Source organism: Simiduia curdlanivorans (genome assembly GCF_030409605.1).
GTDB classification, from domain to species: Bacteria; Pseudomonadota; Gammaproteobacteria; order Pseudomonadales; family Cellvibrionaceae; genus Simiduia; species Simiduia curdlanivorans.
The window spans coordinates 807,400-922,742 of record NZ_JAUFQG010000006.1; the positions used below are offsets into that span (position 1 = coordinate 807,400).

The 115,343-nt window shown below is 51.0% G+C and carries 99 protein-coding genes, 1 pseudogene and 1 riboswitch (2 of these 101 only partly in view); of the genes and pseudogenes, 53 read left to right on the top strand and 47 right to left on the bottom strand.

The window, feature by feature from the left end; translation table 11 throughout:
* A protein-coding gene (fabV, locus tag QWY82_RS17375) for an enoyl-ACP reductase FabV (protein ID WP_290265733.1) crosses the window boundary here: on the bottom strand, positions 1-1,067 show its 5' portion. 124 nt of this gene lie to the left of the window's left edge; only the first 1,067 of its 1,191 coding nucleotides appear in the window; the start codon lies at positions 1,065-1,067; its stop codon lies beyond the left edge, outside the window.
* Positions 1,068-1,321: 254 nt separating this feature from the next.
* Between fabV and QWY82_RS17380 the strand changes: the two genes are divergently transcribed.
* The 3 genes from QWY82_RS17380 to QWY82_RS17390 all read left to right on the top strand — a co-directional run bounded on the left by QWY82_RS17380 (position 1,322) and on the right by QWY82_RS17390 (position 6,506).
* A complete protein-coding gene (locus tag QWY82_RS17380) occupies positions 1,322-2,614 on the top strand; it encodes a metal-dependent hydrolase family protein (RefSeq protein WP_290264889.1) in 1,293 nt (430 codons plus the stop codon).
* A gap of 168 nt (positions 2,615-2,782) precedes the next feature.
* Positions 2,783-4,006, top strand: a complete 1,224-nt coding sequence (locus QWY82_RS17385) for an MFS transporter (protein ID WP_290264891.1) — start codon at positions 2,783-2,785, stop codon at positions 4,004-4,006.
* 109 nt (positions 4,007-4,115) lie between these two features.
* Positions 4,116-6,506, top strand: a complete 2,391-nt coding sequence (locus QWY82_RS17390) for a putative bifunctional diguanylate cyclase/phosphodiesterase (RefSeq protein ID WP_290264894.1) — start codon at positions 4,116-4,118, stop codon at positions 6,504-6,506.
* 97 nt (positions 6,507-6,603) lie between these two features.
* On the opposite strand, the gene QWY82_RS17395 is transcribed toward QWY82_RS17390, so the two are convergent.
* The 3 genes from QWY82_RS17395 to QWY82_RS17405 all read right to left on the bottom strand — a co-directional run bounded on the left by QWY82_RS17395 (position 6,604) and on the right by QWY82_RS17405 (position 9,146).
* On the bottom strand, positions 6,604-7,380 hold the full coding sequence (locus QWY82_RS17395; protein ID WP_290264896.1) for an SDR family NAD(P)-dependent oxidoreductase: 777 nt from the start codon (positions 7,378-7,380) through the stop codon (positions 6,604-6,606).
* A gap of 9 nt (positions 7,381-7,389) precedes the next feature.
* Entirely contained in the window at positions 7,390-8,550 is a 1,161-nt protein-coding gene (locus QWY82_RS17400; protein ID WP_290264898.1) for an acyl-CoA dehydrogenase family protein, read from the bottom strand.
* A 107-nt stretch (positions 8,551-8,657) separates the two neighbouring features.
* A complete protein-coding gene (locus QWY82_RS17405; RefSeq protein ID WP_290264899.1) occupies positions 8,658-9,146 on the bottom strand; it encodes an Lrp/AsnC ligand binding domain-containing protein in 489 nt (162 codons plus the stop codon).
* A 321-nt stretch (positions 9,147-9,467) separates the two neighbouring features.
* On the opposite strand from QWY82_RS17405, the gene putA reads away from it, so the two are divergent.
* Positions 9,468-12,632 carry a bifunctional proline dehydrogenase/L-glutamate gamma-semialdehyde dehydrogenase PutA gene (putA, locus tag QWY82_RS17410; RefSeq protein ID WP_290264901.1) on the top strand — a complete coding sequence of 1,055 codons (3,165 nt, stop codon included), beginning with the start codon at positions 9,468-9,470 and terminating at the stop codon, positions 12,630-12,632.
* Positions 12,633-12,772: 140 nt separating this feature from the next.
* Positions 12,773-13,231 (top strand): GNAT family N-acetyltransferase, encoded by a 459-nt coding sequence (locus QWY82_RS17415; RefSeq protein WP_290264904.1) that lies wholly within the window; start codon positions 12,773-12,775, stop codon positions 13,229-13,231.
* Between the two features lie 12 nt (positions 13,232-13,243).
* Here QWY82_RS17415 and QWY82_RS17420 read toward each other — a convergent pair whose 3' ends face one another.
* Positions 13,244-14,203: a D-2-hydroxyacid dehydrogenase gene (locus QWY82_RS17420; protein WP_290264906.1), complete on the bottom strand. Its 960-nt coding sequence runs from the start codon at positions 14,201-14,203 to the stop codon at positions 13,244-13,246.
* Positions 14,204-14,383: 180 nt separating this feature from the next.
* Between QWY82_RS17420 and QWY82_RS17425 the strand changes: the two genes are divergently transcribed.
* From QWY82_RS17425 to QWY82_RS17455, 7 genes are all read left to right on the top strand, one after another.
* Positions 14,384-16,513 (top strand): TonB-dependent receptor, encoded by a 2,130-nt coding sequence (locus tag QWY82_RS17425; RefSeq protein ID WP_290264909.1) that lies wholly within the window; start codon positions 14,384-14,386, stop codon positions 16,511-16,513.
* A 126-nt stretch (positions 16,514-16,639) separates the two neighbouring features.
* On the top strand, positions 16,640-18,040 hold the full coding sequence (locus tag QWY82_RS17430) for a PepSY domain-containing protein (protein ID WP_290264910.1): 1,401 nt from the start codon (positions 16,640-16,642) through the stop codon (positions 18,038-18,040).
* A 304-nt stretch (positions 18,041-18,344) separates the two neighbouring features.
* Positions 18,345-18,827: an Lrp/AsnC family transcriptional regulator gene (locus tag QWY82_RS17435; RefSeq protein ID WP_290264912.1), complete on the top strand. Its 483-nt coding sequence runs from the start codon at positions 18,345-18,347 to the stop codon at positions 18,825-18,827.
* A gap of 48 nt (positions 18,828-18,875) precedes the next feature.
* A complete protein-coding gene (locus QWY82_RS17440; protein ID WP_290264914.1) occupies positions 18,876-19,730 on the top strand; it encodes an anthrax toxin lethal factor-related metalloendopeptidase in 855 nt (284 codons plus the stop codon).
* Positions 19,731-19,808: 78 nt separating this feature from the next.
* A complete protein-coding gene (locus QWY82_RS17445; protein ID WP_290264916.1) occupies positions 19,809-20,264 on the top strand; it encodes an Lrp/AsnC family transcriptional regulator in 456 nt (151 codons plus the stop codon).
* Positions 20,265-20,643: 379 nt separating this feature from the next.
* Positions 20,644-21,222, top strand: a complete 579-nt coding sequence (locus tag QWY82_RS17450; protein ID WP_290264918.1) for a TetR/AcrR family transcriptional regulator — start codon at positions 20,644-20,646, stop codon at positions 21,220-21,222.
* Positions 21,223-21,236: 14 nt separating this feature from the next.
* Entirely contained in the window at positions 21,237-22,337 is a 1,101-nt protein-coding gene (locus QWY82_RS17455) for an NADH:flavin oxidoreductase (RefSeq protein WP_290264920.1), read from the top strand.
* Between the two features lie 69 nt (positions 22,338-22,406).
* Here the strand turns inward: QWY82_RS17455 and QWY82_RS17460 are convergent, their stop codons facing one another.
* The 6 genes from QWY82_RS17460 to QWY82_RS17485 form a co-directional block, all read right to left on the bottom strand.
* Positions 22,407-23,117, bottom strand: a complete 711-nt coding sequence (locus tag QWY82_RS17460) for a DUF2799 domain-containing protein (RefSeq protein WP_290264921.1) — start codon at positions 23,115-23,117, stop codon at positions 22,407-22,409.
* Positions 23,118-23,230: 113 nt separating this feature from the next.
* Positions 23,231-23,626 (bottom strand): cold-shock protein, encoded by a 396-nt coding sequence (locus QWY82_RS17465; RefSeq protein WP_290264922.1) that lies wholly within the window; start codon positions 23,624-23,626, stop codon positions 23,231-23,233.
* Positions 23,627-23,782: 156 nt separating this feature from the next.
* Entirely contained in the window at positions 23,783-24,325 is a 543-nt protein-coding gene (locus QWY82_RS17470; RefSeq protein ID WP_290264923.1) for a YcxB family protein, read from the bottom strand.
* A gap of 1,016 nt (positions 24,326-25,341) precedes the next feature.
* Positions 25,342-26,382 (bottom strand): Glu/Leu/Phe/Val dehydrogenase dimerization domain-containing protein, encoded by a 1,041-nt coding sequence (locus QWY82_RS17475; RefSeq protein ID WP_290264924.1) that lies wholly within the window; start codon positions 26,380-26,382, stop codon positions 25,342-25,344.
* A gap of 431 nt (positions 26,383-26,813) precedes the next feature.
* Positions 26,814-27,776 (bottom strand): agmatinase, encoded by a 963-nt coding sequence (speB, locus tag QWY82_RS17480; RefSeq protein ID WP_290264925.1) that lies wholly within the window; start codon positions 27,774-27,776, stop codon positions 26,814-26,816.
* 253 nt (positions 27,777-28,029) lie between these two features.
* Positions 28,030-28,536 carry a shikimate kinase gene (locus tag QWY82_RS17485; protein WP_290264927.1) on the bottom strand — a complete coding sequence of 169 codons (507 nt, stop codon included), beginning with the start codon at positions 28,534-28,536 and terminating at the stop codon, positions 28,030-28,032.
* Between the two features lie 123 nt (positions 28,537-28,659).
* Between QWY82_RS17485 and QWY82_RS17490 the strand changes: the two genes are divergently transcribed.
* Both QWY82_RS17490 and QWY82_RS17495 read left to right on the top strand, forming a co-directional pair.
* Entirely contained in the window at positions 28,660-29,574 is a 915-nt protein-coding gene (locus QWY82_RS17490) for a LysR family transcriptional regulator (protein WP_290264929.1), read from the top strand.
* Positions 29,552-30,460 carry a LysR family transcriptional regulator gene (locus QWY82_RS17495; RefSeq protein WP_290264932.1) on the top strand — a complete coding sequence of 303 codons (909 nt, stop codon included), beginning with the start codon at positions 29,552-29,554 and terminating at the stop codon, positions 30,458-30,460. The genes QWY82_RS17490 and QWY82_RS17495 overlap by 23 nt, the downstream gene beginning before the upstream one ends.
* Positions 30,461-30,579: 119 nt before the next feature.
* Here the strand turns inward: QWY82_RS17495 and QWY82_RS17500 are convergent, their stop codons facing one another.
* The gene (locus QWY82_RS17500; RefSeq protein ID WP_290264935.1) at positions 30,580-30,843 is read right to left on the bottom strand and encodes a hypothetical protein; all 264 of its coding nucleotides are present in this window, start codon (positions 30,841-30,843) and stop codon (positions 30,580-30,582) included.
* Positions 30,844-31,236: 393 nt separating this feature from the next.
* On the opposite strand from QWY82_RS17500, the gene fusA reads away from it, so the two are divergent.
* Positions 31,237-33,321: an elongation factor G gene (gene fusA / locus QWY82_RS17505; RefSeq protein ID WP_290264937.1), complete on the top strand. Its 2,085-nt coding sequence runs from the start codon at positions 31,237-31,239 to the stop codon at positions 33,319-33,321.
* Positions 33,322-33,491: 170 nt separating this feature from the next.
* Here fusA and QWY82_RS17510 read toward each other — a convergent pair whose 3' ends face one another.
* Entirely contained in the window at positions 33,492-34,205 is a 714-nt protein-coding gene (locus QWY82_RS17510; RefSeq protein ID WP_290264939.1) for a YebC/PmpR family DNA-binding transcriptional regulator, read from the bottom strand.
* A 209-nt stretch (positions 34,206-34,414) separates the two neighbouring features.
* Between QWY82_RS17510 and QWY82_RS17515 the strand changes: the two genes are divergently transcribed.
* Complete coding sequence (locus QWY82_RS17515; protein ID WP_290264941.1) at positions 34,415-35,299, top strand: hypothetical protein; 885 nt, start codon at positions 34,415-34,417, stop codon at positions 35,297-35,299.
* A 399-nt stretch (positions 35,300-35,698) separates the two neighbouring features.
* Positions 35,699-37,132, top strand: a complete 1,434-nt coding sequence (locus QWY82_RS17520; protein WP_290264943.1) for a right-handed parallel beta-helix repeat-containing protein — start codon at positions 35,699-35,701, stop codon at positions 37,130-37,132.
* Between the two features lie 233 nt (positions 37,133-37,365).
* On the opposite strand, the gene QWY82_RS17525 is transcribed toward QWY82_RS17520, so the two are convergent.
* A complete protein-coding gene (locus QWY82_RS17525; RefSeq protein WP_290264945.1) occupies positions 37,366-38,580 on the bottom strand; it encodes an HPP family protein in 1,215 nt (404 codons plus the stop codon).
* Between the two features lie 150 nt (positions 38,581-38,730).
* Between QWY82_RS17525 and QWY82_RS17530 the strand changes: the two genes are divergently transcribed.
* A complete protein-coding gene (locus QWY82_RS17530) occupies positions 38,731-38,994 on the top strand; it encodes a hypothetical protein (protein ID WP_290264946.1) in 264 nt (87 codons plus the stop codon).
* A gap of 31 nt (positions 38,995-39,025) precedes the next feature.
* Here QWY82_RS17530 and QWY82_RS17535 read toward each other — a convergent pair whose 3' ends face one another.
* Entirely contained in the window at positions 39,026-39,787 is a 762-nt protein-coding gene (locus tag QWY82_RS17535) for a carbon-nitrogen hydrolase family protein (protein WP_290264948.1), read from the bottom strand.
* 153 nt (positions 39,788-39,940) lie between these two features.
* Entirely contained in the window at positions 39,941-40,171 is a 231-nt protein-coding gene (locus tag QWY82_RS17540) for a hypothetical protein (protein WP_290264951.1), read from the bottom strand.
* A gap of 222 nt (positions 40,172-40,393) precedes the next feature.
* Between QWY82_RS17540 and QWY82_RS17545 the strand changes: the two genes are divergently transcribed.
* Positions 40,394-41,044: a class I SAM-dependent methyltransferase gene (locus QWY82_RS17545; protein WP_290264953.1), complete on the top strand. Its 651-nt coding sequence runs from the start codon at positions 40,394-40,396 to the stop codon at positions 41,042-41,044.
* Between the two features lie 137 nt (positions 41,045-41,181).
* Here QWY82_RS17545 and QWY82_RS17550 read toward each other — a convergent pair whose 3' ends face one another.
* Complete coding sequence (locus tag QWY82_RS17550) at positions 41,182-42,915, bottom strand: potassium/proton antiporter (RefSeq protein WP_290264955.1); 1,734 nt, start codon at positions 42,913-42,915, stop codon at positions 41,182-41,184.
* Between the two features lie 1,038 nt (positions 42,916-43,953).
* Entirely contained in the window at positions 43,954-44,463 is a 510-nt protein-coding gene (locus tag QWY82_RS17555; protein ID WP_290264957.1) for a substrate-binding periplasmic protein, read from the bottom strand.
* A gap of 1,274 nt (positions 44,464-45,737) precedes the next feature.
* On the opposite strand from QWY82_RS17555, the pseudogene QWY82_RS17560 reads away from it, so the two are divergent.
* A pseudogene (locus tag QWY82_RS17560) lies at positions 45,738-46,753 on the top strand (IS110 family RNA-guided transposase).
* A gap of 739 nt (positions 46,754-47,492) precedes the next feature.
* Here the strand turns inward: QWY82_RS17560 and fadA are convergent.
* The 3 genes from fadA to QWY82_RS17575 all read right to left on the bottom strand — a co-directional run bounded on the left by fadA (position 47,493) and on the right by QWY82_RS17575 (position 51,610).
* On the bottom strand, positions 47,493-48,668 hold the full coding sequence (gene fadA / locus QWY82_RS17565) for an acetyl-CoA C-acyltransferase FadA (protein WP_290264959.1): 1,176 nt from the start codon (positions 48,666-48,668) through the stop codon (positions 47,493-47,495).
* An 11-nt stretch (positions 48,669-48,679) separates the two neighbouring features.
* Positions 48,680-50,827: a fatty acid oxidation complex subunit alpha FadB gene (gene fadB, locus QWY82_RS17570; protein ID WP_290264961.1), complete on the bottom strand. Its 2,148-nt coding sequence runs from the start codon at positions 50,825-50,827 to the stop codon at positions 48,680-48,682.
* Positions 50,828-51,130: 303 nt separating this feature from the next.
* Positions 51,131-51,610 carry a GNAT family N-acetyltransferase gene (locus QWY82_RS17575; RefSeq protein ID WP_290264964.1) on the bottom strand — a complete coding sequence of 160 codons (480 nt, stop codon included), beginning with the start codon at positions 51,608-51,610 and terminating at the stop codon, positions 51,131-51,133.
* A gap of 173 nt (positions 51,611-51,783) precedes the next feature.
* Between QWY82_RS17575 and dusA the strand changes: the two genes are divergently transcribed.
* Together dusA and QWY82_RS17585 are read left to right on the top strand one after the other, a co-directional pair.
* On the top strand, positions 51,784-52,779 hold the full coding sequence (gene dusA / locus QWY82_RS17580) for a tRNA dihydrouridine(20/20a) synthase DusA (protein ID WP_290264966.1): 996 nt from the start codon (positions 51,784-51,786) through the stop codon (positions 52,777-52,779).
* A complete protein-coding gene (locus QWY82_RS17585) occupies positions 52,776-53,210 on the top strand; it encodes a tellurite resistance TerB family protein (protein WP_290264968.1) in 435 nt (144 codons plus the stop codon). The genes dusA and QWY82_RS17585 overlap by 4 nt, the downstream gene beginning before the upstream one ends.
* A 79-nt stretch (positions 53,211-53,289) precedes the next feature.
* Here the strand turns inward: QWY82_RS17585 and QWY82_RS17590 are convergent, their stop codons facing one another.
* On the bottom strand, positions 53,290-53,775 hold the full coding sequence (locus tag QWY82_RS17590) for an STAS domain-containing protein (RefSeq protein WP_290264970.1): 486 nt from the start codon (positions 53,773-53,775) through the stop codon (positions 53,290-53,292).
* The gene (locus QWY82_RS17595; protein WP_290264974.1) at positions 53,768-54,970 is read right to left on the bottom strand and encodes a response regulator; all 1,203 of its coding nucleotides are present in this window, start codon (positions 54,968-54,970) and stop codon (positions 53,768-53,770) included. Before QWY82_RS17595 ends, QWY82_RS17590 begins: the two co-directional genes overlap by 8 nt.
* A 462-nt stretch (positions 54,971-55,432) precedes the next feature.
* Between QWY82_RS17595 and QWY82_RS17600 the strand changes: the two genes are divergently transcribed.
* Complete coding sequence (locus QWY82_RS17600) at positions 55,433-55,741, top strand: PilZ domain-containing protein (protein ID WP_290264977.1); 309 nt, start codon at positions 55,433-55,435, stop codon at positions 55,739-55,741.
* A 53-nt stretch (positions 55,742-55,794) separates the two neighbouring features.
* On the opposite strand, the gene QWY82_RS17605 is transcribed toward QWY82_RS17600, so the two are convergent.
* The 7 genes from QWY82_RS17605 to hrpA all read right to left on the bottom strand — a co-directional run bounded on the left by QWY82_RS17605 (position 55,795) and on the right by hrpA (position 64,769).
* Positions 55,795-56,529 carry an MlaA family lipoprotein gene (locus QWY82_RS17605; protein ID WP_290264980.1) on the bottom strand — a complete coding sequence of 245 codons (735 nt, stop codon included), beginning with the start codon at positions 56,527-56,529 and terminating at the stop codon, positions 55,795-55,797.
* A gap of 108 nt (positions 56,530-56,637) precedes the next feature.
* Entirely contained in the window at positions 56,638-57,102 is a 465-nt protein-coding gene (locus QWY82_RS17610; protein WP_290264983.1) for a hypothetical protein, read from the bottom strand.
* Positions 57,103-57,161: 59 nt separating this feature from the next.
* Entirely contained in the window at positions 57,162-58,079 is a 918-nt protein-coding gene (locus QWY82_RS17615; RefSeq protein ID WP_290264985.1) for a porin, read from the bottom strand.
* A gap of 240 nt (positions 58,080-58,319) precedes the next feature.
* Positions 58,320-59,090 carry an HvfC family RiPP maturation protein gene (locus QWY82_RS17620; protein WP_290264987.1) on the bottom strand — a complete coding sequence of 257 codons (771 nt, stop codon included), beginning with the start codon at positions 59,088-59,090 and terminating at the stop codon, positions 58,320-58,322.
* On the bottom strand, positions 59,087-59,986 hold the full coding sequence (locus QWY82_RS17625; protein WP_290264990.1) for an HvfB family MNIO-type RiPP peptide maturase: 900 nt from the start codon (positions 59,984-59,986) through the stop codon (positions 59,087-59,089). The genes QWY82_RS17620 and QWY82_RS17625 overlap by 4 nt, the downstream gene beginning before the upstream one ends.
* A 29-nt stretch (positions 59,987-60,015) precedes the next feature.
* Positions 60,016-60,402 carry an HvfA family oxazolone/thioamide-modified RiPP metallophore gene (locus QWY82_RS17630; RefSeq protein WP_290264992.1) on the bottom strand — a complete coding sequence of 129 codons (387 nt, stop codon included), beginning with the start codon at positions 60,400-60,402 and terminating at the stop codon, positions 60,016-60,018.
* Between the two features lie 446 nt (positions 60,403-60,848).
* A complete protein-coding gene (hrpA, locus tag QWY82_RS17635; RefSeq protein ID WP_290264994.1) occupies positions 60,849-64,769 on the bottom strand; it encodes an ATP-dependent RNA helicase HrpA in 3,921 nt (1,306 codons plus the stop codon).
* 437 nt (positions 64,770-65,206) lie between these two features.
* Between hrpA and QWY82_RS17640 the strand changes: the two genes are divergently transcribed.
* Positions 65,207-66,766 carry a beta-helix domain-containing protein gene (locus tag QWY82_RS17640; RefSeq protein ID WP_290264997.1) on the top strand — a complete coding sequence of 520 codons (1,560 nt, stop codon included), beginning with the start codon at positions 65,207-65,209 and terminating at the stop codon, positions 66,764-66,766.
* A gap of 85 nt (positions 66,767-66,851) precedes the next feature.
* A complete protein-coding gene (locus tag QWY82_RS17645) occupies positions 66,852-69,563 on the top strand; it encodes a TonB-dependent receptor domain-containing protein (RefSeq protein ID WP_290264999.1) in 2,712 nt (903 codons plus the stop codon).
* 298 nt (positions 69,564-69,861) lie between these two features.
* Here QWY82_RS17645 and QWY82_RS17650 read toward each other — a convergent pair whose 3' ends face one another.
* Positions 69,862-71,607, bottom strand: coding sequence for a bifunctional protein-serine/threonine kinase/phosphatase (locus QWY82_RS17650; RefSeq protein WP_290265000.1), 1,746 nt, complete (start codon positions 71,605-71,607; stop codon positions 69,862-69,864).
* An 82-nt stretch (positions 71,608-71,689) separates the two neighbouring features.
* Positions 71,690-73,165: a NarK family nitrate/nitrite MFS transporter gene (locus QWY82_RS17655; protein ID WP_290265002.1), complete on the bottom strand. Its 1,476-nt coding sequence runs from the start codon at positions 73,163-73,165 to the stop codon at positions 71,690-71,692.
* A 310-nt stretch (positions 73,166-73,475) separates the two neighbouring features.
* Between QWY82_RS17655 and QWY82_RS17660 the strand changes: the two genes are divergently transcribed.
* From QWY82_RS17660 to QWY82_RS20025, 12 genes are all read left to right on the top strand, one after another.
* Positions 73,476-74,753: an MFS transporter gene (locus QWY82_RS17660; RefSeq protein ID WP_290265004.1), complete on the top strand. Its 1,278-nt coding sequence runs from the start codon at positions 73,476-73,478 to the stop codon at positions 74,751-74,753.
* Positions 74,753-75,964 (top strand): NnrS family protein, encoded by a 1,212-nt coding sequence (locus tag QWY82_RS17665; protein ID WP_290265006.1) that lies wholly within the window; start codon positions 74,753-74,755, stop codon positions 75,962-75,964. Before QWY82_RS17660 ends, QWY82_RS17665 begins: the two co-directional genes overlap by 1 nt.
* 28 nt (positions 75,965-75,992) lie before the next feature.
* On the top strand, positions 75,993-76,379 hold the full coding sequence (locus tag QWY82_RS17670) for a putative zinc-binding protein (protein ID WP_290265008.1): 387 nt from the start codon (positions 75,993-75,995) through the stop codon (positions 76,377-76,379).
* Between the two features lie 130 nt (positions 76,380-76,509).
* A riboswitch (molybdenum cofactor riboswitch) is annotated at positions 76,510-76,689 on the top strand.
* A complete protein-coding gene (moaA, locus tag QWY82_RS17675) occupies positions 76,681-77,679 on the top strand; it encodes a GTP 3',8-cyclase MoaA (protein WP_290265009.1) in 999 nt (332 codons plus the stop codon). (Overlaps the previous riboswitch by 9 nt.)
* Positions 77,680-77,700: 21 nt before the next feature.
* Positions 77,701-78,249 carry a molybdenum cofactor biosynthesis protein B gene (gene moaB, locus QWY82_RS17680; protein ID WP_290265011.1) on the top strand — a complete coding sequence of 183 codons (549 nt, stop codon included), beginning with the start codon at positions 77,701-77,703 and terminating at the stop codon, positions 78,247-78,249.
* A 201-nt stretch (positions 78,250-78,450) separates the two neighbouring features.
* Complete coding sequence (locus QWY82_RS17685; protein ID WP_290265013.1) at positions 78,451-80,595, top strand: adenosylcobalamin-dependent ribonucleoside-diphosphate reductase; 2,145 nt, start codon at positions 78,451-78,453, stop codon at positions 80,593-80,595.
* A gap of 57 nt (positions 80,596-80,652) precedes the next feature.
* On the top strand, positions 80,653-81,330 hold the full coding sequence (locus QWY82_RS17690) for a TSCPD domain-containing protein (protein WP_290265016.1): 678 nt from the start codon (positions 80,653-80,655) through the stop codon (positions 81,328-81,330).
* Between the two features lie 20 nt (positions 81,331-81,350).
* Entirely contained in the window at positions 81,351-81,836 is a 486-nt protein-coding gene (gene ubiT, locus QWY82_RS17695; RefSeq protein WP_290265018.1) for a ubiquinone anaerobic biosynthesis accessory factor UbiT, read from the top strand.
* A 15-nt stretch (positions 81,837-81,851) separates the two neighbouring features.
* Positions 81,852-82,847 carry a ubiquinone anaerobic biosynthesis protein UbiU gene (ubiU, locus tag QWY82_RS17700; RefSeq protein WP_290265020.1) on the top strand — a complete coding sequence of 332 codons (996 nt, stop codon included), beginning with the start codon at positions 81,852-81,854 and terminating at the stop codon, positions 82,845-82,847.
* Between the two features lie 10 nt (positions 82,848-82,857).
* Entirely contained in the window at positions 82,858-83,727 is an 870-nt protein-coding gene (locus QWY82_RS17705; protein ID WP_290265022.1) for a U32 family peptidase, read from the top strand.
* Between the two features lie 624 nt (positions 83,728-84,351).
* Positions 84,352-85,266, top strand: coding sequence for a dienelactone hydrolase family protein (locus QWY82_RS17710; protein WP_290265024.1), 915 nt, complete (start codon positions 84,352-84,354; stop codon positions 85,264-85,266).
* Between the two features lie 237 nt (positions 85,267-85,503).
* A complete protein-coding gene (locus QWY82_RS20025; protein ID WP_290265026.1) occupies positions 85,504-86,088 on the top strand; it encodes a VF530 family protein in 585 nt (194 codons plus the stop codon).
* A gap of 162 nt (positions 86,089-86,250) precedes the next feature.
* On the opposite strand, the gene QWY82_RS17720 is transcribed toward QWY82_RS20025, so the two are convergent.
* The 3 genes from QWY82_RS17720 to QWY82_RS17730 all read right to left on the bottom strand — a co-directional run bounded on the left by QWY82_RS17720 (position 86,251) and on the right by QWY82_RS17730 (position 89,769).
* The gene (locus tag QWY82_RS17720; RefSeq protein WP_290265028.1) at positions 86,251-87,786 is read right to left on the bottom strand and encodes an alpha/beta fold hydrolase; all 1,536 of its coding nucleotides are present in this window, start codon (positions 87,784-87,786) and stop codon (positions 86,251-86,253) included.
* A gap of 169 nt (positions 87,787-87,955) precedes the next feature.
* Positions 87,956-88,675: a DnaA regulatory inactivator Hda gene (hda, locus tag QWY82_RS17725; protein ID WP_290265030.1), complete on the bottom strand. Its 720-nt coding sequence runs from the start codon at positions 88,673-88,675 to the stop codon at positions 87,956-87,958.
* 11 nt (positions 88,676-88,686) lie between these two features.
* Entirely contained in the window at positions 88,687-89,769 is a 1,083-nt protein-coding gene (locus QWY82_RS17730; RefSeq protein ID WP_290265032.1) for a DUF2066 domain-containing protein, read from the bottom strand.
* A gap of 202 nt (positions 89,770-89,971) precedes the next feature.
* Between QWY82_RS17730 and purM the strand changes: the two genes are divergently transcribed.
* From purM to QWY82_RS17780, 10 genes are all read left to right on the top strand, one after another.
* Positions 89,972-91,030: a phosphoribosylformylglycinamidine cyclo-ligase gene (gene purM / locus QWY82_RS17735; protein WP_290265034.1), complete on the top strand. Its 1,059-nt coding sequence runs from the start codon at positions 89,972-89,974 to the stop codon at positions 91,028-91,030.
* A gap of 2 nt (positions 91,031-91,032) precedes the next feature.
* Positions 91,033-91,689, top strand: coding sequence for a phosphoribosylglycinamide formyltransferase (purN, locus tag QWY82_RS17740; RefSeq protein WP_290265037.1), 657 nt, complete (start codon positions 91,033-91,035; stop codon positions 91,687-91,689).
* 12 nt (positions 91,690-91,701) lie between these two features.
* A complete protein-coding gene (locus QWY82_RS17745) occupies positions 91,702-92,589 on the top strand; it encodes a DUF3108 domain-containing protein (RefSeq protein ID WP_290265040.1) in 888 nt (295 codons plus the stop codon).
* Positions 92,590-92,654: 65 nt separating this feature from the next.
* Positions 92,655-93,143, top strand: a complete 489-nt coding sequence (locus QWY82_RS17750) for an FKBP-type peptidyl-prolyl cis-trans isomerase (RefSeq protein WP_290265042.1) — start codon at positions 92,655-92,657, stop codon at positions 93,141-93,143.
* A gap of 163 nt (positions 93,144-93,306) precedes the next feature.
* Positions 93,307-93,480 carry a periplasmic nitrate reductase, NapE protein gene (locus QWY82_RS17755; protein WP_290265044.1) on the top strand — a complete coding sequence of 58 codons (174 nt, stop codon included), beginning with the start codon at positions 93,307-93,309 and terminating at the stop codon, positions 93,478-93,480.
* Positions 93,481-93,485: 5 nt separating this feature from the next.
* Positions 93,486-93,956 (top strand): ferredoxin-type protein NapF, encoded by a 471-nt coding sequence (locus tag QWY82_RS17760; RefSeq protein WP_290265047.1) that lies wholly within the window; start codon positions 93,486-93,488, stop codon positions 93,954-93,956.
* Positions 93,938-94,228: a chaperone NapD gene (locus QWY82_RS17765; protein ID WP_290265048.1), complete on the top strand. Its 291-nt coding sequence runs from the start codon at positions 93,938-93,940 to the stop codon at positions 94,226-94,228. Before QWY82_RS17760 ends, QWY82_RS17765 begins: the two co-directional genes overlap by 19 nt.
* Entirely contained in the window at positions 94,215-96,701 is a 2,487-nt protein-coding gene (gene napA, locus QWY82_RS17770; protein ID WP_290265051.1) for a nitrate reductase catalytic subunit NapA, read from the top strand. The genes QWY82_RS17765 and napA overlap by 14 nt, the downstream gene beginning before the upstream one ends.
* Positions 96,702-96,709: 8 nt before the next feature.
* Positions 96,710-97,150, top strand: coding sequence for a nitrate reductase cytochrome c-type subunit (locus QWY82_RS17775; protein ID WP_290265053.1), 441 nt, complete (start codon positions 96,710-96,712; stop codon positions 97,148-97,150).
* 8 nt (positions 97,151-97,158) lie between these two features.
* Complete coding sequence (locus QWY82_RS17780; RefSeq protein ID WP_290265055.1) at positions 97,159-97,746, top strand: cytochrome c3 family protein; 588 nt, start codon at positions 97,159-97,161, stop codon at positions 97,744-97,746.
* A gap of 30 nt (positions 97,747-97,776) precedes the next feature.
* Here the strand turns inward: QWY82_RS17780 and lptG are convergent, their stop codons facing one another.
* Both lptG and lptF read right to left on the bottom strand, forming a co-directional pair.
* A complete protein-coding gene (gene lptG / locus QWY82_RS17785; RefSeq protein ID WP_290265058.1) occupies positions 97,777-98,862 on the bottom strand; it encodes an LPS export ABC transporter permease LptG in 1,086 nt (361 codons plus the stop codon).
* Positions 98,855-99,985: an LPS export ABC transporter permease LptF gene (gene lptF, locus QWY82_RS17790; protein WP_290265062.1), complete on the bottom strand. Its 1,131-nt coding sequence runs from the start codon at positions 99,983-99,985 to the stop codon at positions 98,855-98,857. The genes lptG and lptF overlap by 8 nt, the downstream gene beginning before the upstream one ends.
* 185 nt (positions 99,986-100,170) lie before the next feature.
* On the opposite strand from lptF, the gene QWY82_RS17795 reads away from it, so the two are divergent.
* From QWY82_RS17795 to QWY82_RS17810, 4 genes are all read left to right on the top strand, one after another.
* Entirely contained in the window at positions 100,171-101,652 is a 1,482-nt protein-coding gene (locus QWY82_RS17795; protein ID WP_290265064.1) for a leucyl aminopeptidase, read from the top strand.
* Positions 101,649-102,083 carry a DNA polymerase III subunit chi gene (locus QWY82_RS17800; RefSeq protein WP_290265065.1) on the top strand — a complete coding sequence of 145 codons (435 nt, stop codon included), beginning with the start codon at positions 101,649-101,651 and terminating at the stop codon, positions 102,081-102,083. Before QWY82_RS17795 ends, QWY82_RS17800 begins: the two co-directional genes overlap by 4 nt.
* Positions 102,084-103,283, top strand: coding sequence for a hypothetical protein (locus tag QWY82_RS17805; protein WP_290265068.1), 1,200 nt, complete (start codon positions 102,084-102,086; stop codon positions 103,281-103,283).
* A gap of 83 nt (positions 103,284-103,366) precedes the next feature.
* Positions 103,367-106,177 (top strand): valine--tRNA ligase, encoded by a 2,811-nt coding sequence (locus QWY82_RS17810; protein ID WP_290265071.1) that lies wholly within the window; start codon positions 103,367-103,369, stop codon positions 106,175-106,177.
* A gap of 178 nt (positions 106,178-106,355) precedes the next feature.
* Here QWY82_RS17810 and QWY82_RS17815 read toward each other — a convergent pair whose 3' ends face one another.
* From QWY82_RS17815 to QWY82_RS17835, 5 genes are all read right to left on the bottom strand, one after another.
* Positions 106,356-106,847 carry a BLUF domain-containing protein gene (locus QWY82_RS17815; protein ID WP_290265073.1) on the bottom strand — a complete coding sequence of 164 codons (492 nt, stop codon included), beginning with the start codon at positions 106,845-106,847 and terminating at the stop codon, positions 106,356-106,358.
* A gap of 267 nt (positions 106,848-107,114) precedes the next feature.
* Positions 107,115-107,882: an EAL domain-containing protein gene (locus QWY82_RS17820; RefSeq protein WP_290265075.1), complete on the bottom strand. Its 768-nt coding sequence runs from the start codon at positions 107,880-107,882 to the stop codon at positions 107,115-107,117.
* Positions 107,883-108,546: 664 nt separating this feature from the next.
* Positions 108,547-108,822, bottom strand: coding sequence for a hypothetical protein (locus QWY82_RS17825; RefSeq protein ID WP_290265078.1), 276 nt, complete (start codon positions 108,820-108,822; stop codon positions 108,547-108,549).
* 105 nt (positions 108,823-108,927) lie between these two features.
* The gene (locus QWY82_RS17830) at positions 108,928-109,239 is read right to left on the bottom strand and encodes an IS110 family transposase (RefSeq protein ID WP_290265079.1); all 312 of its coding nucleotides are present in this window, start codon (positions 109,237-109,239) and stop codon (positions 108,928-108,930) included.
* Between the two features lie 423 nt (positions 109,240-109,662).
* Positions 109,663-110,550: a LysR family transcriptional regulator gene (locus QWY82_RS17835; RefSeq protein ID WP_290265081.1), complete on the bottom strand. Its 888-nt coding sequence runs from the start codon at positions 110,548-110,550 to the stop codon at positions 109,663-109,665.
* Positions 110,551-110,645: 95 nt separating this feature from the next.
* Here QWY82_RS17835 and QWY82_RS17840 point away from each other — a divergent pair, with 95 nt between their 5' ends.
* Positions 110,646-111,146 (top strand): lactoylglutathione lyase family protein, encoded by a 501-nt coding sequence (locus QWY82_RS17840; RefSeq protein ID WP_290265083.1) that lies wholly within the window; start codon positions 110,646-110,648, stop codon positions 111,144-111,146.
* A gap of 138 nt (positions 111,147-111,284) precedes the next feature.
* On the opposite strand, the gene QWY82_RS17845 is transcribed toward QWY82_RS17840, so the two are convergent.
* A complete protein-coding gene (locus QWY82_RS17845) occupies positions 111,285-111,521 on the bottom strand; it encodes a DUF2789 domain-containing protein (RefSeq protein WP_290265085.1) in 237 nt (78 codons plus the stop codon).
* Positions 111,522-111,722: 201 nt separating this feature from the next.
* Between QWY82_RS17845 and QWY82_RS17850 the strand changes: the two genes are divergently transcribed.
* Positions 111,723-112,724 carry a HEAT repeat domain-containing protein gene (locus QWY82_RS17850; protein ID WP_290265087.1) on the top strand — a complete coding sequence of 334 codons (1,002 nt, stop codon included), beginning with the start codon at positions 111,723-111,725 and terminating at the stop codon, positions 112,722-112,724.
* A gap of 122 nt (positions 112,725-112,846) precedes the next feature.
* Here the strand turns inward: QWY82_RS17850 and QWY82_RS17855 are convergent, their stop codons facing one another.
* The 4 genes from QWY82_RS17855 to QWY82_RS17870 all read right to left on the bottom strand — a co-directional run.
* On the bottom strand, positions 112,847-113,050 hold the full coding sequence (locus tag QWY82_RS17855) for a helix-turn-helix transcriptional regulator (protein ID WP_290265089.1): 204 nt from the start codon (positions 113,048-113,050) through the stop codon (positions 112,847-112,849).
* Entirely contained in the window at positions 113,047-113,469 is a 423-nt protein-coding gene (locus tag QWY82_RS17860; protein WP_290265091.1) for a hypothetical protein, read from the bottom strand. Before QWY82_RS17860 ends, QWY82_RS17855 begins: the two co-directional genes overlap by 4 nt.
* Positions 113,470-113,810: 341 nt before the next feature.
* Positions 113,811-114,224: a PilZ domain-containing protein gene (locus tag QWY82_RS17865; protein ID WP_290265093.1), complete on the bottom strand. Its 414-nt coding sequence runs from the start codon at positions 114,222-114,224 to the stop codon at positions 113,811-113,813.
* A 38-nt stretch (positions 114,225-114,262) separates the two neighbouring features.
* Positions 114,263-115,343: the 3' portion of a DUF1631 family protein gene (locus QWY82_RS17870; protein ID WP_290265095.1), read on the bottom strand. 620 nt of this gene lie beyond the right edge of the window; 1,081 of the gene's 1,701 nt are visible here — the last part of the coding sequence; the start codon falls outside the window, past its right edge — the gene reads right to left on this strand; it ends in the stop codon at positions 114,263-114,265.

A 115,343-nucleotide genomic window follows, 5' to 3' on the forward strand; every position in this document is an offset into this window, starting at 1 on the left:
AGATTCTCTTCCGTGACCTTGGGCCAAAGCGCTTCAATCTTAGCCTGTGTTTCGGGGCGCAACTCTAGGTTGTCCATACGCAGGCGATTGTGATCATCTAAACGCGGCTTACTGGTGTACAAACCTTCAGTAAACAAACGATACAACTGCTCGATACAACCTTCGTGTGTGCCCTCCTCTTTCATCACTTTGTAAACCAAGGAGATGTACAAAGGCATGATTGGAATGGCGGAGGAAGATTGCGTGACCAAGGCTTTCAGTACCGATACGTTGGCGGCACCCTTAACCGATGTCAACTGACCATTGATGGCCGCTGCGGCGCGATCGAGATCTTCTTTCGCCTTGCCGATGGTGGCGTGGCCGTAGATGGGCCAAGTTAACTTGTCACCTAAGTAGGTGTAAGCCACGGTGCGGCACCCGTCGGCCAGTAAATCGGCTTGCTTTAAGGCATCAATCCACAATTCCCAGTCTTCGCCACCCATCACCTTCACGGTGTTGGCAATCTCGTCTTCAGACGCCGGCTCAACGGTGATGTCGGCAATTTTAAGCGTGTCAGTGTTTAGGTTTTTCGCGGTGTAACCTTCGCCGATGGGCTTCAATACCGATGAGTGCATCACACCGGTTTTTGGATCGGTGCGGCGAGGCGAGGCCAGGGAGTAAACCACTAAGTCGATTTTACCCAGCTTTTCTTTCACTAGAGCTAAGGTTTGTGCCTTGATTTCATCGCTAAAGGCATCGCCATTGATGCTGGCTGCCACCAGGCCCGCCTGCTCTGCCGCCGCGTGGAAAGCGGCAGTATTGTAATATCCAGCCGAGCCAGTTTTGCGATCGGTTGGCGGTTTCTCAAACGCCACACCGACGGTATTCGCGCCGCCACCGAAGGCTGCAGTGATACGCGAGGCCAAGCCATAGCCCGTTGAACAACCAATCACCAACACATTCTTCGGGCTGCCAGCTATTGGGCCCTTTGACTTAATAAAATCAATCTGCTCTTGAACATGGGCAGCACAGCCCTGTGGGTGAGCGTTGGTACAAATAAATCCACGCACCTTGGGTTTAATGATCATGGCATCTTTCCTATTGAGCTCTACGGCTGTTTGCACACTCGCGATGGACACCGCCAGCGCCTAAATTCAGGCCGCTATTATAATGACCATCCGGCCATAAAACAGGTTTTTGTGCGCACAATTTATTATCGGCGAGCGAAGAAACTTTCGCTTCGCCGCCCCACGCCATCGCTTCAACGGCCCGCCTATGGGGCACACAGGCAAACAAACGTCTAAGATCAGTCATCCAATAACAAAACACCACGGAGCTAGACATGACCAAACATCTCGGCTTAATTGCCGCTATTGCCCTGCTTACCCAAGCGCTCTCGGCCCATGCCGACACCCTGATTCATGCCGGCACCGTGATCGATACCGACAAGGGCAACGTAAGTAAAGAACAAACCATCCGCATTAAGGATGGCAAGGTCCTGAGTGTGACAGCTGGCTACACCAACGCCGAGACCGACGAAGATACGGTGGTCAACCTGCAAGGCTACACAGTGCTGCCGGGCTTGATGGACATGCACACTCACTTAAGCGACCAAATGAACCCAGCCGCCTACGCCGAGGGTTTTCGCTTGAATCCCGCAGACTACGCCTACCGCTCAGTGGGTTACGCCCACAAAACCCTGATGGCGGGCTTTACCACGGTGCGAGACCTAGGTGACACAGACCAAGTTACCATCGCCCTGCGCAACGCCATCGCCCAAGGCATTATTACCGGGCCGCGCATCTATACGGCCGGTAAATCTATTGCCACCACAGGCGGGCACGCCGACCCAACTAACGGCACCAATCAAGCACTCATGGGTCACCCAGGCCCCGAAGACGGTGTGATCAACGGTGAAGCTCAGGCGCGCGAAGCCGTGCGTCAGCGCTATAAAGAAGGCTCTGATTTAATCAAAATCACCGCCACCGGTGGTGTGCTCAGCGTTGCGAAAAATGGCCAAAACCCACAGTTTTTCGAAGATGAAGTGGACGCTATTGTCAAAACAGCCAAGGATTACGGCATGACAGTCGCGGTGCACGCACACGGCGCCGAGGGCATGAAGCGGGCCATTCGCGCCGGCGTTGACTCCATCGAGCACGGCACCTATATGGACAAGGAAACCATCAAACTGTTTAAGAAATACGGTACTTGGTATGTACCTACTATTAGCGCCGGCAAGTTTGTCGAAGCAAAGGCCGCTATTGATGGCTATTTCCCCGCCGTCGTAGTGCCCAAGGCCGCCGCCATCGGACCAAAAATACAAGGTACCTTCGCCGAAGCTTATAAGGCCGGCGTGAAAATCGCCTTCGGCACCGACGCCGGCGTTTTCCCCCACGGCGATAATGCCAAAGAGTTTGTCTACATGGTTGAAGCCGGTATGCCGCCAATGAAGGCCATTCAGTCAGCGACAAAATCGAGCGCCGAATTATTACACATCAGCGATCAAGCGGGCTCCATTGCCAAGGGTAAATGGGCCGATATTATCGCGGTAAAAGGCGATCCCTTGGCCGATATTTCGCTGTTGCAAAATATTGATTTCGTGATGAAAGGCGGCGTGATTTACAAACAACCCTAAACCCCCTTGGCCTTGTCCTCTATTCGTTTTTTGTCCTAAAGCCATTGCCCATAACTATTGGTCAATGGCTTTTTATTACCGCACACTAACGCGGCTAGTTGGCAATGCCAGCTACTAATTTATACGCAACCCATTTTTTCGGCGCTCCACAACAATAAGCTTACCCCTATGGCCACGGCAACAATCCGCTACCCTCACGCCCAACGCGCACTGGCCGCGGTCATGCTGGTTTCTTTTATCGGCACGGTTGGTATTGCGCTGCCCTATCCTATCTTGGCGCCCTACTTTTTAGATCCCGCCAGCAGCCCGGCACTCACCCAATTTGCCGGGTTACCGCCTAAGGTTTTACTGGGCATCATCTTGGCCCTCTACCCTCTTGGCCTGCTTATTGGCAGCTCCTTTATCGGCGCCCTTTCGGACATTTATGGGCGCAAGCGGCTACTCAATATCACCCTGTTTATCGCTGGGCTAAGTTACCTCGGTACTGTCTGGGCGCTACAACAAGAGAGCTTTATTGGCTTTGCGATCATGCGCTTGGCCACAGGTTTATGTGAGGGCAACATCGCCGTGGCCCGCGCCATCGCTGTGGATCTGCACCCACAAATTGACCGCAAGCGCAGCCTATCTTTAGTCTTTGCTGCCACCTATGCCGGCTGGCTGGTGGGCCCAGTGGTCGGTGGTTATCTCATGCCCTATGGCGTGCACATGAGCTTTCTGATCGCCGCCATTACCGTACTGGTGTGCCTTGCGCTAGTTTATTTTGGTCTAGATCCAGACAAGCCCGCCAAGCCATCGGGCAGCGTCTGGCAAAGTATGGGCTCAAATAATTCCCTGGGTTTGTTAAAAGACGAATCCATTCGGCCGCTCATTATCTTCCACTTTATTTTTTCCTTAGCGCTGAATACCTTTTACGAGTACTTCCCACTGTGGCTGGTGGAAGCTTTCGATCACGGGCCAAAAGAAATTGCCTGGCTCTCGGTTAGTTTGTCGCTAACCATGATCGTCACTAGCGCCTTTTTCATCTCGCGCCTGAGTCAATTGGGCACGGAGCGACAATTAATCATCGCCTGCGTCATCATCTTGGGCGCAGCGACGGGGCTATTGCCGTTTTTAAGTCAAACTTGGTGCCTCGTGCTTTTCACCCTGATGGGAGCGACCATCGCACTGGAAAATGGCATCTTCCCCGCCTTCATGTCCGGCACCTACGGCCACTACGGTCAGGGGCGCATTATGGGGTTACTCACCACGAATTTTTGCCTCGCCAACGTGATCATGGCTCTTGCCGGTGCCTTCTTGGCGTTGTTGGGCGGCGCCTGGGTAATTTGGTGCGCCAGCTTGCTATTCTTTTTGGCCGCAACTTGGTTGTTTTTTCAGCGCCGAACTGGCGAATAATCGCCACTGGGGCAGTGGCGCTCTTGCGCCTTGATTTTATGACCGGCCAGCCCTTTTGAATCTAATGACTTCATGTATACTCGACTGCATTCATCACAAGGGATAGACAATGGCCAGACCCCGGCTGTTCAGCCTGGCTACCAAAGCGCAGCTATTGCTCGGTACTTTTTTAGTGCTATCCCTCTCTGCGCTCCTCTATTTCCACTGGAAAGAGCAAAATAAATTACGCGAGGCAGAGCTGACCCAAGATAAGCTTGCTCTGGTTACCCAACTTAACGCCACGCTGAACGAACAACAGTCTGAACAGACCAAGCTACTACAGCAATGGGCGCTGCACTTGCCCTCGAATCAAAGCCGCGATCTATCCGACAGCCTCGAAAATGATAAAGCACTGCTGAAAATTGCGGGAAGGTTTCGCAACATTGTTATTTTTGATCGCACTGGTTTAGCCAATGTCAATCCAGATCTGGACTGGCCCGACGTGATCAACAGCGACTGGGTTAACACCGTCTATCGCAGCGATACTACCCAAAGTCGACTGGTTTGTACGGAGAGATGTTCACAGTTTATTGGCGTTCCCCTGCATGTACCGCATCAGGCCACCAAAATTTTAGTAACTGAACTCGACTTAATTGCCTTAGCCGAAGCGTTTTTTAGCGAAACCCGCTACCACGCCTATTTAATTAAATCCGACAAGGCCGGCAATTGGTTAGGCATCTGGCCCATCGTGAGCCACGGTGACCAAACCACGTTGGAAACGCCGGAACAACTCGCAAGCCTACTCAACAACACTAAAGACAGTTGGGGGCAATTGCGCTACCACCAAAAAAACTTGCCCATCTACAACAATAGAGATTTAAGCTGGCTAATTTACACCGACGAAGAACCGGAACTCTTACAACGAGCCGAGTTACTCAAATTACAATCGATTATTGCGCTCTGCACCCTCATCGCACTGCTATGTTTTAGCTGGCTGGTGAGCCGCTTTCATTTACGCAGACTATTCAAGCAAGTGAACATCTTGCGCCTAGTGTCTGAGCAACAATTTGAAGAGGCCCGTGCAAGACTGCCAAGGCAGCCAAAGAAAAGCCTTGATGAGCTAGATCTATTAGCCGAAGTGGCCGCCGAACTAACCTATCAGCTGGAGGCCAATGCCCGCAGTGCAGACTCTAAAAGCCGCGAAATGGAGCGCTTGGCGCTCTACGATCCGCTGACCAATCTACCCAACCGCAATTTATTCGTTTATGAAATAGAGCAGCTGCTGGAAAGTGGCGTCGACATCAACAAGTCGGCCATTCTGGTTATTGACGTCGATAAATTCCAACGCATTAACGATTCACTGGGGCATCAAAGTGGCGACCATTTACTGTCTAAAATAGCCGATCGCATCCGCGCCGCCATTGGCAGCAAAGATTTCTGCGCGCGCCTCTCTGGCAACGTGTTTGGCGTCTTAATCGTCAGCCTCAATGCCGCCGACTTAAAGATTCGACTCAATAAAATTGCCGAAATGATTCGCCAGCCGCTTATTTTAAAGCAGCAAAAACTCATCATTACGGTGAGTATCGGTGTCGCCAAACTAGAGCACGGGGTGCCGACAGTTGAGCAACTGCGCAACGCCGAAATTGCCATGTACCGCGCCAAGCAACAGGGCGGAAACTCGCATTTAGAATTCACCCCCGAATTCAAATCCCTATCGCGCAGCAAAGTTTCCTTAGAAGCCGAAATCCACCGAGCCCTAGAGCAAAAAGAGTTTCGCCTTTACTTACAATCGAAAGTGGATATGTCCAGTACTATCCGCGGCTTTGAGGCCCTGTGCCGCTGGGATCATCCAGACCGAGGCATCCTAATGCCGGCGGAATTCGTTCCGGTAATGGCAGATCTCGGCTTACAAACGCCGCTGGACAAATGGATGCTTGAAGCCTCCTGTCGGCAACTTAAAACCTGGCATACCCTTTACCCAGACATTGGCATCTCCGTGAACGTAGCCAGCGATCACTTTTCCAGCCCGAGCTTTTTGCCCTTTTTACAGCAAACCATTAATCGCTACGGCATTAAACCCGGCCAGCTGGAGCTGGAAATCACAGAAACCCTGCTGATGGACAACATCACCCTTGCCCTGCAAACCATCGAGAAAGTAAAAGCCCTGGGCGTCAGTGTGGCCATCGACGACTTCGGCACCGGCTATTCATCGCTCAGTTACCTGAAAAACTTACCCGTCGACACACTGAAAATTGATCGCGAATTCATCAAGGATATCCCCTTCGATGAGAGCGACATGCACATTTCCGCAGTGATTATTTTCTTGGCTCGGCAGCTAGGATTTAAAGTGGTAGCCGAAGGTGTGGAGACCAGCGAGCAGCTGGTATTTTTGAAGGCCAATCACTGCGATCTCGCGCAAGGCTATTTATTCAGCAAGCCGATTCCTGCGCACAAAGCCATGATAGTGCTCGAAAGCCAGCGCAGCGATTCGCACACCAAAAGCACGTCTATTTACAGCTAAAGCGAGCTTTTCGCTTTTCGCTTTTCGCTTTTCGTACGCAGTTTAGCCTTGCCCACAACCGTTAGGCTGCCAAGCAAGACTAACGCGTTGCACAAGCTTAGCGAGGCTGCATACGAATAGCACCGTCTAAACGAATGGTTTCGCCATTAATATAACTGTTGCTAGCTAAGTGCACCACCAAATCGCCGTACTCCTTGGGCAAGCCCATGCGCTTGGGAAACTGGATGTTAGACACCAAACCCTCTTGCACATTTTTGGGCATCGCCAACAGCATGGGTGTACCCATAATGCCGGGCGCAATGGCGTTAACGCGAATGCCCAACTTGGCGAGATCGCGCGCCATGGGCAAGGTCATGCCAACAATACCGCCCTTGCTGGCCGAGTAAGCGCATTGACCAAGCTGGCCTTCAAAGGCCGCCACCGAGGCGGTATTGATAATAATACCGCGCTCAAGTGCTTCGCCCATGGCTTCATTTTTCGCCATTAAAGCAGCCGCCATACGCGCCACATTAAAACTACCAATTAAATTCACGCTGATGGTTTTACTGAATTCAGACAGCGGCAAGGGATTGCTGTCGCGATCTAAAATTTTCCCTGCGGTGGCGATGCCGGCACAATTAACACAAATTTGCAGCGCGCCAAAGGCCGCCACCAATTGCTCAAAACCCGCCTGCACAGACGCCTCATCGGCGACGTTTACCAGCGCGAAAGCGGCGCGCTCGGCGCCTATATTAGCCACAGTTTCAGCGGCCGCAGCGGCATTCATATCGAAAATAAAAACCTTCGCACCGGCGGCGGCCAATTGCTCGCAGGTGGCCCGCCCCAAACCAGATCCACCACCGGTTACCAATGCTACTTGTCCGTTAATATTCATAAACTCTACCTACAGATTCAGTTGTTTAATTAAGTCACGCGCAATCACAATGCGCTGAATTTCGCTGGTGCCTTCATAAATGGTGGTGATGCGCACATCGCGCGCCATGCGTTCGAGCGGGTACTCTTTGATGTAGCCGGCGCCACCGAGCATTTGCAACGCGGTGTAACAGGCATCATTGGCCTTTTCCGAAGCGAACAGTTTTGCCATGGACGCCTCCTTACCAAAGGCCTTGCCCTGCTCTTTCAACCAAGCGGCCTGCATCAATAACAGGCGCGCGGCTTCCAATTCGGTGGCTCTGTCGGCGAGCATCCACTGCAGGCCCTGAAAGTTAATGAGCGGCTGATTGAATTGCTCGCGTTCGGCCAAATAATGCGCGGCGAAATCCATTGCCGCCAATCCCACGCCCAAGGCGAGAGAGCCAATGCCGATACGGCCGCCGGCCAGCTCGGCAACGGCAATGCGAAAGCCATCATTCTCCACACCGAGCATTTGGCTCGCCGGTACTCGGCATTGATCAAAATGCACTTCGTTGGTGGCGGAGGCTTTTTGCCCCATTTTATCTTCCGCTTTACCAATACTTAACCCTGGGGTGTCGGCGTCGACCAGGAAACAGCTAATACCCTTGCCCTTTTTTGCACTGGGGTCGGTCACTGCCCACACGACGAATACGCCAGCGTACTCGGCGCTGGTGATGTAAATTTTTGAACCGGACAACAGGAAGTCATCGCCATCGCGCAGGGCGCGGGTTTTCATCCCGGCGGGGTCTGAGCCGGCGCCGCTCTCGGTCAAGCAAAAGGCGCCGGCGGCAAACTCGCCACTGCACAATTTCGGTAAGTAATGATTTTTTTGTGCATCACTGCCAACCGCTTGAATCACCTCGGCCACCATATTGCTCACCGACACAGTAACCGCCGTGGACGCGCAGGCCTTGGCCAGCTCGGTAATCGCCAAACTAAAGGCCACCACACCGGCTTCGGTGCCGCCATATTGGCCGTCGATGTTTAGCCCCATAAAACCCAGCGCTGACAATTTCTGCAAATGCCCCAAAAGCAGTTGACGACCGTCCGGGCCTTCCATCTCCGCGGCCACCGGCGCCAGCTCGGCGCTAGCAAAGGCGCGCGCCGTATCGCAAATCATCTGCTGTTCATCGGTTAGGGAAAAGTGCATGGCGCCTCCAAGTGGTAAAATTGGCACTACATTAGCGCAAGTCTGCCCCGCAAAACCGGCGTTTTTGACCTAACAAACTCAATTTCGCGCCAATAAAGTATAAAAAATTAGGATTTTGGGACAGCAATGGCAGTTTCCGATTTAACTTCCTGAATCACCATATAGGTGTGCGTTTCCCGCACCCCCGGCAGCGAGGATAACTTCTCACCCAAAAAGCGGCGGTAATGATTCATCCCGGCCACACGGATTTTCAGCATGTAATCGAAACCGCCGGCAACCATATGACACTCCTGAATCTCGGCCAGCCCAGCCACCTCTTTATTAAATCTATCCAAGTCTTCGGTGGCGGTATTACTCAAGGTCACTTGAATATAGGCCACCAGCGACATATTGAGTTTTTCAGCGTCTAACAAGGCCACGTATTGGCGAATAAAACCATCGCGTTCCAAGCGTTTCACCCTTTCTAAGCAGGGTGTGGGGCTCAAATTCACCTGTCGAGCCAGCTCCACATTAGACATTCGACCATCCACCTGCAGCAAAGCCAGTATTTTCCGGTCTGTGCGATCTAAATGGCCCACATCGGGCTTATCCGCCATAGTGTTATATTCCAAATTTTTGTGAGTTAAAAGAACTATACACTATTAAAACGCAAAAAATGGAGACTAATACTCTCGAAACGCAAAGATAATGCGCACCATCTGCTGTTGAGAATAACAGCTATCATTAACTAAAAGACTACTCTAAACATTAGAATTTTGTTGTGAGGACAAGCAAGCACCGAGCGCACCTCAGTACCAACTGACGGTGAAACCGGAATTTACACCGCGTAAATGAGGATTTGAGCACGGCGCTGACGCGGTCATCGCGGCAAAAGGCAATTTTTAAGGTCGCCCTAACCCCGACGGGAGGATTCACACATGACCCACACACTGGATGCCTTGCGCGACAAAGCTCGCCTTTACACCTACGCCGATGAAGATCAGTGCGTGCGCGAGCTACTAAGCCAAGCGGATTTGCCCGCCCAGTCGCGCGAAAGTATTTTAAGCGTGGGCCGCGATCTGGTGATTTCGTCCCGCAACCTGCGCAGCAAGCGCGGCACCTTGGATGCCTTCCTCGAAGAGTTTGGACTGTCCAACCGCGAAGGTATTGCGCTCATGTGTTTAGCCGAAGCGCTGTTGCGCATTCCCGACGGCGAAACCGCCGACAAATTAATTGCCGAAAAGGTCTCCAGCGGCGATTGGAAAACCCACAAGGGTCAATCGGATTCGCTGTTTGTTAACGCTTCTACCTGGGGCCTGATGTTGACCGGTAAAATTGTTCGGCTCGACAACGAAATCACCGGCCAAACCTCGAACTGGTTTAAGGGTTTAGTGGGGCGCATGGGCGAGCCCATGGTGCGCACGGCCATGTTGCAAGCGATGCGTATTATGGGCGGCCAGTATGTGCTGGGTCGCACCATCAAAGAAGGCATTAAGCGCGGCGCCAGCCAAACCGCCGCCACCCGTTTCTCCTTCGATATGCTGGGCGAAGGCGCACGCACCGAGCGCGACGCGCTGCGCTATTTCGACTCTTACCGTCAGGCCATCGCCAACATCGCCAAGCACAACAAAGCCAATGGCGTGATCGATTCCGACGGCATTTCAATTAAAGTATCGGCGCTGCACGCGCGCTATCAGTACTCGCAATCCGATCGCGTTTTCGCCGAGCTTATGCCGCGAGTAAAAGCACTCGCACTAATGGCCAAAGAAGCCGACATGGGCTTTAACATCGATGCAGAAGAAGCAGAACGGCTCGACCTCTCGCTCGATATTTTTGCTGAACTGGCCAGCGACGACGACTTAGCCGGCTGGGATGGCTTGGGTTTTGTGTTACAGGCCTACCAAAAGCGTGCGCCCCACATTGCCCACTGGTTGATTCAATTAGGCAGGGAAAAAAATCGCAAATTTATGGTGCGCCTAGTCAAGGGCGCCTATTGGGATACCGAAATTAAACACGCGCAGGAACTCGGTTTAAGCGACTACCCGGTGTTCACCCGCAAAGCTAACTCGGATTTGAGTTATCAGGTGTGCGCAAGTATTTTACTGGCTGCCAACGACGTTATTTTTGCCCAGTTTGCCACCCACAATGCGCACACGGTATCGACCATTCTAGCGCTGGTAAAACCCGGTCAGGCCTTCGAGTTCCAACGCTTGCACGGCATGGGCCAATTGTTGTTCGAACAAGCCCAAGCCATTAACCCGAACATCGCCATTCGTGTTTACGCTCCCATCGGTGCGCACGAAGATTTGCTGCCCTATTTAGTGCGGCGTTTATTAGAAAACGGCGCCAACTCCTCCTTCGTTAACCGCTTTATGGATGACGATACGCCGGCCGAATGGTTAGTGCCAGACATCGCTTTAAAGGTCGCCAGCTTCAATCCGTTCCGCCACCCGGCCATTCCCGTGCCCGCGCATTTATTTAGCCAAAGCGAAATGCCGCGCGCCAACGCTCCGGGCTTTAACCTCGAGCATATTGAACACAGCAATTGGCTGTTGGAAAAAACCAATGCCTTGGTGGAGAAGCAGTACCAGAGTTATTCGCTGATTAACGGCGAGGCACACACAGGTGCCGCAAAGCCGCTACACAGCCCCGCCAATACCCAATTAATTCTGGGCGAAGTGGTTGAAGCCGATGAAAAAGCCATCGAAAGCGCCGTCACCAGCGCCTGTTTATCGCAAGCGGCCTGGAATAATTTAGGCGGCGAGCGACGCGCATTAATTTTAGAAAAAATTGGCGAGCTACTGGAAGTGAATTACGCCGAGCTGGTCAGCTTAATTAGCCGAGAAGCCGGGCGCACACTGAACGACGGCATTAGCGAGGTGCGCGAAGCCATCGACTTCTGTCACTACTATGCCGCCAGCAGCCGCCAGCACTTTGTTATTCCCACATCGCTCACAGGCCCAACCGGTGAGGTAAACGAACTTTCGCTGCACGGCCGCGGCGTGTTTGTGTGTATTAGCCCGTGGAATTTCCCACTGGCTATTTTTGTCGGCCAAGTAGCCGCCGCTCTAGTGGCTGGTAACTGCGTCATCGCCAAGCCGGCGGAACAAACCCCCTTGGTAGCGGCCTTCACCGTGAATTTAATGCACCAGGCCGGCGTGCCCAAGGAAGTACTTCAACTATTGATTGGCGACGGCGCAGCCATTGGAAAACACTTGTTGAGCGACCCGCGCATAGCCGGCGTTGCCTTTACTGGCTCCACTGAAACGGCGCGTATCATCAACCTACAGCTGGCGCAAAAACCTGGCCCCATCGTGCCTTTTATTGCCGAAACCGGCGGTATGAATGCGATGATTGCCTGCTCTTCCGCGCTACCCGAACAACTGGTTGACGATGTGGTTACCTCGGCCTTTTTAAGCGCCGGCCAGCGCTGTTCTGCGCTGCGCGTCTTATTTTTACAAAACGATATCGCCGATCGCACCATCGAATTATTGAAAGGTGCATGCGACGAATTGCGCCTCGGCAACCCTTGGGAACTCAACACCGATATGGGGCCAGTGATCGACGCCGACGCGCTGAAGTTACTGACCGACCATATGGAAAAAATGCACGCTCAGGCCAAGGTTCTGTATCAATACGACAGCGCCAAAGTACCGCAAGACGGTTACTTTTTCGGGCCACAAATTGTCGAGCTGAAAAACTTAGCGCAGTTAGAGCGCGAAGTGTTTGGCCCGGTTTTGCACATAGTGCGCTACAAAACCAACGAGCTGGAGCAGGTTGTTGAACAAATCAATGCCTCCGGCTACGGCTTAACCCTCGGCGTGCACACCCGCGTTGAATCCATGGCCAAGAAAATATTCCGCTTAGCGCGCGTGGGTAACACCTACGTCAACCGCAATATGGTGGGCGCTGTGGTGGGTGTTAACCCCTTTGGCGGCCAAGGCCTATCGGGCACAGGACCAAAAGCTGGCGGGCCCTTGTACGTGCGCCGCTTTGCCACCGAGCGCACCTACACCAACAATGTTTCGGCCACTGGCGGCAACATCGCGCTGTTTAGCGTTGCCGGTACCGATGAGCCGATCATGCCCATACGCCAGCTCTAAAACAGTTAGTCATAACCATCGCTGTTAACCTGAAAGCCCTGCCTCTCCGGAGGCTAGGGCTTTCTTGTACTTTCTTGTGCTCGCTTGCACCGCGTTTTATAGTGGCATGCCTACCCATGTCAACTTAGTTCGAGCCCGCCATGCCTGACCCCCATTGGACCTTACAAAGCTTTGACCAACTCAGCAATCAGCAACTTTATGCGCTGCTGCAGGCGCGTAGCCGAGTCTTCGTGATGGAGCAACAGTGTATTTATCAGGATCAAGATGACATTGATTTTCACGCGCTGCACTTATGTTGCTGGCGCGGTCAAACCCTACTGGCCTATCTGCGCATCATTCCCGCCGGCGTTAGTTTTGATGAAGTATCCATCGGCCGGGTGTTAACCACGGACGCGGCGCGCGGCCGAGGCTTGGGTAAAGAGCTCATGCAACGCGCCATTGCCGCCTGTCAACTGCATTACCCAAGCCAGGGTATTCGCATTGGCGCACAGGATTATTTGCGCCGTTTTTATCAAGATCTTGGCTTTACCGTGGACTCGGATATTTATGACGAAGACGGAATAGCCCATGTGGAAATGATTTTCCCCGCCCAAGCTTAACCGCAGGTGATGTTAATAACCCCGCGCAAAATCAATCGGATAATCTAGCGCTTGCCCGCGACTAAAACGCTGAAAATTTTTCGCGAATATTGCGGCAATATCCTCGGCAAAGGTGACTGCCGCATTGTGCGGCGTAATCGTCAGGTTCGGCGCAAGCCACAGAGGGTGGTTTTCCGGTAACGGTTCTGAGGCAAACACATCGAGCACCGCCGCGGCCAATTCACCAGCGATTAAAGCGGCAAGCAAGTCCTGCTCATTCACCAGCGAACCCCGCCCCACGTTAATGAATAACGCCGATTTTTTCAGTTTGGCGAGAAACTGTTTATCCACTAACTGCTGCGTTGCGGGCGTCGACGGCAGGGTGAGCACAACAATGTCGGCCTCAGTTAATTGATTTTCCAGCGCAGACAAAGCCACCACTTTGTCGATACCTGCAACGGATTTGCCGGTGCGATTAACGCCTATCACCGAGAGGCCAAAATGGGTTGCGGTTTGCGCGAGGTGCACACCGATAGAGCCAGTGCCCAGTATCGCCATGGTTTGTTTACTCAGCGCTCGATAGGGCAAGGGCTGCCAGTTTTTTTCACTTTGGCAACGGCGATAATAAGCGCTGTGTCGACTGTGTGCCAAAACGGCAGCGAACACATATTCACTGATCAGCGGCCCGAAAATATTTTTCACCCCGGTGAGTTGATAATCCTTACGGCAGGCCGAGTCAACTAACGGCTCGACACCGGCAAAAGTAGACTGCAGCCAGCGCAATTTTTTCGCGCGCTGAAGAACTGGCGCCGCCCAGGCCGGCTGGGCCAATAAAATATCGGCCTGATCAATGACATCGGCCAAGGCTCGTTGATCTTCGAGCACAACAAAGTGTGGCGGCGGCGCGTCTGCTGTCATGAAATAGCGCGGTAAACATTGCGCAATAGCCGCTGCATTTTCCGCCGCGATAACACAGGTTAAATCGTCTGTCATAGCGATGTCACTCGTTCCAATAGCCGCATGTTTAACACCCGCACATCCAATTTAAGTAACACTGGGTGCGACATTTTGTCCTATGTTGCCACGACTCTGCGGTCTTTATACTGGCCACCAACATAAGATCAACTCGCACAATAACAAGCCATGATCGGCCACACTAGACTAGGAAGCCTAATGTTTACCTTGACCGCTCGCGCCCGACTCATCCCCTCTCTCGCCCTACTTTCAAGCCTGCAGGCAACCCATGCGCTGGCTGTGGAACAGGTTTCTATTCTAGAAACCATTACCGTCACAGCAACACGAGAAGAGGTGCGCCTAGCCGACACCGCCGCCAGTGTAGGCATTTTAACGGAACAGGCGCTGGCCGAGATAAACCCTATGCACTCGGCCGATGCACTCAATAGAATCGCCGGTGTAAACGTCGTACAGCTCGGCAGTGGCGGCTCCGGTGTTGCGGCCGCTATTCGGCAACCTGTGTCCTACAACCCCGTGTATCTCTATTTAGAGAATGGCGTCCCCACGCGCTCGCCCGGCTTTTTTAATCACAACGCCTTGTATGAAGTGAACGTCAGCCAAGCAGACAGTGTTGAAGTGTTCAAAGGCCCGGGCTCGGCACTTTACGGCAGCGACGCCATCGGCGGACTGGTTAATGTCATTACTGGTCGGGCCGCAACTGAGAGCTATGCCAAGCTCAACGCCGAAGGCGGCGAGCATGGTTGGAAGCGCGCGCAATTAAAAGGCGCCCATGTGGGTGATGACCATAGTATTAGCGGCGCCCTTGCCGTGACCGACAGCGACGGCTGGCGCGAACACACGGCTTACCAGCGAACCGATGCCAACCTCAATTGGAACACCATTGTGGGCAGCTTCGATGTGGTCACCTTATTCACCGGCAGCGAGTTAGAAAACGAATCCGGTGGGGCGGGGCTACTGCGGCAAGATTATCTCAACAACCCAGAAAAAGCCGGCAACTTAATTGGTTATCGCGATGTGAGCGCCTATCGCCTGACCAGCCAATGGCACGCCGAATTGGGCGACGGCGAAATCACCCTAACGCCCTTCGCACGCCAAAATGATTTGGAATATATCGCCACTTGGACACTCAACACCGGCCGTGAAGTCTGCAAACCTTGGCAAAGCCCCAACTGCCAACTGGACTCACAAGACGCACACATTAATCAAAATGGTCACAGCTCTGTGGGCATACAGGTTAAATACAAACGCGATATTAGCGCCATTAATGGTTTGATGGTCACTGGTCTTGACACCGACCTGAGCCGCGGCGACACCACGCAAACCTATATTACCCGCACAGATTCAGACCCAGGTAGCTATTGGTTAAGCTATCAAAAAGAGCAGGATATTTACGATTACCGAGTGGACTTCAGCGCACTCGCGCCCTACCTGCACATCGAGAGCCAAATCACCCAGAGCCTACGGATTTCAGCGGGCTTGCGCTACGACCAAATTGACTACGACTACCACACCGAGCTTAGCCCTAACGATGCCCAGGGCTCCATCCACAAGCGCCCGGAAGACACACAACTGAGCTACAACCACACCAGCCCGAAGCTCGGCCTGACCTGGCAAATAAATGATCGCTACAACAGCTACATGGCCTACCGCCACGCTTTTCGCATTCCGACGGAGGGGCAACTGTTTCGCTCCGGGGCAACGGTGGATTCAACCGCTTTAGCGCCGGTGAAAGCCGACAGTTTTGAAATCGGTTTACGCGGTACACCGGCCGAGTGGTTAAATATCGACACCAGTATTTATCACATGATTTTGCAAGATGAGATCATCAGCCTAACAGACAACAGCACCGGTGCTCGCTACTATAGCAACGCCGGAAAAACCCAGCACCAAGGGCTGGAGCTGGCGCTATCGGCTAGCCTGGAAGAAAATTGGCAGACCGGTTTCGCCTACACCTATGCCCTACACACTTATGTGGATTGGCAAGATGGCAGCAATGATTACAGCGGCTTAGAGCAACCCAATGCACCCAAACACATAGGTAACCTTTGGTTGCAATACCGGCCGAACTGGCTTAACGGTGGACGCATCGAAGCTGAGTGGCGCCATCAAAGCCCGTCCTTTATCGATGAAGCCAACACCCTCAGCTACGAAGGTCATGACCTGTTTAATCTGCGCGGAAGTTTTAATCTCTCAGATGAACTGCAACTCTACGCAAACTTACTCAATGCAACCGACGCGCGCTTTGCTGAATCCGTTGCTAAGTGGGGGCCAACTTACACACCCGGGCGGCCACGCACGCTGATCGCGGGCATTAATTACAGTTTCTAAAATAGCACTTTCTAAAATTGCACCGTCTAAATGGCGCGGGTTTTGCCAGCGCCAATTGATCTAGAGGCGGACATATTCACCGTGTTATGCGCTGTGAATGACCTACGAATTAGCCACAAGTTAACTATGAAAAAAATAACCCAACGATTTTTCCAATTACATCAACAACTCGGTTTAGTGGTTAGCATCGCGATTATTGCCTGGGCGCTAAGTGGCCTTTCGCATCCCGTTATCACAAGAATAAACCCGAGCCCGGTACAATTTACCGCACCGAGCGAAGCGCTACATGCGCAAGCCTTTCACGCCGACAAGCTAAGCCAACAACTCGGCGCGATTGAAGCCTTGCGACTGTTCCATTTCTTCGGCAAAAATATTGCACGTGCACAAACCGCCACCGGCACCTACTATCTCGACGCCGTTACACTTGAGCTGTTGCCAAATTTCGAACGCGATTACGCCGCGGCACTGGCGCGGTATTTTGTCGGCGACGCCACCAGCGCCATCGAATCGATAACAATTATCGAGGCCTTTGACGAGGATTATTTAAACGTGAACCGGTTGCTACCGGTCACCCGGGTGAACTTTCAGCGCGACGATAATATGCGCGCCTACATAGACACCCAACAAGGCCGCTTAGCAACCTTGGTAGACGACAACAAGGCGGCAGCGGGTACTTTTTTTAGAGCCTTGCATACCTGGTCTTGGTGGCCGGCTAGCCCGATAAAAACGGCCGCGATGACCACGCTGCTGAGCCTCAGCTTACTGGTCATTGCCATGGGGCTTTGGCTCTACATTCAGCGCTGGCGCCAAGGCGTATTCCGCGCCAAGGCGCGTTGGTCGCGCAGCCGGCGCTGGCATGCCCACCTTAATGGCGGCACCGCAATTCTGGCGTTCTGCTTTGTGGCCAGCGGCTTACTGCATTTTCTGGTTAGCGAAGCAAGGCAAGCGAGCCCCAAACAAGTTGCGTCACTGGCGCCCAGTTCACTCAACATTGCCGATAATATTGTCGACGCCCAGTGGGTCAGCAGTGGCAAGCTCGGATTGTGGCGCTTGCAAACATCGCAACCGGACACTCAAACCCAAGCGCGCGCCCACCACGGTGGCGCGAAACCCGAGCGCTCGAATATCGTTTATCAACGCGGCGCTGGCGAACAAATCGAGGATGGCGAAAATCAATTGGCCGCCGCTATGGCGCAAGGTTGGCAGCAGGGGGAAATCCAAAAATTATCGCCCCAAACGCACTTTAGTCACGATTACGGCTTCATTAATAAACGCCTGCCGGTGACCAAGGTAAGCTATGAAGATGGCACCCTGTTGTTTGTGGAAGTGCAAACCAACACCTTAGCCGCGCGAGTAACCCCGTTAGATACCCTTGAAGGCTACAGCTTTGGCTACCTACACAAGTGGCATTTTTTGGATGGGCTGGGGAAAAATACCCGGGACGCACTGCTGGCCTTAGTGGCCCTTCTCATCGCCGTAGGCACCAGCCTTGGGCTCTACCGATACAGCCAAAAATCAAGCAAGTAAGGGCCCAATTTGGCTCGGGTTAACCGAGCCGGAAAATAACCGGAAACTCAACAAACCTGTTATTTATTGCAACAAATGTGCAAAAGCGGCTATTTTGTACTAAATTTTTAGCTGAGACGCTTTATTTCGTCCGCGAAAACCCCTAAAGTGCCCTCACTCGGCACCCGAGGATTATGACCCTTGGCCCCAAAATGGCCATGCTCGTGCATCGCTGGCAAAACCCTGCCCGCGCCCACCGAGCATTAAAGGTTGTAATCAACACCCAGGGGCCACTCCATATTCACTAACGATCAAAAATCGACTTATGGCTAATTACATACCCGACAGTACCGACCGCAAAATCCTAGACATTCTCCAGGGCAACGCAACTATCCCCAATATCGAATTAGCCGATAAAGTCTGCCTTTCACCTTCGCCCTGCTCGCGCCGCGTGAAGAACCTGCGCGACGAAGGCTTTATTCGCCAGGCAGTGACCCTATTGGAGCCATCAAAAGTTGGCCTACCCGTGAGTGTGTTCATTCAAGTCACCCTAAATCACCAAGTCAAAAGTGAATTAGAAACCTTCGAAAACACCGTGAACGAATGGCAAGAAGTGATGGAGTGCTATTTAATGACCGGCGATTTCGACTATTTGATTCGCGTCGTGGTGCCAGATTTACAAACCTACCAACGCTTCTTAGATGACAAGCTAACCCAAGTACCCGGCATCGATCACATCAAGTCGAGCTTCTCCATCAAACAAGTTCGCTATAAAACCGAACTGCCGTTGGAATTTATGCCGCGCTAAGGCTTCATTCGCCCTCCCTACTGGGAGGGCATTAGGCACTCAGGGACGATGAAACAATTTTTACTCCTCACCAGCCTGCTGCTTTTCATCGCACCCCTTGCGGCAGAAACCATCCTTCACTGCAAAAGCGCTAACGGCAAACCGATTTTTACCGATGACCCGCGTAAATGTGGCAAAGCGCCTGTAACTGAACACACCGTTGAGCTCAAGAATACCCACAACCAATACGGTGCGCTGGAATCTAAGGAATACTTCAATTACGCCAACCGCGCCCACACCCGCCTTGACGGCTATGCCATCGCTATTATTGTCGAATCTGAGTTACTCAGCACACAACCCGAACTCACCCGCAAGGCAGCCGATCGGCTCAGCCAAAAAGTAGCGCAAGCGCTGGCGATACTGCCGGCCCAACACCGGGCCCAATTTAACAACATTCGCTATTACATCTTCAGCGGCACCGGCTCAAGCTACGGCGGAAAAGACAGCGGGCTTTGGTACTTTGCCAAAAACAACCGGATTTCCAAGCGCTTTGACGACAGTATTGTGGTCAATTCAGCCGCCAACTTTATGGCAATGAGCGACAAATCCGCGCTCGCGGTGATCATTCACGAGTTGGCGCACGGCTTCCACCGCTACCATTGGCGGCGCTTAAGCCAGCTTTCACAACAAAGTTACACGCTGGCAAAACAGCAAAAGCTCTATACCAACCTACAATCCGACTCGGGCCGGTTGATTGAACAGGCCTATGCACTGAAGAACCACCGCGAATATTTTGCTGAGCTATCGGCGAAATTCTTTGCCGAGCACTTCTACCCACCTACCAATAGGCAGGGTTTGAAACGCTATGACCCACAAGGTTATCGGCTAATGGAAACAGCCTGGTTTTACATTGAGGCGCAATGACATGTTCCCCAGCCCAGATGCCCATGGTAAACTTTAGGACGAATATCACTTTAAAACCCCTGCATTAGGACAAGCGCCATGCTCGATGAGTTTGATCGCAAGATTCTGAGAACCCTCCAGGAAAACGCTGATTACTCTATGGCGGAGCTTGGCGACAAAGTCGGCCTATCGCACACGCCTTGCTGGCGCCGGATTAAAAAGCTTGAAGCCGATGGCATAATCAAACAAAAAGTAACGCTGTTAGACCCCAAGCAACTCGGTCTGGGCGTGACGGTGTACGCCTACATCACCATAAAAAGTCACGATGAGGCCAGCCTAGATGATTTCGAAAATGGCGTGCAAGACGTCGCCGAAATAGTCGAGTGCTACTCAACCAGCGGCGAAAAAGATTACGTGCTGCGGGTGGTAGTCGACAGCGTAGAACACTACGAACAACTGTTGAAAAAGACCATCGTGCACCTGCCCAATGTCGCCTCGGTGAATTCAACCTTTGCGCTCAAGCAAGTGAAATACACCACCTCCCTACCGCTTTAAGTGGTTACCTCTACATAGATTTTGGATCACCCATAAAAAAAGCCCGCCTTGTGGGCGGGCTGATCTATATCGAATGAAAACGCTTTAGCGGCTCAGGGGGTCGTCCTTCGCCTGTTCTGCTCCCATTCAATTCATCTACTAAACCAAGTCCATCTAAAGGAGACACATGACTAGCATCAACTAAAAGTTAAACGTTAAAAGTTTCAATCGCAACCTTTAGTCAACCTAACTTTATTTATAGCAGCTCCACCGCAAACTACCAGCCATCAATCTAAATGCATCCTCAATTGTGACTGATTAGCCACTTTTTAGCCTTGTAACTTACCTACCAGTAGGTTAATTTGGCGCTAACTTACCAACTAGATGGTTAATTAGCACCATGGTTCAAACCCGCTCGCGCAACCGCAAAGAAGAAATTCTAGAGCTCGCCATAACCCTGCTGCAAACCAAGGGCTTTGAAAGCTTTAGCTATCAAGACCTATCTAGCGCCATGGGTATTACCAAGGCCAGCATTCACCACCATTTCCCGCGCAAGGAAGACTTAGGTGTAGCGCTGTGCCAATGGATAAAGACCTGGCACGAGCAGCGTTTTCAGCAGGCCAAAACAGAATTTCCCGACCCTTGGCAGCGGCTCGATGCCTACCTGAACTGGTCTTTGCAATACGCCAAGGGCGCCAACAAAATTTGTCCGCTAAGTTCTTTACAGGCGGATATCAACTTGCTGCCAGTCTCAATGTGCCAATCAATCGCCGAGTTAGATCAACACGAAATTGATTTTATCTCGTCCATTTTGGCAGACGGGCGGGCAAAAAAAACCATGCACTTTTTAGGCGACGCCAACCACCAGGCCATGCTACTGGTGCTCGCCTGTAAAGGTGCACTGCAATATTCCCGTATCCACGGCCTCGAAGTCTTTGAGCAGGTCATGGCGCAATACAAAAACACCCTTAAAATTTAGAGGTAGCGGTAACAATGACTCAGCTTGATGCATTATTTTCACCCTTTACACTTGGCCCACTTCAGCTCGCTAACCGCATCGTTATGGCACCCATGACGCGCCAGTTCTCACCGGGCAATATACCCAATGATCTCGTGGTGGATTACTACAAGCGCCGCGCCGAAGGCGGTGTGGGTTTAATCATTACCGAGGGCACTTGCATCGGTCACAAAGCCGCCAACGGCTACGAAAACGTGCCTTACTTCTACGGTGAAAAAGCCTTAGCTGGCTGGAAAAAAGTAGTCGATGCCGTACACGGCGCCGGCGGAAAAATCATGCCACAACTTTGGCATGTGGGCTCGGTACGCAAAGAAGGCATGGAGCCGGATGGCGCAGTACCGGGCTTTGGCCCGTCTGGCTTAGTCGCACCGGGCAAGAAAAAATGTCATGAAATGACCAAAGCCGATATTGCGGAAGTCGTCACCGCCTACGCAGACGCGGCACGCGAGGCCATGAATTTAGGTTTCGACGGCGTAGAAATTCACGGCGCCCACGGCTATTTGATCGACCAGTTTTTCTGGGCTGGTATGAACGAACGCACCGACGAATACGGTGGCGACCTCGCCGCACGCACTCGCTTTGCCGTTGAAGTTATTCAAGCCGTACGCGCCGCTACCGCACCAGACTTTCCCATCGTGTTTCGCTTCTCGCAGTGGAAAATGCAGGATTACAACGCGCGTTTAGCCAACACACCCGAAGAGCTAGAAAGTTTTCTAATGCCACTTTCTGACGCTGGCGTGGATATTTTTCACTGCTCAACGCGACGCTTTTGGGAAGTTGAATTCGAGGGTTCGACACTAAACCTCGCCGGCTGGACCAGAAAAATCACCGGCAAGCCCGCAATCACCGTGGGTAGTGTCGGCTTAAATAAACCCTTTGTAGACGAAGAGAAAAAAGGTTTCTCCGGTGGCGAACCCGCCTCCATCGACAACCTGTTAACGATGTTAAACAACAAGGAATTTGACTTAGTGGCTGTCGGTCGCGCGTTAATAGCCAATCCAGATTGGCCATTGCGCTTGAAGCAAAACAAAACCATTGAAGCTTACGATTTAGAGCAATTGATGAAGCTCGTTTAAGTAAATCATGCTGCATACCACCACAGGGCGGTATGCAGCAAAGTCCTGACACCTAAGCCACTTTCGGCCTCAATTATCGTTAAATTGCGCCTGTAACCGCGCCAACTGCTTTTCTACTTTTCGGTGCTGGCGCTCGAGATCAGTTAGCGCAGCCCGATGCAATTTAATATCCTCTAACGCTTGCGTGCGCTGACTTGCGGAGCTTTTATCACTCACAATTAAGGCCTCAGAGTCGGCAATCAAATCCAGCTCCAGCTGCATTTGATGATCTATTCCGTGCAAAGACTCTTCTAACTCACGAATTTCCTGCGCCATTTCGAAGCGAACATAACCATCCGCATAACCGGCACTGAAGTCGCGAAAATCTTCGTGTGGGCAATTAGCGTTAACGGCCGCGCCACGGGCACCCAATTCATAGCCTTTGTCATAGGTACAATAGCGAATTAAGCCGGCAAAATAACCGTCCTCAAAACGCTCATAACGGCTACTCGGGCACTGATTGTTGTAGTTAGCGCCAGCTCGACCAAGCTCCATGCCACGCTCGTAAATACAGTACTCATCAATACCCTGTTGGTGCCCCTGTTTAAAGGCACTGAAGTCCGCTTTGATCTGGTGCTTAGAGCAATCTTTCTGATAGTTCTCAAACGCCGTAGCACTCTGCCCCTTAGCCCCGTGCTGATACCCCACCGCACGCCAGTCGGCCACCTCGCACTCTTCTTTGTTCATGGTCGCGCAACTGGCCAATAACATCACTAAAGAGAAATAGAGAAAATATTTCATGGCGTTCATGCTCTTATTAAAATGTTGCCGTCACCTAGCTGGGCGTTAATGGACACAACAGCAGCTAGGCATACCGGAGAAACAACCAAACGTCTGATCACAATGAATCAGCCTTACATCAAAAAACGCTCAACCGCGAGTGCAACAACGCCAGCAAGTGCTAACAAGCTCATGATTTTCCAAGTGCCAGCTGAACTTTCTAGCGCCGTCAAGCGCTCTTCTAAGGTCGCCGGTTTAGCGGCAACAGCGGCAGTTTTTGCTGGTTTGTTGTTACCTGAATTTTTATTACCTGGGCTTTTGTTACCAACACCATCCAAAGGCATAACAGCTTCCGCCTGCGGGCCTTTATCCGAGTCTCTATCCTCGAATTCAACGGCCAACCCCTGACGAATGGGGCCATCGCCCTGCCACTCACTTTTATGAAAGAAGAAATCTTTACCGCTTTTATCGTCAGAAATAAAACCGAAGCCTTTACGGAAGTCGTAACGCTTAATTGTGCCTTTGGCCATGCTTGTATCCTATTAATATGTAATGAAGGCAATAATGCCGATGTAAACTCTGGCTAAATTATGAAATGGTTGCCAGTGGTGATGTAAATATCCGTAATTCTAAGTATGTGTACCTTGTATAAATAACGCGCTTAGCATCTCAACTAACCTAGCCATTTAGGCTGGATTGGAGTGATTTATCATGCATGTATTAATATATTCCACGAATGACTCCCTATCAACGGAGCTTTCAAACGAAGAGGCTGGAAAGATTTGCGCCAGCATGGTATCCAAGGATAAATAAACATTTCCCTGATACTGTTCGACGCCCTGAAGAGCCTCCCACTTATACACGCTAACTCCAAAGCGATTCGAGTCGGTTATGCCTGACTCATTAAATTCAATTTTTCTCTTACCAAGCATTAAACCATCTTCATTGGGCATAGATTTGCGCTCAATCTCCTTTAAGTTATTTATATATGCAAATACAAAAATAACAAATGGAAACGCCATGGCTAAACCTGAAGGCCAGTGAAACTTAGATAAACTAAAATCATCAAATTGGAAGATGGTAAAAAACACTATCGCCACAACAAACCAAACAACAAAATTAACAGCAAAAGATCGCACTCCTTTTGCCTTACGATTTGATAACCTTAAAAAGGCAAACCTACTGTAAGTTCTAAAATCGTCCGCTGAAACTGTAAACTCTCTTATCAAATGAATAACCTATTTATTATTTATCTAATCGCGCCATGACGAACTAGAGCGCTCCACACTAGTAAAACTTAGCACCTGACTGACTAAAGGCTGGATTCTGTCACATTTCAGCAAGCTTGTGCTAACTATAGAGGCACTCAGCAGCGCTTCTGGCAAATATCTTAAGCCACACACTTCAAAGTGCTCTAACCAACCATTTTGTGACCCTAGCGACCTCAATGCACGACTGCAAGGACGCTGGAGTTAGAGCACCAAAAGTAGGCCCCCCTAGGCGACGCACGATCCGTTGCCAAGGGCAGCATCGCCTAAAAGCACCTACTTTTGAGGCCGGTGCGGGAGAACGATTTGTTGGATGGTTAAGTAATATGTTTGGAGCGTACACCAAGCGAGCGCTTTAACCGAAACTTGGGAAGCTGGTTGAACTCATATCTATGATCTGCCCAACTTTCAAAGCCCTCGAGCCAGCCATTTCACAAGCCACATGGACGTGGCGCTAGTGACTCAGCGCCGGATAGCGCTGATGGAGCGGTGAAATGGCTGGCTCGGGGGCTGGGCGCCTAAATAGCAAAACGTGGATGTGGCTGTTGGGATATAAGGAGAGATTGCAGTGATCTGCAGCACGCCGCTCCTGCGCCCTTCGGGACCGGCCACAAAGCATAGCTTGGTGTCGTTCGAGTTCACGCAAATAATAATTTGCTAACGTTCCTCTCACCCATGCGCCCGCGGCATACAGGCTTCCGGCGCTCACCCCTCCCAAGGCAAACTTAACGATAACGTAGTGATCTGCAGCACACCGCTCCGGTTTGAAATAAATCGGAGTGAATTCAGGCACTCCCTTCCGGCGTCCTGCCTCACGGGATGTACCTACATCCTGTAGGCAAAAAAAGCCCGGCTTTTTAGGGCCGGGCTTGAAATCCCATACAAATTGCAAGGGAGAGTCACAGGAGGAAAAACCTATAACGTCTGGGGCCGCTATGCCCTCATGACGGGTTTTAATCTTTTAGTCATTACGCAACTTATGCCTTCATAAAACGTTCTTCGGCAATTTTATTCGCAACAATACCCGTTGGCTGTTGCGTTTGTGCTGCGCGGTCAAATATCTGAATCAAGGTGTCGCCAATGCTTTCTACGTGGGTTTTCAGCTGGGCATCGGTCCCGCCGGTGCGTTGGTAATACACGTCCACAATACCGCCGGCGTTAATCACATAATCGGGTGCGTAGAGAATTTCGCGCGCGCGCAACATATCGCCATGGCGCTCCTCGGCCAGCTGATTGTTCGCTGCACCGGCAACAACACTGGCCTTTAATCGGCCAATGGTGTCGTCGTTGATAATCGCTCCCAATGCACAGGGGGCAAAAACATCTACGTTTTGATCAAAAATGGCATCGCCTTCAACCACAATTGCCCCCAACTCGCGCGCGGCTCGCTCGGTGTTTTCAGCAAAAATATCAGACACAATCAGCTCGGCGCCCTCGGCATGTAATTGCTTGGCCAAGCGGAAGCCCACATTGCCAACGCCCTGAATGGCCACTTTCAAGCCCTGCAATGAGGTTTTACCCAAACGATACTGGGCCGCCGCCTTCAAACCGACAAACACACCGTAGGCTGTGGTTGGGCTTGGGTCCCCCCCATGCTCAGAACCTTCCACCACGCCGCCAGCAAAGCGGGTGCGCTCGCCAATTTTTACCATGTCGGCAACGCTGGTACCGGAATCCTCTGCGGTGATGTAACGCCCGCCGAGGCTTTCGATAAAGTCACCCATGCTGTGCAACAAAGCGTCGGTTTTCTGGGTGCGGTGATTACCGATAATCACCGCCTTGCCGCCGCCCAGTTTGATATTAGAAATAGCCGATTTGTAGGTCATGCCACGGGACAAGCGCAGCACGTCGCGCAGCGCTTCTTCATCGCTGGCGTAGGGCCACATGCGGCAGCCACCCAATGCTGGGCCAAGGTTGGTGTTGTGAATGGCGATAATGGCTTTTAAGCCAGATTTGGCATCGTGATAAAAAGCAACGTGTTCGTGACCGTCAAAGGCCGAATGAGAAAACACCGACATAAACTACAACCTTGTCATTTTAGGGGCGCCTTTTGGGCAACAACTTCCAGCTCAAACCACCTTTTGGGTTGGCCTATGAGCAAACAAAATTCTAGCGCTAGCGAGAAAATAAAAGGTTGCTAAGAATGAAGCCGAAGGGTGGTGCGGAGGCAGGTATCGCTAAAAAGCCGACACTAATTAGCACATATGTTGCTTTTGAGGGATTCGCTACAAACTGCAAGGCGGGGGGACCGCCCCCCTTGCAAGCCACAAGCAAGGCCAAAATCAAGAGCGCAGGCATAACATTGCTCGGCTCTTGCTTTCACTAGCAACTAGCAGGTCCGATCACAGGGCAAGCAACTAGCAAGAGTATGGCCTCAAGCTTGTAGCTTGTAGCTTGTAGCTTGTAGCTTGTAGCCTGTAGCCTGTAGCCTGTAGCCTGTAGCCTGTAGCTAAGAATACTTAACCCCCGGCAAGACACACAGCATCTCATACAACAAGTTCGCTCCCACCACCGAGGTGGCCTTGCTGGTGTCGTAAGGTGGCGACACTTCTACGAGGTCCGCACCGATCACATCCAAGCCCCTACAACCGCGCACGATTTCCAGGCCTTGATGGACCGACAAACCACCCACTTCAGCGGTGCCAGTTCCAGGTGCGAAGGACGGGTCTAAACCGTCGATATCAAAGCTGATATAAACCGGGCCGCCGGCCACTTTTTCTCGCACTTCCGCCATTAACGGCGCCAGCGATTTATACCAACACTCTTCGGCCTGCACCACGCGGAAACCTTGATCGCGCGACCATTGATACTCGTCGGGCGAATAGCCGGTGCCACGCAAACCAATTTGCACTACCCGATTACCATCGAGCAACCCCTCCTCCATGGCTCGTCTAAACGGCGTACCGTGGGCGATACGCTCGCCAAACATGTGATCGTTAACATCGGCGTGAGCATCCACGTGTACAACACCAATAGGGCCATACTTTTTCTTCAGCGCGCGCAAAATCGGCAGCACAATGGTGTGATCGCCACCGATGCTAACTGGTGTGATGCCCGCCGCCACAACTTTATCGTAGTGCGCCTCGATAATGGCGACGCTTTTTTCAAGGTTGAAAGTATTGATAGGCACATCGCCAATGTCGGCGATGGATAAACTACCGAAAGGGTCGGCGCCGGTAGAGACGTTAAAGGGCCGCAACATACGCGACTCGTCGCGAATTTCGCGCGGGCCAAAGCGCGCACCGGGGCGGTTAGAGGCACCTATATCGAGCGGCACGCCAATGATACCCGCGTCTAATGGATCGGCCAGAGACAGCGCGGGCAGGCGCATAAAGGTAGCTGGGCCACCGAAGCGCGGCATGTCGTTGCCACCTAAAGGTTGATGCAGAACTTTTTTGCGTTGCTCGGTCATGTGCCTACTCCAATCGATACGCCTCACAAATAGAAGCGAGAAGAGACACAGTATGGCTGATTAGACGGGCAGGTAGAGCGGGACAGGTCAGATCAATAGTTAGGTTTGAGCGAACTATTGAGCTGCAAGCTGCAGGCCTCAAGCCTCAAGCCTCAAGCCTCAAGCCTCAAGCCTCAAGCCTCAAGCGCAGAGCTTAGAGGAAGCGCCAGGCCCTGTAGCTTGTAGCTTGCAGCTTGCAGCTTGCGACTTGCCGCTAAAGCGCCGCCAATTGCGCGCGGAGCGATTCAATCACCTCAGCCTGATTTAAACCGTCACACTCCACCACAATATCGGCGTACTCGCGATACAAACGGTTGCGTTCGGCAAAGACATCGTCGAAGGATTGATCGGGCCGGCGCGCAATACCGCGCGACTCGTAGTTGTGAATTCGCCGGCGCAGCTCATTGAGAGACACACTTAAAAACACCACGGGGCCATAGGTTTTCAAATGCTGCATACCCGCATCGCCATAAACCGCGCTACCACCGGTGGCGATAACATGGTTGGGCAGATCCGTTTCCAACAGTACCTCTTCTTCGATACGTCTAAGGTTTAAATAATCGGAGGCATCCATGATCTCCTGCAGGGTTTGCTTTTCGCGCACCTGAATCAACACGTCGGTATCGATAAAATCCTTCGCCAGCTCCTTCGCCAACACAACGCCAATGGTGCTCTTGCCCGCGCCAGGCATGCCGATGAGGATGATACTTTGCGGTTTCATAGGCTGTTTCCAAGCTACTTTAGTCAAATCTTGGCGCGCATTAAACCCCAGCAAAGGGGTGGCCACAAGGGACGAAAATTAAGGTAAGATATTTTCAACCTTAATAGCCTTAAGTTAGATTTCATGAAGCCAGACTCAGAGCTAGACCTGCGCCTGTTGAAACAGTTTGTCGCCGTGGCCGAATGCGGCGGGCTGAGCGCAGCTGAACAGCGACTGCAACTGTCTCGATCCACCATCAGCACCAATCTTGCAGAGCTCGAGTCGCGCTTAGGTTTCTGCCTTTGCCATAGAGGCCGGGGCGGCTTTTCACTGACCCAAGAGGGTAAGTCTGTGTATGCCGCTGCCACCGAGTGGATGCAAGCCGGCAGTCACTTTCAAGCGCAGATTGAAACCTTGAAGCACGACCAGCTGCAGGGCGAGCTAGTCATCGCTTTTAGCGATGACAGCCTCAACCACCCAGACTTCCATTTCGCGCAAGTGGTGGCGCAGTTCAAACAGCGGGCGCCGCAGGCGCGCTTGCGGGTGCACAGCCTAAACCCGCAAGCCATTATGGCAGCCTTGCAAAGTGGCGAGGCGCACATAGGCATAGCACCGCAAGCCGCCTTAACCGAGCGCTTTTTTTGCAAGCCCTTGTACCGCGAATTGAGTCAGTTGTATTGCAGCAAACAGCACCCGCTATTTACCAAAACAACCATTTCTGAAACCGAACTTGGCCTGGCCGATTACGTCAGCGCTGGCTACCCATGGCACCAAGAGCTCACCACGTTGGAATCCAAACTCACAACGCTCGCCATGGCGCCAGAGTTAGAAGCGCGTACCGCATTGATCTTATCGGGCGGCTATCTCGGTTTTTTACCCGTGCATGTGGCGCAGCCTTGGCTGGAGCAGCAACAGCTGAAAGCGATTTTACCTGGTCGCTTACAATTCAACATTGCCATGGCCGCACTCTGCCTCGAACAACAGCGCAACAATAAACTGTTGCAGCACTTCTTTGCCCTTTTGAACGACACCCACTATGTCAATGCTCAGAAAAATTAACGATATCGACCTAAAGCTTTTGCGAATTTTTCAGACCGTGGCCGACTGCGGCGGTTTTAGCGCGGCAGAATCTCAGCTCAATATTGCGCGCTCAACCATCTCAACCCACATGGCCGACTTGGAAAGCCGCTTGGGCCTAACCCTGTGCCAGCGCGGGCGCGCCGGTTTCGCGTTAACGGAGGAAGGCAAAACCGTCTACGATGCAGTGCAAGAGGTGTTTGCGGTTTTGGACGGCTTTCGCCAACAAGTAAACGGGCTGCACGAGAAACTTACCGGCGAGCTTAATATTATTTGCTCCGATGCCATCGTCGCCGATCCGCGCTTCAAACTGACCGAGATACTCGACGCATTTATTGCCAAAGCGCCAGATGTCACCATCAACATTTCCACCAACAGTTTGCCGGAAATGGAGCAGGCACTCATTGATGGCCGCGCCCACATTTGTTTTGCGCCGCGCCACCGGGACCTATCCAGCCTGAACTATCGCCCGCTCTATAACGAAGATTATTTCCTCTATTGCCACGCCAAGCACCCGCTGTTTGCAGCAAAAAGCGGCGCCATTAAAGATACGGACTTAAGCAAGCACAAATTTATTCACCCGGGTATTCAAACCATTGGCCAAGCCTCCTTGGCGATGGAGGGGCTACCCAGATCAGCCAATGCCTACATCTATGAGGTGCGTATGGCGCTGGTAAAAACTGGCCAATATATCGGCTTCTTTCCCAGCCACTATGTACAACCTTGGCTGCACAAAAAAGAATTGCGCGCGCTCTGCCCAGACACTCGGCACTACGCCGTCGACATAGCCGCCCTGACCCGAAAGACCGGCCCGCAAGACAAGCTGCTGAAGCAGCTTTTGATCCAGCTGGATAGAGTGTATGGCTAGATTAGAGGTCGAGCAGAAAGCCGAAACCGTTGACGCCGGCGAAACACAGTGAGCACGGCGTATAACCCTAAAAGTAGAGGCTCTAGATTGAGCGAGGCTAAATAGCTAGCGCGATATAGCTAGCGCGATGCAGCCACCACAGGTTTTGCAGGTTGGCCCCCCAGTGCGCGCATAACCCCGCCAACTCCGGCATCAGCCACCAATAAGGCGTAAGCTCTGCCCAGATCCCGCGAGGCAGCGAGCGAGACCTTACTGTGCAGTTGCTCCAAGAAATCCGGATCAGACATTTTCAGTGTCACGTCGAAATCTCGCTTGATAATCGAAACACACTCACGCGCGTGACGAATCGCCAATGGGTGCAACATCCAAGATTTATCGGCCATCTCCCTACCTCAAACAAAAACAATACATGTTGCTAGAGCCTAGTAGAGGCTTTCCGCCCTTAGCAAAGCGATTTAGCCCATCGGAACAAAACATTCCGAGAAAGGTGACGGGCTAGCCAAAACAGCTATTAAAAGCCTAGTGCACACGTACCAAGCAGAGAAAAAGTCACGAACCGGGGGATTTTCTATAACCCAAGGACATATCACACAGAGCCAAAATCAGGTGCGGTTAAGATTTTGAGCCCATCAAAACCCTGCATTTATCAGGGTTTCTGGCTTTTGAGCACAATATTTACCCCTTTCTTTAAAATAAACTGACAATGCCACTAATAAACTCGGCAAAAATTCTGTATTATCACGCCCAATTTTCGCACTGGCTTATCGAGTACCGTAATGACAGACTTAGCTAAATATAGAAACATTGGTATCTTTGCTCACGTGGATGCGGGTAAAACCACCACTACCGAGCGTATTTTGAAATTGACTGGTCGTATTCACCGCTTAGGTGAAGTACACGACGGCGCCTCAACCATGGATTTCATGGAGCAGGAAGCCGAGCGCGGTATTACCATTCAGTCCGCTGCCACCACCTGTTTCTGGGATGATCACCGCTTCAACATCATCGATACCCCCGGACACGTTGACTTCACCATCGAGGTTTACCGTTCACTGAAAGTATTGGATGGCGGTATCGGCGTATTCTGTGGTTCCGGCGGCGTTGAGCCACAGTCCGAAACCAACTGGCGCTATGCCAACGAATCCGAAGTGGCTCGCGTTATCTTCGTTAACAAGTTAGACCGTATGGGTGCTGACTTCTTCCGCGTTGTTGAGCAGATCAAGAAAGTATTGGGCGCACGCCCATTGGTTATGACCCTACCCATCGGCCGCGAAGACGAGTTCAAAGGCGTTGTCGACGTACTGACGCAGAAAGCTTACATCTGGGATGACTCTGGTCTGCCAGAAAACTACACCGTAGAAGATATTCCAGCCGACATGGTTGACGATGCACAAATGTACCGTCAGGAGCTGATTGAAACGGCTCTGGAAGAAGACGACGACCTGCTGATGGCCTACATGGAAGGCGAAGAGCCTTCAATCGAAGACATCCAGCGCTGCATCCGTCAGGGCACCATCAAACTGAACTGGTTCCCCACTTACTGTGGCTCTGCGTTTAAGAACAAAGGTATTCAGCTGGTTCTGAACGCCGTTGTTGACTACCTGCCAGACCCAACAGAAGCGACCAAAGTACCTTTGACTGACGAAGAAGGTGTTGAAACTGGCGAGTTCGCTACCGTTTCTACCGAAGAGCCGTTCAAAGCCTTGGCCTTTAAGATCATGGACGACCGCTTTGGCGCCCTGACCTTTATCCGCATCTACTCAGGTAAATTGAACAAGGGTGACACCATCCTTAACTCCTTTACCGGTAAAACCGAACGCGTTGGCCGCATGGTAGAAATGCATGCGAACGACCGTAAAGAAATTGAAAGCGCACAAGCCGGTGACATCATCGCCATCGTGGGCATGAAAATGGTTCAGACCGGTCACACCCTGTGTGATCCAAAGCACCCATGCACACTGGAAGCCATGGTGTTCCCAGATCCAGTAATCTCTATCGCAGTTGCGCCGAAAGACAAGGCCGGCATGGAGAAAATGGGTATCGCCATCGGTAAGATGGTGTCTGAAGATCCATCATTCCGCGTAGAAACCGACGAAGATTCAGGCGAAACCATTCTCAAAGGTATGGGCGAACTTCACCTGGACATCAAAGTAGACATTCTTAAGCGTACCCACGGTATCGAACTAACCGTTGGTAAGCCACAGGTTGCCTACCGCGAAACCATTACTCGCGAAATCGACGACAGCTACACCCACAAGAAGCAATCCGGTGGTTCTGGTCAGTACGGTAAGATCGACTACCGCATCCGTCCAGGCGAAGTTGGCACTGGCTACACCTTCAAATCTGTGGTTGTGGGCGGTAACGTTCCGAAGGAATTCTTCCCTGCGATCGAGAAAGGCTTTAAGAGCTTGATGGGTACAGGTCCATTGGCGGGCTTCCCCGTATTAGACGTTGAAGTTGAGCTGTACGACGGTGGCTTCCACGCCGTTGACTCCTCGGCCATCGCGTTTGAAATCGCAGCGAAAGGCGCTTTCCGTCAGTCTATGCCGAAAGCTGGCCCACAGTTGCTTGAGCCCATCATGAAGGTTGACGTGTTCACGCCAGACGATCACGTAGGTGACGTTATCGGTGACTTGAACCGTCGTCGCGGTATGATCAAGGATCAGGAAAAAGGCGTTACTGGCGTTCGCGTTAAAGCAGACGTGCCATTGGCGGAAATGTTTGGCTACATCGGAACACTGCGCACCATGACCTCAGGTCGTGGCCAGTTCTCCATGGAGTTCTCGCACTACCTGCCATGTCCACAGAACGTAGCAGACGAAGTTATTGCTGCTGAAAAAGAGAAAAAAGCTAAGAAGTAAAACCTACTTCAATGCTTGCGTTCTTTGAAGAAACCCGATGATGCAAATCATCGGGTTTTTTTATGTAACTAAGAAAGGGTCTATTTTTAAGCAAAAAAAAGCCGCTAAACGATAGCGGCCTTTGGCTAGTTGCCAGGTGCTAGTTGCTAGTTGCTAGTAAGTTTATAAAACTAAACTTCTGCACTGTGATAGACGTTTTGCACATCGTCCACATCATTTAACATATCCATAAACTTTTCGAACAGGGGAATATCATCGCCCTCAATCGGTGCGGTGGTCTTGGGCAGAAATTGAATTTCGTCTATATCGAAATCGAGTTCTGGCATCGCGTCCAATAGCGCTGTTTTAGCCTTGAAGTATTCGGTGTGAGGGGTTATCACGGTAACCTTATCGCCCTCGCTTTCTATCTCGATAACCTCCACATCGGCCATGATCAAGGCCTCAAGCGCCGCCTCTTCGTCACCGGTAAAGATAAATAAAGCACCGTGATCAAACATGTGCGCAACGGAACCCTGGGTGCCAATTTTACTTTTGGTTTTAACAAAGCATTGGCGCACATCGCCAAAGGTTCGGTTTGGGTTATCCGTTAAACACTCGATAATCACCATGCAGTTACCTGGGCCATAACCCTCGTAGCGCGCCAGTGCAAAATCTTCGCCGCCGGCGCCCTTGGCTTTCTGCAACGCTTTCTCGATCACATGCGCAGGTACCTGATCTTTCTTAGCCTTATCAATCAAGTTTCTTAAGGTGAGGTTACCTTCCGGCTCAACCCCGCCAGACTTGGCGCACACATAGATTTCTCGGCCGTATTTGCTATACACCTTGGATTTAGCGTCAGCGGTTTTCGCCATAGACTCTTTGCGGTTTTGATAGGCTCTACCCATAATCACGATTCTCAATGTGTGCTACGAAAAGGCTTATTTTACAGGGCTAGAGATCGCAGGCAAGGTGCCAAGTAAAGGCCTGATAACGCGCTCAGCCAGAGGCAAAAATTGCCTCTGGCTGAGCGCCCTAAACACTTGTAAATTAGGTTCATCGCAACTGACCTGTAAACACCAGCGTCAAACCAACCTTTAGATCATAGGACTCGCCCATGCACCGCAAGCGCACCAACAGAATGGCGAAATCGCTGGCAGCACTTTTCCTCATTGCTGCTGCTCTCGCCGGCAACAGTAGTCGCGCAGACATCAGTAGTCGCGCAGACAAGAGTGCGAATGGCGCTTGGCTTTTGGTCGATAATTTCGAAGACGGCAAGCAGTTTTCCCGCTGGGAAAAGCGCGACGCCGGCAACGAAACCGACCCCTATCAACCTAACCCGCAAGTGACTGAGCGCAGAAAAGCGGCTAACGGCAACCACTATCTGATTAAAAAACCAGCGCCGGAAGGCGTGTTAGGCAATAGAAAAGCGCTGAGCTTTTTACCGCTGCCACAAGCAATCGCGGTAGGTGAAACCTACACCCTGTTTACCCGTATCAATGTCGAGTACTTTCCCAACAACCACGTCTTCGGCTTGAGTAGCTACCTACCCGAGGATATCGTAAAACTCGGTTACGACGCGCTTGAACCAAGCCTAAGAGTAACCGACAAAACCGAATCTGACGGCAGCAAAAACAAAGGCGCACTGATGGTGAAAACAGACAGGGGCTACGCCGCAGTCGTCAACCCGGTAACACAGCAGGATGCCCAACCACTGCAACAAAACACTTGGTACGACATTTGGTATGTGGTGGACAACGCCCGAAAGATAGCCGGTGGGCAGCGCTACGATGTATACATACGGGGCGGCGAATTTACTGAGCAGACAAAGGTCTACAGCGGAGCGAGTTTTCGAATCCAGCGGGAGCAGCCACTTATCTACTTCCTAACCAATTGCAATACCGGGCCGAAAGAGCAGCCCTATGGCAACGGCGGTTTGCGCTACGACGATATTTATATGGCTAAGGGCCTGCATCTTTCCAATCCGATTCAGGGCATTTAATAAACTAGAGTAACAGGCAATGGGGTAAGAAGTACTAACAGACTAAACCCTAACGTCGGCGACCGTCTATCTTGCGCTACGCCAACAAAGCGGCCACAGCGCCCTGCAAACGCCCTAACGCCCTAACGCAAAAGCTGAAACACAGCCAGCCACATACCAACAACTCCCCGGTGGCAAAAGCACCGCCTCAACAGCCATCCCAGGCGCCAAGCGAACAATTATTGCGTTTGGAAAAAATAGTGCTAAAAATCACACAAATGGCCTGATGGTCGGGTTGTCAGGCCAATTAAGCTAGACTACATTCGTACGAGGACTGGCCTTCAGGCGCGTTGCTACTCGTCTTTCAGCCAACACGATCCGCAGGATGCAACCTAAAAACAATAACCAGAGAACTCGGCAATGAAACAACTCACTCCAAAACCCCTAGCCCTCGCTTTATCCCTGCTGGTGACCAGCCTCGCCGGCCAGGCTGCAACGCTAAACGTGTACAACGGGCCAGACTTACAACAAGCCATGCAGGCGGCAAAAGCGGGCGACGAGATCATACTTAACCCAGGCAACTACGAGAGCGTCGCCACCGGTAGCCTCAGCGGCTTCGCCAATGCCCACTTCTACGGCAGCAGTAACGGCACAGCCGCGAAACCTATCATCCTGCGCAGCGCCAACAAGAACAACCCACAGGAACTACGCGGCGCGACGGTGGACAAAAAGATCGTCCTCTACATTACCGGCGACTATTGGCAGGTGCGCGACTTGCGTGTCACCAACGGCCAAAAAGGGATCATTCTCGACAACGCCAACCATGTGGTTATCGACAACGTCAGCGTCTATAAAACCGGCCAAGAAGCTATCCACCTGCGCGATAACAGCTCAAACAACCTGGTCAAAAATTCCAACGTTTACGACACAGGATTAACCAGCGCCGGCACCGGCGAAGCCTTTTATGTGGGCTCACACCCGGGATCAGATGATGGCAAAGGCTACGTCTATGGCCCGGCCTGTAATAACAACGTCATCGGCGGCAACACCATTGGGCCGAACGTGCGCGCCGAGCATATCGATATCAAAGCGGGCACCAGCGGTACCATTTTCGAGTACAACACCATGACCGGCACGGGCATTTCGGGCGCCAATTCCGCCGATAGTTTCGTAGACATAAAAGGCGAAAACGCCGTCATTCGCGGCAACAAAGCCTATCGCAACGGCGAGTCAAATATTAAGCACGCCTTTGAAACGCACGACGTTGCCGATGAGAATACCTTTATCGCCAATGAAGTGGATTTAGATGGCTCAAGCAACTATCTATTGTTTGCATCCGTTGGCGTCAATCATGTCAGTAGCAACAATAAACGCTTAGACGGCCGCAGCGATCGGATTGCCAGTGGCTGGAGCGCCGCTACCATCGATAATATTATTCCGACTAATATTCCCGCGCCAGGTAACTACGGAACTACTCCAACACCAACACCAACACCAACACCAACTCCGACGCCCACTCCGAGCCCCACTCCGTCTCCTACTCCAACACCAACACCGAGCCCATCAGCCTGTAGTGGTGTGCAGGTGCTTAGCTGGGATACCAAGTCAGAAGTGAATTTAAACAACGGCAATTGCGTGCAGTTTAACCAGTCGCTATCGGGAAAAAGCCTGCAGTTTTGGGACAGCGACACCAACACCTCGTGTAATTTTCGCGGCAGTGTCAACGCAGTCGATGGCAGCGGCAGTTTAGCCATCACCAGCAACTATGTTGCCAGTTCAAACTTCACCGGTACAACACTCAAAATTTCACCCGATAGCACGAATTGTAAATACATAAAAATTCGCGCCTATTAAGTATGCGTAGGTAAACAAAAATATCCGAGCTGCTTTACGTCACTACCGGTATTTGGGCAAAAGCCCCAACATCGGTAGTGATAGCCGAGTAAGTAAACTTCAGTGCTCTTGATACATCAGCACTTAGGCAACTCCGGCAACTCCAGCACCAACGCAGCTACCGCACCAACGCAGCTACCGGAAATACCGCAACTACAGTAACCGCAGCAACTTCCGTATCTCCGCTAGTTCGCTTAAGTGAGCGCCATGCCGTTTTGCAACTGGCCGTATAACCCCGCAATTAAATCCGACTGGGTAATAATACCCACTAGCATATCCTGCGCATCAACCACGGGAATATGGTGATAACCGGCGTCCGACAATAAAGGAATCAGCGCGACTATATGACTGGTATCGCGAGCTTTTACTAAATGCGCTTGGCCCACCATTAGCTCCGCAACCGTGCGCCTTCTACCAAAACGCGATTTGCGTTTGTGCACCAATCGGCTCAATTGACGCAGCAAACTCCAATAGGGCTTGTTAGTTAAGTTTTTAAAAAAGTCGACACTAGACACCATCCCCACCAAGCGCTGCCCGTCGACAACCGGCATAGAGCTAATGCGGTGTTTATGGAACAGCTTCCAAGCATCCGCCGCCGCAGTACTTGAACTTACAGTAATCACATCGCGCGACATAATACTGGCACAGGTAAAGGCATCCTGCTGGCGCTCGTAGGCAAAACTTTGCGCCTTGTGACATAGAGATTCTAAATCCTGCTCGCCGATATCCAACACCGTGTCTGCACTATTTAACGCCCGGAGAAAATCTTCTGGCTGCAAACCATGACGCTTTAACGGCGGCCGATTTTGACTTTGGTGTTTCGGATCAAAGTCATCGCTGGTGTTGATTAAGGGCTTATGGAGTACCCAGCGCTTAAAAAACAGCGACAACAATAATAAAATTAAAACACCACTTGCCACGGGATAGAGTAGAAAATCAAACCCCAGCGGTTGCTCGTAAGCCGCAAACACTGGCACCAAGGCGGTAGCGCCGCCCGGGGGATGAATGCATTCAAAGGTGTACATACACAGCAGTGTCAAGGCTATAGTGACGGCCGCCAAAAGCGCCATATCTTGAATCACCCATGAGCAGCCCACGCCTATGGCAGCGGGAATAATATGCCCACCGACAAAAGACCAAGGGCTGGCCAAGGGGCTGTTGGGCAGTCCAAACAACAGCACCGATGACGCACCCATGGAGGCCAGCAAAATAAAACCGCCATAGCTATGGCCAATGTGCAGGCTAGAATAGGCGACCAACCACAGCGCTAAGGCGGCAAAAAACGCAACCTTGATGCGCTGCAAGAGCGGAATAGATGAAAGCGATTGACTGTCTTGTCGATTCAAACCGAGTAGGGAAAGACATTGCCGAACAATGCGCTTGCGCCCTCTCGCCTCATGCGGAGCCATAAACACCCTGCCAGCGCACCAAAAAGGCGCAATTATACACAGCAGTGCTTCAAAATGGTGTATAAATTGCCAAGACCGTATCAAACTCCGGGAAACACTCAACCACACCTCAGGCGCAAAAACATTCGTTTGAGGTACCAAGAGCAAACCATGGACAAGCGTAAACCCGCAACAATTTTACAGCTAAGGTTGCCACCACTCTGGTGTAACAGTCATCAGCAAATATTGACTGAGCGAATTAACGCCCTAGATGGGGTGGAGCTGCTTGCAGCGCCCAACTTAGAAATGAAATTGAAATGCAGAAGGCCACTTAGTACGCCGTCTTTCATCGCACTCGAGGAGATATTTGCCTACTATCAGTTTGATGACACAGCCTATGAGCAATTAGCGCGAGTTAAAGACGAGTCACATTAACGACATCGCACTAACCTAGCTAGCAGCCGTCTTAAACAACGGGAATCTTATCCGTACATAGTGCCACACAGCGCCCATGCCATTGGTCGTCGTGCTGAGTCGCAATCACCAAACAACTTTCCAAGCTCTCTGCACCGCTCACTAAGCCTCGGCTATCCCAAATGGCACTCTTACCAGCAGGCGCAAAGCCCCCAGTATCTGCGCAGTGATTTGCCATCACCACTAAGACATTATGCGCCTTAGCATAGCCTTGTAACTGCTCCGTATCTGGTCCATAACCCGCCTCTGTTATCAATACACCAGCAGCATAAATGCTCGCCTCATAAGTTCGACAAGCGGCGGCGTGTTCTGGGTGGGTAGTATCGGCACAAATGGCATTAAGCAAGCGATGCCCGTCTAACGCCAGTAGGTAATGCTCGTGACCAGGCTGAAAAAAAGCGGCTTCGCCCTCGTGCAAAAATAACTTCCGATAAATTTTTATCTGACCGCTGGGCTGAATAATAAACGCACCAATAGCAGGCTTAGCGCCGGTTTCCACAGGCCCACCTACGATAATGGTCATCTGATAGCGCTTGGCCTGCTGCGCGAGTAGGACAAAACAAGGGTCATTTACGCTTAGCGCCATCGAGGCCGCTAACGTCGGTTCATAGCCAGTCAAGGACAACTCGGGAAACACCAGGCAATTGACCCCTTCCGCGTGAGCTTGCGCCACCACTTGCATATGCGCACGGGCATTCACTGAAAGCTTACCCTTGATAGCCGGTATTTGGGCTGCTGCGATGGAAAAGCTCAAAAGGTCACTCCTACAGAAAAAACTTCACCTAGGTAAACACGGCATTTTCAGGTGTGTTGCTGACATAACTCACCCAATAAACATCTACCTTCTTGCTCGGGGGAAACAAGATGGCTACTCACCCGAGCTAGGGGCTAAAAATAGTCCTATTATTCACTGTGTGCTAATTTTCTTGCTCAAAGACTCAAGCCTCGCTCTCATAGGCGCATCCACTTCTTCAGGCTTAATACGCTTAATAACGCTTCTCAATACCTGAATCTCTTCCGGAGTTATCTCTCCATCTGCCTCCGCTAAAGCGACCATTTTGCCAAGCTCGGCGGCATCGAGCTTGCCGTCGTTCATGAAGCACTCAATAGACAGCAGAGACATTTCAATATGAGCCATAGTCTTTCCCTTTTATGAACAATAATCCGATTTATAGATGGCCAATAATACGCAAACCTTATCGGAAATCATACCGAGCGATAGAAATCAGGCTCTTGTAACAGCGGCCCCTCAAGCAATTCACGTTGCCTTTCCTACGGGCTGCTGTATTCTGGAGCGACAACGCCAGTGTGTCATTTATCCTAAATGGCGGGCTTTGCGCTAAGCTACTTAGGCAGCCCAATGACAACCCTTCGTTTGCGCTATCAGACTGTCGAGTTTGGTAAAACCGATATTCACCTTTGCACCTTACGCGACGTCCAAGAATTCCACGACCCAGAAGGTGCAGCAGAAAAACTCGGTATATCCTCAGCGAGTTGGTCTTTATTTGGCGTGATTTGGCCATCGAGTTTAGTGTTGGCTCATTACATGCTCGACTGCGACACCGGCTCCAAACGGATACTTGAAATTGGTTGTGGCATGGCGCTCAGCAGCCTGCTACTCAATAAACAGCGCGCAGACATTACGGCAACCGATTACCACCCAGAAGTTGAACGTTTTTTGCAAAGAAACGCACGACTTAATAGCGATAACCCGATCAACTTTGAACTTGCAGACTGGTCGCATAACAGCGCCACGCTTGGGCTCTTCGACCTCATCATAGGCAGCGATTTATTGTACGAAAACCAGCACATAAAGCTATTGGCAAATTTTATTAACCAACATGCTAAGCCAATCTGTGAAGTTATACTTGTCGATCCAGGACGCGGTCGAAAAAGTAAACTCAGCACGGAAATGGTGGCATTTGGATTTACCTATTCGCACCACAAGCCGAGCCATACTCGCTATCTCGCGAATGAGTTCAAAGGGCATATTTTAAAATTCAATCGTTAAAACAAGCAACAAGCAACAAGCAACAAGCAACAAGCAACAAGCAACAATAAAATACTAAGCTAAGGGGTAAATAGTTTCACTACAAAGCCAAGAGTTCACCAATCCCCCCAATAAATATCTAAGAAATAATTCACCATCTACTTCGACGAGGTTAATTTCAACCCGACAGATACTATGTGATTGTCGTCCGTCTCTTTTACGATTAACTTCACCTGCCCCAGCTTGACCTGGTCTCCAACTACTGGTTTACCATGAAACTGGTTGACGATATAAGCCTCAACAGTTAACTCTGAATTTTGCGGGTCAACCTCAAAACCATAAGCTTGTGCCACGTCTATTAATTTAGCATCGGGAAACAAGACAAACTCGCCAAAGAAACGGTTTACATCAAGTTTCGAGTTTTGAGCCGCCGGCGCGAACACCCGACTTATGGTCTGCTTAGCGCTCGCAGTTGCCAATATCATCACTTGATCGTCAAACTGCAGTTTTTGCTTTTCCGAGTGAGGTAACAAGACGCCACTTCGGATAACGCCAACTATCTGACTGCCCTCGGTGGTAGGAAGTTGTTTAACCGTAAGGTTAGCGGCATTGCTTCCGGCTAGTACGGGATAGACCAATAGTTCCTTGTCTTGCTCGTGTTTTATCACTAAGCGCAAAAACTTGGGTTCTTTTGCAGCTCGCGGCAGTTCTATTTGCAACCATTTAGCCATAGGGGCGATAGTCCACCCCTGTAAAATCAATGACACGAGCACCACAAAAAACACCAGTTCAAAATAAGTTTCCGTGTGTTCCAAACCGGCCAAGGTCGGAAAAAGCGCCAAAATAATGGGCACAGCCCCACGCAACCCGCACCAACCAATAAACACTTGTTCGCGCCACGGAAAATGAAACGGCAGGAGTGAAATCAACACCGCCGCAGGCCTTGCGACAAAAATAAGTACAAACGCAATCGCAAGCGCCGGTATAGCAATGGGCAGAAGTTTACTAGGCGTAATCAATAATCCGAGCATTAAAAACATGCCAATCTGACTTAACCAAGCAATACCATCATGAAATCGATGTATGTCATTACTAGAGGACAAAGGGCTATTGCCAATCATCACCCCGGCAATAAATATGGCTAAAAATCCACTGCCGCCCCAAATTGTCGTGGCGCCGAATAAACTCAGCCCGCCAGCCATAGCCAACAAAGGGTATAAAGACGCAGATAGGGGCAGTCGCCTGAGCAATTGCACCAGTAAGTAACCGCCAGAAAAACCGACCGCCAAGCCCAAACCCATCTGCTGAATCAGCTCATAAAATATGATCCAGCCTTGGTTGCCCGAGCTGCTAATTTGCAACACTTCTACCAGCGTAATAGTTAGAAAAATCGCCATCGGATCGTTTGAACCGGATTCAATTTCTAATGTAGCGCTGGTTCGTTCCTTAAGTTCTAAACCGGCATTTCTTATTAAACCAAAGACAGCAGCGGCATCGGTTGAACCAACAATGGCACCGATCAAAAGCCCCTCTTGCCAGGGCAAGTCTAGAATCAAACAAGCGGAGTAACCAGTAATCGCAGCCGTGATAAATACACCGATAGTGGCGAGCGATACAGCGGGTCTTAAACTGACCCGAAAGGTGTCTTTCCGGGTACCCAAACCGCCATCAAATATAATAATAGCTAGCGCAATATTGCCAAATAGAAAAGCCAAGCCAAAGTCATTAAAGTTAATTGCACCTGGCCCCTCTTCGCCCGCAAGCATGCCCAACAATAGAAAAATTAGCAGAATTGGCGCACCAATACGGCGGGTTAACACACTGGCAATCACGCAAAGCAGAGCAAGAACTGCGGCGCCAAATATGTATTGATGAATTAGCTCAACCGTCACAATACTTCTCAATTTTCTGGGCCAAAAGGGCCTGAACTAGTAGGGTAAAAGTCATTGATATTTAACGCAAATAAAAGCATTCGACGGTCCATCTCTACCGCGCCATAAAAGCACCGCTCGCCGAACCGTCTTAGCCTCGATCAACGCCTTAAATCGATCGCCGCCCAAAGCCAGGCATTGTTGCCTACCTCTCGAATTGCCGTCAGATCTCACTCGGGCATTCGACCAAGCAATAACCCAAGGTAAACCTTTTGGCGGTCGATATCGCTCATGCCCAGTTGACAATAGAGCGGATACGGCGTCAACAGCTGAATTGGCTCACCTAAGGCATTACTTTGATAGCTGGACCAAGGGTAATCCGCTGCATGCGCAACCATATGTACCGGTACGGGATTCAATTCGACAAACGATACACCGCTAACAAATAATTTGCCCGCATTCAACAAGGTAGAGGTATATCGCCCATCCCAACGCGCAACGATAGGGCTATAAGTGAAGTTAAATATTGACCATACTTGCGACTGTACGTCTGCATCATGCGACTAACACTTTGTTCAGTGCCGAGGCAAACAGCAAGTGGACATGGTTAGTCATTCGTACAAACCCATGAATGACAACTGAATACTTAAACCGCCGCGCGTCTGAGAAAGGATGAATAGGATTTGTCGCCAGCCTCGTCTAAAATCAGGCTTCGCGATTATTACCGCCCTGAATGACTGCTGGGCGCAGACAGGTATATAGCAACGAGGTAACCAAGCGAGGGTGGATTCTCCCTGAAAATCAGACCAAGCCTCGTTGGCCTAGACCTTAAAATCTGTGACTCCGGTGTCATCAATCCTGCCCTGATAGCACGTAATCAAGAGACTCCTGAAATTGAGCGATCAGCGCATCATCAACATTGCTACTAAAAGCAAAATATACCCCCACTTCGCGCAACACCCACACTATGGCAAAGTCTTCTGGATTCCCACCTGCCATGGCAATACCCGCAAAAATATCAGTTTCACCACCTGCCCATAAATCAATACGCTCGCTCTCCTACATTTTAGCAAGCTGGAGCTGCTTGATACCTAAGGTCATTTTTTCTTTGATGGAATTCAGCATAAGTAACTCCTGCGCAGTAGCCTCTTCACGTTGCGCACCAATAGTGTACAGCTCTAACTGATCTAAGTTATCGATGCTAATATTCCTGCTTTTTTTTGCAATTAGTACCAATCTGTTTTTAGCAAAAGGACCCGCCCATTTGAACAGCCGCTCTCTAGCAGGTGTTTTAAAAATCGAAAAAATCACTTGGTTCGGCATTGTTTTGGCACGGCTATAGGCTCTTGCCCAAGGTAAAACCATGATATCGGAGCGTTTGACGCTGGCACCAGCGTGATCTGTGACTTGCTCAAGCAAGTCCACGGCCATACCCTCTAGCCTATCCTGCTCTAGGTAGTTCCAAGGCGGTGCATTCTCTGTAATGTAGGTAAGATCACTCAAGGTTTGAGCCTGAGCCATGAAGGAGGCTACGATCAAAAAACTTCCGATTAGAGCACTCGCTTTCACAAATTCACCTGCACGAATAGGGATGATCTCAAAAACCAAGCATTCAGGTTAGGCTTGAATGCGTTAGGTTGCTAGAAAAAAATGGCTTACTTTATTATCTTTTAGGCATTACTTAGGACAGTTGAGGTTAAATCGCCGTAAAAACCCGTTTCGCATCCCGCTTGGAATTTAGACATTATTTACGTGATGCAATAATGGGAAAATTTTCGATAACGACGGGGTAAGGTGATAACGAAGCACTTCGGCACGAGCTTGTGGTTTCCGGCCATCCGGCTTGTGGGGACTCACCCGGCTCAACATAGACCCAAAACACTGGCTCTACAGCGCCACACAGTTTGAAAGTCGGTTTAAGGGCTTAGTCGGCGGGGCCTATACATTAAAACAAGCCTGTCAGTTAAAGTGGGTGTCCCGTTAGAGTTTTCCTTTACAGTTTCCTCGATCCACTGAATGCAATAGACCACCAACAAATTAATCCCACTATGATGCAACTCAAACCAACCATTAGCGCAATAGTTTCATTACAACTAGTAGAACCAGATTGAAAATAACATTCTTTCAACGCATAAATAATACCAACTTCCTTACTTATAATTAATATAGTTGAAACTCCAGATCCAATAAAACCGAGTATATATAATTTAACCATATTTTTACCTAACACTTTGAGAAGTTTCCAAATGTGTTGAATCCCTTTTATTCCATAGGGGGTCGCCAGAAATTGAAACTGCCATTCAGACAGAAGGCCCAGACACCTCGAAGCCGATTATTTAACGGCGAATCTATATGTAGGCATGAAGGTGTCTACATCCAAGCTTATCCCACATTGAAAGTTCGATTCTCCCATATTTAGGCATACTTATGTCTATATGTAGACACGCTTGGTTTTAAAAGCAGGACAGTTTTGCATGGTTTGGTGACTGTGGTTTTGACCGTCTCGCGGAACACCGCACGCAACTGCCAAAGCACTTCAGTCAGTCACTTCACAAGCCACAAGGATGTGGCGCGAGCGACTCAATGCAAGGAAAGCATTGATGGAGCGGTGAAGTGGCTGACTGAAGGGCTTCACTCCGAACCAAGTGCTTCACGAATTCAGTAGTTAGATTAGCGCACCACTGCAAGGACGCAGGAGGTAGAGCACCAAAAGTAGGCGCCTTTAGGCGACTCACGACTGCATGGATAATGGTATGGACCCACTCCACTTCTAAAGCGGCTTCGCAATGAGCCAAAATGGAAGTTACGAACATGCCATTTAACAGAATGAGGAGTGGGTCGAGATGAAGATTACAACGATTGGGCTGGATATCGCAAAGTCTGTTTTCCACTTAGTGGCTATAAATTTACGAGGCAAGCCGTTAAAGAAGAAACAACTAAAACGGCATCAGCTCTTGGCTTACTTTGCCAAGCTAGAGAGTTGCTTGGTTGTTATGGAAGCTTGCGGCAGTGCCAACTATTGGGCAAGAGAGCTTCAAGCCTTGGGGCATGATGTGAAACTAATAGCGCCGCAGTACGTGAAACCGTATGTCAAAGGCAACAAGAACGACTACAACGATGCGGAGGCAATGGCGAAGCAGCTCAACGCCCTACTATGCGCTTTGTGCCCATTAAGAATATTGAGCAGCAAGATGTTCAGAACATACATCGACAAAGAGAGCGTTTAAAGGGCCAGCGTACAGCCCTGTCGAACCAGATAAGAGGGTTATTAGCGGAGTATGGCGTAGCGATTCACAAGGGTATTGCTACCTTGAAACGAGAATTGCCATTGATACTCGAAGACGGAAGTAACGCTTTAACCGTAGGTGCTCGGGAACTGTTTGCAGAACTGTTCGATGAGCTCATAGCCATTAACGAACGCCTAGAGCGCTGCGAGCAACGTATAAAAGCGGTTAATCAGGGTAATGAACAGTGCCAGCGTTTAGATGAGGTGCTCGGTATTGGAGCTATTACCGCAAGTGCACTGTATGCAGCGGCCGGTGATGGTAGTGACTTTGTGAATGGCCGACACTTCTCCGCGTGGTTAGGCTTAGTACCGGGCCAGCACAGTACGGGTGGTAAGCCCGTGTTACTGGGTATCAGTAAGCGAGGTAATTGTTATTTGCGCACCTTGCTGATACATGGGGCACGCGCAGTACTGCGGTATTCTGCGGAGAAAACAGATCGCTTTAGCCGCTGGGCGCAATCGTTACTGGAGCGAAGAGGCCACAACCGAGCCTGCGTCGCCGTAGCAAATAAGTTAGCCAGAATTGCTTGGGTGATCATGGCAAAAGGCGAGCGTTATCACTCCGCGGTATAGAGCAGTGTTTTATCACAGTACGCGAAAGCGTACTGCAAGAGTTTAACCCGTCGCGTCAGTTGCGAAGATAGATTGATTGGATGGTGAGATAGGTCAGACCGGCTCGTTCAAAACCTGTTCCGTGCATTGGCTTTAATAAAGCCGTAGGGATGATGAGGAGGACGAGCGCAAATATCCATCGGGGCCAGGAGGACAAAAACTTCCACCAACAGGCCGGATATATGAGAGCAATGACTTTTATCCATTATCAGAATCAAATGTCTTGCAAACGGGGTGGGTCCATATATGCAGGAGGTATAGCAACGCAGGAGCGGTTGCCGAGGAGCAGTTGCCGAGAACAGCATCACCTACCAAAGAAGAATATTGTAGTGATCTGCAGTGCGCCGAATCGCCAACTAAAGAAGATTCATGGAGTGATCTGCCGCACGCCGCTCCTGCGTCCTTCGGGACCGGCCTAGATGTATTACGTCTAGGCGTTCTTCCTGCACAAACCTACGCTTTGTAAAAACGCAGGCCTCACCCATGCGCCCGCGGCATACCTACATCCTGTAGGCACACTTTCCTTGGGCATACGGGCTTCCGGCGTCCTGATCACCAGGTGTACTTACATCCTGTAAGCAACACTTTCTTTGATCGTCCTGATCACTAGGTGTACTTACATCCTGTAAGCAAAACCGGCGCTTTTTAGGGCGCCGGCTTGAAAAGACGGTTGGGTAAACAACCGAAAAGCAATTTTCGTTTAGAGGCGTTCGATCACTGTAGTGATGCCCTGCCCTAAACCAACACACATAGTAGACACACCCAGTGTTGCACCTTTGTCTTGCATGGCGGTTAACAAGGTGGTGGTGATGCGCGTACCAGAGCAACCAAAGGGGTGGCCCAAGGCGATAGCGCCGCCGTAGATATTCACCTTTTCGTCCATCTTGTCGAGCAAACCTAAATCCTTCAACACCGGTAACGATTGCGCGGCAAAGGCTTCGTTCAGCTCAACCATTTCGATATCGTCCATGGTTAAACCGGCGCGCTTCAAGGCTTTTTGGGTTGAAGGTACAGGGCCATATCCCATGATCGATGGATCGACACCGGCCACTGCCATGGCGCGAATTTTAGCGATGGGCTGAATGCCTAAAGCTTGTGCGCGCTCGGCGCTCATCACGATCATACAGCTGGCGCCGTCGGTGATTTGCGAAGAAGTACCGGCTGTTACCGTGCCGCCTTTTGGATTAAACGCAGGGCGCAATGCCGCCAAGCTTTCCATAGTGGTTTCAGGGCGAATCGTTTCGTCTGTGTTCACCATAATTTTAAAACCGTTGGCATCGTGACCTTCGCGCGCCAAAATTTCGCGCGCGAATTTGCCTTCCAAGGTCGCTTTATGGGCGAGTGCGTGTGAGCGCACGCCGAAGGCATCTTGTTGCTCGCGGGTAATGCCGTGCATTAACGCCAAAAACTCTGCCGTTAAACCCATCATGCCCGAGGCCTTTGCCGCGTGCTTAGACAAACGTGGGTTTGGATCGACACCGTGATCCATGGGCAAGTGGCCCATGTGCTCAACACCACCCACTACAAACATGTCGCCGTTGCCGGTCATGATGGCTTGCGCGGCTGTGTGCAAGGCACTCATGGATGAACCGCACAATCGGCTCACGGTTTGCGCGCTTGAGGTGTGCGGAATCACAGTCATTAAACTGATCATGCGCGCGACGTTCCAGCCCTGCTCTTTGGTTTGGTTTACACAGCCCCAAATCACATCTTCCACTTCAGCGGGATCTAACTTTGGGTTGCGCGCAAAAATGCCGTTAATTAAATCGGCAGAAATATCTTCGGCGCGGGTATTGCGATAAATGCCACCTTTGGAACGACCCATTGGCGTGCGACCACAATCAACAATTACAGCATCTCTTGGGTTAAGACTCATAGTAGTTCTCCTTAGGCGAAGTAAGATTCGCCGGCTGCTGCCTTGGCGCGAAGTTTGTCGGTTACCTGGTACAAACCACCAAGGTGCGCGTATTTGTCGGCGATGGCTACGAAGTTAGCCAGGCCCACGGTTTCCATGTAGCGAATGGCGCCGCCGTGGAAGGGTGGGAAACCAATGCCGTAGATCAAAGCCATATCCAATTCCATGGCCGAGTCGACGATGTTGTCTTCTAAGCAGCGCACAGATTCTAAACACAGAGACACCATCAAGCGCTCAGAAATTTCCTCTTCGCTGAACTCTTTGCGCTCGGCAACGTGGCCCTTTAACAAGTCCCACACAGAGGCGTCCGCCACTTTTTGTAAACGACCTTTGCGATCTGTTTCGTAGTTGTAGTAGCCCTTGTTGTTTTTCTGACCGAAGCGCTTAGCTTCGTACAACAACTCGCTCGCGGTTTTAAATTCGTACTTCATGCGATCGGGGAAGCCATTACTCATTACTTCACCGGCGTGAACGCCTGTGTCGATACCAACAACATCACACAAGTAAGCTGGGCCCATGGGCCAGCCGAACTTTTCCATTACTTTATCGATGGCCGCAAAGTCTGCGCCTTCGTGCACCATTTGCATGAAACAACCCATGTAGGGCGATAAAATACGGTTCACCAGAAAGCCAGGGCAGTCGCGCACAACAACCGGCTTCTTACCCATGGCAAGTGCGTAGCCTACGGTGGCCGCAACCGCTGTGTCTGAAGTTTTTGCACCGCGAATCACTTCCACCAAAGGCATTTTGTGCACAGGGTTAAAGAAATGCATGCCACAGAAATTTTCTGGGCGCTTCAATGGCTGCGCGAGAAAATCGATAGAGATAGTTGACGTATTTGACGCGAGTACCGCATCTTTGCGAATGTGGTTTTCCACTTCCGCCAACACCGCGTGCTTCACTTTAGGATTTTCTACGACCGCTTCAACAATCACATCGGCGGTATCAATACCTTCATAGGAAAGTGTCGGCGTAATTTTGGTGAGTACGTTGGCCATTTCACCCGGTGTCATACGGTTGCGCTCAACCATTTTTGACAGCAGCTTAGCCGCTTCACCCATGCCTAAATCCAGACCCGCTTGCGCGATATCTTTCATCATAATGGGCGTGCCCTTGTAGGCCGACTGATAGGCAATACCGCCACCCATAATGCCGGCGCCCAACACTGCACCCTTCTCAACTTTTTTCGCCGCTTTGGCTTGGGTCTTACCCTTCTTCATCAACATTTGATCGGAAAGGAATAAATTAACCAGGCTTGCCGCAACGGTGGTTTTCGCCAATTTGGCAATACCCGCCGCTTCCACTTTCAACGCATCGTCGCGCCCGAGGGTGCTGTTTTTCTGCATAGATTTAACGGCTGTGACAGGCGCTGGGTAGTGCTTACCCGCTTGGCCGGCGACAAAACCTTTGGCGGTTTCGAACACCATCAAAGATTCCATGTCATTCAGTTTCAGCTTTTCTAATTTTTCTTGACGCTTGGCCTTGTAGTCCAGCTCGCCACTGATAGCGCGGCTCAGCAAATCCAAGCCAGCTTCGCGCAATTTGTCGCCAGTAACTACGGCATCCACCACACCGTCGGCCATGGCTTTATCGGCGCGCTGCTCTTTACCCGCAGCAATCCACTCGATGGCATTATCGGCGCCAGCCACACGGGGCAAACGCACGGTGCCACCGAAGCCCGGCATAATGCCAAGCTTCACTTCCGGCAAGCCGATCTTAGCCGTATCGGCCATGACGCGGAAATCCGTTGCCAGCGCCATCTCTAAACCGCCGCCGAGCGCAACACCATTAATTGCCGTTACCGTGGGGAATGGCAGGTCTTCAACGGCACTGAAAATTTTATTGGTTTCGTATACGCCTGCCGCGATCTCTTCTTCAGAGCGAGTGAAATTGGCGCCAAATTCGGTGATGTCTGCACCGACGATAAAGCCATCTTTACCGCTAGTGACCAAAAGCCCTTTTACCTTGCCATTGGCGGTAATCGCCGCCGTCGCTTCTTTCAGCTCATTAAGGGTCAATTGATTGAATTTATTGACAGAGTCGTCGGTCAGATCAAAACATAGCTCCGCTATGCCCTGTTCTAACGCGCGAACCGTAATCGCCTTTCCTGAATAGATCATGGGTGTTCCTCATTAGGCGCCAACCGTTGGCGGGTATTACTGTTATGTACGCTATCCAATGTCGATGCTGTGATTTAGAAATACGATCTATACTAAAACAGCGGACAATACAAAGCTGGCTATTCACAGGGAATAGACCAACGATAACTTAATATAGACTCGGTTAATCAGCCCTGCGGCTCAATAGCAAAACAAACCACATTTGCTTGCAAATATGACCAAGGAGGCGAGTTTAGTTCCTTTGTACGAGGGCTTGCTAGAAACTGCGACCCTGATTGTAGGCGCAGGCGAACATCGCCGCGACTAAGCCGGTAACTCCAGCTCCATTAACTCTATACCGTGCGCGGCGCTATGGCCGATGGCAATGAACTGGAAGCGACTGTAGAGCGCCAATGCGGGCTGATTGGCCACGGCGGTTTTCACCCTGAGAGGAATTTTTCGACGACGATAGCTACTAACTACCGCCTTTAATAGACTAGATGCATGACCTTGGCGTTGAGCCGACGGGTCCACACAGAGGCCATCAATCAAGCACCAAGGCTGAACCGCACTTGGCTCTATCAATTCGATGGCGGCGACAATATCACCCTGGCTCGACTCGATACCAATAATCCGGCTAGGCGCCAAACGAATCGTCGCCGCGTTGCGTTGCAGCGGCGCAAAATAGCTCAAAGCCGCCCCACCAATCACCTTCGCTTCCTGCCGATAGGCATTCTGGAACAAGAAATACAGCTGCTCCGCTGTTTTGCTTGCGCGATGATTAAGTACCTTAGGTTGCGACATAGGCTTTGACACAGACCGGCTAACGGCGGAAGAAATCATGGTATAAAAAGATTCAAATCTACAACAAAAAACGCAGTTTACCTACTTCGACGGCAAAGCTAAACGCTTGGCAGATAAATTCAGATTTTTCTTAGCAAAAACATTAAAATGCGCTCTTTTTGAGGAAATCCCTGTTGCTAGACCAAACGCACAGCCCCACTAGCCCTAGAGCCTTCACCGTCGCCCCCATGATGGAATGGAGTGACCGCCATTGCCGGTACTTTTGGCGACTGATGAGCAAGCGTGCCTTTCTGTACACGGAAATGGTCACCTGTGGCGCGTTAATTCACGGCGATCGCGAACGCTTCCTCAATTACAACAGCGAAGAACACCCGCTGGCACTGCAAGTGGGCGGCAGCAACCCGCAAGAGCTAGCCGCCTGCGCCAAAATGGCAGAGAGCTGGGGCTACGATGAGATCAACCTCAACTGCGGCTGCCCCTCAGATAGGGTGCAAAATGGCATGATCGGCGCCTGCCTCATGGGTCACCCCCAGCTAGTTGCCGATTGCATCAAAGCCATGCAGGACGCCACTTCAATTCCGGTGACGGTAAAACACCGCATTGGCATCGACGACATGGATGACTACCAAGGCCTCACGGATTTTGTCGAACCTATCGCGGCAACCGGCTGTCTCACCTTCATCGTGCATGCGCGCAAAGCCTGGCTCAAGGGTTTAAGCCCAAAAGAAAATCGCGAAGTGCCGCCGCTCAATTACGAGCGCGTACACCTGTTAAAACGCGAACACCCGCAGCTGGAGATTATTTTAAATGGCGGCCTTAGCACCATTGACGAATGTATCGAGCAATTAGCCTATGTCGATGGCGTGATGGTCGGGCGCGAGGCTTATCACAACCCCTGGCTACTAACTGACGTCGATAGCGCGATTTACGGTGAAGCGCCACAAACGCAAGACCGCTTAATGATCATGGCGAACATGTTGCAGTATATTGAGAAGCAACTGAGCGAGGGCATGCGCCTGCACCATATCACCCGGCATTTGTTGGGCTTATTTTACGGCCAACCCGGTGGCAAACAGTTTAGGCGGGTGATTAGCGAAGGCGCGCATAAAGCCAATGCCGGCGTCGAGCTGGTGGACCTAGCGCTGGATCAAATTAGGAGCAGAATGTGATTATCGAGCTACTTAAAAAGTGTTTCTCTGAACCCACCGTGGAACAACACAGATGTGAGAAATTGGCCGCTATAGCCTTGCTAGTGGAAATCGCCATGGCCGACGGTTCGCTGGATGACCAGGAGTGCGCCTCACTTAAAAAAGCCATCGAAAAAAGTCACAACTTAACCGGCGGCGAGTTAGATATGCTGCTGGAAAACGCTAAACACGAGCAGCGCAATGCCACCTCGTCCTACACTTTTACCCGGGTAATCAACGACGAGTTCAGCGCCGAGGAAAAATTTACCTTGGTGCAGGATATGTGGGCGGTGGCCTATGCCGATGGCAATTTGGATAAATACGAAGAGCATGCCATACGCAAACTCAGCGAGCTGATTCACGTACCGCACAATGAATTTATTCGCGCTAAATTACTGGCTAGACCGAGCTAGTTCCCGGTCGCTTGAGAGGCCTGAAGTATCAGACTCTACCGCAGGGGGCGCCCCCCGCCTTGCAGCTTGCAGCTATCATTCAACCATCTTTCTCTAAGGATGCAATCAGATCGCGAAAGGCATCCTGATTAGCGCTATTTAACCCGACCAATATCCTGTGGGCCTCTAGCACCTTCGATTTCACGCCGCTTTCATCGGCACAATCCACGCACAGGGCTTCTGCGCCCTCTGCATCGGCTTGACCTTCTTTGACGATACAAAAGATTTCCGAAAAACCCATGGTTTGTAAAATGCGGTCGATACTTGGATTATTGCTGACTAAGGTGGGCACCAGCTGATGACGCTCTTGAGCCAGTATGGAGATCTTTGCCATCAAGCCCAAGGTGGTGGAATCGATTGCCTCCGCACCGGTGAGATCAAAAACCACGGAAATAAACGCGGGGTCACTAAACATCTTTTCGATGAAGCTATCGAAAGAAATACACAGGGTTAGACGAACGTCACCCAGCAATTTTATGACGTAAACACCTTGGTGGTCAGCCACCAAGATTTGACCTTCACGCACTCGTTAACCCCCGAGAGATAGATAACACCGCAATGTCATCCGGAGCCTCTGTGACAGAGCTAAGCTGCAAAGCTTCGCACGCCGCCGCTATTGAAGGCGGCATATTACTCAGGCGAGCCAGCAATTCAAGCTCTTTATCGGCTAAATTGTCGGCACCCAGTATTTCCAGCACACCGTCTGAAAGCGCCAAGAGATGGAAGGTTTCAGGTAAATCTACCTGCCAAACCGTCCACTGGGCATCTTTGAAAATCCCCACAGCCTTACCTTCACCGGGCAAGAAACTAGCGCCTGTATCAGTAATCATGACGGGCATGGGCAGATGACCCGCAACACAATATCGCAGCTGATGGGTTTGGGTGTCGATAACGCCGGTAAACAGGGTCAGATGATGGCCTAAGCTTGTGTCTAAGAGCTCTTGGTTTATCACATCCAACAAATGCGCCGGACCCTGCTCAAAGGAGCTGGCGTCGGCATACAGCTCTTCCTCTCGCACCAAGCGGGTCACCAAATGCTTCAACCAAACGGTAACAAAGGCAGAGCTGGCGCCATGGCCAGAAACATCGGCCAGATAAAACGCTAAATAGCGCTGGCCGAGGTAGGCAAAATCGATAAAGTCACCGCTTAAATACAAAGACGGCTCAATATGCTGGGTAACGTGGTATTGACCACGGGTTTGTGGGTGCTGCGGCAACAGCCGGCGCTGCACTTGACGACCCGCCTTTTGATCGCGCTCTAATACCCGCAAGTTCTCGCGCAAAACCCGGTTCGCCGACTCGAGCTCGCTCCGGTAGCGCTGGTTGTCGGCCAGCAACGCCTTGCGCTCTAAAGACTTGTTGATGGAATGCTCTAGCATCTCGATATCAACAATGGGTTTGATCAAGTAATCACTGGCTCCCAAGCGCAGTGCTTCCACCACATCGGCCACCACACCCGCGCCAGAGATGACGATCACCGGGGTATCGGGCGATGCCTCGTGAATAATACCCAGCACCTGCAGGCCATCGATGCCGGGCATGCGCAGGTCGGTTAGCACAATATCAGGGGAATGGCTGTAAAACAGATCGAGGCCCTGTTGGCCGTTGCCAGCCTCAATCACCTCAAAGCCGCTATCGGCCAGGTAGGTCACAATGCTTTGACGCACGATACTATCGTCGTCGATGATGAGCAGCCGGTGCCGGCGCTGAGTGTCATTCATAACTTTTTGTCGATACTACTCGTCACTATTACGCGTCAATTGGCCCGTTAATACTACTCCACACTATCCGTGAATTATCGCTCAGATCGTGCGAATAAACAGCCTAGAGAACAACCCAATGAACAACACTCTACTGTAAACCATTAACCCTACTCCCATAAATTGTGTCTCGCAAGCTGTTCAAATGCTTCATTTTGGCGTATCTTTTCTGTCCAAGTTGCGTGAATAACGCACTTGGCGCACAAGCAAGGATCTTCCTCACCTTTGGCGCCCGCTAAAAGCTTTGTTAAGTAAAGTGATCAAAACTCATCGAATACCCGTCGCATGATCAACGGGTTCGGCGAATGCAACATCTGAGTATTAAGGCTTCTACACTGATCGCAGGCAGTTTGATCAGCTGTAAGATAATAATCATGGCCAAGCCGCGCTTGCGCCAACACCTTTAAGCACAGGGAGCACCCTATGAGTCTTGCTAATCGCGCCTACAGTGAAAAGCGTAACTTTATCCGCATGCGGGTCGACTCGCCGGTCGATATAGAATTGACTGACGACGATGGCCATATCAACGGTATCTGCTGCGAATTAAGTGGCGGCGGCATGTCAGTAGAGGTAGATCGCGCCCTACCCGTGGGCACTCAAATGACCATAGTGCTGAGCTCTAGCCACGGCCATAGCCCGATGCTGAAAGCGACGGCGCGTGTTGCCCGCGTATCTTCCGGGCCGAACGAACGCTGTACACTGGGCTTAGAAATCGAACAGCTTCTCAATTAAAAAAACCCGCTAAGCGGGTTTTTTTATGGGCATGATTAGCACCAGCTTTGGTGCTAATAATCGCCGTATTCGTCATCGCCACCGAAATCATCTTCGACCACGCCGTCGTTGATGAGGAACTGCCTATTTTGCAAATAGGCCTCGCGAATAAACACATACTTATCGCCGGAGATGCTGTCTTCAAACGGCAGCAATTGGGCGCGCAGAGAAACGAATCTCAGCCCCAATACGCTGTTGCGAACCGCGACATCACCAATTTGAACAATGGGTAGGGTGTCGAGGTCCAGCGGAATAGCAGCGGTGCGCCGCAGGGTTGATGGGCCGAGAAAAGGCAACATCATATAAGGCCCCTGACCGACACCCCAAGCCGCTAAGGTTTGGCCAAAATCCTCACCGTCGCCCCTCAACAAGCCAAAGTGGCCGGCCACATCGAAAACACCCACAACACCCACGGTGGAATTAATCAGAAAACGCGCCGTATCATTGGCCGCCTTGTCCCATTTCCACTGCAACACATCGTTAAAAACGTTGGTAATTTCGCGCAAGTTTAAAAACACATTGTCCACCCCCACTTCCACCGGGTCGGGCAACACAGCGCGGTAACCCACGGCCAGCGGGCGCAACAAATAAGTATCTAAGCCGTCGTTAAAGGCAAACATCTTGCGATTGAAGCCCTCCCAAGGGTCTTGCTCAGAGGCGCCATCTTGCGCGAATAGAGGTGCCGCATTACAGCAGCACAGAAGCAGCGCCGCTGCAGAAAAGGATCGCCAAGCTATTTGCCATGTCATAACACTACTCGCTGCATACACTTTTTGCTGGCGCAATAACGCCACCGGGTAAAAATGAGGGCGCCATTGTAATGCCAACGAGCGGGGGTGTCTGCAAACATTGCCTAACTATCGGCCGAGGCACCGGTATTGAACGGTCAGTTGATATTGGTGCTGACCTTCCGGCACCACGCTTTCACTCACTTTGCGCCAGCCGTGGGTACAAACCTGGACCATTTTCTGAAACAGCTGATGTTGAGCGCGCTGCAAGCTATCGGCATTGGCAAGCTCTAGCGATGCGCGAACGGTGAGGATCTCTGCCGCGCGCGCAGGCGTTTGCGCGACTAATGGCGCTTGTTCCAGCACCGGCGCGGGAACCTGTACCGGTGCCGGATCGGAAGAGTGAGGCGCAGGCTTGTCCTCAGCGCACTCAAAGTGCAAACGATGGAACTGCCCGGTTTCCGACAAATCCACCATCTCCTCGCAGGGTTTACCCTCTGCATCTAGCGTCACCTCCGCCGCTTGGGCCTGCCCTATCACCAAGCAGGCGAGGCAAAACACCCCGGCGTTTATCAATCTACTGTGCACTATCATTTGTCTTCCTCAAAAACACAAAAAGGGTGCCGAAGCACCCTTATCACGAAAACCGAATACTAGAACTTGTGCTCAATGCCCAAGCCGACGTAGTCAGCTTCTTTCGCTTCGCTGTCAGCGGTTTCATTGGTGTAGAAACCAAACAGCTTGGTGTTTTTGGCGAGCTTGTAATCGGCACCTAATGAATAGGTTTCGCCGCCAGCGGTAGAAATATCAGATTGACCAGCCTGCGCCTTCAAGGCCCAGTCGCCCATCTTGTATTGGCCACTCACTGCCCAACCGTCGGTTTCAACACCGGCTGTGTCATCGGTCTCAGCCAACAGGCCCAGTTGGAAGCTGCCCAAGGTCGCCTGCACAACACCGCGAATCACGGTCGAGTCCACTGCGCGCACGTCGGTGTCATAGCTGATACCGGCGTAGAAGGTGTCGTTTTCCCAACCACCGGCAACAGAGTAACCATCGTCTACGTTTTCAGCTTCGCTCATCACGTAAGCGCCTTGGGCAAAGAAACCACCCATCTCAGGCGTGGCGTACATCACGGTATTTTTAGAGCGCACTTCACTCTTGGTGATGATGCTTTTGATATCGCCCTGCAGGTCGTTGAACAGATCAACTTTGTTTTGCAGCAGTTTGGTAGGGGTATCGTGCACACCAGCAATAACACTACCGAAGCCACCGGCTAAGCCTACATAGCTATTGCGTTGCTTGAATACGTCAGTACCTGAATCTGGGTCTACTTCGTATTCCAGCTGATAAATCACGCTCAAGCTATCGGACAGCGCGGTCTTGCCAGCAAAGCCCAAACGCGAGGCATTGCTCTGCAGTTCATTGGTAGAAACACCGGCTTCGTCCTGATTTTCTACTGAGAGGTTGATCTTGCCGTAAATTTTTCCGTCAATTGGGCCTTCAGCTTGTGCGGCCATTGGCAAAACCGCTGCGATAGCGAACGGCAGAACTTTTTTCAGTGATGCTTGCATGGATAATCCCCTTTACGTTTTTTAGGCATTTCAGTTTTTAGGCATTTCATTTCATCGAGTGAAACACTTCACCGGATTGGCGTGCATTCTGGCCGCGAAATATTGCAGAAAAATGACAAGAGTGTCGAGCAAAGAAGATTAAGCAATTAAAAATGGGCTTTTAATTAAGAAAAGAACTTCGAATAAGCTACTTTTGTCATAAAACTGTCAAGTGACATTAGAATAGACAGGCGCCAATTTTTAGCAAATGTGAAGTATATCTTGGTCTACAAAGCGCTGAACTAAGGCCAAGGCCTGTTCCGTGAACAGCGCTGACACTGGCGTACCTTGGTTCCCGTGTACCAACTCAAACAAGTCATGAATTAAGCGTTTCAGGCCCAGTTGCGCCCCCTTATCCACCGCATCCAACAGGCTATAACTCAAGCCGTTCAGCGCCATGAATTTAACTCGGTGCTGGCGATCGCGGTGCACCAGTAGAAAGGTTGGCAGCGCCGGTATATCGCTCGGTTGATGCGCAGGGCCAATGGTTTGCACTGGGTATTGATATACCAGAGGCCAAGCCAATGCCGATAAGCGGACGTTGGTGGCAAGGGTTACCGGCGGCTTATCGGCCGGCTCAGGCAAGGACTCCGGTGCTACATCGAGCGCCAGCTCCACCCATTCATAGTGCATGAGTTCAGTGGCAAAGGGCGGCAGCAGGGCTTGGGCTTTTTCAGAGGCCGAAACGAAGTTCAAAAACTCTTGCCCGATCTCTAAAAAGTAAGGCGAGTGAGCGCGGTAGTCGGCGACGAACAAACGCACGAGGGCAAGCCAAGTATCGTCCGCCACGAGGCTGCGCAGCACGGGAAAACCACTGCTTAAAAAATCTTCGATATTATTAAAAATCAGCTCTTGATAAACCTGTAACCGCCGCCGCTCGACGCCTTCCGGCGCCGCGCAGCGCGCAGGGTTACGCAGATATTGCGTCAGCGAATATTGCGCGCGACTGAATGTGGTGGCACTTTCGCTCATGCTATAACACCTGAGGAAGTCGGTGAGCCGGTGCGAAAATCGTGCGCGCCACCCGCTAAGGCGCGCGTCTGAATCTGCTTTACTCGATTCAACTCGGCCAACATATCCACCAAAGGCGGAATATTGAAATCCCGTTCCAACAGCGTCGGCCTCACGCCAAACAGGCCGTAAGCCTGTTCCAGCAAAGCCCAAACCGGCTCGATCACATCGGCGCCGTGGGTATCTACTTTTAAGTCTTCCGCTTCGTCATAGTGACCCGCAATGTGGTAATAGGCGGTGCGGGCACCCGGCAGTTGGCGCAGAAAATCACTGGCGTTATAGCGGTGATTAATGCTGTTCACATAAATATTGTTTACATCTAATAACAAATCACAATCGGCTTCGCTAAGCACCGCATTGATAAATTCAGCCTCGGTTAAATCTTGCCCAGCGGTTAAATAATAAGACACATTTTCCAAGGCAATTCGGCGCTCTAATCTATCTTGCACTTCGCGCACGCGGCCAGCCACATAGTGTACCGCCTCTTCGGTAAAGGGAATGGGCAGTAAGTCGTACAGGTGCCCATCGTCGCTGCAATAGCTTAGATGTTCGCTATAACAGAGGACTTTATGCTCATCGAGAAAGTTTTTTATATTGCTAATCAAGGCCGTATCAAGCGGCGCTGGAGAGCCGATGGAAAGCGAAAGGCCATGGCAGAAAAAAGGAAAACGCTCGGTATAACTGCGTAATTGTTCACCGAAACGACCGCCAACACCAATCCAATTCTCTGGTGCCACCTCCATAAAGTTTACCTCGGCGGGCGTCAGCTCGGCGAAGCTTTTCATTTCACTGCGTCGTAAACCTAAACCGGCGCTAAGCGCCGGTTTAGTTACAACTTTATCAAGGTTATGAGCCAAGCGTAGGTTTCCTCGTTACCAACCAAAGATTATGCAGCACCGCCACATTTACCTTCTTTGTCGGCTTTACCTTCGCCACACTTGCCCTCTTTGGCTTTATCGCCGCACTTCCCTTCACCGCACTTACCGTCTTTCTTGGCCTTGTCGCCGCACTTACCTTCGCCACATTTGCCATCTTTTTTGGCTTTATCACCGCACTTGCCTTCGCCACACTTGCCATCTTTCTTGGCCTTATCGCCACACTTGCCCTCACCGCATTTACCTTCTGCGTGATTATCGGCCAAGTTGTAACCGCTACTCAATTCCTGTGCAGAGAAGGGGTTTTGGTCGGCAAATGCAGCGCTAGAGATAGCAGCAGATGCAAGTACTGCAGCGCCAATAGCGGCGGCAAAAGGGGTTTTCATAGACTTAGACATAAGATTTCTCCGTAACATGCCAGTTGCTTTTATTGTGGGCAAGTGCCCTTTCCGTGTAAATCAGTGAATTGGAGCCAGTTTAGACACCGACGTTACAGTATAGACGCAAGTTTTTTAAGCCCTAGGGAACCTCTGAATAACTCTGGTGCCGCTCTGGCTTCCAGCAAATTTCGTGGGCTAGGCGCGGCTTCGAAGGCATACCGGGGTCTGTCGAGAAGTCGCAACAACGCACACGGAATTTGCTGGAAGCCCCGCAGGGCGCGGCCTTTAGTGGCCATCCGCTGCGTTGAGCTTCTTGCTAAGGGCTACGGCCATTAGCTACGAAACTCGCCTTGCGGCTGACCGCTACAGGTCACGCAGAACGGTACCAGAGTTATTCAGAGGTTCCCTAGTTCACGTCCGCGGCCAATAGAGCGGCTTTCGCGCTCAAGCGAAGGCAATAGCGGCTAATGCAAACCCAATTCAGCTTTGATCTCTTGCAACTGCTTATTCAAACGCTTGGCTGATACCGGCACCTGCGTCTTCAAGGTTTGTGCAAACAAAGATATTCGATACTCTTCCATCAACCAGCGAAACTGCTGCAAGGCCGGGGTTAAATTAGCCCGGTAGTCACCCACCTGCTGCCGAAGCGCGAGATAGGCGTCTTGCACCGCCTGCCATTCGATCATCGCGAGCTTATCGCGCTGCACATTTTGCGGCGCCTTTTCTAAGCGCATTAACACCGCTTTCAAGTAGCGGCTGTATTGCAACAAGGTATCGGGCGGCATATGCAACAACACCCCTTGGCTAAACAAACCTTCGAGCTGGCTCTTAATATCCGACAAACAAAACGCCAGCATAAGCGCATTGCGATGACTCTTAATGGTTTTGCGCACTTCGACCAATAACGTCAGCGCCGCAACCAATTGCGACGCCAAAAGCGTCGCCTTTGGCACCAGTTGCGGCTTACAGGTCTCTACCAAGGCGAGAAAGGTTTTTTCATCGCGCACTGCATAGTCGCTCACTTCTGCCTCAATCAACTGCAACAAGGCAGCACCCATAAGTTCCTTAGCAACTGTCTCGCGGTTGCCCAAACTGGCCATGGTTAAGCCGATATCCTTACCTTTCAATAATTCTTTATGTAAATAGCGGGTTTGCTCGGGCATATTTAATAACATCAAACGCATCAAGCCCTCGCGATGTAGCCAAGCCGCGGCGTCGGGATTGTCTTGCATGCGCAACGCCACCGTATCGCCCTCGTCCACCAAACCCGGGTAAACGCGAATGGCAATACCGGCGCGTTTAAATTGATCTTGGCTGGGAATGGTGCCCACCGTCCAAGCGGTCAAGCCGGCCCGCTCCAAACTCGGCCCGGCCGATTCAATACTGGCCTGCAACCTATCGCGATAACTATCGCGCAGTGCCAATAAATCTCGCCCGGCGTCGATGCGTTTACCGTGCTCATCCAGCACCACAATATTCATGCGATAGTAATTATCGAGTGCCACGTCAGACCACAGAGCTGGGTCAATTTTATTACCAGACAAGCGAAACAATTGCTCACCTAAGGCCAAGGCTAAAGGCTCATTGCTCGGCGTCATACGCGCCAAGGCGCGGTCCACATACTCGGGCACGGGCACAAATTGTTTGCGCGATTGCTTCGGCAGCGCCTTGATTAAGGCGATACACTTCTCCTTTAAAATGCCAGGCACCAGCCACTCTAAACGATACTCAGGGATTTGATGCAACACGCTCACGGGCACCAGCAGGCTAACGCCGTCATCGGCGTGATTGGGTTCAAAATGGTATTGCAGGGGTAGCTCCATGCCATTGAGCGATAAGCTATCGGGAAACTGTGCTTGGGTAATAGCCGCCGCATCGTGCTGCATTAAATAGGCTTTGGTTAAATGCAGCAGTGATGGGTGCTGCGTTTCAGCGCTTTTACGCCAGTGCTCAAAACCCGCTAAATTAACCACATCTGCCGGAATACGCTCGTCGAAAAAGCGGAACAGCGCTTCATCGTCCACCAAAATATCGCGCCGGCGGGATTTCGCTTCCAGTTCGCCCAACTGCTCAATGAGTTGCTGATTGCTATTGAAGAACTCACCCTTGCCGCGATACAAACCCTCTACTAAGGCCGCGCGAATAAACACTTCACGCGCCGTCGCTGGGTCGATTTTACCAAAGGCGACGCGCTTGCGTTCTATCAGCGTTAAACCATACAAGCTGATTTTTTCGAAGGCCATCACCTGGCCAGTTTTGACGAAATAATGCGGCTCGAAGTGCTCGCGTTTAACCAAGTGATCGGCCACCGCCAAGATCCATTCTGGCTCAATTTTGGCAACCGTATGCGCATAGAGCTTTGAGGTTTCGAGAAGCTCTGCTGCCGCGATCCACTTGGGTGTTTTTTTATACAACCCGGAGCCGGGGAAAATATGAAACTTGCGTGCGCGAGCACCTAAGTATTCTCTCTCCTCACCCTTAGTACCGATATTGTTCAGCAAACCGGGCAGCAATGACTTGTGCACCGCCTCGAAACTGGCCGGCGCTTTATTCATCGGCAGTTTTAAATCGCGCAAGGCTAAACGCAGCTGCAAGTGAATATCGCGCCACTCTTTGATCCGCAACCAAGATAGAAATTCACGCTTACAGGTTTTGGCAAATTGCGAACTCGATAGCTCCTGACGCTGGGCTTCAACGTAACGCCACAGATTGACCCAACTGATAAAATCCGAATCGTCGTCGCGAAAACGCTTGTGCTTTTCGTCGCTGGCTTGCTGTTTATCGGCCGGCCTTTCGCGCGGGTCTTGTACCGATAAGCCACTCACAATAATCAACACCTCATCGAGCGCGCCCGCTTGCGCCGCGGCCACTAACATTCGCCCGAGAGTAGGATCTACGGGCATTTGCGCCAGCTGTCGACCAATGGCAGTTAACTCGCGCTTTTTGTTCACCGCTTGCAATTCTTCCAGCAACCTAACGCCGTCGTTAATCAGGCGCGAATCCGGCGCATCGACGAAGGGAAAGTCTTCAATCGCACCCATGCGCATGGACAACATTTGCAAAATAACGGCGGCTAGGTTGGTGCGCAAAATTTCCGCATCGGTAAACGCCGGCCGGCTGAGGAAGTCCGACTCTTCATAGAGTCGAATACAAATACCCTCGCTAACGCGACCACAGCGGCCCGCGCGCTGGTTGGCACTGGCCTGGGATATTGGCTCGATCGGCAAGCGCTGAATTTTTGTGCGATAGGAATAACGGCTGATGCGGGCGAGGCCTGGGTCTATGACGTAGCGAATACCGGGTACGGTAATGGAGGTTTCTGCCACATTAGTCGCCAACACAACGCGCCGGCCGGCGTGGGCAGAAAAGACCCGGGTTTGCTCGGCCAAACTCAAGCGAGCATAGAGCGGCAGCACCTCAATGTGGGGTAAGTTGGCCTTGCGCAATGCCAGCGCCGTCTCGCGAATTTCACGCTCGCCCGCTAAGAACACTAATATATCGCCACCGCGCCGGCTGCTGCCCTTTTCCGCCTGCAGCAACTCTTCAATAGCGGCGCTAATATGCTCGGCCAGCTCGCCTTCATCATCGAGCACCGGCCGATAGCGAATGTCCACTGGGAAGGTACGGCCCGAGACTTCGATGATAGGCGCGCCATCAAAGTGTTCGGAAAAGCGCGCCAAATCAATGGTGGCGGAGGTAATGATCAATTTGAGGTCGGGGCGCTTGGGCAATAGCTGCTTTAAATAGCCCAACAGGAAATCAATATTGAGCGAGCGCTCGTGCGCCTCGTCAATAATCAAGGTGTCGTAGCGGGTGAGTAGCGGGTCATTCTGAATTTCGGCCAACAAAATGCCGTCGGTCATCAATTTTACGAGGGTGTTGGCGCTGCTCTGATCGTTAAAACGCACTTGATAGCCAACCCGATCACCTAGGGAGGTGTTCATTTCCTCGGCGATGCGCGCGGCCACCGTGCGCGCGGCTAAGCGCCGCGGTTGGGTGTGGCCAATAAGCCCGCGCTGGCCGCGGCCAATGGATAAGCAAATTTTTGGCAGCTGCGTGGTTTTACCCGAACCGGTTTCACCGGCCAAAATCACCACCTGATGCGCGCCAATTAACTGAGCGATTTCACCCGCGCGCTGGCTCACCGGCAGGGCCTCGGGAAAGGCAATCTCAGGGACCAATGCGGCGCGTCCGGCCATGCGCTCCCTAGCCGCTGCCAAACTGGCCTCTATCTCGCCAACCATCTCGCCAACCAGGTGATCCGCCGGCTGCTGCCGCTCTAATCGCTTGCGTAACCGGTGCAATTGCTTACGCAGCAGCGCCGCATCAGCGATCATAAGTTGATCAAGCTGTGGGTAGAGCGCGCCGATATTTACTGCCGTCATAGAAAAAGCCAAACCAGACAAAAGGCGGAATTATAGGCCGATGACCCGCGTGGGTATAGCGCGTGGGTATAGATAGACGCCGAGTTGATGGCGGCAAGCCCGCTTGCTTCGCCTTCCCTACCAACCGCTAAACCGGCGACCGCGTGCTCGAACCTGCCCGATCAACCTAAGGGTTATGGACAAAGCACCAAGCTCACTACAGCAACAAAAAAATCCTGGAAACCACGCGATAGATGAGCCTATTTCACGGCAATAAACTGAAAAATAACTGTCATATTGGCGACATAATTCTGTCAAAAAAACCAACAATAAACTTCATATTTGCGTTACAAAACTGACATTTTAGTACGTTAGTATGGCGCACCAAGTAGGTCATTGCATGAAAATAAAACCTGCCAACTATAAACCAACGGTTTCTTTATCTTTAGGAAAACATCATGAAAATTCGTAACGTATTTGCACTAAACCTACTCACAGCAGCGCTGTTTGCCTGTGGTGGCGGCGACGTAAATGTATCGCCCACTAACATCGATAACTCAGTGGACAACAGCGTTAGTTCTGGCGGCGGTTCGGGTACAAACAACCCGTGTGCAAGCTATGCCGTAGACGGCCAAGCGTTGCAAGGTTCTTTCGATGGCAACAACTGCTTTTACGATGCCACCTTCGTCGGCGTAAACAAACCGCTCACCACAGATTTAAGCATTCCGTTCATTTCCGGCGTACATATTTTTGCCAGCAGCCTGTTTGTCGGCGACGACGTAACACCCGCTGAAGCTGCCGCCGGCGTTGCTATTCCACAGGAAGGCGACGGCCCAACGCTAACTATTGCTGCAGGTAATAAACTCGCTTTTCAAAACCCAAGCGACTACGTACGCATTTCACGCGGTTCACAAATCATCGCCAATGGTTCGCCCGCTGCACCTATTACCTTCTCTAGCTACAACGATTTAGTGTTAAACAACGAAACCCCCGGCGCCGTAAGCAAGTGGGGCGGCATCATGATCAACGGTAACGGTATCACCAATAACTGTACCGACGCTCAGCGCACTGCCGGCACTTGTTCGGTACAGTCAGAGGGCCAGGAATCCTACTACGGTGGCAACAACAACGCAGAGAGCTCGGGTTCACTTAAGTATGTTGTGGTAAAACACTCAGGCTTCGCTGTTGTTGTAGGCGACGAACTCAACGGCATTACCTTTAACGCTGTTGGTTCAGGCACAGTTGTTGATTATGTGCAGGTATATAACACTTACGATGATGGCTTCGAATTCTTCGGCGGCGCGGTAAATGTTAAACACGCTGTACTGGTCAACGTACGCGATGACTCCTTAGACTTTTCCGATGGCTACGTGGGTCATATTCAATACGCCATCATCAAGCAAGACGATAGCAACCGCTGCATCGAAGGCGACAATATTTCAGATAGTCGCCCAGCCAATGCCAGCAACCCCGCAGACTGGTTAATTGCGCCCATGTCTCACCCCATCATCTCTAACGTCACCTGCATTACTTCTGGCCGCGATCAGGCGGTAAACACGCACGGCGATAGCGAAGGCTTCCTGTTGCGTCACGGTGCCGAAGGCGAAATCTACAACTCTATCGTCACCTCGCCCGCCTCTGGCAACGAGTGCTTTGAAATCAACAGCACCGGTACCGTGCAGAATGCGGAAAACGGTTTGATTAAAGCCGACAGCAACATTCTGGCCTGTTCAGAAACTGTGAAAAACGCCGGCGCGAGTGACCTGCCTGCAGGTAGCACCTTCAACACCGTTACCTTCTTCGACAGTTTCACCAATAACTTCCGCGACACCGAAGCTGCAACAGTTTTATCGGGTATTTACACAGCCGGTATGTTGCTGCAATCAGACGGCGCCAGCGCTATCACGGTTAACTTAACCGACGTTAAAAACATCGCCGCCGATATGGAAACACCAACCCACTTCGGTGCGGTAACCTCAGGTGACGATTGGACTGCCGGTTGGACCGTAGGTCTATAAGCCAACTCGATCTCGGGTAACGGTCTAGGGCCTGCTGGCTCTAGACCTTCTTAAGCGCTTATGGCAGAGACAAAAGGTCAGCACCATGAAAACACCAATACAGATTCCACGTCGCGCCCTTTGGTTAGGAATAGCCGCGGCGAGCCAATTAGCCTGGTCAATGCCAACTCTGGCACAAGCATCAGACACTGATGGCAAAATTAACATTGTCAGCCCCATCGAAGAAATCGCCGTTGTCGCAAGGCAGCGATCAAGCGCCACCGATGTGATCGCCGAACGCCTAGAATACGACGTTGTAACTGACATCATTAGCAGCGAACAAATTGTCCGCGTCGGCGACCCGAACGTGGCCGCCGCCTTGCGTCGCGTGCCGGGTTTAACCTTGGTGGATGACAAGTTCATCTACGTGCGCGGCTTGGGCGAGCGCTACAGCTCCGCCCAATTAAACGGTGCCTTAGTGCCCTCGCCAGATTTGCAGCGCAATGTAATTCCGCTGGACATATTCCCAGCCGAACTGATCGAATCGCTCGCGGTACAGAAAGTGTATTCTGCCGACATGCCCGCCAATTTTGGTGGCGGTAACGTAGACATACGCACGCGCGCCATTCCCGAAGATTTACTGGTTAATATTTCTGTTGGTACCGGCTGGGCCTCAGACAGCACCGGTAAAGATGGCCTGACTTACGCCGGTGGTGGCGACGACGCCTTCGGTACCGACGACGGCACACGGGCTTTGCCACAGGAAATAACCCAAGCGATAAATACCTATCGCGGTAATATTTCAGTGTCGAATATTTACCAAACGCTGAATAAAGACGGTGGCTTTCACACTGTCAATGAAGCGGCAGACATCAACCGCGAGCTGGCCACTTCGCTGAATCGCGATGTGGATATCGGCACCAGCACCAATGACTACGACAAAAAGCTCAAACTCGGCGTAGGCAATAAGTGGACGGTGAGCGAAGACTGGGATATTGGCTTTCTTGCACTCGGCTCTTACGACCGTAAAGCTCGCAATCAAGACCTAACCAATCGCTCTAACAGTGCACCGGACGAAATTTTCTCCGAAACCTTCGCCACCACCGATGAAATTTCCATGTCAGGTAGTTTGAGCGGCGGCTTGGTGTACGGTGAAGATCATCAAATTGATGTGATGCATTTGTTCATTCGCAACACCGAAGACGAGGCCTCCATCAAGCGCGGCTTTGATGGCAACAGCATCACCGTCAACAGCGGCAATCGCTACGTTGAGTACGACCTTCGCTACGAAGAGCGCGAGCTGACCACCGACCAGATCAAAGGCTCGCACAATCTAGTGTCTAGCTTTAATCAGTTGATTTACGAATTGCCCTTCCGCTGGGCCGATGAGTTAAATTTCAGTTGGTATTATAGCGACTCACAAGCCACCACCGAAAAGCCCAATGAAGTATCGATCTTAGGGTTGGATACGATTGACGTCCAGACCGGTGATATTTTAGAAACACGGATGGCAAAAATTTCGACCGCGGCAACCTTCCAATTCACCGATATGGAAGATAACGTCGAGAGCTATGGCTGGGACTTTACCCTACCGCTACAAGGTGACAACTATAACCTTGAGCTATCGGGCGGGTTAGACAGTTCGCGCAAAGATCGTACCTACCTAGGCACCACGGTAAATTTCGATACATCGAATACACCTTTAACGGTATTGTCCGATACACCCGGCGCGGTATTGAGTGATGATGTCATTTTGAATCGCGACAATGCCATGGTCATTTCACTCGGTTCCGCAGAAGCGGAAAGTTACCTAGCCGCGCAAATGCTGGACGGCTACTACGGTAAGTTCGACCTTACCTTCGACGACACCTGGCGCCTTTCCGGTGGTGTTCGGCACGAAAATTTCCGTCAAGTGTCGCTACCGATAGACACGTTGGATTTCGACAATCAATCACGCGTCAGCGATGAAGAACTGGTCAACATTGTGGTCAATGAAAGTAAGGACTATCCCTCGCTTTCGATGACTTACATGACCCAAGACTTTTGGGCTGAGCAGTTCCAATTTCGCTTGGGTTATGGCGGCACCACCGTTAGACCAGATCTACGGGAAGTTGCGGTGGTTCAGTACATTGATCCAACCACTGACTACCGCGTGGTAGGCAACCCCTATCTCGAAACCTCAGACCTGCAAAACTTTGACGCCCGTGGCGAGTGGTTTTTTGATGATGGCGACAGCTTCACCGTGTCGGCCTTTTTCAAAGAAATCGATAGCCCCATTGAAACCATTCGCGCCGCAGGCTCAGACGATAACGTTGTGCTCACCTTCGTCAACGCTGAAAAGGCAAACTTGGCCGGTGTTGAAATTGAGTGGTTAAAAGCCTTAGATAACGTAGCCAGTTGGACTGAAGGCTACTTCGTATCGGGCAATTTAACCTTCAGTGACTCGGACATCACCATTAGCGATACGGATATTGGTTTAACCAATAACAGCCGCCGCATGACCGGCCACTCTAAAGAAGTCGCCAACATCCAACTCGGTTATGACTCGCCCAGCGGCTACCATAGCGCAACGCTAGCCTATAACTACTTTGGTGACCGGATAGTGTTCGCGGCACGGGACGGGGCCGACGACGCTTACGAACAGCCATTCAACTCGCTCGACTTAAACTATGCCTTCTATCCGATGGAAAATTTAAGTGTGCGACTAAGGGCCACAAACCTACTCAGTGAAAAGCGCAGCATTGAACAGGATAGCGTGGTCATTTTAGAGGAAACGGCAGAGCGGACCTTTAGCTTGGGCGTAAAGTGGGACCTGTAATCAGCCATCTAGTATGTTTGCAGTAATCTGGAAGTAGTATTTACCAAGGACGGTCTTATTCGAAGACGAAGCAACGACCTGTGAATAGCCCGGATGGATTAGGCACTTGAAAGGCATAGCAAAACCGCGGACGTAATCCGCACCTTTGCACAGTAGCAGGCGACAATAATGAACTTCGCAATTAATCCCCTATCACTATGGGCCTTTCGGCCCATTTTTTATTTTTCAAAAGTGGCCCCACACTTGGATTTATAAACCTAATGCGTGACTAGGCCCAAAAAAAAGCGGAGCTTACCTGTTAACCGCCAGAAACCTGCGAAAACAAATAAATCACAAGCAGCAACGTCAAAAACCAGAAGCCACTCAATATCTGCCAAAAGGCAATGCTACTGGCACTGCGCGCGGTCATAGGCTCATCGCGCAAGAACTCGGCATTGGGTTGCTGTAGATCCTGCATCAATTGCTCCACGGTGCTGTAACGCTGGGCCAAATCAAATTCGGTACCTTTTTTTAATGCACTATCAAACCAGAGCGGCACCACAGGGTTAAACAAACTCGCACTTTTATAGCGCAGATGATTGTAATCAAACGCAGACCGGCACTCCTCAATTGCGCTACCGTAGGGTAGCTCGCCGGTGAACATTTCATAGGCTATTGTGGCTAGCGCATAAACATCGCCCTGAATACCTGGATTAGAGCCCATAATATACAAAGGGTCTGAATAGGATGCGGTGCCGAGTGCGGAGGTATGTACTAAAGGGCGATGCAGTTCAGCCAGACCAGCTACATAGACAGAGCCAAAATCGAGAATAATGGCACGGGTATCTGCGGTGATACGAATGTTAGCTGGGCGTAAGTCTTGATGCACCGTTTCGTTTTCGTGAAACGCTTTTAAACCCTCGGCAATATCTTTTACTAACGCAATAGCTTGCCGTGGGCTGGGCGGCATATTGCGTGCAATCCATTCATCTAAGCCTTCGCCTTCAATATACGCCATAAGGTAGTACAAAAAGTTGCGCGGTTTCTTTTGTTGAATGACTTGGACAACATAGGGGCTTTGGATACGCTTACCTATCCACTCCTCCTGGATAAAACGGTCGATATAACTGGCATCGTCCTCATAGTTATGAGATGGCGTTTTCATCGCATATTGTTCACCACTATCGAGATCGGTGACCAAATACAACTGGCTGCGGGCGGACGCAAAAAGCAGCTTATCAATACGAAATCCATCAAGCTTTTCACCCACATTTAGCTCGGGTGGAAAAGGTAGGCGGGTAAGTTTGGCGTGATAGTCTTCGAGCTTTTCATCCGGCAACTGATCAACACGCAACCAAGCGGCGCTGATATTATCGTCGCTCCCGGCCCGAGCTGCCAGATCGCATAGTTGTTTAGCTAAATTATCCGACGCCGAGGCTTGCGTTAAAAATTGCGTTAACGCCTGCTCGGTAAGGAAATCATGAACACCATCACTGGTGATTAGAAATTGATCGCCCTGCCTTACCTCAACGGAGCCGTAATCGATATTCAAGCGATTATCCATACCGATAGCACGGGTTAACGTTGGCTTCTCGCCACCCATCATTACCGCATGATCACGCGTCAATTGCTTGAGCGACGCATTGCCCTCAACCACACTGAGCTTATAAATACGACTATCGCCCACATGAAAGAAATGCGCGGTGCGGCTCTTTATTACGAGGCTACTAAAGGTGCACAAATAGCCTTTTGTGCTAGTCACAAATTCATGGCTTTTTCGATATAAACGCAGGTTAAGGGTTGAAAGAATTTTCTCGCCACTACGCGACACAGACCAGGTATCGGGTGTGCGAAAGTATTCTTCGACAAAACGACTCACCGCCGTGCTGCTCGCCTCCCTACCCGCTTCAGCGGAGGAGACGCCATCGGCAACACAGGCCACAACCCCTTTTGACGACAAAAGATAGTCATCAACAGGCACCTCGATAGCGGCGCTGTCTTCATTGATACTTTTGATACCGGCGGTGGTGAAGTAGCTACTGGTGATTGTTAATGTTTTCGTCATAGCCTGCGCACACCTTTATTCAAAAAACGCCCGCTAGAGCGGGCGCCGTCCATTACACTGAGATAACAAACCTAAACTCAGTTTAACCTACGTCGATTAGGTGCACAGTACCGTCAGGCAATACCTCGCTGATTTGGCCTTTAGGCTCATCCATCATCATGGCAATAAAGAACACAATCAGGGCGCTGCAGGCAATCACTAAAAAGAACGTGCTGTAATCCACAAAACTTAAAATAGTCAAGTAGGTAACCGCACCCACATTGCCATAAGCACCGGCCATGCCGGCGATTTGCCCGGTCATACGCCGCTTAATCAAAGGCACAACCGCAAACACTGCACCTTCACCGGCCTGAACGAAAAAGGAACAACACATAGTGGCAATAACAGCTACCGGAATCCACCATCCCGAGGTAATTTGGCTCAACACAAAATAGCCAAGTGCCAAACCACCAATTAAAATCATCAATGATTTACGACGGCCGAAGCGATCAGAAAACCAACCACCGGTTGGGCGCGCCACCAAATTCATAAATGCAAAACCGGATGCCAAGAGGCCAGCCTTCACGGGTGATAGACCTTCGAAAGTTTCGAGGAAGAACAGCGGCAACATAGAGACAACCGCGAGCTCTGATCCGAACGTCACAAAGTAGGACCAATCGAGAATGGCCACCTGCTTAAAACTATAGCGATCCAATTCAGGTACGCCGGCACGTAAGTGTTCAATATTAACGTGCCAAATTTTATAGGTTTGATAGCCAAACAAAACCACTAATACGGCGTAAATGCTGTAAGTTGCTGTTGCTGTTAACAGCCCTAAGTTGGCGGGTGATAATTTCCAAGCCAAAAGCGCCAAGGCAAAGTACATGGGTAAGTTCATGGCCAGATATAAATAGAAGTCTTTCCAACTGGTTACTTCTAGCCCACCAGCCTTTTTCGGTTTGAAATAGGTTGAACCCTTTGGCGTGTCGCGTGCAACAATGTAATAAAAAACCCCGTAGATGCCAGCGATGATGCCGGTGCTAGCCAGGGCATAACGCCAGCCGTTCTCACCACCAAACATCAATGCCAAGGTTGGCAAGGTCATGGCTGCGGCAGCCGAACCAAAGTTACCCCAGCCACCGTAAATGCCTTCGGCTATGCCCACTGATTTATGGGGGAACCACTCGCCCACCATGCGAATACCGATAACAAAACCGGCCCCCACGAAACCCATAAGAAAACGCATCAACGCCAGTTGCTCATAGGAATTAGCAAAAGCAAATAACAAACACAACACCGTCGATGCCAGAAGCAAACCACTGTAAACTTTTCGTGGGCCGAATTTGTCCACCAGAATGCCGATGACAATGCGAGCAGGAATGGTTAAAGCGACGTTCAATATCATCAGCGCTTTGATTTGCTGACTACTCATATCGAAGGCTTCTTTCATAAACACCAACAAAGGCGCATGGTTAAACCAGACCACGAAGGTAAGAAAGAATGCAAACCACGTGATGTGTAGGGTTTTTATCTTTGGGTCGCCTAAGGCAAACAGATTAATTTTGTGGTCACTCGACATAAAGCCTCCAGATACTCGCCAGTCAAACTTTTTGGCTGACTTCATTGACAGGCTCAGTGTCGCGCGCAGGCTCAAAACCCCACTTGACCTGAATCAACTGAGGCCCATTGATTGTTGAGCAAAAGTTTTGCCTAATACCCACTTTCTACTCACTCTGGAAAACATTTGTCGCCATAAAACCCTGTTAATTACGGGGGCTTTACCCACAAATGAGTAGCACCACTAACAAACCTAACAAAAAGTGGTTAGCCCATAGTTCGCGGCAAATGACTTGGTTAAAGTAACCCTAGAACCAGAGAATGCGATGCCTATGAATATGCAAAACTATCAACCCAAAGCCAAGCTAGCATTAGCCATGGCGACCTTGGCGTTCGCGGCAAACTTTTCTGTCTGGATTTTATATGCGGTTATTGGCTTACAACTGCAAGAAACCATGGCGCTCTCGGCCACCGAACTGGGTTTATTTTTCGCCTCGCCAATGCTCACCGGTGCACTACTCAGGATTCCGGCTGGACTCGCCGCCGATGCAGGTAACGCGCGTCGCCTCTGGCTTTGGCAAATGGCGCTACTGATTCCACCCCTGCTATTACTGCCCTATGCGACAGAGCTCTGGCACTACATGGTTATTGGACTCTGGCTAGGCATTAGCGGCACATCATTTACCTTTGGCGTGCGCTATGTCACCGATTGGTTTGAGCGCAATCAACAAGGCACAGCACTGGGAATTTTCGGCGCTGGCAATGCTGGTGCGGCGATTACCTTAGCACTAGCACCGTTGTTGGTCGACGCATTTGGATGGGCGAGTTTGGGCTGGTTTTACGCCCTTGGCATGATATTTATGCTGATCCTTTTTGCACTTTTTGCGCCTCAGCATCAATCCAACTTAAGACCAGCATCGACTGGCTCCTGGAAAGCGCAACTGCGTTATTTTAAGCAGTTGCAGGTATGGCGATTTGGCCTCTATTACTATTTTGTTTTTGGCAGCTACCTCGCGCTCATTCTTTGGCTACCGCAATACTATGCCAATGCCTACGGCATGAGCGACGGTGCGGCCATGGCCTTTACCCTATTTTTCGCCACCAGTTCGAGCATGGTGCGCGCCCTCGGCGGCTGGTTTGCCGACCGCTACGGCGGCCGCGCCGTTAACTGGAATGTTTTTTGGCTCTGCCTTGTGTGCTTGTTTTTTCTTAGCTATCCGCCTACCACCATGACTATCCACGGCGTCAACCAAGACGTAAACCTGAGCATAGAAATCAATGTGTGGTTTTTTACCTGGCTTATATTCGTCATAGGTATCGCGCAAGGTTTTGGCCGCGCCAGCGTTTATAAAATTATCAATGACTATTATCCTAATGCTATGGGTAGTGTCGGCGGCTTTGTCGCCGCGCTCGGCGCTTTAGGTGGATGTACCTTGCCCATCGTATTTGGTGTTGCGGTTGATTTGGTGGGTATCTATAGCGTTTGCTTTATGGTGCTATATGCCGTTCTAGCCCTGTGTATGATCGTGATGTTTTTCGCCAATAAAGCCGATCGCTTTCAACAGCGCTTACAGCAGGCGCAAACCAGTAATTTTTTAGAGCAAGATTAATGTCTCAGTTAATTAGCAAAACACCCGCACTACTGGGTTTGGCATTTAGGCCATTTTTTCTTTTTGGTGGTGTTTTTAGCGCTATCGCCGTTGCCCTGTGGATTGCTAGCCTCAACGGCTGGTTAAGCTTCAACCCCTATGGCGGCAGTTATTTTTGGCACGCACATGAGATGGTTTTCGGTTTTGTCTGCGCCATCGTCACCGGCTTTCTGCTCACTGCGGTACAAAACTGGACCGGCATTCCTGGCATCAAAGGCCGAGCATTGCTGTTGTTACTTGCGCTTTGGCTAGGGGCGAGGTTGGCATTGGCAATCAAAGCGCCAACAATCATAAGCGCCACTCTCGATCTCTTGTTTTTACCCGCCGTGATCTACTGTCTCGCTAAGCCTGTGATCACAATTAAACAATACCGAAACTTACTGTTTGTACCGATACTGCTGCTTATGTTTGTCGGCAACTTAGTTAGTCATATCGCCTTATGGCGTGGCGATTTCGTCACCGCTTTACAAGGTATCTACGGTGCGGCTTGGCTGGTGGTGATGATTATGACCATTCTCGGTGGCAGAATTGTACCCATGTTCACCGCCAATGGCAGCCAAACAACCAAGGTCAATAATATTCCGGCGCTCGAGATAGCGACCCTGGCCAGCACCTTATTTGTGGTGCTATGCCAAGCCAGCGGTGTCGCCAAACTGATACCCGCCAGCGTCAATTTTTTCGTCTGCGCACTGGTGGCCGGCATTCAGTTTTGGCGCGTACTGCGCTGGCGCTTTTGGGTCACCACGAAAGTGCCCTTGCTCTGGTCTTTGCATATTAGCTTTCTGTTTATGCCACTGATGCTGCTTCTGCTCAGCATTCACTATTTCACCCTAGCTTGGCCATCGCTATCTGTTATGCCCATTGTGACCTACTCCACAGCCATGCACCTGTTATTCGTTGGCGCCATGGCCAATATGATCTTGGCCATGATGGCTCGCGTCGCGCTCGGCCACTCGGGGCGGCCTTTAATACCAGCGCCGATCATGAGCCTGGCATTTATCGCCATTGCGCTGGCCGCGTTAACCCGCACGGTTTTAATGTGGCTCCTACCCAGTGCGAGCTACTGGTTACTTAATACAACCGCCTTTTTGTGGATACTGGCCTACGGCATTTTTGCAATTATCTATTGGCCAGTACTCACTCGGCCGCGACTGGATGGTAAACCGGGCTAAGCGCCCCTTTCGATCTGCAGGAAATACTGTGAGTATAAAAACCGACGCAAAACTCATACCCCTTATCTACGCTTGCTCCGGCTGCTCTAACGTCGCCCAGCTTGCCAATAACGTTGCCGTTAATCTGGATCGACAGGGCTTGGCAGAAATGTCTTGCATTGCCGGTGTTGGTGGCGGCGTCAAATCACTGGTAAAAAAAGCACTGGCCGGGCGCGACATTATTGCTATTGATGGCTGCGCATTGGCCTGCGCCAAAGCCTGTCTATCAAACGCCGGGGTTGAGCCAACACACCATGTTCAACTCGCCGACTGGGACTACAAAAAACGCTACCACAGTGATTATTCAACAGCCGATGTAGAGCAAGTTGTTGAGCGCCTGGTCAACAATTACCAGCTCACACCACCCAGCCATTAGGCAGCGAGCATAGCAAGGTGCCCGTGCCGTCAACGCCACGTCAAGCGCGCTAAAGCTACTCAAAAGGGGGTACATATTAGGTAAAAACGCTACTTGTTTAGAGCAATGCCAATCCGCGCGAAAAACACGCAAACTAGATTCATGCCGAGCTAGCTGGCCTAAGCGTTCAGTCACCCCGTGTTTGATACGTAAGGCTTTCTCGCCGCAGCGCGCAAGTAGCACAATGTATGTGTTGCAGTTTTCGTGCACAGGGTTGATTCGGAAACGGTTCAGCCTCCCCCACTTGGAAAGGCATCTTAAAATGAACAGTTACAACACTGCACCGGCGCAGTTTATCGATCAATTCCAACGGCGCTTCACCTACTTGCGGCTCTCTATCACCGACGCCTGCAATTTTCGCTGTAACTACTGCCTGCCCAATGGCTATTGCCCCAGCGGTGACGAGTCGCCACTGGCGCTTACTGAGATTGAAAAAATTGTTGCCGCTTTCGCTTTCAATGGCACGAAAAAAATACGCCTTACCGGCGGCGAGCCAACGCTCAGAAAAGATTTACCGGAAATTATTGCTGCCTGTAAGACGACCTCTGGCATTGACAAGGTCGCCCTTACCAGCAATGGCTACCGCATGACGAAACAGCTTCCAGCGTTTATCGACGCCGGCCTAGATCAGCTCAACCTAAGCGCCGATAGCCTAAGGCCAGACACCTTCAAACTCATCACCGGTCAGGACAAGGCGCGCGAGGTATTGGCCGCTTTAGAACAAGCACTCGCACTGGGCATGCGCGAGGTAAAGCTCAACACTGTGCTGTTAAAAACCTATAACAGCCACGAGCTGGCCGACTTTTTTAACTTAGTTAAAAACCTGCCCATTACCTTGCGCTTCATTGAGCTCATGAACACTGGCGATAACACAGGCTACTTTAACGCCCAACATTATTCGGCCCAACACATACAGCAACAGTTGATCGACGAGGGTTGGTCGCAAATTATTCGCGGCCCAGATGCCGGGCCAGCACTCGAATACAGCCACCCTGATTACGCCGGCAATATCGGATTAATCATGCCCTACAGCAAAAATTTTTGCGCCAGCTGCAATCGCCTAAGGGTATCGTCCGAGGGCAAATTGCACCTGTGCTTATTTGGCGACGAAGGTTTAGATATTCGCTCGCAACTTCAACACGCCAGTGCACCCGAGCTAGCAGCACACCTCAGACAACTGGTGCTAGGTAAACAAGCCGGCCACCAATTGCACCTTGGAAACACAGGTCACACTCGCCACCTCGCCATGCTAGGCGGCTAACATTTGTAGAGGATTTTTATCATGGGCCACCACACCGCCGCCGAACTCATTGCCTTAAACATCGCCGTACTAACGGTATCGGATACCCGAACTCTCGACACAGACACCTCCGGTCAGCTCTTGATCGATAAGGTCATCAGTGCCGGGCACACACTGGCCGACCGCGCCATCGTTATCGATGATATTTACCAAATCCGCGCGCAAGCATCGCAGTGGATTGCTAGCGCCAAGGTAGAGGTTATTTTAATCACCGGTGGCACGGGTTTTACCAGCCGCGACAGCACCCCGGAAGCGATGACGCCACTATTTGATAAAGTAGTGGAAGGCTTTGGCGAGTTGTTTCGCCACATCAGTTTTGCCCAAATAGGTACCTCAACCATTCAATCCCGCGCCTTGGCAGGCCTGGCCAACAACACGCTTATTTTCTGCCTACCCGGTTCCAATAACGCCTGCCACACCGCCTGGGACGAAATCATCAACGCCCAACTAGACGCCCGCCAAGGCCCCTGCAATTTCGTACCGCACTTAATCGACATTGAGCGCGGTGAGTGTGGGGTTAGGGGCAACTAGCTGCAAGCAACAAGCTACAAGCCGGATGGCCGGCCCCTACAAGCTACAAGCCTGAGATCGATTTTCAGCTTGTTGCTTGCAGCTTGCAGCCAATAACTCCAAAACACTAGATATAGATCAATACCCCCTTACCCACCCCTAGGTATTGTGGCAGCCATCTTCATCCATCAGGATAAGCCCACATTAAAAAGGAAGCCTAGAATGACTCAGGATCTCAAGCAGCCAGCACGTAACGTCAGTCAAATTGCCCTACAACCTGCATCACTGGATATCTGGGATAAAAAGTATCGGCTGAAAGATAAAGCCAACCAACCGGTAGACGGCGATATCAACGCGAGCTGGCGCCGCATTGCCGAAAGCTTGTCGGCGCTTGAGCCAAAAAATAAAAAGCATTGGTTAGAACAGTTTCAATGGGCCCTCGAAAACGGTGCAATTCCGGCCGGCCGGATCGTCTCCAATGCGGGCGCTCAAGATTACAAACCCGCCACCTCAACCATCAATTGCACCGTCAGCGGTACCATCGACGACTCCATGCAAGGCATTTTAGAAAAGAACTTGGAAGCGGGCCTGACGCTGAAGGCCGGTTGCGGCATCGGTTACGAGTTTTCCACCTTGCGGCCAAAGGGTGCTTACGTGAGTGGTGCCGGCGCCCATACCTCGGGGCCGTTGTCGTTCATGGATATTTTCGACAAGATGTGTTTCACCGTCTCCTCCGCCGGTGGCCGGCGCGGCGCGCAAATGGCCACCTTCGATATCCATCACCCGGACGTACAAGATTTCATTCGCGCCAAACGCGAAGCAGGCCGACTCAGGCAGTTCAATTTATCGCTACTCATTAGCGAAGATTTTATTGCCGCCGTGCGCGCCGATGAACCGTGGAAATTGTCCTTCCCCATGACCGAAAAAGATTTGCAAACCAATCCGGTGAATCTGCAAGACTGCAACGCCGTGGTGTGGCGCAGGCTCGATCACCTAGACGGTGCCTTAGTGCGAAATCCTCAGGGCGACGTGGCTTGCCGCGTCTATCGTACCCTGCCGGCGAAACGCCTGTGGGATCAAATAATGGCTTCCACCTTCGATTACGCCGAGCCAGGGTTTATCCTCATCGACCGGGTCAACCAGATGAACAACAATTGGTTTTGCGAAGACATTCGCGCCACCAATCCCTGTGGCGAACAGCCACTACCACCCTATGGCAGTTGCCTACTCGGTTCGATTAACTTGACCCAGTGCGTACTCGAGCCGTTCAGCGAAAATGCCAATTTCGACTGGGATAAATTTAGAAAACTCGTGCGTGTGTTTACTCGCATGCTCGACAATGTGGTTGAAATCAACGGCCTGGCACTGCCGGGCCAGCAACAAGAAATTTTACGGAAACGCCGCCACGGCATGGGCTTGTTAGGCTTGGGTTCAACCCTAACGATGTTGCGTATCGCCTACGGCACACCGGCGTCTATCGCCTTTACCGAACAAGTGAGCAAAGAATTAGCACTCGCCGGTTGGCGCGAGGGTGTGGCTCTGGCCAAAGAAAAAGGAGCGGCACCCATTTTCGAGGAAAGGTTTGAAGTCACCGAAGCACTGCTACAAAAAAATCCGGCCCTTAAAAACAAGTACAAACTTGGCGATAGCCTACCGGGCAAAATATTACACGCGCGCTATTCAGCCTACATGCAATTGATCGGCGAAGAAGACCCTGAGCTCGTTAACAGCATCGCCGAATCTGGTTGCCGCTTTACCCACCACAGTTCCATTGCACCAACAGGTACAATCAGTCTCTCGCTGGCGAACAATGCCAGCAACGGCATCGAGCCAAGTTTTGCCCATCACTATGCCCGCAATGTGATTCGCGAAGGTAAAAAAAGCAAAGAAAAGGTCGATGTTTTCTCCTTCGAACTGTTGGCCTATCGCGCGCTAATAAACCCCGCGGCAATGCCTTACAGCCAAGACCCTGCGCAACAACTACCGGATTATTTTATCACCAGCGATGACATTAGCCCGGAGCAACATGTGGATGTGCAAGCAGCGGCGCAGCGCTGGGTAGATTCGAGCATTTCAAAAACCATTAACGTGCCCAGCGATATCGCCTTCGAAGATTTTAAGAATATTTATCTCTACGCCCATAGCAAAGGCTTAAAAGGTTGCACCACCTTCCGCTTCAACCCAGAGGCCTTCCAGGGCGTATTGGTGAAAGAGTCAGACCTGGAGAAAACCCAATACCGTTTCACCCTAGAAGACGGTAGCCAAGTGACAGCAAAAGGTAATGACACTGTTATCTACGATGGCGAAAGCCATACCGCCGCCAACTTGTACGACGCCTTAAAAGAAGGCTATTACGGAAAGTTTTGAGGCCATAAAAACAGTGTTACCAAATCATTATAAAACCTATGCGTTAAGGGAAGGATCATGGCCGAGATAGTACTGAACAAAAAAATCGCTAAATTTGAAGTCATAACACCCAGCAGCGAAAAGCCGGAAGTGCTTGCACCAGCACCCGACATCGAACACATGCACGAAAATATTGAGCGCCCAGAAATTTTGATCGGTGCCACCTACAAGATTAAAACACCGCTGTCAGATCATGCGCTCTACATCACCATAAACGATGTGATCTTAAACCAAGGTACGGATCACGAGTTGCGCCGACCTTTCGAGATTTTCATCAACTCCAAAAATCTCGAACATTTCCAATGGGTGGTAGCGCTCACTCGCGTTATCTCGGCCGTGTTCAGAAAAGGCGGTGACTGCACCTTCCTAGCTGAGGAGCTAAAAGCCGTATTCGATCCGCAAGGCGGTTATTTCAAATCCGGCGGCAGATTTATGCCCTCGCTTGTGGCTGAAATTGGCGAGGCTATCGAAAATCATATGAAAACCATTGGCTTGCTGAAAACCGACGAGCTGTCTGCGGCGCAACAAAGTGTACTAGACGAAAAAAAGGCCGAATACAATGCGCGCAACAATCACAGCCAGAGCGAAGGTTTTCCACCCACGGCGGAACTGTGTTTAAAGTGCCATACCAAGGCCGTTATCGTCATGGACGGCTGCAAAACCTGTTTGAGTTGTGGCAACTCGAAATGTTCATAGGCTAACTCGGGGCAAATCTCGTGCATCTTTTTACCCTCTTAGCCGCCAAACGCGGCTACCAACTGGCTTGTAAACTTGCGCCCAAGCTACCCCAAGCTCCCTTGGCTTGGGCGCTAGTTAAAGGTCTCAACCACGAATTGCGTCAGGAGATCGAGGCCGGCGAATTTGATTTTCTCGACGGCAAAGTGCTAGCCATCGCGGTTAAGGATTTAGCCATACAGTGCGCGCTAACAAAGCAAGGCCCGCGCCTGGTGGCGGCGTCACGGCATCAAGTAGCCGATGCCACCATCGCCGCGGTGCTACCGGATTTAGTGGCCATCATCGTTGGCCGAGAAGATCCCGATACGTTATTTTTTCAACGCAAGCTGAGTATTTCTGGCGACACGGAATTGGGCTTAACGGCCAAAAACCGGCTCGATGCCGTCGACAAAAATCGACTCGCACAATGGCTGCAAAAAGGCCTGAACACGATGGACAAAACACTCGCTCAGGTAGTCGCCCCCTAAACAAAAGTGAACACTATGGAATTGGTATGCCCGGCGGGTAGCCTACCCGCTCTAACAGCCGCAATCGACAACGGTGCCGACGCGGTTTATATCGGCTTCAATGATCAAACCAACGCCCGACACTTCAACGGGCTTAATTTTACGGATGCCAAAGCGCTACACGCACTGGCGCGTGTTCGGGCCGAGGGCAAGCGGCTTTTTGTGGCCATCAACACCTACGCCAACAGCAAGAATTTTTCGCTCTGGCAACAGGCTGTGGATCGAGCCGCCGACCTCGGTGCCGACGCGTTGATTCTCGCCGATATAGGCCTCATGGCCTATGCGCGCAAACAACATCCAGATCTACCCCTGCATTTATCGGTGCAAGGCTCGGCCACTAATATCGCCGCACTGGACTTTTACGCACAACAATTTGGTATCAAGCGCGCCGTATTGCCGCGGGTATTATCAATAAAACAAGTGCAACAATTGGCGCAGGCTAGCCCGATGGAATTGGAAGTGTTTGGCTTTGGCAGTTTGTGCATCATGGCCGAAGGCCGCTGCCATCTGAGTTCCTATGTTACCGGCGAGTCGCCCAATATGAACGGCGTGTGCTCACCGGCAAAAGCCGTGCAGTGGCAAGCTACCGACAGCGGCATGGATACCCGCTTGAATGGCGTGTTAATTGATCGCTTTGATCACACCGAAAACGCTGGCTACCCAACCTTATGTAAGGGCCGATTCAATGTCGACAACAAACTGCAGCACGCCTTAGAAGAGCCCGTTAGCTTAAATACCTTAAGCTTGTTACCAACCTTAATGAGCGCCGGCATAGCCGCGATAAAACTCGAAGGCCGGCAGCGCAGCCCCGCCTATGTCGCGCAGATTGTGCGCACCTGGCGCGAGGCCATAGATGCGCTAGTCAAAGACCCAAGTCAATATAAGGTGCAGCCGCAATGGTCGGCCTGCTTAGCAAAAAACTCCGAAGGCAAACAAACCACGCTCGGCGCCTACGATCGCCCCTGGCAATAGGAATAGTAACGTGCAACTCACTCTCGGCCCCATTCAATATTACTGGCCTCGCAAAGACATACATAGTTTTTACGAGACGATGCTCAATCAACCCCTCGAGCGCATTTATCTTGGCGAAGTGGTGTGTGGCAAGCGCCATGAACTCAACGCCAAGGATTGGATTGAACTCGCGCAACAACTTCGCTCTTACTCAGACAAGAGCATCGTGCTGTCAACGCTTACGCTACTTGAGTCCAATGCCGATCTGAATCTAGTGAAACGCCTATGCGACAACGATGGCCTATTAGTTGAAGCCAATGACATGTCAGCAGTGCAACGTCTCGCGCAAGCGAAACTACCCTTTGTCTGTGGCCCGGCGATCAATATTTACAACCACCACACGCTCGAATATTTGCAATCCCTTGGCATGCAGCGCTGGGTCGTGCCGGTGGAAATTGGCAAGCTGCAACTAGAATCGATCATGCAAGCCTTGCGCGGCGAATTAGAGGTAGAAGTTTTCGCCTATGGCCATATGCCGCTCGCCTATTCCGCTCGCTGTTTTACCGCGCGGCATTTAAACCTAGACAAAGATAGCTGCGCCTACCGCTGCTTGGAATACCCGCAAGGGCTCGCCTTGAACACCCAGGAAAACGAACAGCTATTTATTATTAACGGCATACAAACGCTGTCGGGCCAACCGGTTAATCTTCTGTCTCATTGGCAAGATTTTGAAAGCTGCAAAGTTACAGCGTTAAGGCTCTCGCCCCAATGGCAGGGCATGGAAGAGGTTATTCAAGCCTTTGACGCCACTCGCTTGAATAAGGAAGCATCGCTTGACAGCGGCGTTGATGGCTATTGGCTTAGCAGGCCTGGGCTCGACATTATTGCCAAAGCCGGCTGAATATGTCGAGTACAGGAAACGTCGACTTTTGGATAAACATTCGCCACCGCTGACCAGCCTGAATAAATTCAGCTGAAATATATTTTGGCCCTTGACCTACTATCTAGATCTTGTATTTAGGGCATTCTGTTTTGCCTGCGAAGGCTCGTAACTTAAACATTCCTTACGCATCCTGTTCATTACACGCTCTACACGTTGAACGCTCGCTACTCACCTCAACCATCGAATAATGGGAACTACCATCAATCGGTTATCCTCGATAAAAGACCAACTACTAGCCAGAGCTCTCTAGTCGAAGCGCGTTATAAAGGCGACTGGTAAATGCACTGCTGTCCCACAAAAACGACGCGATCATCGTTAGTCTTTAAGCCTCACAATAGATGCGACATCTGAGCGTATATTTGGACATGAGTTTGGTACCCGCACTAGCGACACGACGTGAATACATCCATGTAGTCTCAACACCCGCATCCATGCGGGTGACGGTCGCTAGTACGGACACCAAACTCTCCCGCGATATAACTATGGGACAGCAGTGCTGGTAAATGCACTTTTGACAGCCGAGCGAAAAGGGGGTAATAAAACACCTATTACTCACGCTTCAATGGCTTGGAGAAATGACCAATGACAGCACCTGCTGAAAACGCCTCACCAAACACCCAAGAGCGCCCCATACCGCAAGAAGCATTTGATTGGTACGACGAATACGCCCATGGCTTGATAGATCGCCGCGCCTTTTTAACCAAGCTAAGCACCCTAGCCGCCGTTGGCTACAGTATGAGTTTCCTGACCAGTGCGCTCATGCCCAACTACGCTGAAGCCGAGCAAGTTTCATTTAACGACCCGGTGATTAAAGCCACCTATACCACCTTTCCATCGCCTAAAGGTTACGGCGAAGGGCGTGGCTACTTGGTCATGCCGCGCGAGCTTAAGGGCAAAGCGCCAGTGGTGCTGGTGATTCACGAAAACCGCGGCCTAAACCCCTATATCGAAAACGTAGCACGGCGCCTCGCCTTAAAAGGCTACGTCGCCTTCGCACCCGATGCCCTTCATCCTAAGGGCGGTTACCCGGGGAATGACGACGACGGCCGCGCGCTGCAAAGCAGTATGGAGCGGGCAAAAATTGAAGAAGATTTCATCGCCGCGGCCCGGTTTTTAAAACAACACCCCATGAGCAACGGCAAACTGGGCGCCGTTGGCTTTTGTTTTGGCGGCTATATCGTCAACTTACTCGCCGCAACCTTGGGTAATGATTTAAATGCGGGCGTACCCTTTTACGGCACGCCCGCGGCGGAAGCCTTACAGAAAAATATTACAGCACCCTTAATGCTGCAATTTGCAGAGCTCGACGAGCGTGTCAACGCCAGCTGGCCCCTTTATGAAGCTAACCTAAAAGCCAATAATGTGACCTACACGGCGCATATTTACGGAGGTGCAAACCACGGCTTCCACAACGATTCAACCGCCCGCTACGCAGAAAAAGAAGCCGAGCTGGCATGGGCACGCACACTCGAGTTTTTCAAACGCCACCTCAGTTAAAGAAAACCACTGGCGACTTGAAGCGGGGACAAGGTAAGTAGGGAGCAGCACAACCAAGTAGGCCCCTGTTTGCATTGTCCAAGCTCCCCAGCCCTGAAGTCATGGAGGAAAAGGCGATTTTGCGCTGAGAACAGCGAATTGGGGTCAATTCGGAAAAAGTGCCGTACAATAGCTGCCATCCCATAAACCTCCTCGATACTGCAGCAAGCACAGATCGCGTACCTCTCAGGCCGAAACATGAACGACGACATCAATTACAAAAACAACCCCCTACATGGTATTAGCCTTAAAAATATGTTGGTGGAATTGGTCGATCACTACGGCTTCGAAATTCTGTTTGCTTATTTATATATCAATTGTTTTAAAACCAATCCGAGTATCGAATCCAGTGTCAAGTTTCTGAAAAAGACCGATTGGGCGCGAGAAAAAGTAGAGGCATTTTATCTGTACGAATTCAAGAATTTACCCAGAGCCTCGGACGATCAGTATCTGCTGCCACCGAGGGATAGAATCATCCCCAACGACCAACAAGCTGGCGCACCTAAAGCGCTCAACCTTGAGGACGCTCAACGACTAAGGGATAAGCGCGAGCGCAAAGCCGCTGAACGCGGCCGAGGTGGCGATCACCGAATGGGCAGAAGCCAGCGCGATAGCAGAAGTGACAAGAATGATAGAGCCGACAACGGCAGAAATAGAAATGGCTCTAGCAGCCGCAGTAATTGGCCGTCCAGCCCTCAGCGCTCTTCAAGCGATAGCGCAGATACCGCCTTCGACCCTTGGGCCCAAGCAAAAATTAAGAATAAAGAAAGGCGCGACTCATAAGGTTAGGCCTGTGAGGCAAACGCCTACCAGGCCCAACATCATGATCAGGCTAACGCCAACCGATATTTGGCAGAAGCCTATTAAGCTAAAACCTATTAAGCAGAAGCCCATTAAATTGACAATTTTTTTATTGGCGCCGCTAAACGCTGCACTGAGCGCCAATCACCAGCGCTTATCTTCGAGTCGAAAACTACCATGTACGGATTTACTGGCGCCAGCCGATTGAAGCTCACTGACGGAGAAAACCAATAGTGATGTGGCCTTAATATTTAACGCCTTATCGTCACCAATCACTGTTGCACCGGCGAAATCGATACGACTCCCCTGAACGAGCGCCGCTTTTTTACCGCGAATCAACAGGTTTGTGGCCAAGACGACGGATTCATCGCTACTAAAGCTACGACCTTCGCTCTCTAATCTAACATTTCTAAGCTCGACAAGACTGTGTGAAACGCTAAGGCTTTCGGCGTGTACATTATCCAATAAAATATTCTCACACTTATTCAACGTGATGTTTTTGTAGGTACCGGTGATCACACGATCACGACAATGTTTTAATACAAGATCAGAATTCATGGTCGAATCCGAAGGCCGCCGATACCTAAAGTCATCCTCGGCAACGCCCTGTAGCCTGTTTAACAACCACGCGTTGAACAATTCAGTATGGCTAGCCATGGGAACATGCTCGGCGTCAGGGAAAATACTCAATTGCGCACCGGCAATTTGCTGCTGAAGCAAATAACCCGTGCGTAACGGCGCAACCGTATCCTGAGCGCCCCATAGGATGGCGGTTGGCACTGTCACTTGTGAAAAACGCTTGGAAAAATCTGTTTGCACAAGCGCCAATGCGGCATTGCTATTGGGCGATTGACCAACCACGGCATCGCGTATTCGATTGTTAGCGAGCACCGCCGTTGGATCACCCAATAAACTCACGCGCTCGATCATAGACTCGGCAAAATCTACCGCACTGGCACTGGGTGAACGAATAATATGGGGTAGCTGCTCTAAGGGCACAGGCGCGGTGGCGAGGGATTTAACAAAGGCCGTGCGCTCCAGAATGCCAGCGGCATCAACCAGAATGAGTTGACGTAATTGTGGGCCAGATACGGGCTGAACACTGGACCTTTGGCTGGCGAAATATAAGCTCACCGCAGCGCCCATTGAGTGGCCCACTAGGTACACATCGTCGTGTGCAAATTCTGCAATCAAACCCTCGAGCACAGCGGCATAATTTTCCGGCGAGTAGTCACCCATGGGTAAGGCCGAGCGCCCAAAGCCGGGTAGATCTAGCGCCACCACGTGAAAACGTGCGGCCAAGGCAGGAATCACCGGCAACCAATCGAGCATGCCCTTCTGCCCTAAGCCATGCACCAAGATAACGGTTGGGCCATTATTACTGCCCGCTTCTAAAACGGCCATGGGCGAATGCCATACGGCGTCTTGGTGATAACCTAAACGCCACTGATGTTCTTGTGCAGCTAACACCAGAGGATCGGCGGGATCAAAGGTTGGGGTTGGGTAATCCGGGGTTTGATCGTCGCGCTGCAGAAACTTGCGCTCGAGATCTTCGCTCACTTCATGAACGGCGTCTTTGGTCCTTTGCCACCAGCTTTCTGCAAACAGCTGCGAGGGAAAGGAAATCAGTAACACGCCTATAAAAACAATAAAGGGGACTTGCCCCACACGACTAGACACAAAAAATCCCTTTCTAAATAAACCTCACGCACAACACGCGATTTTAAATTCTGAAAACCCTAGTAGCACTGGTAACCTTAACGCTAGCTTGTGACTCGTCGGAGCCGGCCCCCGCCTTGTAGCTTGTAGCTTGTAGCTTGTAGCTTGTAGCTTGTAGCTTGTAGCAAAATCATTGCCCCAACACCTGCTTAACAAAAGGGATGGTGAGTTTACGCTTCTCCCGCAAGCTCGCCTTATCTAACTGATCCAGTAACTTAAATAACTGATCGAGGTCGCGCGGTACTCGCTGGATAATGTAGCTCGCCACTTCATCGGCCAACTGCAGGCCGCGCACTTCCGCGCGCTTTTGCAGAGCAACGGCTTTTTCCACGTCGGTTAATAAATGCAACTGACAACTTAAACCCCACTGCAGGCGCGACTTTAAATCGGCTAGCTGGATCGTTAAGTGCGCGGGGTTTTCGGCACTGGTTATCAATAACGGAACGCCGGCATCGCGCAACCGATTAAACAGATGGAACAGTGCACGCTCCCACTGCGGGATACCCGCTATGACGTGCACATCGTCTAAACACACCAAATCCAAGTATTCCAATCCCGCCAATAAACTGTCGATCGCTTCGGTTTCGAAGGCATAGTCTCGCACCGAAAGCAGCGGCAAATACTGCACCTGCAGGCCGCGATTAGACGCCTCCACACACAGCGCTTGCGCCAAATGGCTGCGTCCGACGCCACCCCACAAACAAACAAACTGCTCGGCGTCGCGCTGCAATAAATTGCGCACGGTTTGCACGGCAAAAGCATTGGCTGATTGAGCGGAAGTATAAAAGTTATCGAATTGGGCATCGTCGTTTAACCCGATGCCCAAGGGCAGTTGCTGCGGTACAGACATGCAACTACACCTTAGCGATGCCAGCGATAAATCAGCGGGTTAGTTTCCGAGCCGTCGGGGGCTATCAAGGTTTGCATCGGCACCAGCTTTTTATCTAATTCAAAGGCGCGCTGTAAATGCGACAAGTCCGACTCGGGATAAAGCGCAATCCACAAGCTTTCGCCTTCGGCCTTTACCAGCTGGGTTGAGCGCAAGGCTTCGTGATTTTCCAAATAAGTTAAAATTTCGCGGTATTGATCGAAACTGTTGATGTCGCTGATATGCGCCATCAATAGGGTATTGGCTTCGCGCCCGGGCACAATGGCGTAGCGCGCGGCTAGCTTGTTTGCAATTTCATCAATCATAGGGGCCGCCAACATGGCTTCGTTGTCACCCCGTGAGTCTAGCAGCTCTGAATTTTCACCGTCTAACCACTGCCACACTCCGCGCAATTCACCACTACTGGTGCGGCTGTAGCGCCCCACCACAATCACATTGGGTTGATAGCGAAACGAGGCAGTCTTTAAGGTCTCTGGGCTAAATTGCCAAAGTTGCTCAGTACTAATCGCCATTTGATCTTCTAAGTCCCAGAGCGGAAACGCTAAGGGCAAGCCGCGCCGCAAGGCCTCGGCGCGCAATTGTCCATGCACCTCAGCTTTGGTTACCACGGCGCGGCCATCGGGCCACTGGTCTTCCACTAACCAAACCAAAACGCTGGGTCGGTTGCTGGGCCAAATGGGCAGCTGTAACTTACGCAGTAATTTTTCGACGGCGACCTCAGAGAAGGTAAATACCAACTCAAAGGCGTCCACTTCACGGCCATCGTCTTGTACCAAAGTCTGGGTCGAGCGGTTGTAGCCAAATTGCAGCACATAGTTTTGCGCCTGCTTTAAATAGCCGGCGAGCTCTGCACTTTCGCCTATTTGGGTGTCACCCGTTACCCGCACCAGTAACTGCGCCAGCGCTTGGCTTGCGGCCTCGTTGCGCTCTTTGGCCTGCTGGCTAGCCACCAAGGTATTGACCTTGTACAAATCAACCAATTGTTGGGCCACAGCGCCGTAGGACGCGCACAACACCGTTATGAATAGAGCAACGGCCGCCAAAACTGATCTCATCTGTGCCTCCAATCGGCAGGTCTAAAGCGCGCCATTGTAACAGTCTCGGCACCGCATAACAGCGCAACAAATGGCGACTAAGCCTCAGGCTCGAAGGCCAGTTACCGGCTTTGTGTGAAAATCAGGCAAAAGGCTGCCATCGGCCCCTACAAACTGCTAGAATGCTCGCCTTTTTTTCCAACCCGATTTCCGGAAAGCGCCCATGAGTACTGATAAGCCCCAAGCCCCGCAATCTTTAAGCTACAAAGACGCTGGTGTCGACATAGAAGCCGGCGATGCGTTGGTTGAACGCATTAAAAGTGTTGCGGCGCGCACCCGTCGCCCAGAGGTCATGGCTGGCTTAGGTGGCTTTGGCGCACTGTGTGAAATTCCCGAGGGCTACAAACAGCCAGTATTGGTCAGCGGCACCGATGGCGTGGGCACTAAGTTGCGCCTAGCCATGGAACTGGACAACCACGACACCATTGGCGTCGATTTGGTGGCCATGTGTGTTAACGACCTAGTGGTCGCCGGCGCCGAGCCGCTGTTCTTCCTCGACTACTACGCCACCGGCAAGCTCAACGTCGATATCGCGGAAAAAGTCGTGATCGGCATTGGCGAAGGCTGTGATTTGGCCGGCTGCTCCTTGGTGGGTGGTGAAACCGCCGAGATGCCTGGCATGTATGAAGGCGAAGACTACGACCTCGCAGGTTTCTGCGTCGGCGTGGTGGAAAAAGCCGACATTATTGACGGCAGCAAGGTAAAAGCCGGCAACCTGTTGTTAGCCCTGCCCTCCTCTGGCCCCCACTCCAACGGCTACTCGTTAATCCGTAAAATTATCGAAGTCAGCAACGCCGACCTGAATCAGGAATTAGACGGCAGCCCTATCAGCGAGCTGTTAATGGCGCCCACACGCATTTACGTTAAAGCCCTGCTTAGCCTAATCAAAGGCTCGCAAGTCAATGCCATGGCCCATATCACCGGCGGCGGCATCACGGAAAACATCCCACGGGTTCTGCCTAAAGGCACCAAGGCCGTTATCGACCTCAACAGCTGGGATCTGCCACCGGTGTTCAAGTGGCTGCAAGCTAACGGCAATGTGGCTGCGCGCGAAATGTTCCGCACCTTTAACTGCGGTGTGGGCATGGTGATTGCCATCCCAACCGAGTGCAAAGATGAAGCCCTAACATTGCTGCGCAATGCCGGCGAGCAACCTTTCATTATTGGCAATATTGCCGATGCCACTGCCGACGAGCCACAGGTAGAGCTGAAAGGCTTGTAAGTATGAGCCCACTTCCCCGCGTTGTGGTGCTGCTGTCTGGCAGCGGCACCAACCTGCAGGCGCTAATCGACAGTGCCGCTAAATCTGAACTTGGCGCGCAACTGGTTGGCGTTATTAGCAATCGCCCGGCCGCCTTCGGCCTCGAGCGTGCCGCCAAGGCAGGCATTGCCACGCGCCTTGTCGACCATACGTTGTTCGACAGCCGCGAAGCCTTCGACACGGCGCTAATGGCTGAAATTGACCTGTTCAAACCCGACATCGTGGTACTGGCTGGCTTTATGCGCATCCTCACACCCGCCTTTACCGAGCACTATTTGGGAAAAATGTTGAACATTCATCCCTCGCTGTTGCCCAAGTTCCAAGGTTTGCACACACATCAACGCGCGATAGACGCGGGTGATAATTGTCACGGTGTTACCGTACACTTTGTCACCGCCGAGTTAGATGGTGGGCCAGCGGCCATTCAAGCCATTGTTCCTATTGAAAAACAGGACGATGCCGCCAGCCTCGCCCAGCGCGTGCAAGTGCAAGAACACATCATTTACCCAATGGCTGTGAACTGGTTAGCTTCAGGTCGGTTGCGCTACCAAGCGGGAAAAGCTTGGCTAGATGAATCGCCACTACCTGTACAGGGCTTTCAGATAGACAGCCGGCTCTGATAGGACGCAGGCATGAAACTGGGCAACACCGTGGCACTGGCCACCTTAATAGCACTCTGTAGCACCACAGCAGTCAACTCGGCGTTGGCACAACCCACACTCAAAGGTGGCACAGCGCCTGCAACAACTGACGCCGTGGCAACACCGGCTGCAGCAATCTTGGCAGACGTAACTCAGGTAGCGCCTGAGGCAGATGCCCAAACCGAGACAGAAACCAGCGCCGAGGCGCCAGCTGCCGTCACGCCATGGGCGCTACCGAAACCCTTCAAGGCCACCTACAAGACCAAACTCTACGGCATCAAGCTCACCGCCACCCGGGAACTCAAGCAGCAGGAAGACGGGCGCTGGTTCTTGCGCTTTGACATCGACTCTTGGGTCGCGGGGCTTAAAGAGCGCTCGGTGTTTGAATGGAACAATCAGGGCCATGCCATCACCCACCGCTATGAATACCACCGCTCGGGCCTAGCACCCGACCGCGATGTCGTCATCGCGTTTAACTGGGACAAACGCCGCGTCGTCAACTCGCTCAACAGCGAGGAAGATTGGAGCATGGCCATTCCAGATGGTACCCTAGACAAACTCAACGCCACCATGCAAATTCGCGCCGATCTAATCAACGGCCGCAGCGACCTATCCTATGACGTCGCCGATGGCGGCAAGCTTAAGAATTTCACCTTCGCCATCGATCGCGAGGAGACAATACGAACGCCCGTAGGCGAATTAGACACGGTAGTGATCAAAACGATTCGAAAAAACAAAGCGCGAGAAACCTACACCTATTTTGCTAAAGACTGGGATTATGTGTTGGTGCGCATCTCGCAAAAAGAACCCAATGGCGACAGCGCTTCTGTGGATATCCAAGAAGGCTGGGTAGACGGCACCAAGATTGTCGGTCGCTAACTCAAGGGCTTAACCGCAAGCCCACCAGTAAACCCCCTAAACTCTTTAACCAAATAGGATTGCTCATGAACATCGCCGACAAATTAGTCGCCAGCATTCACTACACCCTCACGAACGACGAAGGCGAAGTGATCGACTCTTCCGCCGGTCATGAACCACTGGATTACATTCAGGGCTTGGGCAACATCATTCCCGGTCTGGAAAACGCACTCAACGGCAAAGCCGTTGGCGACAAGCTGCAAGTGGTAATCGAGCCCATCGACGGCTACGGCGAATACAATGCCGAACTCGTCCAAGAACTGCCACGCACCATGTTCGAAGGTGTAGACACCATCGAAGTCGGCATGGCTTTCCAAGCGCAAACGGCTGCGGGCATGCAAGTTGTTGAAGTCAAAGAAGTGGACGACGAAACCGTCACTATCGATGGCAACCATCAGCTCGCAGGTCAACGCTTACATTTCGATGTAGAAGTTGTCGCTATACGCGAAGCCAGTGCCGACGAGTTATCGCACGGCCACGTGCACGCGGCCGGCGGTTGTGGCCACGATCACTAAGTCTTTAGTTTAGGCCCGCGCTATGCGGGCCTCTCCCCCCAAACTTGTCATCACAACCGCCACACTTACCCCAGCTTCCCCAACATATTTCAGTCGAAAAGAAAAAATCGTCTTTTCTACTATACTGGTGCCGACACAGTCACCAACTGTAGAAAGGATTCCCATGCCAAAAGCAAATAATCTGGGTGATCATGCCCCTGTATCCCGACGGGAAGAACGCTATGCGTTCTTTGCCCTCGCCTTTTGTGCCGCTCCTATAGCCACAGTACTGATCGTCGGAAGCTATGGTTTCGCTGTCTGGATAAGCCAAATACTGTCGGGTCCGCCGAGCTACTAGACCCTATGTCAACGCTAAGTCGTCGACAACTTATCCGCGGCACCAAGACACAAGCCGCACCGTCTCTGCCTTGGACAGACCAAGCGCAGATTATCGACGCATGCACGCGCTGCGGAGATTGTATTAGCGCCTGCGAAGAAAGCATCATCATAAAAGCCGACGGTGGTTTTCCACGCATCGACTTTAATCTCGGCGGCTGTACCGGCTGCGAAAAATGTTTAGAGGTATGCGAAGCGCCCGTGTTTAGCGCAGTAAATGGCCCCATGTGGTCGAGCACAATTGTCATCAACAACCTGTGCCTAACGCACAGCGGCGTCTACTGCCAAAGCTGCCGCGACAGTTGCGACCGCAAAGCCATTACTTTTTCAAGAGCCAGCATACCCTCTCCCCTACTCGACACCGATGCGTGTAACAGCTGCGGTGCCTGCATAAGCGTCTGCCCCACGGAGGCCATTCAATGGCAACAAGCCGAATAGAACCAGCACACCATATCGCCAGCTTAGTCATACAGTTCAAAGCTGAGCATAGAGCGGCCTTACATCAATTCATTGACAACTTTACCGGCGCAGAAATTGGTGTTGAAGAAAATTCCAAAATGGTGGTTTTAATTACTTCAGACAACCAACAAACCATTGTTGATTTCATTGATCAAGTACAACTCAGAACCGGCGTACTTTCCGCAAACTTGGTTTATCACTTCAACGAAGCAGAAACCTCAACACAGGGAGCCCAAAATGAAACGGCGTGATTTTATCAAAGCACAGGCACTTGCCACTGCAGCAGCCGCGGCGGGTATTCAACTGCCAACTCATGCAGCCAATATCGTGACCGACGCAAGTCAAACTCAGCTCACCTGGAATAAGGCGCCCTGCCGATTTTGCGGTACTGGATGCGGTGTCAACGTTGCCACCAAAGATAACAAAGTGGTTGCCACACATGGCGATATTCAATCACCCGTCAATCGCGGTCTTAATTGCGTAAAAGGGTACTTTTTATCAAAAATTATGTACGGCAAAGACCGTTTAACAACGCCAATGCTACGTAAATCTAACGGTAAGTATGATAAAAATGGCGAGTTCACACCTGTGAGCTGGGACGAAGCCTTCGACATCATGGCCGAAAAATTTAAAGCGCCCCTTAAGGAAAAAGGCCCCCAGGGCATTGGCATGTTCGGCTCAGGTCAATGGACAGTATGGGAGGGTTACGCTGCGGTCAAATTATTCAAAGCGGGATTTAGATCCAACAATATCGACCCAAACGCTCGCCACTGTATGGCGTCAGCTGTGGCAGGTTTTATGCGTACCTTCGGCATTGATGAACCTATGGGCTGCTACGATGATTTTGAAGCCGCAGACGCTTTCGTTTTGTGGGGTTCAAACATGGCGGAAATGCACCCCATCCTATGGACCCGCATCACCGACCGACGCCTGAGTCATCCGCACGTAAAAGTTGCCGTATTATCTACCTATGAACACCGCTCCTTTGAACTAGCCGATATTCCAATGGTGTTTACACCGCAAACTGATTTGGCAATTTTAAATTACATCGCAAATTACATCATTGAAAAAGACAAAGTTAATTGGGACTTCGTCAATAAACACGTCAACTTTAAGCGTGGAACCACAGATATTGGCTATGGTTTAAGGCCCACACACGAGAAAGAAAAAGCCGCGAAAAATCCAGGTAGCGGCGATGCAACACCTATATCCTTTAAAGAGTTCGCGGCCTTTGTTAAATCCTACGATGTTAATTACACAAGTAAGTTAACCGGCGTTCCCGCATCTCGACTCGAAGAGCTAGCTAAACTGTATGCGGACCCAAAAACCAAAGTCATGTCACTCTGGACCATGGGTTTTAACCAGCATACACGTGGTGTGTGGGCCAACAACTTGGTTTATAACATTCACCTATTGACGGGGAAAATTTCTGAACCAGGCAACAGCCCCTTTTCACTTACAGGTCAACCTTCAGCCTGTGGCACAGCCCGAGAAGTAGGCACTTTCTCTCATCGCCTGCCGGCTGATATGGTGGTCAACAACCCAGAGCATAGAAAAATTGCCGAGAAAAAATGGAAGCTGCCTCAAGGTATCGTACCTGACTGGCTCGGCGCCCACGCCGTCGTGCAGAACAGAAAGCTCAAGGATGGAGAAATCAACGCCTACTGGGTTCAAGTTAATAATAATATGCAAGCCGCCGCCAACATGATGGAGGAAGGGCTACCCGGCTATCGAAACCCAAAAAACTTTATCGTGGTTAGTGACGCCTACCCGACAGTCACTGCTCAAGCTGCCGACCTTATTTTACCAAGCGCCATGTGGGTCGAAAAAGAAGGCGCCTACGGCAACGCCGAAAGGCGTACACAATTCTGGCACCAGTTAGTGGAAGCACCGGGTGATGCTCAATCGGATTTATGGCAACTAGTAGAGTTTTCCAAGCGCTTTAAAACAGAAGAAGTATGGCCAAAGGCTATTCTCGACAAAAACCCAAACTATAAAAATAAAACGCTTTACCAAGTTCTCTTTAAAAATGGACAAGTTGACAAATATCCAAGCAGCGATATCGCCGATGGCTTTAAAAACCACGAAGCTAAAAGCTTTGGCTTTTACATTCAAAAGGGACTGTTTGAAGAATACGCCAGTTTTGGCCGGGGTAAAGCTCACGACCTAGCCGATTTCGACACCTATCACAAAGAGCGCGGCTTGCGCTGGCCAGTGGTGCAAGGCAAAGAAACACAATGGCGCTTTAAGGAAGGTTCAGATCCCTATGTAAAAGCCGGAAAGGGCTTCGAGTTCTATGGCCACGCCGATGGCAAAGCCATTATTTTTGCATTGCCCTATGAAGCAGCCGCTGAGGTGCCAGACAAAGAATACGACCTCTGGCTATCGACGGGTCGCGTATTAGAGCACTGGCACTCAGGCTCAATGACACGGCGAGTACCAGAACTCCATAAAAGCTACCCTAACGCTCAAGTTTTTATGCACCCTGACGATGCCAGCGCACGCGGTCTAAGGCGTGGCGATGCTGTGAAAATCAAATCCCGCCGGGGTGAAATTATATCTCGAGTGGAAACACGGGGCCGTAATAAACCGCCCATTGGTTTGGTCTTCGTGCCTTGGTTTGATTCCAGCCAACTCATCAACAAAGTAACTCTGGATGCAACTGACCCACTATCAAAACAAACAGACTTCAAGAAGTGTGCTGTTAAAATAGAAAAAGTTTAGGAGGCCTCATGAAAAAGTTCTCGCTATTAGCAGCCATCTATCTACTGAGTGCACTGGCTCTTGCCGACGCAAATATTGCCACCACGCGCAACCACTCATTGGATACCGAACCAACGCCGCCCACCATGCCAAATGTCATTAACAATGATAAAAAGCAAGTGCGCAATTACCCTATGCAACCTCCCACCATTCCGCACAAGATCGACAATTATCGAGTAGATAAGAACTCGAACAAATGCCTAAGCTGCCATAAACGCTCGCGCACCGGTGAATCGCAAGCGCCCATGGTTAGCGTTACCCACTTTATGGATAGAGACGGAAATTTTTTAGCCGAAGTCTCGCCCCGGCGCTATTTTTGCGAACAATGCCATGTTGTACAGACAGATGCAAAAATTTTGGTAGATTCAGATTTTCTCGATATGTACCAGCTGATTGAAAAAGGACAATAGGTATCATCATGATTGAACGAATCAAACGCTTTTGGTACGTAATTCGAAAACCTAGTGTTCACTACAGCTTAGGCGCACTGACTGTAGGAGGCTTTCTCATGGGTATTATTTTTTGGGGTGGATTCAATACCGCGATGGAACTCACTAATACAGAAGCCTTCTGTACAGGCTGCCACGAAATGCGCGAGAACGTTTTCGCAGAGCTCAAGCACACCATTCACTTTACCAATCGCTCAGGCGTACGAGCTAAGTGCTCAGATTGCCACGTACCACATGATTGGACCTATAAAATCGCCCGAAAAATGCAGGCCTCAAAGGAGGTCTGGGGGAAAATATTTGGCACTATTAACACCCGCGAAAAATTTCTTGAAAAACGCCGTGAATTAGCCGAGCACGAGTGGGCGAGACTAAAAGCCAACAACTCCCTCGAATGCCGTAATTGTCACGAGTTTGACTACATGGACTTCACTCGACAAAGCCAGCGAGCTGCTAACATGCATTCAACAGCGCTGGCTAGCGGAGAAAAAACCTGCATCGATTGCCATAAAGGCATAGCTCACCAGCTACCCGATATGTCTGGCGTAGAAGGCTGGTAACAATCAAATACTAGACCTAATCGCTCTTCGTTACCTGGTTCGCGATAGCAACCAAAAACCAATGGCAATGCATATCCCGATAGGTATTAACACCGCCAACAATGGCGGAAAACCAAACACAATACTCGATGGGCCGAGCAAGTCTTGGCTCATGCGAAATACGATGGCGACAATCACACCGGTAAACACCCGGTAGCCCATGGTCACTTCGCGTAGCGGCCCAAAGATAAACGAGATGGCAATCAGCACCAAGCCAGCGGTAGCCAAAGGCTGCAAACTTTTTTGCCAAAATGCCAGCCAATACGGGGCGCTCTTTTGCCCATGTTGATCCAAGTAAGTGGCATAGGTATAGAGCGTTTGGATCGCGAGCGAGCGCGGCGGCATCACCAACACATTAACTAAGTCGGGCGACAAATTAGTGTCCCAGCGACGCGTCAAAAAAGTTTCTGTACTGGTATTGGCTTTACCCTCTTGCTCGGCTGCCTCTGGATCTAGATGGGTAATAACGCCCTTCTCTTCCAGCCAATAGCCACCCTGATAGGTTGCCGCTTCGGCAAAACTAACCGACACCAAGTTTTGATTATCATCGTATTGGTAGCGGGTCACCCCCATCATTTTGCCGTTCGGCATCACCACATTAAAATGCAAAAACTCTTCGCCCTCTCGGCTCCATAAACCCTGCTGACCCTCTTGTTGCTGGCGATCGCCTTTGGCGATAGCCTTGCGGCTCTCGGCCATTTGATCGGTCCAAGGGGTGACGTACTCGCCGAGTGCCGCGGCAACAAGAATAAGAAAAAATACCGGTTTCATCACCGCCCAGGCAATGCGTGTAACACTCACGCCCGCGGCGCGCATAATCACCAGCTCGCTAGTGCCGGCTAGCTGCCCCAAACCAATTAAACAGCCGGTTAAGGCGGCCAGTGGAATGCTGTTGTAAATGCGCGTGGGCAAAGTTAGCCCCACGTAAATCATCGCCTCGCGAAAATCGTATTGGCGGCTAATGTTATCGATTTCGTCGATGACTGCAGCAATAACATCGAGCGCCAAAATAACGAGAAAAACCACAAAGATGGAGGCCAATACCGTGCGCGCAATATAACTATTTAATTTACGCATGGACCTGCTCCACCTTTTTCGCCTTCAATGAATGGCGAATCCAACGGCGTAGATTTCCCCAATTGAATAACAAGAGCGCAATACTGAAAAACACCAAATGCACTATCCACAAACCCAAAACAGGATCAAGCTTGCCCAGTTTTACTTGATCGCGCGCCGCATTCAGCGCCACCAAATAGATAATGTACAAAAGTATCGCGGGAATCATCCCAAGATAGCGCCCCTGCCTTGGATTAGTACGAGACAAGGGTACGGCGAGTAAACACACCACAATCACCAATACCGGCAAGCTGATGCGCCACTGCAGGCCAGCAATACGAACCGGTTCCGTCGCACCCCATAAATCTAACGTCGGCTCTGCTTCAACACGGTACTTAACCCGGTATTGGCCCAAATTTTCTTGCATCAATTGACCAAAGCTCTCAAAGGTAAGCTCTTGAAAATCTGCCACACCTGCCACGCCGGCATAGCGCTTACCTTCACCCAGCACAAAGTAGCGCCGCTGAAACTCTTCGTTGAACCACTGCTGGCCAGAGTCGGAGCGAATCACGGAAGATTCGCTGTGGGTTAATAAGGTTTTTGGGTTCACGTCGGCAATAAATACACCACTCAAATCCTGTTTATCCTTGCTAATCGCCGCCGTGTAGAAAGTACCCTGGCCTTTATTCAATGGCTGAAATTGCTCGGGCTGCAACAGGTCGAACTCGCCTCGCGCCTTTTGTTCGGCTAAAATTTCTTCCACCGCGGCAACACCTTTCGGGCTGATATAAAGCCCGAGTACGGAAACCGCCAGAATCACCGGCGACGCGGCGAGTAAGGTGTAAGCTAGAAGCCGGCGCTGGCTCAAGCCGCAGGCCGACAACACCACCATTTCACTCTCTACATAGAGGCGCCCATAAGCCAACATGACACCAATAAACGTCCCGAGCGGTAGAATCAATTCCAGAAAGGCAGGCAGGCGATAACCCATAATGGCCAGCAATGCACCAGGAGAAATGTCGCCAGCCGCGGCATCGCCGAGGTAGCGCACAAAAGTGCCGCTCATAAAAATCAACAACAAAACACCACTCACAGCCAAGAGGGTGAAGACAATTTCTTTGGCTAAATATCGAAAAATGATCACGTTGTGCTATCAATCCTGAGGCTGTGGTTTAGTTCGCCGTCTTGGTAGATTAGACTAGTCGATTAATACACTAGACTTGCAAGCTAGGGCAGAGTAACGGCGAGATAATCCGCCGCTCGCGCATACTGACGCATTATCGCCAATTACGGCAATTTTGTCTTGACGCAAAGGACACATAATACGCTATGAAATTTTCAGCCAAGCAGTTCGACCTTATTAGCCACAAAACACCCTGTTTAGTTATTGGCCTGTTTGAAGGCGAACTGACCGATGCCGCCAAGGCCATCGACAGCGCCTGCAACAACGTCATCAGCGCGCTGGTTAAGCGCAAAGACCTGACCGGCAAAAATGGTCAAACCCTGCTGATTCCCACCGTGGAAGGCATTGCCGCCGAGCGCTTAATGGTGGTAGGCCTAGGTAAAGCCAAAGAACTGAATGCCGACACACTGCGCAAGGCGTTGGTTAAATTAGCCGATAGCTTAAAAGCCGGCGTCGCGAAAAGCGCCAGTGTCGCACTTGGCGAGCTAGCAGATATAGGCCCAGAGCAGGAAGCGCGCATATTGGCGGAGTGCATCGGCCTTGCCACCTATCAATACAGCGCCACCAAGGGCAAGAAGCCAGATGCTATCGCCTTGACATCCATCGAGTGCCACGCCACCGATAAGAAAACCGCAAGCGCCAAAGATAAAGCCTTAGAAATTGGCGCCGCCATTGCCGAGGGCAGCAATGTCACCCGCGAACTCGGCAACCTGCCGGCCAACATTTGCACGCCGACCTATTTAGCCGACCAAGCTAAGGCCTTAGCCAAAAACCACAGCAGCTTAAAAACCACCATATTAGAAACCGCCGACATGAAAAAGCTCGGCATGGGTTCGCTCCTGTCAGTGGCCGCGGGTTCAGATCAGCCGCCGAAATTAATCGTGATGGAATACAACGGCGGTAAAGCCGGTGCCAAACCGCTGGTACTCGTCGGTAAAGGCGTGACCTTCGATACCGGCGGCATCAGCCTTAAACCCGGCGAAGGCATGGATGAAATGAAATACGACATGTGCGGTGCCGCCAGCGTGTTCGGCACCCTCAACGCCGTATTGCGCTTAAAGCTCGCCATCAACTTGGTGTGCATCGTACCGGCTACCGAAAACATGCCCAATGGCCACGCCACTAAGCCCGGCGATGTGGTCACCTCCATGTCCGGTCAAACCATTGAAGTGTTAAATACCGACGCTGAAGGCCGGCTGATTCTGTGCGATGCCCTCACCTACGCCGAGCGCTTTAAACCCAAGGCCGTTATCGATATCGCCACCCTCACCGGTGCCTGCGTGATTGCCTTGGGCCACCACGCCACCGGGCTTTACGCCAATCAACAAGAGCTGGCCGACAAACTCTTAAACGCCGGTATCAAAGCCGCCGACAAAGCCTGGCAAATGCCCCTTTGGGACGAATATCAGAGCCAGTTAGACTCAAACTTCGCCGATATCGCCAACATTGGTGGTCGTCCCGGTGGCAGTGTCACCGCCGCCTGCTTCCTGTCGCGCTTCACCAAAGCCTACCACTGGGCCCACTTAGACATTGCCGGCACGGCTTGGAAATCGGGTGCAGCAAAAGGTGCCACCGGCCGCCCTGTGCCATTATTGACCCAGTTTTTGCTCGATCAGGCGGGTAAATGACCAAGATAGATTTTCTATCCAGCCAGGAAGCCGATGCCGAGGCGCGCTTGCGCCTCGTGTGTCGGGTGGCGCAAAAGGCCCTGCGCAGCGGTGAGGAAGTCTTCATCGCCTGCGCCAATGCCGAACAAGCCGCGCTACTAGACAGCCTACTCTGGAGCTTTGAACCCGAGAGTTTTATCCCCCACGCCAACTTCACCGGCGAGCCTGCAATACAAAAGGCGAAGGCCCCCGTGCTGCTAAGCCACGGCGAAGATTGCGGCGAGCACCACGGCGTGCTGATTAATTTACGCAGCCCAGCACCGGCGTTCTTCTCCCGCTTCGAGCGTTTGTTTGAGCTCATCGTGCAAACACCCGAGGTTTTAACGGAAACCCGAACCAACTGGAGCTATTACAAAAGCCGAGGCTATCCGTTAGACTTAAAACATATTTAAATGCCAAGTACGGACACACCCATGGCCGGCAATTCACAGCCTAAAACCAAAGCCGAAATTTTACGCGAACTGCAATCCATCCAACTGTTACTGGACGAGAACGCTGGCAACGCGGCCGATCCAGATGAGGATTTTCCGGCACTGGACGACGACGATATTCCCCTGCTCGATGCGTTTTTAGACGATGATGACACCAGCGAAGACGAGAGCGATCAAGACCGGGATCAGCAAAGCGCAGCCAATGCAGAAACACTCGATGCCCTCAATGCGGCCTATGCCGCACTCACCGGCGAGCTCGAACAATTAACCGGTGACTCGGAGCCAAAACAACATGAAAAGACCCCAGAAAAGAAGCCGACCCAGCAGCCTGTCGCGCAAACAGCACCACGCCCAAATGCGCCACCGCACCCTCAACAAACAAAGCAAGCGCATCAGCTACCGCCGGCTCATGCTAAACCGCGCCCACATGAGCCCGAAAATCGAGACCAATTTAGAGAGGCCGAGGCCTTCGGATTCGAGCTCGACCACCAGTTAAGCGCTGAACACAACTCAGCTCTACACACCGACCCCTCGGCGCCGGCACCGCTACCCGGCCAACAAAGCCTATTCGAACCTGCCAAACCCGACAGCAACAATAGAGCCGACAGCAGCAAGAAAGCCGATAGCGACGATAAAGACGCCAACAGACCGGCACCGGTGACCAAGGCCAGCGGCGAAAACCCCTTCCTGCCGCAACACATTCGCGAGCGCTTAAGAGGCAACCAGCCGTTGCCCAAGGGTGAATTCCTCCTACCCATGACACCGCCGGCTTACATGGACATGGATAACCTAAGCCAGCACTTTAGCAGCGATGGGCTCACGCCAAAGCAACAAGAGACCCTGGCGGGCATGCAGCAAGAGGCCCAAGCCAAGCAGCAAGAGGCCAAGCAGCAAGCTCAGGCCAAACAGCAAACAACCGATAAACACCCAGCGACGGCGACAAAACCACAGGCCATCGAAAAGGCTTCAACGCCTGAGCAGGCCGTTGATAAAAACGTAAATGCTGAAAAAACCAATAGCAAAAGCCCAACGAAATTACCCAAGCCCGATATCGCCACGGTTATTAACGACGTCATTGAAGAATTCCTGCCGCTCATCGAAGCTAGGCTGCGCAAACGCTTAAGCGAAACCTTAAGCGACGAAGAGCCAACAGAGCACTGACCCATCCGCGCGCTTCGGGTATAATCGCCGCTTTTGCCAGCCCCGCGCACTAACGCGCTGGGGCCTAACGCGTTGAGAGCCCGATGGACAAGACTTACCAGCCCGCCAGTATCGAAACCCAGTGGTATCAAACATGGGAAACCGAAGGTTATTTTAAGCCCACCGGTAAAGGCGACCCCTACTGCATCATGATTCCGCCGCCGAATGTCACCGGCAGCCTGCACATGGGCCATGGCTTCCAAGAATCCATCATGGACTGCTTGATCCGCTACAACCGCATGAAAGGCAAAAACACCCTCTGGCAAGTGGGTACTGACCACGCCGGTATCGCCACCCAAATGGTGGTTGAACGCTTATTAGACGCCCAAGGCATTTCCCGGCACGATCTTGGCCGCGAAAATTTCCTCGAAAAAGTCTGGGAATGGAAAGAAGAATCCGGTGGCACCATTACCCGCCAGCTGCGTCGCTTAGGCGCTAGCCCCGACTGGTCGCGCGAGCGCTTCACCATGGACGACGGTTTCTATAAAGCCGTACAAGAAGTTTTTATTCAGCTATACAAAGATGGCCTGATTTATCGCGGTAAGCGTCTCGTCAACTGGGACCCAAAACTGCACACGGCCGTGTCTGATTTAGAAGTGATCAGCGAAGAAGAAAAAGGTTTCCTCTGGCATTTCCGCTACCCCCTCGCTTCGGGCGAAGGCCACATTGTGGTTGCCACCACGCGGCCAGAAACCATGCTCGGCGATAGCGCGGTTGCCGTGCACCCAGAGGACGAGCGCTACAAGCACCTCGTCGGCCAAATGATCAAACTGCCGCTCACCGAGCGTGAAATTCCCATCATCGCCGATGACTATGTGGATAAAGATTTCGGCACCGGTTGCGTTAAAATTACCCCCGCGCACGACTTTAACGATTACGAAATGGGCAAACGCCACAACTTGCCGATTATCAACATCCTCACCGACGATGCGGACCTAAACCAAGACGTGCCGGAGAAATACCGCGGTATGGAACGCTTCGCCGCGCGCAAGCAAATTGTTGCCGACTTCGAAGCGCTGGGTTTGCTGGAAAAAATTGACGACCACGTGTTAAAAGTACCGCGCGGCGATCGCACCGGCGTGGTAATCGAACCCTACTTAACCGACCAGTGGTATGTAAAAACCGCGCCCTTAGCCGAGCAAGCTATTAAAGCGGTGGAAGACGGCGAGATTAAATTCGTGCCGCAACAATACGAAAACATGTACTTCTCGTGGATGCGCGACATTCAAGACTGGTGTATCTCGCGCCAGCTTTGGTGGGGCCATCGCATCCCCGCTTGGTACGATGACGAAGGCAACATTTTTGTTGGCCGCGATGAAGCCGCCGTGCGCGCGGAAAATAACCTCGGCGCAGAAGTAAACTTGCGCCAAGACAACGACGTACTGGACACCTGGTTCAGCTCCGGCCTGTGGACCTTCGGCACCTTAGGTTGGCCCGAGAACACCGAAGAACTAAAAACCTTCCACCCCACCGATGTGTTGGTAACCGGCTTCGATATTATCTTCTTCTGGGTGGCACGCATGATTATGCTAACGCTGCACTTCAGAAAAGAAATTCCGTTTCACACAGTGTATGTACACGGCTTGGTGCGCGATAGCCAAGGCCAGAAGATGTCAAAATCCAAAGGCAATGTGCTAGATCCTATCGACTTGATCGACGGTATCGACTTAGAAACCTTAGTGGCCAAGCGCACCGCCGGTTTGATGCAGCCGCACCTACGGGAAAAAATCGAGAAGCAAACCCGCAAGGAATTCCCCGAGGGCATCAACGCCTACGGCACCGATGCCCTGCGCTACACCTACTACTCCCTCGCCTCCACCGGCCGCGACATTAAGTTTGATGTAGGCCGCATCGAAGGCTTCCGCAATTTCTGCAACAAAATTTGGAATGCCACCAATTACGTGTTGATGAACTGCGAAGACCAAGATTGCGGGCAAAACGAAGCGCAGGATAGCGCGAGTGTCGCGGGAGGCAGGACGCTGGAAGCGACCACCGATTACGAGCTGTCACTGGCCGACAAGTGGATCATCAGCAAGCTACAGATCACTGAAAAAGCCGTGGCCGAAGGCATAGAGACTTATCGTTTAGATTTGGCCTCGCAAGCGCTGTACGATTTCATCTGGAATGAATACTGTGCCTGGTACTTAGAATTATCTAAGCCCGTGCTATGGGATGAAAACGCCAGCCCAGCGGCTAAAAAAGGCACGCGCCGCACGCTGATTCGCGTATTGGAAACCACGCTGCGCCTAGCGCATCCAATGATGCCCTTTATCACCGAAGAAATTTGGCAAAAGGTGAAAACGCTGGCCGGTCAAACTGGCGACACCATCATGCACGCCAGCTTCCCAGTGGCAGATGACAGCAAAATCGATCAGCAGGCTATCGTCGATTTGGAATGGATTCAAAAGGCCGTAGAAAGCGTGCGCAACATTCGCGGCGAAATGAGCATTAGCCCGGCGAAAGCCATTCCCCTGTTCGTGAATAAAGCCGACGCCGAAGAGCAGCGCCGCATCAACGACAACCGCGCCTTCTTCACCAAGCTCGCGAACTTGGAGTCCATTACGCTGCTTGATGGCGAGGAGGCGCCGATGTCTGCCACAGCACTACTAGGCAAGATGGAATTACTCGTGCCTATGGCGGGTTTAATTGATAAAGGTGCCGAAATAGCACGTCTCGATAAAGAAATCGACAAACTCGAGAAAGAAGCCGAGCGCATTGAAAGCAAACTCGGTAACGCCAAGTTTGTCGACAAAGCACCGGCGGAAGTCGTGGCCAAAGAGCGCGAGCGGTTAGCGGAAGTGAAAGAAGCAGCAGCTCAAATACAGGAACAAAAGGCTCGCATTGCGACCCTGTAAAACCCTAAAACTTAGCGTCTAGCACGCCATAAAAAAGTCCGCCTTGGCGGATTTTTTATGGCTGGGAGATATCAATGAAACCTATCCAAGCGAGAGAGCAAGAACACCAGTGAAAGGCTTAAGCTACTAACTGCTCAATACGCCAGAAAAAACTAATCGGATGGACTAATTGAACCAACTAGCGCGCAAACAAGCCACCAAGCAGCGGTATTTTGTGCCACCAAGGCGCGCTTTGTGCAACAGTTGGCTCGTCAACAGGCATAGTCAAATACTGTAATAACCGGCGCACCTGGGGTTCATCAAAGTCAAAGGGGTCGAATTCCTTTAACCCTTCTGCCTTCAAATAGTTTTGAATGGCGCTTTCGGACGGTACAAACTTCATACTCCAGCGTTCAAATTGACGACCAGACGCCACTTGACGCAGGAGTATTTTCACCTCGCTGTGACGATCGTCGGCCGAAATACGCTGGAAGGTACCGTCTACCTGTTGCGCATCGCCCTCAAGACACTGGAAAAAATATCCATTGCCAAAATATAAAACGCCGCCCACACCCACACGGCCATTGTTCGCTCGCGAGCTACGCAGTATTTTGCCCATTTCCATTGCCAAGCGGTTCGGCTCGCGCTCACGCGAACGGCTGGCGTATACCAAACGAATCATGTCTTTCATGCCGCTAACCCTCTAAAGTACTGGCCTATACGCAGCAAGCGCAGTATCAGATGACTTAGACATAGCACAGAGCGGGAAATGCCAAAGCAAGAAGAAGTAAGCCTACTGGGAGAGGAAAAGCAAAGTAGACCAATGGATGTTTAGCGGAGCATAGGGCAATTAAGTTCGCCATCCTCGTATATCGAAATATTTCTCTCGATTTATTCACGCCTGCTGCGCTGCCTACCTATTACCAATAAGGACTAACAGTAGCGAGAGACCGGCGTGTTAAATTTGGCTAAAATTCACCGGCGGTAGGCTTTCAAAACCCGGCTTAGCAAAGTAATAGCCTTGCATTAACTCGACCCCCGAATCCCGAAGCCACGCCATTTCGGCGCGCGTTTCTACACCCTCCGCGAGTGGTGTGATATTAAGATCATGAAATAAGTTCACACAGTTTTTTATAATAAATTGCCGCGTGTTATCCGATTCAATATTACGGATCAACCCCATATCAAACTTTATAATATTTGTTTGAAAATCTGCCAACAGGCCTAAGCCAGAATAACCCGAACCAAAATCATCAATCGCCGTTTTAAAACCAGATTGCTTATAGTATTCGACAATACGCTTAACCAAGTTGCTATCTTCAATTTTCTCAACCTCCGTGAACTCAAACATGATTTGATCTGTTGAAAACCCGTATTTCTGCGCTGCTTCCAATGTAGTTCTAATACACCGCTCCGGTTTATAAACTGCATTGGGAAGAAAGTTGATACTGAGCATGGAGCCGAGCTGTAATTTTGAAGCGAGTGCAATCGCCTTAACGCGGCAAAGCTGGTCAAAAAAATAGCGATTCTCGTCCGTTACCTGAGAGATAATCGAATAAGCAGACTCATTATTCAACCCCCTAGCCAAAGCCTCATAACCAAATATTTGACGAGCCTCGACATTAACAATCGGTTGAAATGCCATGGTAAAATCAAAAGCAAGGCTGCCCTTATCTAGGCAGTTTGCACACGAAAAACGATCGTAAATAGCCAGGGTTTCACCCATGAACAGGACCTCGTCAATTCAGCAGCATATATGGGGGCAACAGTTCTGTACGACAGGAATTTCAGCCATAACCACAAGTTGAAAAACACAGTTAACGAAAGGCAATGGGCGCCAAATCGACTAACGCAAACATCCGTTATGGTCAGGTAAAAATCTGCCGGCCTTCCAACAAGGCGTTACTGCCAGCACCCCTGAAGCATAGTCCAAATCACTCATTCGACAAATGAACCCTGTAGCTGAACAACACAGGGCATATTGGTTCGAGCCGTCACCTAGGCTGGGCGCCGTATACCCAACCCCAATGCACCCTGAACACCCCTTGAGCACACGGTGTTGTCGCATCGACCATTGACAATTGGCACACTGATAAGCGCTGAAATAGCGAGCACCCCGTGCCCCCACTCTCAACGACGAGCTCCACAGCAAACGGTGCCACACGCCATTGGCGCTGGATGGACGTTTTATTGCCGAGGTTTCAGCGGCCCGTATTTATGATGGTGTGCACTACCGCAGTTCAACAGTGGCCGGCAACAGGCTAGCGGTAACAATAAGGAAGCTCGCGGCCGAGAAATATTTAGCGCCTGCTAGCGAAGATTTAGGCATGCTCATAGCGCCCGCAACAGCCGGGAGCGTAGCGAGTCGGATGCTTGCGTTTGTTATGCATTTATTGATCGCCTCTATTTCTATATTTATTTAGTAAGCCACCAGCAACAAATATTGCTACCGAGAAGAGCAAAATACCCCACAGCAATAGAGACTGAAACATAAATCCAACAAATTCTACAGTAAAGTATACGGCAACTGACTTGCCCGCCACCAAATCCATTACTACGTTTAGTGGAATCACAGCTATGAAAATCAAGAAAAAGAACTTTAGACCAAGCCCTGCACTGAAAGCCATGCCCTCTATAAGTGACTCTTTCTTCCTGGCTTTCGTCATTCTCTATCCAATTGCATAACAGTTTATATTAAAGGTCCTAATACGGTGGGCCATTAAAATCGCCTGTTGATCTTCGCTCTTTACAGAAACAAATTTCATACCTGGTCAGCCAATCGCTTCACAGATAGCTTCAGCATCATTTGCATCGTTCTTACCTTTCCGCCGATAAGGGATCACATATTTCGCTGATATCAAACGTACTTCATGCCCCATTTCTGTAAGCTTACGGGCCCAAAAATGGCTACCACCGCAGGATTCAATTCCAATTTCACACTGAGTTAAATTGGAAAAGTACTCTAATAATTTCGATCGGGTAAAATTCTTCTTAAGAACAGTTTTTTCATGACAGTCAACACCATGAACAACCATTAGCTTTTTTCCAATATCAATACCGAATCTGATTATTTGCGCGCTCATATCACTCTCCAAATATTTAACCTTTGTTTAGGTTAAGGGGAGAGAGAGTCCATGTCATTATTCATAGGACGCCGACAATATATATTTTTGGCGCAATTCTTTGCGACAATTTGTAAGCATCTGTTTTATTTAAGGTTTCTTAATTTTCCAGCTTTTAGCGATTCTATGCCGTCTTTTAAAAGGCCTATAACTGGCAATATATTTTTCGTATATTTTTTTGAAATATACCTCATAAGCCACTAATTTTCATAGGTTTATTTGCAAATAATGCAGGATTATCATAGGACTAAAACAAGACGCCGCTGCTGAAAAACGGCATTAACCGTTTGATTCTACTGGGCAATAAAGCTGGGCGTACTAAAATGGCTTGCTTCCTGGAACCTCGATTTAAATCTGTTTCAGGCGCCTTGCTTACATAGGCTTTTACTGAACATCACTATCTTTAAGGCACTTTTCCGTTGCGGATATCACGGTGCTAACTCGGTTGGGTGTGAACTTATTTCGATGCAAACCGATATACAGCGTCTCGTGAACAGGCCTAGGTAAATGATGTAGGTTAATTTTTTCTTGGTGCTTAAATGCACCCACGGCGTGGCTAGGCAGCACAGTAAAACCAATCCCCCTGCACACTGGCTCTAAAATGAGATGAATTTGATTGGAAAAACCTGATTTTTTGAACTGCTCACAATGTTGGAATTCGGGGTAGTTCACACTCAGCAATTGGCCCGCATGATAAGCGCCATCGGGGTGATCTATAAAACCCAATGCTAGCAAATTTTCCCAACTCGGCTCTATTACCGATAATGGCGTTACCAACAGCAACGCCTCTTCGGCAAGTGGCCTAAGATTTACCTCAGCCAAGGTGGAGGCGCTGGTCATCAAACCAACATCCACTTTATGTTCGGCAATAAGCTGCTCGATATCGCGATTTGGTGCGAAGCGATAGTCAATCACCAGCCCCGGATGACGCTGCTGTAGACCCAGCAGATAAGGATAAAGCTTAAGCCCAACGCTACCGGGCGAGGCAATTTTTACAATACCTTCGTGACTGGGGTCTGCTCCTATGCGCTGCTCAATGTTTTTTAAAGAAAGCAACAGCGCGCGCCCCTCGTGGTAGAGGCGCTCGCCGGCGCTAGTTAGGGTAAAACTTTTACCTTCGCGAACCAGTAAGGGCCGACCTAACTGCTGCTCAAGCTTATGGATGTGCTGACTAACCCCAGATTGGGTCATATTTAGCCTTTCTGCGGTGCGGGTAAAATGACCGACGTCCACCAAGGTACAGAAGCTACGCAGCCAGACAGGATTAATCATTACGAAACATACTCATTTATATTAATAATGATAATTTTACATAATAACAAATGATTTGTAACCTGAGGCCAACTTAACCTACAGGACCGCACATCATGACCAGCACCTACCCACGTAACTTTTCCCACATTGGCATTTCCGTGCCCGACCTTGAGGCGGCAGTGAAGTTTTACACCGAGGTGATGGGCTGGTACCTCATCATGAAGCCCACAGAGATAGTCGAAGACGACAGCCCCATTGGCGAAATGTGCACCGATGTGTTCGGCCAGAACTGGGAAAAGTTTCGTATCGCGCACCTTTCCACCGGCGACCGTATCGGCGTTGAACTGTTCGAGTTTAAGGGGCAGGTGAACCCTGAAAATAATTTCGAATATTGGAAAACAGGTGTGTTTCACTTTTGCGTGCAAGACCCCAATGTTGAAGAGCTGGCCGAGCGTATCGTTGCAGCCGGCGGCAAGAAGCGGATGCCGAAACCCCGCTATTACTACCCAGGTCGTAAACCTTACCGCATGATCTATATGGAAGATCCGTTCGGCAATATTTTAGAAATTTATAGCCACAGCTATGAGCTTATATACAGCGAAGGCGCCTACTAAAAGTTGCCTAATTAGATAAAAGGAACTTATTAGACGCGACGGCTAAGCGTCGAACCTCTCGTTAACAGCAAATCAGCGTCCATTAAAAAGCCCCGTTTTCGGGGCTCTGGAATAATTAGCGTGGCCTCACTAACACGTTCAGCGCCTTAACCGCGCGTCAAGTTCATCCACCACTTCAGCCCACTGGGCGTCTTCCTCTATGGCTTGCTTAATAAACTGCGCCTGCGCAGGATTCCAAAAAATAGCCCGGTAGAGCTCGCCATCCTGGTGGCGCAAATGATTGTTACGAATAAACTGATCGATGGCTGTTTTACTACTGTCGAGCCCCAATTGACTGAATAATTCTGCCATCGCATGGTGGTGTTGCACTTCCATAGCTCCTCCTAATGAAAACAAGCATTGCCTGCCAAGGTAAACAAACATAATGCCATTAAAGTATGGTGCTACTCGCACTTCGCTATAGACCATTTTAGAACACCAAAAATTCCTGTTAGAAAGAAATCGAAATCTGGAACCAAAGTCCCTATTTCTGTTAGTCTTCGCGCTCCATTAATAACCTACAACTACGGAGCCGATATGGATAGCGTTCGAAAAACCATCAAAGGACTGAAATTGGCCGGCCTAATTGCCGCCACACTGCTCGTACAGGCGTGCGCCTCTAACTTTACCTTTCAAGTTGAAGTCGACGACCCAGAACCTTCAACTCAACACTATGTATCCAGTGATCAAGATACACCTACCAGCCTAGCGTTTAGCCATCAAATTCCTGGGGATCAGGTCAGTGCCAAAGGTGGTGTGCTCAACTATGTGTACCAACAAGACAAGAAGAATATCGACCCCGCAACCTTCTTTTTAGGCGCCCTGAGCAATGAACTAGAAGCCCGTAAGCTGCCCGTCACCTTCGACGACTCCGCCAGCAATCAGCTGCAATTACTGAGCTTTGAGACGATTTCACATCGCAACAACGGATTTTCGCCGCTGGTCATGATCGCGATGGTAAAAATTGATCTGGTAGAAAACGGCCAGAAACACCGTATCGCCGCCATCGTTAAGCGCGCAAAAGTGCCTATTTGGACAGTTACCGAAGAGCCTTTGGTTGAAGCGACCATTAATCAACCGCAAGAAATTTTAATTAAGGAAGTTGCGGCTAAGATTAACTTGGCACTGTTTAACGACCAGCTAACTGACAGCGATGTTGACACCTTGATCAAAGACGTTAAAGCGAATGTTGAAAACGAAGACATTGCCTATCAAAAGGTTTATGAACTGGGCTTTTCTAACAATCCAAAAGCGCTACCTGCGCTACTAGAATTCAGCAAGCACAACGCCGAATACATACGCTTAGCCGCTATATCCGGCATGGGTATGCTAGGTGGCGAAGGCGTGTTCGAAGAGCTAAAGGCGCTCTACACATCTGGCAACCAATGGCAAGACAGAGCCGTTGCACTGAAAGCCATCGGCGATATCCAAACCACAGAGGCGCTTGATTTTCTTAAAACAGAACAAGCCAAGTGGAGCGATAAAACAACTCAGGAAGTTACCTGGAACAAGAAGATAGTGGCGCTCTATCTAGACTAAAATTCATCCAATAGATCCAACCTTCATTGGCAGTTGCAGCGTTTCAGCCAGCAACTGCCAGCTTCAACCAGCGCTAGACTCTTGCCCAGATAAATCCAAATCAAGCCAGCGCTTACTCACCCTTATGGCGACACAGGCTCATCCTGAAAAACCTCCTCGATTGGCATCTCAAATAGCCGCGATATTTTAAATGCCAGCGGTAAACTGGGATCGAACTTACCGGTTTCAATGGCGTTAATTGTCTGGCGCGTTACCTCTAATTCTGCGGCTAACTGCGCCTGGGTCCAGTCGCGCTCTGCGCGAAGTACCTTAAGTCGATTTTTCATCGATACCTCGCATTGCCAAGGGCTATGCCAACGATAAAGGTTAGGCCTATGAGCATCATTAGGTGGGAGATTTCCGGCTGAAAGGCAATAAGCTTTACATCTTCCATGAGCTCATAGCTGGTGCCGCAAACGAGTGCGACGCCCAAGGTGAGCGCCGAGGCGTCGAGAAAGATTTTTTGTTGCATTTCGTCCAAACATTTCACGTGCCGTATGGTTACCACAATCATGCCGGCCCCCGCTACTAAGGTAAGCATGAGCGCAACTAAGGTTATTAATGTATTAAATTGCCACAGCATCTTTGGCCCGAAGGACGCCAGCGCCAAGGTAATTAACCAAGCGCCTGCCCATAGAGCGAGATGACGGGTATTTTTGATATTGGTGGTGGCCCAATCATTGGGCTTGGTCTGATGATTACTCACTGTATAACTCCTTTGTCTTAATGTAATGCATGCTTTACATTAAGATAGGAAGACTTGAGCAGAATGTCAACCAAGCTTTACAAAAAGATTGGCTGACTTAACTAGAAATGGGCGAGTAGTCGACAGATTAGGCGCCAAACCAAGGTGACCATGGGCTACACAGGCTCGCACTCAGGCCCTGGCTTCTGGCAGGAATCGACCAAGCCCCAAGCCACTATTAATGGACTAAACCTCGCGCATCAGTGCTGTCGACGGCATCTAGATGAATTCATCCGGCGACGGTTCAAGCCCATTTCGTGGCGGCGTAACGCCACACAGTAAACGCTATTTCTGCATTTTCCCTACTCGCATGGCTGATCGTCGCTGTCCAAACTCAGCGCCACAAACTCTTTCCAATCTGCAATGCTTGAACCCTCGGCCTCAAACAAACTGAGCCCGAGTAGATATTCGCCCTTAGCGCCATAGGGCCGGCACCACTTGATCTCGCACACGAGAAAGAATTTTTTCGCCGCGCCGTCGCCTTTGCGCTGCTGGATACAGGTGCTCAGAATGCTCCCCTCTAACAGCGGCTGGTGGGAAATGACTCTAAGCCCGTTGGCGGAAATATCGAGGCTGGTGGTCACCACAATTTCGCTGTCCGAACCTGGCTCGGCGCTAGGCAGTTCGATGAATACGGTGAAGGCTTCATCCATGCGATACTCTTGCCGTTTATCGGTGTCTGCTTGCCTAGGCAGTGGCGGCTTATTATCAGTCATGACTTGCCCCCGTGGGCCAGTTGGATCGGTTATTAGGTTTACGAAACATCGCGCCTCAACCCCTGAATGACTTTTGCCAACTGATCTTCAAAGTTATTGCCCTTGTGCAATACCCGTAACTGGCCGCTGGCTATGCGCTCATGCAGCTCGTCTTTTAGTATTTCGAGATATTTGCGGCCTAATGGATCGACTAAAATATACTTTCCGGTCGACTGTATGATTACCGAAAGCTTGCAGCGCGTTGGCTCAGCGCCCTCGTTAAAGATTTCGAACCAAGCGCCAACCTGCAGCTCGGCAATATGCTGCGTGGCCGCCGCCTGATTAGCTTTTTGCTCTGCAGCTAACTGCTTAAACGCCTGCGCTTCGGCGCGCGCCTTCAGCGCGGCGGCCTGACGGCGCTGCACACCTTCAATTTCAGCCGCCGCATCTAGCCGCTGCTTGTTCTCTCGCTCACGCTCTTGTAGTTGATGCTGGATTTTTTCTTGTTCATGTTTAGCGGCTAAATTAGCGCGTTTTATCCAAGTACATACAACTTTTTCCCATACCTCAGCGATACTTGAGAAGACGATGGGCTGGGCTATTTCGGTCGAAAGGCACAGGGCAAAATCTTGTAGACTCTTGGTCAGCACCTTGCGGCCAAGCCAATCCACGAACAGGAGCTGACCACTGGGCTCGTGCTTTAACGCTAACTTACACCTTAGCGCTTGGGTTAGCGGCTGGGTCTCCTGGGTGCGAAAGTAAAACCAATCTTGCGGCTTTACATCGGCAAACTGTGCGAAGTAGCTTGGCGTCATCACGGCTTGCGACTGACCCATACCGTCTGGATAAGGCAAAGGCGAAAACTTAGCGCATTCAATCGGCTGCTTTTGAATAGCGCTCATCAAATAGGCGCAGAGCTCATCAATCCAAACCCCATAAGCCTGCGAGTGCACGGCAAACGTCGCCGCGCTTTGCTCGAGCTTTTCTAGCTGTGTCGGCAAGGTTTCGTATAAAACTTGATCCTCAAGTGCCACACCTTGCGGGCCGTAGATTTGCGCCAACTGATACAGCTGGCGCTGCCAAAACTGCCACAAAGGCAATCGCTCGTGATCGACCTCGCCGGCGGTAAGTACGGTATTT

Bases quoted from the DNA above. Each gene is read 5' to 3' on its own strand.
- QWY82_RS17380 (WP_290264889.1), top strand. From the start codon at position 1,322: ATGACCAAACATCTCGGCTTAATTGCCGCTATTGCCCTGCTTACCCAA.
- QWY82_RS17385 (WP_290264891.1), top strand. From the start codon at position 2,783: ATGGCCACGGCAACAATCCGCTACCCTCACGCCCAACGCGCACTGGCC.
- QWY82_RS17390 (WP_290264894.1), top strand. From the start codon at position 4,116: ATGGCCAGACCCCGGCTGTTCAGCCTGGCTACCAAAGCGCAGCTATTG.
- QWY82_RS17395 (WP_290264896.1), bottom strand. From the start codon at position 7,380: ATGAATATTAACGGACAAGTAGCATTGGTAACCGGTGGTGGATCTGGT.
- QWY82_RS17400 (WP_290264898.1), bottom strand. From the start codon at position 8,550: ATGCACTTTTCCCTAACCGATGAACAGCAGATGATTTGCGATACGGCG.
- QWY82_RS17405 (WP_290264899.1), bottom strand. From the start codon at position 9,146: ATGGCGGATAAGCCCGATGTGGGCCATTTAGATCGCACAGACCGGAAA.
- putA (WP_290264901.1), top strand. From the start codon at position 9,468: ATGACCCACACACTGGATGCCTTGCGCGACAAAGCTCGCCTTTACACC.
- QWY82_RS17415 (WP_290264904.1), top strand. From the start codon at position 12,773: ATGCCTGACCCCCATTGGACCTTACAAAGCTTTGACCAACTCAGCAAT.
- QWY82_RS17420 (WP_290264906.1), bottom strand. From the start codon at position 14,203: ATGACAGACGATTTAACCTGTGTTATCGCGGCGGAAAATGCAGCGGCT.
- QWY82_RS17425 (WP_290264909.1), top strand. From the start codon at position 14,384: ATGTTTACCTTGACCGCTCGCGCCCGACTCATCCCCTCTCTCGCCCTA.
- QWY82_RS17430 (WP_290264910.1), top strand. From the start codon at position 16,640: ATGAAAAAAATAACCCAACGATTTTTCCAATTACATCAACAACTCGGT.
- QWY82_RS17435 (WP_290264912.1), top strand. From the start codon at position 18,345: ATGGCTAATTACATACCCGACAGTACCGACCGCAAAATCCTAGACATT.
- QWY82_RS17440 (WP_290264914.1), top strand. From the start codon at position 18,876: ATGAAACAATTTTTACTCCTCACCAGCCTGCTGCTTTTCATCGCACCC.
- QWY82_RS17445 (WP_290264916.1), top strand. From the start codon at position 19,809: ATGCTCGATGAGTTTGATCGCAAGATTCTGAGAACCCTCCAGGAAAAC.
- QWY82_RS17450 (WP_290264918.1), top strand. From the start codon at position 20,644: ATGGTTCAAACCCGCTCGCGCAACCGCAAAGAAGAAATTCTAGAGCTC.
- QWY82_RS17455 (WP_290264920.1), top strand. From the start codon at position 21,237: ATGACTCAGCTTGATGCATTATTTTCACCCTTTACACTTGGCCCACTT.
- QWY82_RS17460 (WP_290264921.1), bottom strand. From the start codon at position 23,117: ATGAAATATTTTCTCTATTTCTCTTTAGTGATGTTATTGGCCAGTTGC.
- QWY82_RS17465 (WP_290264922.1), bottom strand. From the start codon at position 23,626: ATGGCCAAAGGCACAATTAAGCGTTACGACTTCCGTAAAGGCTTCGGT.
- QWY82_RS17475 (WP_290264924.1), bottom strand. From the start codon at position 26,382: ATGTCGGTGTTTTCTCATTCGGCCTTTGACGGTCACGAACACGTTGCT.
- speB (WP_290264925.1), bottom strand. From the start codon at position 27,776: ATGACCGAGCAACGCAAAAAAGTTCTGCATCAACCTTTAGGTGGCAAC.
- QWY82_RS17485 (WP_290264927.1), bottom strand. From the start codon at position 28,536: ATGAAACCGCAAAGTATCATCCTCATCGGCATGCCTGGCGCGGGCAAG.
- QWY82_RS17490 (WP_290264929.1), top strand. From the start codon at position 28,660: ATGAAGCCAGACTCAGAGCTAGACCTGCGCCTGTTGAAACAGTTTGTC.
- QWY82_RS17495 (WP_290264932.1), top strand. From the start codon at position 29,552: ATGTCAATGCTCAGAAAAATTAACGATATCGACCTAAAGCTTTTGCGA.
- QWY82_RS17500 (WP_290264935.1), bottom strand. From the start codon at position 30,843: ATGGCCGATAAATCTTGGATGTTGCACCCATTGGCGATTCGTCACGCG.
- fusA (WP_290264937.1), top strand. From the start codon at position 31,237: ATGACAGACTTAGCTAAATATAGAAACATTGGTATCTTTGCTCACGTG.
- QWY82_RS17510 (WP_290264939.1), bottom strand. From the start codon at position 34,205: ATGGGTAGAGCCTATCAAAACCGCAAAGAGTCTATGGCGAAAACCGCT.
- QWY82_RS17515 (WP_290264941.1), top strand. From the start codon at position 34,415: ATGCACCGCAAGCGCACCAACAGAATGGCGAAATCGCTGGCAGCACTT.
- QWY82_RS17520 (WP_290264943.1), top strand. From the start codon at position 35,699: ATGAAACAACTCACTCCAAAACCCCTAGCCCTCGCTTTATCCCTGCTG.
- QWY82_RS17525 (WP_290264945.1), bottom strand. From the start codon at position 38,580: ATGGCTCCGCATGAGGCGAGAGGGCGCAAGCGCATTGTTCGGCAATGT.
- QWY82_RS17530 (WP_290264946.1), top strand. From the start codon at position 38,731: ATGGACAAGCGTAAACCCGCAACAATTTTACAGCTAAGGTTGCCACCA.
- QWY82_RS17540 (WP_290264951.1), bottom strand. From the start codon at position 40,171: ATGGCTCATATTGAAATGTCTCTGCTGTCTATTGAGTGCTTCATGAAC.
- QWY82_RS17545 (WP_290264953.1), top strand. From the start codon at position 40,394: ATGACAACCCTTCGTTTGCGCTATCAGACTGTCGAGTTTGGTAAAACC.
- fadA (WP_290264959.1), bottom strand. From the start codon at position 48,668: ATGAGTCTTAACCCAAGAGATGCTGTAATTGTTGATTGTGGTCGCACG.
- fadB (WP_290264961.1), bottom strand. From the start codon at position 50,827: ATGATCTATTCAGGAAAGGCGATTACGGTTCGCGCGTTAGAACAGGGC.
- QWY82_RS17575 (WP_290264964.1), bottom strand. From the start codon at position 51,610: ATGTCGCAACCTAAGGTACTTAATCATCGCGCAAGCAAAACAGCGGAG.
- QWY82_RS17595 (WP_290264974.1), bottom strand. From the start codon at position 54,970: ATGAATGACACTCAGCGCCGGCACCGGCTGCTCATCATCGACGACGAT.
- QWY82_RS17600 (WP_290264977.1), top strand. From the start codon at position 55,433: ATGAGTCTTGCTAATCGCGCCTACAGTGAAAAGCGTAACTTTATCCGC.
- QWY82_RS17605 (WP_290264980.1), bottom strand. From the start codon at position 56,529: ATGACATGGCAAATAGCTTGGCGATCCTTTTCTGCAGCGGCGCTGCTT.
- QWY82_RS17610 (WP_290264983.1), bottom strand. From the start codon at position 57,102: ATGATAGTGCACAGTAGATTGATAAACGCCGGGGTGTTTTGCCTCGCC.
- QWY82_RS17615 (WP_290264985.1), bottom strand. From the start codon at position 58,079: ATGCAAGCATCACTGAAAAAAGTTCTGCCGTTCGCTATCGCAGCGGTT.
- QWY82_RS17620 (WP_290264987.1), bottom strand. From the start codon at position 59,090: ATGAGCGAAAGTGCCACCACATTCAGTCGCGCGCAATATTCGCTGACG.
- QWY82_RS17630 (WP_290264992.1), bottom strand. From the start codon at position 60,402: ATGTCTAAGTCTATGAAAACCCCTTTTGCCGCCGCTATTGGCGCTGCA.
- hrpA (WP_290264994.1), bottom strand. From the start codon at position 64,769: ATGACGGCAGTAAATATCGGCGCGCTCTACCCACAGCTTGATCAACTT.
- QWY82_RS17640 (WP_290264997.1), top strand. From the start codon at position 65,207: ATGAAAATTCGTAACGTATTTGCACTAAACCTACTCACAGCAGCGCTG.
- QWY82_RS17645 (WP_290264999.1), top strand. From the start codon at position 66,852: ATGAAAACACCAATACAGATTCCACGTCGCGCCCTTTGGTTAGGAATA.
- QWY82_RS17650 (WP_290265000.1), bottom strand. From the start codon at position 71,607: ATGACGAAAACATTAACAATCACCAGTAGCTACTTCACCACCGCCGGT.
- QWY82_RS17655 (WP_290265002.1), bottom strand. From the start codon at position 73,165: ATGTCGAGTGACCACAAAATTAATCTGTTTGCCTTAGGCGACCCAAAG.
- QWY82_RS17660 (WP_290265004.1), top strand. From the start codon at position 73,476: ATGAATATGCAAAACTATCAACCCAAAGCCAAGCTAGCATTAGCCATG.
- QWY82_RS17665 (WP_290265006.1), top strand. From the start codon at position 74,753: ATGTCTCAGTTAATTAGCAAAACACCCGCACTACTGGGTTTGGCATTT.
- moaA (WP_290265009.1), top strand. From the start codon at position 76,681: ATGAACAGTTACAACACTGCACCGGCGCAGTTTATCGATCAATTCCAA.
- moaB (WP_290265011.1), top strand. From the start codon at position 77,701: ATGGGCCACCACACCGCCGCCGAACTCATTGCCTTAAACATCGCCGTA.
- QWY82_RS17685 (WP_290265013.1), top strand. From the start codon at position 78,451: ATGACTCAGGATCTCAAGCAGCCAGCACGTAACGTCAGTCAAATTGCC.
- QWY82_RS17690 (WP_290265016.1), top strand. From the start codon at position 80,653: ATGGCCGAGATAGTACTGAACAAAAAAATCGCTAAATTTGAAGTCATA.
- ubiU (WP_290265020.1), top strand. From the start codon at position 81,852: ATGGAATTGGTATGCCCGGCGGGTAGCCTACCCGCTCTAACAGCCGCA.
- QWY82_RS17710 (WP_290265024.1), top strand. From the start codon at position 84,352: ATGACAGCACCTGCTGAAAACGCCTCACCAAACACCCAAGAGCGCCCC.
- QWY82_RS20025 (WP_290265026.1), top strand. From the start codon at position 85,504: ATGAACGACGACATCAATTACAAAAACAACCCCCTACATGGTATTAGC.
- hda (WP_290265030.1), bottom strand. From the start codon at position 88,675: ATGTCTGTACCGCAGCAACTGCCCTTGGGCATCGGGTTAAACGACGAT.
- QWY82_RS17730 (WP_290265032.1), bottom strand. From the start codon at position 89,769: ATGAGATCAGTTTTGGCGGCCGTTGCTCTATTCATAACGGTGTTGTGC.
- purM (WP_290265034.1), top strand. From the start codon at position 89,972: ATGAGTACTGATAAGCCCCAAGCCCCGCAATCTTTAAGCTACAAAGAC.
- purN (WP_290265037.1), top strand. From the start codon at position 91,033: ATGAGCCCACTTCCCCGCGTTGTGGTGCTGCTGTCTGGCAGCGGCACC.
- QWY82_RS17745 (WP_290265040.1), top strand. From the start codon at position 91,702: ATGAAACTGGGCAACACCGTGGCACTGGCCACCTTAATAGCACTCTGT.
- QWY82_RS17750 (WP_290265042.1), top strand. From the start codon at position 92,655: ATGAACATCGCCGACAAATTAGTCGCCAGCATTCACTACACCCTCACG.
- QWY82_RS17755 (WP_290265044.1), top strand. From the start codon at position 93,307: ATGCCAAAAGCAAATAATCTGGGTGATCATGCCCCTGTATCCCGACGG.
- QWY82_RS17760 (WP_290265047.1), top strand. From the start codon at position 93,486: ATGTCAACGCTAAGTCGTCGACAACTTATCCGCGGCACCAAGACACAA.
- QWY82_RS17765 (WP_290265048.1), top strand. From the start codon at position 93,938: ATGGCAACAAGCCGAATAGAACCAGCACACCATATCGCCAGCTTAGTC.
- napA (WP_290265051.1), top strand. From the start codon at position 94,215: ATGAAACGGCGTGATTTTATCAAAGCACAGGCACTTGCCACTGCAGCA.
- QWY82_RS17775 (WP_290265053.1), top strand. From the start codon at position 96,710: ATGAAAAAGTTCTCGCTATTAGCAGCCATCTATCTACTGAGTGCACTG.
- QWY82_RS17780 (WP_290265055.1), top strand. From the start codon at position 97,159: ATGATTGAACGAATCAAACGCTTTTGGTACGTAATTCGAAAACCTAGT.
- lptG (WP_290265058.1), bottom strand. From the start codon at position 98,862: ATGCGTAAATTAAATAGTTATATTGCGCGCACGGTATTGGCCTCCATC.
- QWY82_RS17795 (WP_290265064.1), top strand. From the start codon at position 100,171: ATGAAATTTTCAGCCAAGCAGTTCGACCTTATTAGCCACAAAACACCC.
- QWY82_RS17800 (WP_290265065.1), top strand. From the start codon at position 101,649: ATGACCAAGATAGATTTTCTATCCAGCCAGGAAGCCGATGCCGAGGCG.
- QWY82_RS17805 (WP_290265068.1), top strand. From the start codon at position 102,084: ATGCCAAGTACGGACACACCCATGGCCGGCAATTCACAGCCTAAAACC.
- QWY82_RS17810 (WP_290265071.1), top strand. From the start codon at position 103,367: ATGGACAAGACTTACCAGCCCGCCAGTATCGAAACCCAGTGGTATCAA.
- QWY82_RS17815 (WP_290265073.1), bottom strand. From the start codon at position 106,847: ATGAAAGACATGATTCGTTTGGTATACGCCAGCCGTTCGCGTGAGCGC.
- QWY82_RS17820 (WP_290265075.1), bottom strand. From the start codon at position 107,882: ATGGGTGAAACCCTGGCTATTTACGATCGTTTTTCGTGTGCAAACTGC.
- QWY82_RS17825 (WP_290265078.1), bottom strand. From the start codon at position 108,822: ATGACGAAAGCCAGGAAGAAAGAGTCACTTATAGAGGGCATGGCTTTC.
- QWY82_RS17830 (WP_290265079.1), bottom strand. From the start codon at position 109,239: ATGAGCGCGCAAATAATCAGATTCGGTATTGATATTGGAAAAAAGCTA.
- QWY82_RS17835 (WP_290265081.1), bottom strand. From the start codon at position 110,550: ATGATTAATCCTGTCTGGCTGCGTAGCTTCTGTACCTTGGTGGACGTC.
- QWY82_RS17840 (WP_290265083.1), top strand. From the start codon at position 110,646: ATGACCAGCACCTACCCACGTAACTTTTCCCACATTGGCATTTCCGTG.
- QWY82_RS17845 (WP_290265085.1), bottom strand. From the start codon at position 111,521: ATGGAAGTGCAACACCACCATGCGATGGCAGAATTATTCAGTCAATTG.
- QWY82_RS17850 (WP_290265087.1), top strand. From the start codon at position 111,723: ATGGATAGCGTTCGAAAAACCATCAAAGGACTGAAATTGGCCGGCCTA.
- QWY82_RS17855 (WP_290265089.1), bottom strand. From the start codon at position 113,050: ATGAAAAATCGACTTAAGGTACTTCGCGCAGAGCGCGACTGGACCCAG.
- QWY82_RS17865 (WP_290265093.1), bottom strand. From the start codon at position 114,224: ATGACTGATAATAAGCCGCCACTGCCTAGGCAAGCAGACACCGATAAA.